General features: G+C 51.2%; 101 protein-coding genes and 2 tRNA genes (2 of these 103 cut by a window edge). 26 read left to right on the forward strand and 77 right to left on the reverse strand.

All coding sequences use genetic code 11. The annotated features are described in order from the left end of the window. From BLU99_RS06835 to BLU99_RS06845, 3 genes are all read right to left on the reverse strand, one after another. Positions 1-489: the start of a C1 family peptidase gene (locus BLU99_RS06835; protein WP_091900481.1), read on the reverse strand. Its footprint begins 915 nt before the window's first position; only the first 489 of its 1,404 coding nucleotides appear in the window; it begins with the start codon at positions 487-489; the stop codon falls past the left edge of the window. A 9-nt stretch (positions 490-498) separates the two neighbouring features. Next, entirely contained in the window at positions 499-1,383 is an 885-nt protein-coding gene (locus BLU99_RS06840) for a M48 family metallopeptidase (protein WP_091900483.1), read from the reverse strand. A gap of 126 nt (positions 1,384-1,509) precedes the next feature. Continuing rightward, the gene (locus BLU99_RS06845) at positions 1,510-1,872 is read right to left on the reverse strand and encodes a hypothetical protein (protein WP_091900485.1); all 363 of its coding nucleotides are present in this window, start codon (positions 1,870-1,872) and stop codon (positions 1,510-1,512) included. A 321-nt stretch (positions 1,873-2,193) separates the two neighbouring features. On the opposite strand from BLU99_RS06845, the gene BLU99_RS06850 reads away from it, so the two are divergent. Next, on the forward strand, positions 2,194-2,844 hold the full coding sequence (locus BLU99_RS06850; RefSeq protein WP_091901104.1) for an FKBP-type peptidyl-prolyl cis-trans isomerase: 651 nt from the start codon (positions 2,194-2,196) through the stop codon (positions 2,842-2,844). Positions 2,845-2,867: 23 nt separating this feature from the next. Next, positions 2,868-3,944: a chorismate synthase gene (gene aroC / locus BLU99_RS06855; protein ID WP_091900487.1), complete on the forward strand. Its 1,077-nt coding sequence runs from the start codon at positions 2,868-2,870 to the stop codon at positions 3,942-3,944. A 171-nt stretch (positions 3,945-4,115) separates the two neighbouring features. Here the strand turns inward: aroC and BLU99_RS06860 are convergent, their stop codons facing one another. From BLU99_RS06860 to holA, 4 genes are all read right to left on the reverse strand, one after another. Beyond that, entirely contained in the window at positions 4,116-5,021 is a 906-nt protein-coding gene (locus BLU99_RS06860) for a dihydroorotate dehydrogenase (RefSeq protein ID WP_091900489.1), read from the reverse strand. Then, positions 5,009-5,785, reverse strand: a complete 777-nt coding sequence (locus BLU99_RS06865; RefSeq protein WP_091900490.1) for a dihydroorotate dehydrogenase electron transfer subunit — start codon at positions 5,783-5,785, stop codon at positions 5,009-5,011. The genes BLU99_RS06860 and BLU99_RS06865 overlap by 13 nt, the downstream gene beginning before the upstream one ends. 67 nt (positions 5,786-5,852) lie before the next feature. Then, on the reverse strand, positions 5,853-6,320 hold the full coding sequence (locus BLU99_RS06870) for a helix-turn-helix domain-containing protein (protein WP_091900492.1): 468 nt from the start codon (positions 6,318-6,320) through the stop codon (positions 5,853-5,855). Positions 6,321-7,085: 765 nt separating this feature from the next. Continuing rightward, complete coding sequence (holA, locus tag BLU99_RS06875; RefSeq protein WP_091900494.1) at positions 7,086-8,114, reverse strand: DNA polymerase III subunit delta; 1,029 nt, start codon at positions 8,112-8,114, stop codon at positions 7,086-7,088. A gap of 124 nt (positions 8,115-8,238) precedes the next feature. On the opposite strand from holA, the gene BLU99_RS06880 reads away from it, so the two are divergent. Further along, the gene (locus BLU99_RS06880) at positions 8,239-8,688 is read left to right on the forward strand and encodes a type I restriction enzyme HsdR N-terminal domain-containing protein (RefSeq protein ID WP_091900496.1); all 450 of its coding nucleotides are present in this window, start codon (positions 8,239-8,241) and stop codon (positions 8,686-8,688) included. 1 nt (position 8,689) lies between these two features. On the opposite strand, the gene BLU99_RS06885 is transcribed toward BLU99_RS06880, so the two are convergent. The 5 genes from BLU99_RS06885 to BLU99_RS06905 form a co-directional block, all read right to left on the reverse strand. Next, positions 8,690-9,538, reverse strand: coding sequence for a zinc ribbon domain-containing protein (locus tag BLU99_RS06885; protein ID WP_091900498.1), 849 nt, complete (start codon positions 9,536-9,538; stop codon positions 8,690-8,692). 36 nt (positions 9,539-9,574) lie between these two features. Next, positions 9,575-10,360: a Nif3-like dinuclear metal center hexameric protein gene (locus tag BLU99_RS06890; protein WP_091900500.1), complete on the reverse strand. Its 786-nt coding sequence runs from the start codon at positions 10,358-10,360 to the stop codon at positions 9,575-9,577. A 70-nt stretch (positions 10,361-10,430) separates the two neighbouring features. Beyond that, positions 10,431-11,279 (reverse strand): DNA/RNA non-specific endonuclease, encoded by an 849-nt coding sequence (locus tag BLU99_RS06895; protein WP_091900502.1) that lies wholly within the window; start codon positions 11,277-11,279, stop codon positions 10,431-10,433. 26 nt (positions 11,280-11,305) lie between these two features. After that, entirely contained in the window at positions 11,306-12,046 is a 741-nt protein-coding gene (locus BLU99_RS06900) for an ABC transporter permease (RefSeq protein ID WP_176771070.1), read from the reverse strand. Positions 12,047-12,054: 8 nt separating this feature from the next. After that, complete coding sequence (locus BLU99_RS06905; RefSeq protein ID WP_091901107.1) at positions 12,055-12,657, reverse strand: ATP-binding cassette domain-containing protein; 603 nt, start codon at positions 12,655-12,657, stop codon at positions 12,055-12,057. A gap of 76 nt (positions 12,658-12,733) precedes the next feature. On the opposite strand from BLU99_RS06905, the gene BLU99_RS06910 reads away from it, so the two are divergent. Genes BLU99_RS06910 through BLU99_RS06920 form a run of 3 tightly spaced genes read left to right on the forward strand, consistent with a single transcriptional unit; the run spans position 12,734 to position 16,914 of the window. Further along, entirely contained in the window at positions 12,734-13,759 is a 1,026-nt protein-coding gene (locus tag BLU99_RS06910; RefSeq protein ID WP_255397487.1) for an agmatine deiminase family protein, read from the forward strand. Continuing rightward, positions 13,756-14,640: a carbon-nitrogen hydrolase gene (locus BLU99_RS06915; protein WP_091900508.1), complete on the forward strand. Its 885-nt coding sequence runs from the start codon at positions 13,756-13,758 to the stop codon at positions 14,638-14,640. Before BLU99_RS06910 ends, BLU99_RS06915 begins: the two co-directional genes overlap by 4 nt. A gap of 48 nt (positions 14,641-14,688) precedes the next feature. Beyond that, on the forward strand, positions 14,689-16,914 hold the full coding sequence (locus BLU99_RS06920) for a glutamine synthetase III family protein (protein WP_091900510.1): 2,226 nt from the start codon (positions 14,689-14,691) through the stop codon (positions 16,912-16,914). A gap of 88 nt (positions 16,915-17,002) precedes the next feature. Here the strand turns inward: BLU99_RS06920 and BLU99_RS06925 are convergent, their stop codons facing one another. The 18 genes from BLU99_RS06925 to BLU99_RS07010 are packed head-to-tail and all read right to left on the reverse strand — an operon-like array spanning position 17,003 to position 34,914. Then, positions 17,003-18,124 (reverse strand): MraY family glycosyltransferase, encoded by a 1,122-nt coding sequence (locus BLU99_RS06925; protein WP_091900513.1) that lies wholly within the window; start codon positions 18,122-18,124, stop codon positions 17,003-17,005. Positions 18,125-18,128: 4 nt separating this feature from the next. Then, the gene (locus BLU99_RS06930) at positions 18,129-19,229 is read right to left on the reverse strand and encodes an MraY family glycosyltransferase (protein WP_091900515.1); all 1,101 of its coding nucleotides are present in this window, start codon (positions 19,227-19,229) and stop codon (positions 18,129-18,131) included. After that, the gene (locus BLU99_RS06935; RefSeq protein WP_091900516.1) at positions 19,230-19,982 is read right to left on the reverse strand and encodes a glycosyltransferase family 2 protein; all 753 of its coding nucleotides are present in this window, start codon (positions 19,980-19,982) and stop codon (positions 19,230-19,232) included. 12 nt (positions 19,983-19,994) lie between these two features. Further along, entirely contained in the window at positions 19,995-21,194 is a 1,200-nt protein-coding gene (locus BLU99_RS06940) for a glycosyltransferase (RefSeq protein ID WP_091900518.1), read from the reverse strand. A gap of 11 nt (positions 21,195-21,205) precedes the next feature. Then, positions 21,206-22,597, reverse strand: coding sequence for an O-antigen polysaccharide polymerase Wzy (gene wzy, locus BLU99_RS06945; protein ID WP_144006108.1), 1,392 nt, complete (start codon positions 22,595-22,597; stop codon positions 21,206-21,208). A gap of 6 nt (positions 22,598-22,603) precedes the next feature. Continuing rightward, positions 22,604-23,569 (reverse strand): glycosyltransferase family 2 protein, encoded by a 966-nt coding sequence (locus BLU99_RS06950; protein WP_091900523.1) that lies wholly within the window; start codon positions 23,567-23,569, stop codon positions 22,604-22,606. Beyond that, positions 23,557-24,570 (reverse strand): glycosyltransferase family 2 protein, encoded by a 1,014-nt coding sequence (locus tag BLU99_RS06955; protein ID WP_091900525.1) that lies wholly within the window; start codon positions 24,568-24,570, stop codon positions 23,557-23,559. Before BLU99_RS06955 ends, BLU99_RS06950 begins: the two co-directional genes overlap by 13 nt. Before the next feature lie 4 nt (positions 24,571-24,574). After that, on the reverse strand, positions 24,575-25,570 hold the full coding sequence (locus tag BLU99_RS06960) for a glycosyltransferase family 2 protein (protein WP_091900528.1): 996 nt from the start codon (positions 25,568-25,570) through the stop codon (positions 24,575-24,577). Between the two features lie 8 nt (positions 25,571-25,578). Further along, the gene (locus tag BLU99_RS06965) at positions 25,579-26,997 is read right to left on the reverse strand and encodes a lipopolysaccharide biosynthesis protein (protein WP_091900530.1); all 1,419 of its coding nucleotides are present in this window, start codon (positions 26,995-26,997) and stop codon (positions 25,579-25,581) included. A 2-nt stretch (positions 26,998-26,999) separates the two neighbouring features. Further along, positions 27,000-28,292, reverse strand: coding sequence for a DUF4910 domain-containing protein (locus BLU99_RS06970; protein ID WP_218128542.1), 1,293 nt, complete (start codon positions 28,290-28,292; stop codon positions 27,000-27,002). Between the two features lie 13 nt (positions 28,293-28,305). After that, positions 28,306-28,956, reverse strand: a complete 651-nt coding sequence (locus BLU99_RS06975) for a hypothetical protein (RefSeq protein WP_255397488.1) — start codon at positions 28,954-28,956, stop codon at positions 28,306-28,308. Then, positions 28,923-29,522 carry a YdcF family protein gene (locus tag BLU99_RS06980; protein ID WP_091900535.1) on the reverse strand — a complete coding sequence of 200 codons (600 nt, stop codon included), beginning with the start codon at positions 29,520-29,522 and terminating at the stop codon, positions 28,923-28,925. The genes BLU99_RS06975 and BLU99_RS06980 overlap by 34 nt, the downstream gene beginning before the upstream one ends. A 3-nt stretch (positions 29,523-29,525) precedes the next feature. Continuing rightward, the gene (locus BLU99_RS06985; RefSeq protein ID WP_091900537.1) at positions 29,526-30,587 is read right to left on the reverse strand and encodes an N-acetylneuraminate synthase family protein; all 1,062 of its coding nucleotides are present in this window, start codon (positions 30,585-30,587) and stop codon (positions 29,526-29,528) included. 21 nt (positions 30,588-30,608) lie between these two features. Then, positions 30,609-31,379, reverse strand: coding sequence for a cytidylyltransferase domain-containing protein (locus BLU99_RS06990; RefSeq protein WP_176771072.1), 771 nt, complete (start codon positions 31,377-31,379; stop codon positions 30,609-30,611). Then, the gene (locus tag BLU99_RS06995) at positions 31,373-32,155 is read right to left on the reverse strand and encodes an SDR family oxidoreductase (protein ID WP_091900542.1); all 783 of its coding nucleotides are present in this window, start codon (positions 32,153-32,155) and stop codon (positions 31,373-31,375) included. Before BLU99_RS06995 ends, BLU99_RS06990 begins: the two co-directional genes overlap by 7 nt. Positions 32,156-32,165: 10 nt before the next feature. Then, entirely contained in the window at positions 32,166-33,185 is a 1,020-nt protein-coding gene (pseB, locus tag BLU99_RS07000) for a UDP-N-acetylglucosamine 4,6-dehydratase (inverting) (protein WP_091900545.1), read from the reverse strand. Positions 33,186-33,204: 19 nt separating this feature from the next. Continuing rightward, on the reverse strand, positions 33,205-34,293 hold the full coding sequence (locus BLU99_RS07005; RefSeq protein WP_091900548.1) for a hypothetical protein: 1,089 nt from the start codon (positions 34,291-34,293) through the stop codon (positions 33,205-33,207). Between the two features lie 24 nt (positions 34,294-34,317). Beyond that, complete coding sequence (locus BLU99_RS07010; RefSeq protein ID WP_144006109.1) at positions 34,318-34,914, reverse strand: UpxY family transcription antiterminator; 597 nt, start codon at positions 34,912-34,914, stop codon at positions 34,318-34,320. Positions 34,915-35,213: 299 nt separating this feature from the next. Between BLU99_RS07010 and BLU99_RS07020 the strand changes: the two genes are divergently transcribed. Then, the gene (locus BLU99_RS07020) at positions 35,214-36,659 is read left to right on the forward strand and encodes a metallophosphoesterase family protein (RefSeq protein WP_091900554.1); all 1,446 of its coding nucleotides are present in this window, start codon (positions 35,214-35,216) and stop codon (positions 36,657-36,659) included. 88 nt (positions 36,660-36,747) lie between these two features. Next, positions 36,748-37,245, forward strand: a complete 498-nt coding sequence (locus BLU99_RS07025; protein WP_091900556.1) for a nitroreductase family protein — start codon at positions 36,748-36,750, stop codon at positions 37,243-37,245. A gap of 29 nt (positions 37,246-37,274) precedes the next feature. Here BLU99_RS07025 and BLU99_RS07030 read toward each other — a convergent pair whose 3' ends face one another. From BLU99_RS07030 to BLU99_RS07040, 3 genes are all read right to left on the reverse strand, one after another. Continuing rightward, entirely contained in the window at positions 37,275-37,928 is a 654-nt protein-coding gene (locus BLU99_RS07030) for an HAD family hydrolase (protein WP_091900558.1), read from the reverse strand. Between the two features lie 24 nt (positions 37,929-37,952). Then, positions 37,953-38,480, reverse strand: a complete 528-nt coding sequence (locus tag BLU99_RS07035) for a flavin reductase family protein (protein ID WP_091900560.1) — start codon at positions 38,478-38,480, stop codon at positions 37,953-37,955. A 156-nt stretch (positions 38,481-38,636) separates the two neighbouring features. After that, the gene (locus BLU99_RS07040; protein ID WP_144006110.1) at positions 38,637-39,038 is read right to left on the reverse strand and encodes a hypothetical protein; all 402 of its coding nucleotides are present in this window, start codon (positions 39,036-39,038) and stop codon (positions 38,637-38,639) included. Between the two features lie 406 nt (positions 39,039-39,444). On the opposite strand from BLU99_RS07040, the gene BLU99_RS07045 reads away from it, so the two are divergent. The 4 genes from BLU99_RS07045 (at position 39,445) to BLU99_RS07060 (ending at position 43,374) form a co-directional block, all read left to right on the forward strand. Next, complete coding sequence (locus BLU99_RS07045) at positions 39,445-40,626, forward strand: hypothetical protein (RefSeq protein ID WP_091900564.1); 1,182 nt, start codon at positions 39,445-39,447, stop codon at positions 40,624-40,626. Positions 40,627-40,674: 48 nt separating this feature from the next. Beyond that, entirely contained in the window at positions 40,675-41,736 is a 1,062-nt protein-coding gene (locus BLU99_RS07050) for an alpha/beta hydrolase (protein ID WP_091900566.1), read from the forward strand. A 6-nt stretch (positions 41,737-41,742) separates the two neighbouring features. Beyond that, entirely contained in the window at positions 41,743-42,978 is a 1,236-nt protein-coding gene (locus BLU99_RS07055; RefSeq protein WP_091900568.1) for a serine hydrolase domain-containing protein, read from the forward strand. A gap of 189 nt (positions 42,979-43,167) precedes the next feature. Next, entirely contained in the window at positions 43,168-43,374 is a 207-nt protein-coding gene (locus BLU99_RS07060) for a hypothetical protein (protein WP_091900570.1), read from the forward strand. Between the two features lie 340 nt (positions 43,375-43,714). On the opposite strand, the gene BLU99_RS12260 is transcribed toward BLU99_RS07060, so the two are convergent. Genes BLU99_RS12260 through BLU99_RS07085 form a run of 6 tightly spaced genes read right to left on the reverse strand, consistent with a single transcriptional unit; the run spans position 43,715 to position 49,611 of the window. After that, positions 43,715-43,864 (reverse strand): hypothetical protein, encoded by a 150-nt coding sequence (locus tag BLU99_RS12260; RefSeq protein WP_176771074.1) that lies wholly within the window; start codon positions 43,862-43,864, stop codon positions 43,715-43,717. Between the two features lie 27 nt (positions 43,865-43,891). Beyond that, positions 43,892-44,932: an ABC transporter permease gene (locus tag BLU99_RS07065; protein ID WP_091901111.1), complete on the reverse strand. Its 1,041-nt coding sequence runs from the start codon at positions 44,930-44,932 to the stop codon at positions 43,892-43,894. A 4-nt stretch (positions 44,933-44,936) separates the two neighbouring features. Further along, complete coding sequence (locus tag BLU99_RS07070) at positions 44,937-45,980, reverse strand: ABC transporter permease (RefSeq protein WP_091900573.1); 1,044 nt, start codon at positions 45,978-45,980, stop codon at positions 44,937-44,939. Between the two features lie 4 nt (positions 45,981-45,984). Then, positions 45,985-47,445, reverse strand: coding sequence for an ATP-binding cassette domain-containing protein (locus BLU99_RS07075; protein ID WP_091900575.1), 1,461 nt, complete (start codon positions 47,443-47,445; stop codon positions 45,985-45,987). Beyond that, positions 47,442-48,332, reverse strand: a complete 891-nt coding sequence (locus BLU99_RS07080; protein ID WP_091900578.1) for an HlyD family secretion protein — start codon at positions 48,330-48,332, stop codon at positions 47,442-47,444. The genes BLU99_RS07075 and BLU99_RS07080 overlap by 4 nt, the downstream gene beginning before the upstream one ends. Positions 48,333-48,336: 4 nt before the next feature. Beyond that, entirely contained in the window at positions 48,337-49,611 is a 1,275-nt protein-coding gene (locus BLU99_RS07085; protein WP_091900581.1) for a TolC family protein, read from the reverse strand. A 237-nt stretch (positions 49,612-49,848) separates the two neighbouring features. Between BLU99_RS07085 and BLU99_RS07090 the strand changes: the two genes are divergently transcribed. From BLU99_RS07090 to BLU99_RS07100, 3 genes are all read left to right on the forward strand, one after another. Continuing rightward, on the forward strand, positions 49,849-50,754 hold the full coding sequence (locus BLU99_RS07090) for a helix-turn-helix domain-containing protein (protein ID WP_091900583.1): 906 nt from the start codon (positions 49,849-49,851) through the stop codon (positions 50,752-50,754). 164 nt (positions 50,755-50,918) lie between these two features. Beyond that, positions 50,919-51,647, forward strand: coding sequence for a peptidylprolyl isomerase (locus BLU99_RS07095; RefSeq protein WP_091900584.1), 729 nt, complete (start codon positions 50,919-50,921; stop codon positions 51,645-51,647). A gap of 20 nt (positions 51,648-51,667) precedes the next feature. Beyond that, positions 51,668-52,399, forward strand: coding sequence for a sulfite exporter TauE/SafE family protein (locus tag BLU99_RS07100; RefSeq protein ID WP_091900586.1), 732 nt, complete (start codon positions 51,668-51,670; stop codon positions 52,397-52,399). Positions 52,400-52,460: 61 nt separating this feature from the next. Here the strand turns inward: BLU99_RS07100 and BLU99_RS07105 are convergent. From BLU99_RS07105 to rlmN, 8 genes are all read right to left on the reverse strand, one after another. Next, positions 52,461-52,534: transfer RNA gene (locus BLU99_RS07105), tRNA-His, on the reverse strand. A gap of 102 nt (positions 52,535-52,636) precedes the next feature. After that, entirely contained in the window at positions 52,637-53,017 is a 381-nt protein-coding gene (gene secG, locus BLU99_RS07110) for a preprotein translocase subunit SecG (protein ID WP_091900589.1), read from the reverse strand. A 12-nt stretch (positions 53,018-53,029) separates the two neighbouring features. Next, a complete protein-coding gene (locus BLU99_RS07115; RefSeq protein ID WP_091900591.1) occupies positions 53,030-53,782 on the reverse strand; it encodes a tetratricopeptide repeat protein in 753 nt (250 codons plus the stop codon). Between the two features lie 6 nt (positions 53,783-53,788). After that, the gene (locus BLU99_RS07120) at positions 53,789-54,259 is read right to left on the reverse strand and encodes an LptE family protein (protein WP_255397511.1); all 471 of its coding nucleotides are present in this window, start codon (positions 54,257-54,259) and stop codon (positions 53,789-53,791) included. A gap of 58 nt (positions 54,260-54,317) precedes the next feature. Continuing rightward, complete coding sequence (locus tag BLU99_RS07125; protein WP_091900595.1) at positions 54,318-55,541, reverse strand: sigma-54-dependent transcriptional regulator; 1,224 nt, start codon at positions 55,539-55,541, stop codon at positions 54,318-54,320. 65 nt (positions 55,542-55,606) lie between these two features. Continuing rightward, complete coding sequence (locus tag BLU99_RS07130; RefSeq protein ID WP_091900597.1) at positions 55,607-56,611, reverse strand: lysylphosphatidylglycerol synthase transmembrane domain-containing protein; 1,005 nt, start codon at positions 56,609-56,611, stop codon at positions 55,607-55,609. Continuing rightward, a complete protein-coding gene (locus BLU99_RS07135; RefSeq protein ID WP_091900599.1) occupies positions 56,608-57,678 on the reverse strand; it encodes a PdxA family dehydrogenase in 1,071 nt (356 codons plus the stop codon). The genes BLU99_RS07130 and BLU99_RS07135 overlap by 4 nt, the downstream gene beginning before the upstream one ends. Positions 57,679-57,693: 15 nt before the next feature. Further along, positions 57,694-58,764 carry a dual-specificity RNA methyltransferase RlmN gene (gene rlmN, locus BLU99_RS07140; RefSeq protein ID WP_091900601.1) on the reverse strand — a complete coding sequence of 357 codons (1,071 nt, stop codon included), beginning with the start codon at positions 58,762-58,764 and terminating at the stop codon, positions 57,694-57,696. Positions 58,765-59,052: 288 nt separating this feature from the next. Here rlmN and BLU99_RS07145 point away from each other — a divergent pair, with 288 nt between their 5' ends. From BLU99_RS07145 to BLU99_RS07160, 4 genes are all read left to right on the forward strand, one after another. Further along, positions 59,053-60,000 carry a PGN_0703 family putative restriction endonuclease gene (locus BLU99_RS07145; protein ID WP_091900603.1) on the forward strand — a complete coding sequence of 316 codons (948 nt, stop codon included), beginning with the start codon at positions 59,053-59,055 and terminating at the stop codon, positions 59,998-60,000. Between the two features lie 110 nt (positions 60,001-60,110). Further along, on the forward strand, positions 60,111-63,803 hold the full coding sequence (locus tag BLU99_RS07150; RefSeq protein ID WP_091900604.1) for a DUF4922 domain-containing protein: 3,693 nt from the start codon (positions 60,111-60,113) through the stop codon (positions 63,801-63,803). A 28-nt stretch (positions 63,804-63,831) separates the two neighbouring features. Beyond that, entirely contained in the window at positions 63,832-65,136 is a 1,305-nt protein-coding gene (locus BLU99_RS07155; protein ID WP_091900606.1) for an MFS transporter, read from the forward strand. A 70-nt stretch (positions 65,137-65,206) separates the two neighbouring features. Beyond that, positions 65,207-65,800 (forward strand): hypothetical protein, encoded by a 594-nt coding sequence (locus tag BLU99_RS07160; RefSeq protein WP_091900608.1) that lies wholly within the window; start codon positions 65,207-65,209, stop codon positions 65,798-65,800. 30 nt (positions 65,801-65,830) lie between these two features. Here BLU99_RS07160 and BLU99_RS07165 read toward each other — a convergent pair whose 3' ends face one another. The 11 genes from BLU99_RS07165 to BLU99_RS07210 all read right to left on the reverse strand — a co-directional run bounded on the left by BLU99_RS07165 (position 65,831) and on the right by BLU99_RS07210 (position 72,824). Continuing rightward, positions 65,831-66,754 (reverse strand): serine O-acetyltransferase, encoded by a 924-nt coding sequence (locus BLU99_RS07165; protein WP_091900610.1) that lies wholly within the window; start codon positions 66,752-66,754, stop codon positions 65,831-65,833. A gap of 66 nt (positions 66,755-66,820) precedes the next feature. Then, complete coding sequence (locus BLU99_RS07170; RefSeq protein WP_091900612.1) at positions 66,821-67,399, reverse strand: hypothetical protein; 579 nt, start codon at positions 67,397-67,399, stop codon at positions 66,821-66,823. Between the two features lie 32 nt (positions 67,400-67,431). After that, positions 67,432-67,920 (reverse strand): Lrp/AsnC family transcriptional regulator, encoded by a 489-nt coding sequence (locus BLU99_RS07175; protein ID WP_091900614.1) that lies wholly within the window; start codon positions 67,918-67,920, stop codon positions 67,432-67,434. A 1-nt stretch (position 67,921) separates the two neighbouring features. Next, the gene (locus BLU99_RS07180) at positions 67,922-68,389 is read right to left on the reverse strand and encodes an ExbD/TolR family protein (protein WP_091900616.1); all 468 of its coding nucleotides are present in this window, start codon (positions 68,387-68,389) and stop codon (positions 67,922-67,924) included. Next, a complete protein-coding gene (locus tag BLU99_RS07185; RefSeq protein WP_176771076.1) occupies positions 68,386-68,928 on the reverse strand; it encodes an ExbD/TolR family protein in 543 nt (180 codons plus the stop codon). Before BLU99_RS07185 ends, BLU99_RS07180 begins: the two co-directional genes overlap by 4 nt. After that, on the reverse strand, positions 68,889-69,248 hold the full coding sequence (locus BLU99_RS12265; protein WP_176771077.1) for a hypothetical protein: 360 nt from the start codon (positions 69,246-69,248) through the stop codon (positions 68,889-68,891). The genes BLU99_RS07185 and BLU99_RS12265 overlap by 40 nt, the downstream gene beginning before the upstream one ends. After that, complete coding sequence (locus tag BLU99_RS07190) at positions 69,245-70,081, reverse strand: MotA/TolQ/ExbB proton channel family protein (protein WP_091900619.1); 837 nt, start codon at positions 70,079-70,081, stop codon at positions 69,245-69,247. The genes BLU99_RS12265 and BLU99_RS07190 overlap by 4 nt, the downstream gene beginning before the upstream one ends. An 83-nt stretch (positions 70,082-70,164) precedes the next feature. Next, positions 70,165-70,252, reverse strand: a tRNA-Ser gene (locus tag BLU99_RS07195). Between the two features lie 50 nt (positions 70,253-70,302). Next, complete coding sequence (locus BLU99_RS07200) at positions 70,303-71,115, reverse strand: TatD family hydrolase (RefSeq protein WP_091900621.1); 813 nt, start codon at positions 71,113-71,115, stop codon at positions 70,303-70,305. Between the two features lie 10 nt (positions 71,116-71,125). Beyond that, positions 71,126-72,100, reverse strand: coding sequence for a polyprenyl synthetase family protein (locus BLU99_RS07205; protein WP_091900623.1), 975 nt, complete (start codon positions 72,098-72,100; stop codon positions 71,126-71,128). Between the two features lie 25 nt (positions 72,101-72,125). After that, complete coding sequence (locus tag BLU99_RS07210; RefSeq protein ID WP_091900625.1) at positions 72,126-72,824, reverse strand: energy transducer TonB; 699 nt, start codon at positions 72,822-72,824, stop codon at positions 72,126-72,128. Positions 72,825-72,927: 103 nt separating this feature from the next. On the opposite strand from BLU99_RS07210, the gene porQ reads away from it, so the two are divergent. The 3 genes from porQ (at position 72,928) to BLU99_RS07225 (ending at position 76,135) form a co-directional block, all read left to right on the forward strand. Beyond that, complete coding sequence (gene porQ, locus BLU99_RS07215) at positions 72,928-73,872, forward strand: type IX secretion system protein PorQ (RefSeq protein ID WP_091900627.1); 945 nt, start codon at positions 72,928-72,930, stop codon at positions 73,870-73,872. A gap of 22 nt (positions 73,873-73,894) precedes the next feature. Next, a complete protein-coding gene (gene cmk / locus BLU99_RS07220) occupies positions 73,895-74,584 on the forward strand; it encodes a (d)CMP kinase (RefSeq protein ID WP_091900629.1) in 690 nt (229 codons plus the stop codon). A 96-nt stretch (positions 74,585-74,680) separates the two neighbouring features. Next, the gene (locus BLU99_RS07225; RefSeq protein WP_255397490.1) at positions 74,681-76,135 is read left to right on the forward strand and encodes an OmpP1/FadL family transporter; all 1,455 of its coding nucleotides are present in this window, start codon (positions 74,681-74,683) and stop codon (positions 76,133-76,135) included. Between the two features lie 94 nt (positions 76,136-76,229). Here BLU99_RS07225 and BLU99_RS07230 read toward each other — a convergent pair whose 3' ends face one another. The 14 genes from BLU99_RS07230 to BLU99_RS07310 form a co-directional block, all read right to left on the reverse strand. Further along, positions 76,230-77,588, reverse strand: a complete 1,359-nt coding sequence (locus BLU99_RS07230) for a radical SAM/SPASM domain-containing protein (RefSeq protein ID WP_091900631.1) — start codon at positions 77,586-77,588, stop codon at positions 76,230-76,232. A 98-nt stretch (positions 77,589-77,686) separates the two neighbouring features. Beyond that, the gene (locus tag BLU99_RS07235; RefSeq protein WP_091900633.1) at positions 77,687-77,875 is read right to left on the reverse strand and encodes a hypothetical protein; all 189 of its coding nucleotides are present in this window, start codon (positions 77,873-77,875) and stop codon (positions 77,687-77,689) included. A gap of 1,428 nt (positions 77,876-79,303) precedes the next feature. Continuing rightward, positions 79,304-79,687 carry a hypothetical protein gene (locus tag BLU99_RS07250; RefSeq protein ID WP_091900639.1) on the reverse strand — a complete coding sequence of 128 codons (384 nt, stop codon included), beginning with the start codon at positions 79,685-79,687 and terminating at the stop codon, positions 79,304-79,306. Positions 79,688-79,724: 37 nt separating this feature from the next. Then, positions 79,725-80,264 (reverse strand): hypothetical protein, encoded by a 540-nt coding sequence (locus BLU99_RS07255; protein ID WP_091900641.1) that lies wholly within the window; start codon positions 80,262-80,264, stop codon positions 79,725-79,727. A 79-nt stretch (positions 80,265-80,343) separates the two neighbouring features. After that, positions 80,344-81,225, reverse strand: a complete 882-nt coding sequence (locus BLU99_RS07260; RefSeq protein WP_091900643.1) for a hypothetical protein — start codon at positions 81,223-81,225, stop codon at positions 80,344-80,346. Positions 81,226-81,334: 109 nt separating this feature from the next. Continuing rightward, the gene (locus tag BLU99_RS07265; RefSeq protein WP_091900645.1) at positions 81,335-81,820 is read right to left on the reverse strand and encodes a hypothetical protein; all 486 of its coding nucleotides are present in this window, start codon (positions 81,818-81,820) and stop codon (positions 81,335-81,337) included. A gap of 123 nt (positions 81,821-81,943) precedes the next feature. Continuing rightward, positions 81,944-83,170, reverse strand: a complete 1,227-nt coding sequence (locus BLU99_RS07270; RefSeq protein WP_144006111.1) for a hypothetical protein — start codon at positions 83,168-83,170, stop codon at positions 81,944-81,946. 23 nt (positions 83,171-83,193) lie between these two features. Next, on the reverse strand, positions 83,194-83,955 hold the full coding sequence (locus tag BLU99_RS07275) for a hypothetical protein (protein ID WP_091900649.1): 762 nt from the start codon (positions 83,953-83,955) through the stop codon (positions 83,194-83,196). A 390-nt stretch (positions 83,956-84,345) separates the two neighbouring features. Then, a complete protein-coding gene (locus BLU99_RS07285; RefSeq protein ID WP_091900653.1) occupies positions 84,346-86,343 on the reverse strand; it encodes a RagB/SusD family nutrient uptake outer membrane protein in 1,998 nt (665 codons plus the stop codon). A gap of 13 nt (positions 86,344-86,356) precedes the next feature. After that, complete coding sequence (locus BLU99_RS07290) at positions 86,357-89,656, reverse strand: SusC/RagA family TonB-linked outer membrane protein (RefSeq protein WP_369807712.1); 3,300 nt, start codon at positions 89,654-89,656, stop codon at positions 86,357-86,359. Positions 89,657-89,735: 79 nt separating this feature from the next. Further along, a complete protein-coding gene (locus BLU99_RS07295; protein WP_091900655.1) occupies positions 89,736-90,608 on the reverse strand; it encodes a 4-hydroxy-3-methylbut-2-enyl diphosphate reductase in 873 nt (290 codons plus the stop codon). Between the two features lie 31 nt (positions 90,609-90,639). Continuing rightward, entirely contained in the window at positions 90,640-91,740 is a 1,101-nt protein-coding gene (gene meaB / locus BLU99_RS07300; protein ID WP_091900657.1) for a methylmalonyl Co-A mutase-associated GTPase MeaB, read from the reverse strand. Beyond that, positions 91,721-92,833, reverse strand: a complete 1,113-nt coding sequence (locus BLU99_RS07305) for a DUF1573 domain-containing protein (protein WP_091900659.1) — start codon at positions 92,831-92,833, stop codon at positions 91,721-91,723. The genes meaB and BLU99_RS07305 overlap by 20 nt, the downstream gene beginning before the upstream one ends. Before the next feature lie 31 nt (positions 92,834-92,864). After that, positions 92,865-98,492: an alpha-2-macroglobulin family protein gene (locus BLU99_RS07310; RefSeq protein ID WP_091900661.1), complete on the reverse strand. Its 5,628-nt coding sequence runs from the start codon at positions 98,490-98,492 to the stop codon at positions 92,865-92,867. A 99-nt stretch (positions 98,493-98,591) separates the two neighbouring features. On the opposite strand from BLU99_RS07310, the gene BLU99_RS07315 reads away from it, so the two are divergent. The 3 genes from BLU99_RS07315 (at position 98,592) to BLU99_RS07325 (ending at position 104,443) form a co-directional block, all read left to right on the forward strand. Beyond that, positions 98,592-100,670 (forward strand): acetate--CoA ligase family protein, encoded by a 2,079-nt coding sequence (locus BLU99_RS07315; RefSeq protein ID WP_091900664.1) that lies wholly within the window; start codon positions 98,592-98,594, stop codon positions 100,668-100,670. A 7-nt stretch (positions 100,671-100,677) separates the two neighbouring features. Further along, a complete protein-coding gene (locus BLU99_RS07320; RefSeq protein WP_091900666.1) occupies positions 100,678-101,859 on the forward strand; it encodes a BaiN/RdsA family NAD(P)/FAD-dependent oxidoreductase in 1,182 nt (393 codons plus the stop codon). Positions 101,860-102,004: 145 nt separating this feature from the next. Then, on the forward strand, positions 102,005-104,443 hold the full coding sequence (locus BLU99_RS07325; protein ID WP_091900668.1) for a glycoside hydrolase family 94 protein: 2,439 nt from the start codon (positions 102,005-102,007) through the stop codon (positions 104,441-104,443). A gap of 918 nt (positions 104,444-105,361) precedes the next feature. On the opposite strand, the gene BLU99_RS07330 is transcribed toward BLU99_RS07325, so the two are convergent. The 5 genes from BLU99_RS07330 to BLU99_RS07350 form a co-directional block, all read right to left on the reverse strand. Beyond that, positions 105,362-106,915, reverse strand: coding sequence for a carboxylesterase/lipase family protein (locus BLU99_RS07330; protein WP_255397491.1), 1,554 nt, complete (start codon positions 106,913-106,915; stop codon positions 105,362-105,364). A 23-nt stretch (positions 106,916-106,938) separates the two neighbouring features. After that, a complete protein-coding gene (locus BLU99_RS07335; RefSeq protein WP_255397492.1) occupies positions 106,939-108,483 on the reverse strand; it encodes a carboxylesterase/lipase family protein in 1,545 nt (514 codons plus the stop codon). Between the two features lie 90 nt (positions 108,484-108,573). After that, on the reverse strand, positions 108,574-111,015 hold the full coding sequence (locus BLU99_RS07340; RefSeq protein WP_255397493.1) for a TonB-dependent receptor: 2,442 nt from the start codon (positions 111,013-111,015) through the stop codon (positions 108,574-108,576). Between the two features lie 107 nt (positions 111,016-111,122). Beyond that, positions 111,123-112,115 carry an Acg family FMN-binding oxidoreductase gene (locus tag BLU99_RS07345; RefSeq protein WP_255397494.1) on the reverse strand — a complete coding sequence of 331 codons (993 nt, stop codon included), beginning with the start codon at positions 112,113-112,115 and terminating at the stop codon, positions 111,123-111,125. A 26-nt stretch (positions 112,116-112,141) separates the two neighbouring features. Next, positions 112,142-112,735 carry a TetR/AcrR family transcriptional regulator gene (locus BLU99_RS07350; RefSeq protein ID WP_091901119.1) on the reverse strand — a complete coding sequence of 198 codons (594 nt, stop codon included), beginning with the start codon at positions 112,733-112,735 and terminating at the stop codon, positions 112,142-112,144. 410 nt (positions 112,736-113,145) lie between these two features. On the opposite strand from BLU99_RS07350, the gene BLU99_RS07360 reads away from it, so the two are divergent. Beyond that, positions 113,146-115,343, forward strand: partial view of an ATP-dependent Clp protease ATP-binding subunit gene (locus tag BLU99_RS07360; protein ID WP_091900680.1) — the 5' portion only. The gene runs 310 nt beyond the window's last position; only the first 2,198 of its 2,508 coding nucleotides appear in the window; the start codon lies at positions 113,146-113,148; its stop codon lies beyond the right edge, outside the window.

Raw genomic sequence — 115,343 nt, forward strand, 5'->3', positions numbered from 1 at the left:
AGTGCCACCATCACTGATGGGATGATGGAAGAAGAACTGCACGCGCTGGTCGTCGATGGGCTTCTTACCCGTATCGACAACTCCCTGCAGCATCAGGTTCGCCTTCTCCAACTGATCCCAGAAGAAAAGATAGGCCTGGGAGAAGCTGATCTCTACGGAGTCGTGCTTCTGGGTGAAATTACTACGGAGCACATTGAGACCGCTGAACATCCAACAACGGCCCGACGACCGCTGGTCGGTGATCGACTGTTTCTTCGTCTCTACATTGAAATAGGTGTCGAAAGCACCTGCATTCTGGTGGTTCTTCGCCAGCGCATCAATACTATTGGCGGCAACGGCATTCACTAAGGCCTTGTTGACCGGCTCCGACACGACTTCTTTCTGAATATCTTTCAGCATCTCCTGAGAGATGCCACCAATCCTCGTCTGCGCTCCGGCTGTTGCCACGGCGCAGACGACACAAAAAACACTGATTACGTTTCGCTTCATATATGTTGTTTACTTCTTACTCGATGACACCTTCAACGTCTTGGCCGTCTTCGTTGTCTTGGCTGTAGGCACCGTGCTGGCAACCTTCGGGTTATAATACCTCAAGGCCTCAGGCATCCATCCCTGGATATTCTTGATGCGGGTAGCATCCGACGGGTGGTCGCTCAGGAACTCAGCCGTCTGGGTGGTCTTGCTGGCGGCCATGCGCTGCCAGAACGTGGTAGCCACCCGCGGGTCATAACCTGCCATAGCGGCAAAGATCAGTCCCATGTGGTCGGCCTCGTTCTCGTGGTTGCGCGAGTATTTCAGGTTCTTGAAGTTAAAGCCCTGAGCCGCGATGGCCTGTATGATGGAACTTGTGTTAGCTCCCATGCCTACCTGTCCCAATAGGGCAGCACCGATCTGCAGACCGTACTGCTGCTTGATCTGAGTACTCATCTGCTCGGCAGAATGACGGGCTACGGCATGAGCAATCTCATGTCCCAGCACGATGGCCAGCGAGGCCTCGTCCTGCGTGACGGGAAGCAGTCCTTCGTAGACACAGATGAGTCCTCCAGGCATGCACCAGGCATTGACCTGCTTGTCCTGCACGAGGTTGAAGGTCCACTTATAGTTGGCTACCTCAGAAGAGAGACCAGCGGTATTCAGGTAGTTAACCACAGCATTGGCAAGGTTCTGACCGACACGCTTCACCATCGCCGTGTTAGCAGCATTGGTCGACAGCTTGGCGGTCTTCATGAACTCCTGATACTGTTGGGTGGCCAGACTTAGTATCTGTCCATCCTCGACCATCAGATTCTGCTGACGCCCGGTAAGGGGTACCGTACGGGTTGTTCCGCAACTGACCATCAGGACAGCAACGACTGACACAAGAATAGCTTTCAGATTTTTCATATCGCAGTTATTTTAGAGTTTATGACTGCAAAATAAATAAAAAAAAACGAGACTGACAAATTATAGGCATAAAAAAGAGGCGCCCCTTTCGGAGCGCCCCTCAATAACTATCAACCATTCACTGTATTACATGTTCAAACCACGGTTGTTGATCGTTGTGTTGAGCAGTCTCAGATAAGTACGGAACTGATCCTCGGTCAGCACATAGCGCATGTGCTTAACATCGTTAACGATGGCACGATCAACGAGTGCCTTACGATTGCTCTCACCATTCAGGGCAGCGTTCTTCAGCTCAGAAGCGAATACGCGATGGATGTTGCTCACGGCCTCTTTCTGGTCGCTATCCAGACGCAGTGCATCAGCGAGCTTGTTCATATTGACATTCAGCTCGTAAGCCTCTACACTGTTCACGCTAGAAGCGCTCTCACCCTCAGCAAATGCAGTTGTCATACTCAGCATTGCTACCATTGTCAAAATCATCTTTTTCATCTTTTTACCCTTTCTTTAATTGTTTAAAATGTTATCCTGTTGCGCAGCCTTCCCGGCTTACGCTGTTTTCCCGCCTTAACGGGTTTAAGTTCAAATATCTTTTTATGTCTTTTGACGCTGCAAAGGTACGATGATTTTGAATACCAAACAAACAATAAATGAAAATTGTGTGCGATAACAGCCGTTTTGTTGATACAGGTCAACAGATTGGCTATCTATCACAATTATTGGGATTTATTCAAATATATTTGGATATTCGACCGATTATTCGTACCTTTGCACGAAAATTTGAAAAATAGACATAAAAAGAAGACATTCAAGATGGACAAACCACAAAACAGATTCATATCAGTCGTATACCAGTTATATACTATCACTGACGGGCAGAAGAACCTTGAGGAGCAGACGGGCGAAGAGCGACCGTTTGAGTTGATTACCGGCTTCGGCATCGCCCTCGACCGTTTCGAGGAGGAGGTGATCAAGCACGAGAAAGGCGCAACCTTCGACTTCACCCTCCAACCGGCAGAGGCTTTCGGCGTTTATGATCCCGAGGGTGTACACAAACTGGGACGTGAGGTCTTCACAATCAATGGGCATTTCGACCATGACAATATCTTCGAGGGCGCTGTCATCACGCTGATGGGCGCTGACGACCAGCGCTTCATGGCGAAGGTACAGAAAATCGAGGAAGACGGTGTAACCATCGACACCAACCACCCGCTGGCCGGGAAGGTGCTGAACTTCACGGGTACTGTCGTCGAGAACCGCGAGGCCACTCAGGAGGAAGTACAGGCGCTCATCAAGCAGATGACTGGCGGCTGCGGATGTGGATGTGGGCATCACCACGGTGACGGATGCGACTGCGGGCATGAGCACGGTGACGGATGCGACTGTGGGCATGAGCACGACGGCGGATGTGACTGCGACGATCATCACCATGGTGACGGATGCGGCTGCGGTCACTGCCATTAAGAAGTGATATAAAAAGGTGAGAAGTGAATACATTCGGCAATATTTTCAGACTGACCACATTTGGTGAGAGTCACGGCGAGGCCATTGGTGGAGTGGTCGACGGGATGCCTGCCGGCATTGACGTCGACGTGAAATTCATTCAGGAGGAACTGAACAGGCGCAGACCTGGTCAGAGCAAGATCACGACCTCAAGACAAGAGCCCGACCAAGTGGAGCTGTTAAGCGGTGTCTTTGAAGGGAAGTCGACAGGCTGTCCTATCGGCTTTATCGTCAGAAACACCAACCAGCACTCGCAGGACTATGAGAATATGCGCTGTCTGTTCCGTCCTTCTCATGCTGATTACACCTATTATAATAAATACGGGGTGCGAGACCACCGGGGCGGCGGTCGTTCCTCCGCTCGTATCACCATCAGTCGGTGTGTGGGTGGTGCCTTAGCCAAGATGGTGCTCCGTGAATACGGCATCAGCGTCCAGGCCTACACCTCTCAGGTGGGCGACATCGCCCTGGATCGCGACTATCACCGCTACGACCTCTCACAGACAGAGAGCAACGCTGTGCGCTGTCCTGATCCAGAGAAGGCTGCCGAGATGGAGGCTCTGATTGCCAAGGTCAAGGCTGAGGGCGACACCATCGGTGGTATCATCACCTGTGTTATCAAGGGCTGTCCTGCCGGACTGGGTGAGCCGGAATTCGGCAAGTTGCATGCAGCTCTTGGATCGGCGATGCTCAGCATCAACGCTGTCAAGGGGTTCGAGTATGGTGAGGGCTTCGACTGCGTGAACACACGCGGTTCTGAGCAGAACGATATTTTCGCACCATCGTCTGAGCAGGGTGTAACCACTCGTACGAACCATAGCGGTGGCATACAAGGAGGCATCTCAAACGGACAGGACATTTATTTCCGTGTGGCCTTTAAGCCCGTGGCTACCATCCTCAAGGAACAGGAGACTGTAGACCTGGAAGGTAACCCCACCCTCTTCACGGCTCGTGGTAGGCATGACCCGTGTGTGCTGCCCAGGGCGGTGCCCGTGGTTGAGGCAATGGCGGCAATGACTATTGCTGACTTCTACCTGTTGGGAAAGGCAGGTAAAAGATAAGAAACGCATTTTTTTTGCAAGAAAATGAGTTTTTCTCTTGGTTGATAAGAGAAAATATCGTATATTTGCATCAACATTCCGAGGGTTTGTGAAAATCCCGGTATGTATTAGTTAAGTCTAGTTTAGTTTTTGTGTTGGTTGAGGGTGGTCTATTGATCACCCTCAAATTTTTCATATCACCCCAATAATCTCCTGCACCGACTGACAACCATGACTGTCGAGCCAGTCGTTGATGCCATCGCGTACCTTAATAGATATAGCAGGATCGAGGAAGTTGGCTGTTCCGATCTCGATAGCGGTAGCACCGGCCATCAGGAACTCGATGGCATCCTTGGCGGAACTGATACCACCTAAGCCGACAACGGGAATGTTGACGGCTTTCGCCACCTGCCATACCATACGCAGGGCTACAGGCTTTACTGCAGGACCACTCAGTCCACCGGTATTGATGCTGAGCATGGTCTTCCGCCTTTCAATATCAATAGCCATTCCCATCAGCGTGTTGATGAGCGACACGGCATCGGCCCCCTCGGCCTCTACAGCACGGGCGATCTCTGTGATATCCGTCACATTGGGAGAAAGCTTCACAATAAGCGTCTTGTGGTAACGGGCACGAACAGCCTTCACCACACTGGCAGCACCGGCACACGTGACACCGAAGGCCATTCCACCGTCCTTGACGTTCGGACAGGAGATATTCAGTTCGATGGCCGGTATCTCGTCAAGTGCATCAATACGGGCTGCGCACTCGGCATAGTCCTCGGGCGAAGAACCACTGACATTAACGATCATATTCGTATCAATATCCTTGATTTGCGGATAGATATGCTCACAGAAATAGTCGACACCTTTGTTCTGAAGACCCACACAGTTCAACATCCCTTGTGCTGTCTCCACCATACGCGGGTAATCATTTCCTTCACGAGGTTTCAGTGTGGTGCCCTTGACAATGATTCCACCGATCCCATCAAGGGGCATAAAATCCGCGAACTCCAGTCCATAGCCAAAAGTTCCTGATGCTGTCATCACTGGATTCTTCAGTTCCAGTGCTCCAATCCTTACATTTAAAGCTGCCATAATAACTTCTTGATATTAAAAACAGGACCATCCTTGCATACACAGAGGTTACCCTCCGTTGTCTTCTCCACGCAACAGAGACAGGCGCCGAGGCCACAGGCCATCAGATTCTCCAAAGACACCTCACAGTCGATGTCTTCTTGGTGTGCATAACGGGCCACAGCCTTCATCATCGGCGTAGGACCGCAGGAGGCAATATGGGAAAAGCGCTCCTGACTCAGTATCGAGTGACCGGTCACAAAGCCTTTCTCTCCGGCACTGCCATCTTCTGTCGTCACGTAAACCTGACCATATTTCCTAAACTCATCGAGCATCAGAAGATCTTTAGCAGAACGGGCTCCTAACAGGAAAGTGGGCTCACCTCCCATCCGTCGGATCTCCGCACCAAGATAAAGCAAGGGTGCTACACCAACACCACCACCGACAAGCAGGAACTTCTCGTCTGTCTGCCGAGGCATCGTAAACCCATGGCCAAGAGGTAACACACAGTTCACCACGTCGCCAGTATGGAGCGAAGCCATCCAACGGGTACCTTCACCAACTGTCGCCACCAGGAGCCAAAGTTGATTATTCACCTTATCTATATAATGGATAGAGATCGGTCGACGCAGGAATGTCGATGGGGAGCCATCGACACGTACCTCTACAAACTGTCCTGGCAGCATCTCCGGAAGCGGTTGAACATCGGTGAGCTTTATCAGCACATAGCGCTCATGGATCTGCTCTACGGAGACAACAGTCAAGTCTAAAACATACTTCTTCATACTCTTTGCAAAAATTTGTTTGCAAAGATAGTGCAAAATGAACGAAAAGCCAAATTTTTAAAGAGCCTTATTTCTTAACAGGTACAAAAGTGTCCCACGTCTGATCATCATAGAAGACACGGATCTCTTGTACGCGTCGTTGCGGTTTGTCAACAATTTTAACCTCCTCGCGAATTATTTCTGGGCGTGTACTCTTTACACCATTATAATATTGTGCCCCTGTTGGAGCTGTCTGTGGGGTAGGAGATGCTGGATGATCAAAATCGAGCATCGACTGCTGAGTCACCTGAGGGGTACGAGGTGCCTGGTCTTCAACTGTCGGATCAGTCAGATACATGTCACCAGAACCAAACATCAACCAGTCGATGCTGATGTTAGGTATCTTCTTTTTGATCGACTCAACCACGTTGAGGGTAGGACGGGTACGATCATTAAAAATACTGCTAAGGGTTGCAGGTGCCAATCCGATGTAATCGGCAAAGACTTGTTGAGTCATATGCTGAGACTCCATAATTTGTCTGATACGATCCTTCATATACTAATCAAAGTGCTTTTAAGGGCTATTTTGCCTATTTTTCTTTCAGTTTACAAAGATAAAGCATTTTTTTCAAACATACAACAAAATTAAAAACAATTTAAGTTTCTTTACTTTTGGTTTTGATATTTGCATTTCATAATTATATATGTATAAAGGACTAATCTCTGGTTTAGAATTACAAACCTAAATATAAGGAAATAAACTATTACAAAGCCCTTATTTAGCTATATTAGTCAAATAACTGACTGCCAAATCGGTATTTACAAATATAAAGCACAAAAATAACGGATATGCATGTTATCATGTGGAAATAAGGCAATTAATGGGCTGTTTTTTGCAGAATAATTGCATATATGACTGATAATCCGTGTGTTATATGCTGATTTCTCCCATTGCATATTTATAAATATTCATTTATGTTTTTAGAATTCTACATTTGTAAATCACAATTCTGTCATTATCCGAAAGAGTGTTTTATCTTTTAATATATAAATATTAGATGGAATGGTTTACATTTGCAAACACAAATATAGAGAAACACGCCATTTAAAAAATGTGAAAGCCGAATCCGACAGACGAAAGTCACTCAAATTTTCGCATTTCTGGCGTTTTTCCGGCAAGCGGTGGAAAGACATAAAAATACGCGAGTTTTGAAGGGTCTAAAAACGCTCATACCCCTTGATTTTATCGGCATTTGAGCATAAAAAAAGCGCTTCTCAAAAGCGCATTTTTCTATAATTCTAGCAAAGAAAAGTGGCTATTTTAGTGCAAAATATAAAAAATCAGCTCTTTCATCAGCTCTCCTGGAGGGGTATTTGGGTTATCCAATCCCTTACTTTTGGCGTCAATCTCTCTCATCTTGGAAATAATCTGCATCACCTTCATTCCTGCATAGTTTCTCATGCCAGTCATGTAGTCTTTGGCAGCCCATGGAGATCTCAATTCCAACCATTCTGCAACCGCTTCTTGACTCTTATTATTCGGTGCGTAGTATGCAATCATCAAGTTTTGGAAATAATTAAAGAGCATTGGGAGAAAAGAGTAGATGCTACCAGCCTTTGGATTTTCGTCAAAATATTTTATCATCAGGTTTGCCTTATAAACATTCTTGCTCACAATGGCATCTCTCAGTTCGAAGCCATTGAAGTCCTTACTGATGCCTATCTGATCCTCAACAATTTGAGGCGTCACTCTCCTATCCTGTTCGGGCAAAGAAATCATGAGTTTCTCCAACTCACCAGTCAACCGACTCAAATCCGCTCCAATATTATCCGCAATCATCTGTACCGACTTCGGATCGATACTCACCTGATGATTCTGTAGATAACTCTCTATATACACGGGAAGATCTCTGTCTCGTAACTTTTTGCTCTCAAAGAGTACACCTGCAGTCTGAATCGACTTCACATATTCCTTTTTTCGTCCATCGATAGTACCATTCTTATGGCACATGACAAGAATCGTAGACTTCAAAGGTGCCTTGAAGTATTTCTCCAGCGCTTCTGTATTCTTCACATTCTGTGCCTCTTTTACAATTAGGACCTGGAATTCCGACATCATCGGGTAGCGCCGGGCTGCATCAGCAATCTGCGAAGCCGTCGTATCTGAGCCGAACAGAATAGTTTGATTGAAATCGCGCTCTTCCGGCAGCAGTACGTGATCGGCAATGTAATCAGCAATCTGATCGATATAATACGGCTCATCACCCATCAGATAATAGACAGGCATGAATTTCCGCGCTTTCAAATCACGCATGATGGTTTCGAAACTCACATTTTTTGCTTCCGGCATAACGTTATTCAAATAATTATTTGTACTTTTGCGATTGCAAAGTTAGTGCAAATCGAGTAAAAAAGCAAAATAATCGAGATTATTTTATCCTCGTATTACCATCAAATCATCATAAACTATCAGAATGTACGAATTGAATCTTCCTCCATATCCTATCAAACTGCAAGAGAAAGACGGAAAACGAATGATTCTGGACTTCCTACGCAGGAAGTACGTGGCTTTAACGCCAGAGGAATGGGTACGCCAGCATTTCGTACATTTTCTAGTCGATCACAAAGGATATCCTCAAGGTCTGTTGGCCAACGAGGTAGAGCTTAAGATTGGTGACAAACGACTTCGCTGCGACACCTTATTATATAATAAAGAAGCTCGTCCACGAATGATTATTGAATACAAAGCCCCAACAGTAGCACTTCAGCAGAAAACCTTCGATCAGATATCTATCTATAATCATCTATTGAAAGCGGATTATCTGATTATCAGCAATGGTCTGCAGCACTATTGCTGTAAAATGAATATCCCCCAGCGAAGCTATTGCTTCCTGGAGGATATTCCTGATTATGAAAATCTATGACTTAATCCATGTCATTGGCATCGGTCGACTTCTTAGAAGAAGCTGACTTGCGGATAGAGCGCTTACGCGTCTTCTTCTCCTCGCCTGTTGTCTTGTCGATCTTCACACCTGCCAGTTCGGGGTCAATCATAATACGACCACAATACTCGCATACGATGATCTTCTTATGCATCTTGATATCAAGTTGACGCTGAGGTGGAATCTTATTAAAGCAACCACCGCAAGCATCACGCTGTACATAGACAACGCCCAGACCATTACGAGCATTCTTACGGATACGTTTGAAAGAAGTCAGCAAGCGATTCTCGATCTTTGACTCCAGATCCTTCACCTTCTCTTTCAACTTTTCTTCCTCGGCACGTGTCTCAGCCATAATCTCGTCAAGTTCACTCTTCTTTACCTCGAGATCAGCCTGGCGATCCTTGATAACCTCTTCGTTCTCGGCCAACTCCTGCTGCTTCTCCTGAATACGATTATTGGCCTCACGAATCTTCTTATTACAGAGTTCAATCTCCAACGTCTGGAACTCGATCTCCTTACTCAGAGTATCATATTCGCGGTTATTCTTTACATCGTTCAGCTGGTTCTTATAACGCTCCACGCTAGCCTTAGCATCCTCAATCTCACCGTTCTTCTGAGTGACGGCATGCTTGAACTCATCGATCTCATTCTTAATCTTCTCAATACGAGTGGTCAGACCCTCAATCTCATCTTCCAGGTCTTGTACTTCCAGAGGCAACTCACCCCTCAACGCACGCTTCTCGTCAATGGCTGAGAGCGCGGACTGAAGCTGATACAAGGTTTTCAGCTTCTCTTCTACTGACAAATCTGTCGGATCTTTCTTTGCCATAATCTTTTACGTTTTTATATACAATCAACTTTTCTTCTATAAATACAATATCGGATTCGTTACCGTCTCCGCTATCTCTGTCTTCACATCAGGACATTCCCTTTGGATTATCTCCTGGAAAATCTCTGCCGTAAACTGTTCGCTCTGGTAGTGGCCGATGACGCAGATCTGTATTTGCTGCTCATAGCCAAAATATTGATGATAGTGCATCTCACCTGTGATAAAAGCATCAGCACCAGTCTTAACGGCCTCGTCAAGTAGGAAATCGCCAGCTCCTCCACAGATTGCCACCCGCTGTATAGGACGCCGCAGCAGTTCGTTGCACATTGCACACTCCACGTCAAAGGTCTTTTTTACCTTCAACACGAAATCATCGGCGGCCATGGGCTCAACAAGTATGCCGACGGCACCACTTCCTCCCTCCAAGCCATCAACGCTCTTCGGGGCGAAAAAATGCACATCCTGGAGTCCCAATTTCTGGGCGATACGGAAATTCACGCCACCATGAGCATTATCGATATTCGTATGCATGGAGATAACACAGAGCTTATTCTGAATGACCTTCATCACCGTACGCTGAACATCTGTCATGTCACTAATGGTCTTCAGGCCGCGGAACAACAACGGATGATGGGACACAATCAAGTTGCATCCTTTACACACTGCTTCGTCGACAATCTTTTCGTTGACGTCCAGACACAATAATGCCCCTGAAACCTCCGTCTCTGTCAATCCTACCTGCAAGCCAGCATTATCCCAACTTTCTTGCAAGGGCAGAGGCGCGAATTGTTCAAGGGCGCTCAAGACCTCCTTAATCTTCACGGCTGCAAAATTACAAAGAAAAGACGAGACATCATCCCGGCCTTTCCATTAATTAAGGGTTTTTAACTCTTTACCAGTCAGATAGTCGGGCTTCGGCTTCCACTTTCCGCTCTGTTTCATCCTCTAATGAAGGGAAGAAATCAATACCCGTCAACCGTTCTACCTCATCAACCGTCCTCACAGCCTCCTCCATCACTTGCTTCCTACCCTCATTCCTATAGACGAACCCTATAGCTTTGGGAGTTCCTCTTCTGCAAAGGATGACTTTAAAAAAAGCATCTGGAACCCACACTTTATTCTTTCCTATGGTCTTCTGAGTCTCTGGTTTTCCATAAAGGGGACCACAGACAATATCTACAGCGCCATATTTTCTAGCCCAGTCGCGACAAAGAATCTCCAAATCATTCCACTCGTACTTGTTGAGTCCATGATTCTGCGGACAGATGTTCGTGAAAAGGAAAGATTGAGTCATGGCCTCCTGACTCCACTTATTATCACCAGCCGGACACATGTGTCCCCTATCGTAGCGTGAATTGTAATAGTCTTGATCCGTAGCTCTTGGCAAACGGACATCCTCATCCTCTGAGAACACCTCCTGCGCACGCTGATGGTTTCCTCTTGTATGATCTTTCGTCAGATGCCATGCTACCCAGTTCGGGTTCTTCGTCTGACGATTGTATGAGGCCGTATAACCCACCCTCCTCAGAATCTGTTCCGGACGATCCTTTAGGGAAGCCGGCATCTCATACATTACGACAACTTTCGCTTTCTCATTATATGAGACCGGGGCTTTCTTCAGAGCCGGCGACATGAATGATGACCGAACAGGAGAACCTCCTTTTCTTTTCTGTTCCTGACATGAGACCATCACCAATGCCAATCCCAACACCCAGATTATATGTTTCCAATTATTTATCATACCTCAATTCAAACGATGTTCTATTTTTATATTTTTGCCCGTTCAAGAATACGGTCAACAAGAAAAATTGTGACCGCGAGAGAAAGGATAGAAGCAGCCACACAACCGGTCGTCATGAGAAGCATCAGTATGAAGGCATTAACAGCCGACATGCCTCCCATAAAAATGCCGACCAACAGCAACGGCATGGAGGTGAGACCAAGTACAGATAAATTCGCGATGGTTGGTGAGACGACTGCCAGCAGACTACGACGCAGGAAAGGCTGTAGGGATTTCAGACGGGAGAAACCATTGCCTCTTAGGAACTCATACTGTTGTCCATCGGTCTTTAAGGCAGAAAGGTAGGTATTCAACCCACGTATCATCATCGCGGTAACATGTCCCATCAATAAGGCCATAACAGGAACGAACCAATGGGCATCGAAAGTCCGAACGGGGAGTACTATCGCCAACAACCACACTCCTACCAAGAACACCCCTGTCAATAGTCCGCCACTAACAGCAAGCATCGGTCGGCCGACATCAAGTTCGCAACGTTTCAGCACCAGCCATCCCGATACAACAGACATCACCACCAACCAAGTTATCAAGAGCCAAGGACTGTTGACTTTGATCAATCCCCATACTATCAGACAGAGAACGAGCAGTTGTACTATCATACGACCGACAGCTATGCCAAACGATTTTAACATCTGTTTCTCCAAGAAATATAACGCACCTACAGGGATTGCCAGTAAAAGCAATCCGAGAAATACATGTATAATCATATCTGTATTCATCTCTCCATCATATCTAAGTTTATCACTTGATCTGCACAACCGACTATCTGCGATTGACTGCTGACCACCAAAACGGTTTTCCCTACCCTAACCAGACTCCTCAATAAGTCTAACACATGCCTTGTATGTTCGGGTAGAAGATGATCGGCAAACTCATCAACTATAAATATCTGTTTATCCTCGGCCTTCTGTATCGTCAGTTCCGTCAGGCGAACGATATCTTCTGACGACAGAGGTTCTGGTTGTGACTCTGGAGTCACGGAAGGCAGCAGATTGTTCCATACCCCATACTCGTCTTCCTCACAAGAAGGAGCCTCTGGTACAATCAATTGTCGAGTCAACATCTTACACTCCTGAGGCAGATAGGTCATCATCCTGCGGTAAACGTGTGCAGAGCGGACCGTCAGCAATTCTCCATCGACACTGACGAATCCTTCTTTGGTTGGCATGAACCCCATCAGAGTACGTAGCAGTGTCGTCTTACCAACACCTGACCTTCCTGTGATACAGGTCAATTGCCCATCCTTGGCCATAAACGACAAGTTCTTTAGCAGTATCTTCTCCTCAGCAGCGATAGATACATCTTTTACCTCTAACATAGGTACTGTTCAATTTTTGCAGCAAAATTATAAATTATTCTCAATTTATTTGTACCTTTGCAGCAAATTTTTCAATTTGGGCACAAAAAACGATACTCAAGGATGGCGCTTGCCGGCCGAATGGGAGCCCCAATGGGGAGTGCAGTTGACGTGGCCGCATGCCGGCACCGATTGGGCTCCTATGCTCAACGAGATTATCGCCACCTACGAAGAGATTGCTCGAGAGATTGCCCTTCGTGAGGAATTGCTCATTGTTGGTCCAACGGATCCTGCTCTCCCATTCCTCCATTACCACTTCTCCTCTCTACCATCAAACGACACCTGGGCACGTGATCATGGTTTTATCACCATTACAAATAGTCATGGTGAACGACGACTGATGGACTTTCGATTTAACGGATGGGGTGATAAATTCCCTGCCGAATTAGACAACGCCTTGAATCGTCAGCTCCATGATGCTGGTGTTATTAAGGGAACATACGTCAACTGCCTCAACTTCGTACTAGAAGGAGGTTCCATTGAAAGCGATGGGAAGGGAACGATTTTTACGACCACTGGCTGTCTGTTGGCTCCCCACAGGAATCAACCGCTGACGAAACAAGAGATCGAGAAGTATCTAAAGGATAAACTCTGTGCCAAACGGATTCTTTGGATTGACCACGGTAATCTGAGTGGTGACGATACCGACGGACATATTGACACACTCGTACGCATCTGTCCTGACGACACGCTCCTTTATGTTGGCTGCGACGATACTGCTGACGAGCAATATGAAGAACTGCGACTGATGGAGCAGCAGCTCATGACTTTCCAAACATTAGAAGGCAAGCCATACCGGCTTATCAAGCTCCCCATGCCACGTCCCATATACGAAGAAGGTGAACGTCTACCAGCCACCTATGCCAACTTCCTGATCATCAACGAGGCTGTGCTCTGTCCTACGTACGGTCAGCCAGATTTAGATACAGAAGCATTGCGCCTCATCAGAGAAGCCTTCCCTAATCACAAGATAGTAGGCATTGATTGTCGGAGCATTATCAAACAACATGGAAGTCTGCATTGCTGTACGATGCAGTTTCCGGAAATCGGAGAAAGAAGATGAAAGAACTCAAGATCGGATTCCTGCAGCAGCATAATACTGCAGACACAAAAGACAACCTTCTCCGCCTTGCGGAAGGTATCGGTGACCTCGCAAAAAGAGGTGCCCAGTTGATCGTTTTGCAAGAATTACACAACTCTCTTTATTTCTGTCAGACTGAGGATGTCAACAACTTCGATCTTGCAGAGCCGATACCAGGACCATCGACGCAGTTCTTCGGCGACCTCGCACGTCAATTCGGTGTGGTCATCGTCACATCACTCTTTGAACGCCGTGCGGCAGGCCTATACCATAACACTGCTGTCGTCATAGAGAATGATGGCAGCATCGCTGGTATATATAGGAAAATGCATATTCCCGATGATCCCGCATATTATGAGAAGTTCTATTTCACACCTGGCGATCTCGGATTTCATCCGATACAGACATCTGTCGGGTGTCTTGGCGTCATGGTCTGCTGGGATCAGTGGTATCCTGAGGGAGCCCGACTGATGGCCCTTCAGGGAGCAGACTTGCTCATCTATCCAACCGCTATCGGTTATGAGCCCAGTGATGCACCCGATGAACAGGAACGACAACGTCGAGCTTGGCAGACTGTACAGCGCGGTCATGCCGTTGCGAACGGACTTCCTGTCGTTGCTATCAACCGTGTCGGTTGGGAAGAATGCGGAAGTTCCGGCATCCAGTTCTGGGGAACCTCTTTCGTTGCCGGCCCTCAGGGAGAGATTCTCTACGAGGCCTCAACAGATGAAGAAGAGAGTGTTATCGTTGCCATCGACCTCCAACACTCCGAACAAGTACGACGCTGGTGGCCCTTCCTGCGAGACCGTCGTATTGATGCCTACGACGACCTTCCCCGGAGATTCATTGATCAGACTAAGTAAATATCATATATTCTCAAAAAGCAAAACTTCAAACAACCATAAAAAAAGATGTCAAATCAACTGAGATTCCAAGTAGTAGAAGAGGCCTTTAAGAAAAAGGCTGTCGAGGTTCCGACCCCATCCGAACGTCCCTCGGCATATTTTGGCAAGTATGTATTCAGTCGCGACAAGATGTTCAAGTATCTGCCTAATAGGATATACAATAAACTCATTGACGTGATTGACAACGGAGCACGACTTGACCGTAGCATTGCCGATGCTGTTGCAGAAGGTATGAAGAAATGGGCCATGGAAATGGGTGCTACACATTATACCCACTGGTTCCAGCCTCTCACCGAGGGCACTGCCGAGAAACATGATGCCTTTGTCGAACATGACGGCAAGGGTGGTATGGTAGAGAACTTCAGCGGTAAACTGCTTGTCCAACAAGAGCCCGACGCATCCTCGTTCCCGAATGGCGGCATCCGTAATACCTTCGAAGCGCGCGGCTATAGTGCATGGGATCCCACTTCGCCTGTCTTCATCATTGACGACACATTATGTATACCTACAATATTCATTGCATACACTGGAGAAGCGCTCGATTATAAAGCGCCCCTACTTCGTTCTCTCCACGCTGTTGACAAAGCAGCCACGGACGTATGTCGTTATTTCTACGACGATGTCAAAAAGGTGCAGGTAAACCTCGGATGGGAACAAGAATATTTCCTGGTTGATGAAGGTCTCTATTCTGCCCGTCCCGATCTGATGCTCACCGGACGTACATTAATGGGGCATGAGAGCGCGAAAAACCAACAGATGGACGACCACTATTTTGGTACGATTCCAGACCGAGTACAGGCATTCATGAAGGATTTGGAGATTCAGGCACTCGAACTTGCCATTCCTTGTAAGACACGTCATAACGAGGTGGCTCCCAACCAGTTTGAGCTCGCTCCCATCTTCGAGGAATGTAATCTGGCTGTCGACCATAATATGCTGTTGATGTCGCTCATGAAGCGCGTGGCACACAATCATGGTTTCCGTGTACTGCTCCACGAGAAGCCTTTCGATGGTATTAACGGTTCTGGAAAGCATAACAACTGGAGTCTCTCCACTGATACTGGCGTACTGCTCCATGCACCGGGAAAGAGTCAGGAAGATCGCGCTGCCGATAAAGATGCTGTAGCCAAAGAGAACCTCCGCTTCGTCACCTTCATCGTGGAGACACTGATGGCTGTCTATCGTCATAATGGGTTACTGAAGGCCTCCATCATGAGTGCAACCAACGCTCACCGTCTTGGAGGGAACGAAGCACCTCCCGCAATCATCAGTTCGTTCCTTGGTAAACAACTCAACGAGCTACTCGATCATATTGAGCTCTCCGACCGAGACGATCTCTTCAACCTCAAGGGCAAACAGGGCATGGAGATTGACATCCCACAGATCCCCGATCTGATTATCGACAATACCGACCGAAACCGGACATCTCCCTTTGCCTTCACGGGCAACCGTTTTGAGTTCCGCGCACCCGGTTCTTCATCCAACTGTGCCTCTGCCATGATTGCCCTCAACTCTGCAATGGCAGAAGCACTTCAGAGTTTCAAGAAACGCGTTGATGAACGTATCGCTCAGGGTGACAGCAAACTGTCTGCAATTCTTGACATCCTCCGTGAGGATATCAAGATCTGTAAACCTGTCCGCTTCGATGGAAATGGCTATAGTGAAGCATGGGTTGAGGAAGCCGAACGTCGTGGTCTCGATGTCGAGAATTCATGCCCTATCATCTATGAGCACTACCTTGATGAATCAAGCGTTCATATGTTCGAGTCTACGAAGGTGATGAACCGCAAGGAGTTGGAAGCACGCAACGAGGTAAAATGGGAAACCTACGTCAAGACTGTACAGATTGAAGCACGCGTCATGGGCGACTTGTCTATGAACCATATCATTCCTGTCTCCACCCATTATCAGAGTCAGCTGATCAAAAATGTTCAGGGCATGAAAGATGTCTTCCCTGCCGATGAGGCTTACCGTCTCTCTGCCCGTAACCTGAAGCTGATTCAGGAGATTGCGGAGCGAACTGAACGTATAGAACAGTTTGTTGAGGAACTGACAGATGCACGTCGTGTTGCAAATCGTATCCAGAGCATTCATGAGCGCGCCATTGCCTACCATGATACCGTCTGCCCAAAGATGGATGCCATCCGTAACGAGATCGACCATCTGGAACTGATTGTCGAGGACGGTCTCTGGAGTTTGCCCAAGTACCGCGAACTGCTATTCATCCGTTAGGACGAGACCCCTAAAAATGATTAGCCCCCAAAAGGAGAAACCTTTTGGGGGCTAATTTATGGTAGACGACAATTCTTTCAAAATCGTCTTACTCGTATCTTTTCCTATGGTTCTTCCGAATATAGTAGTTAACAGTACTATCAAACACAAGCCACAACAGAACGTCAATTAGGAAAACGAATGTTGTTCCAAGATGATAGAAGACACCCATCATCGTGGCAAGAACCAGAAGTAAAGACACGAACACCAATACCGTCATCACACATCGCGAGCTGATACCAGTACGGAGAAGTTTATGATGAATATGATTCTTGTCAGGAAGAAAAGGATTACAATGATTTCGAACACGAACAATAACCACGCGCACAATATCAAACATCGGAAGAAACATCGTGGACAGACCAATAATCAGCATCTCACGAGGGAATGTTATTCCAGCCCCACTGGCCATATAGATGAGCAGGAAACTCACCAGATAGCCTAGAGTCAGACTGCCTGTGTCGCCCATGAAGATCTTCTTCTCCTTCTCAACATGACCAAAGACATTGAAATACCAGAACGGTAACAAGATGCCAAGCATACCAAAAGTTATCAGCATGAAGAGATGCTGCCCCTTTACCATGGCCGCCAGTCCTAGTGTGAGCAAAGAGACGAAACAGATACCAGCCGCCAAACCATCGACGCCATCTATCAGATTAATGGCATTGGTAACATAGACGACAACAAAGATTGTTAAGAGAATGCCAACCCACGTAGGTATCTCATTGATCCAGAACAGCCCAGAGAGATCATGTATCCAAAGTCCGGAAATCGGAAAGAGTACAGCACTGATAATCTGCGTCAGGAATTTCGCCTTATAGGAGACGCCTATGAGATCGTCGACCACTCCAACAAGGAAGAGTACCATCATTCCCACAAAGAGCAGTATAAACCGTGTAAACAGGTCATCCAAAGTCTCAGAGTTGTACGGCATACGCATCATCACCCATACACCTAAAGACATACATACTACTATCAAGAGAATAGGCAGGAATGTAATACCACCTAACCGGGGGACTGGTGTATGATGCATCTTCCGTTGATCAGGCATATCATAGAGCTGTTTACGATGGCTAAGAATCAGCACTCTCGGAATAAACAACCATCCTAACACTACGGACAGAAGAAATGGAATCGCAACGGAATATATTGTCAACTGTAATTCATCCATGATCCTAAAAGTTTCTTTTCTTATTCTTATAGTAACTTATCACCACCTGTAATATCAGCCACAGCGAGACATCGGTCACAAGGAGTACAGATAGGTTCCAGTCGAACCACACACATACCACATTGAGTATCACAAAGGAAAAGGTGATGATCATGATAAACACGAGCACCTGTACGGGACCCATACCACCCTGCATAAGACGATGATGGATATGATTGTTATCACGACGGAACATATTGCGGTGGTTCACCATACGGGTAACTGCCACACGGAACACGTCAAACATTGGAATGAGGAGCGTTCCAAAGCACACCATGATAACACCCTCTGGAAGACATCTTCCTCCCAGGCGGCTCAAGCCAATCACAACAACACTAAGGATATAGCCGATTGTTAGACTCCCCGTATCACCAAGATAGATATTACGTAATCCCATACGACTACCTATCACATTACGGAAGAAGAAAGGTCCCAGCATTCCTGTCATGGCACTACAGAATATTAACAGCACCAACTCGTCGGCCAAGAACGCGACAACACCAAGTACGGTAAAGGCAATCATTGCCAGACCAGAAGCGAGTCCATCCACATCATCGAGCATCGGAATAGCATTAGAAATATATAATACCGTCAACATGGTCAGTGGCATACCGATCCACCATGGCAACTCGTAAATGCCCAATACCCCATGAAGGTTGTCAAGCCACAGACCTGAGAGGGGTATCAGCAAGGCCGCCAGACACTCTATGATCAATTTCGAAGTAATGGACACTCCCAAGAGATCATCCATCACACCAAGGAGATACATGGTTGTTAAGCCTGCTGCCGCAAACATATACTGCACAAAATCCGAGTCGTTCTCAGTCATCCATAACAGCGACCCATCAAAACGTGCACATAATGCAGCCGTTGCGCCAGCACTAATCACTAAGACAGGAAAGAGAGAGACACCACCCAGACGAGGCACACGCAGTCTCCCCTTATCCCTCGTCTCAGAGGGAATCACCAGATCCTTCTTCACGCTCACCATCAGGATTCGCGGGATCATATACTGCGCCAATAAAAGCGCCAACAACAGGGGTAATATAACGGATACGTAGATCATCTATAAGTATTCAAATAGTTTGTATATATAACGCAGACTAAGGAGAAAGCGGTTCGTAACGACCCCATGCTTCTTCATAATCTGCAGATGTTCTTTCATAATAAGCGACCAACTGCCATAACCCGTAGTAGAGGCACCACCAAGACGCATCGTCACAAAGTCTTTCTTGACATATCGGGTACGTATACGATGTATGAATAACAGTCGGAGCATTATCTCAAAATCTGCGGCAATACGATATGCCGTATCAAAGATTCCATACTGGGTATAAACAGCCCTGCGGCAGTAGAACGACGGATGGGCAGGCATCATGCCAAAACGCATCATCCATCGGCGAAACACACCAGAAGAGTAATATCGAACACACCGTGACAAATCCTCGCAACTGACATAGTGAACATCGGCATAGACAGCATCAACATATTCACCACCGAAACCATCGACTACCGACTGAAGGACATCGTCCGAAGTATAAAAATCATCAGAATTGAGAATACCTACGACATCACCTGTGGCCAAGGCAAATCCCTTGTTCATAGCATCGTAAATACCATGGTCAGGCTCACTCACATATCGCATCCTACCTTCGAAGCGTGGCTCATATTCACGAATAATATCAAGTGTTCCATCTTTCGATACACCATCAACAATAATATACTCATAGTCGTGATACGTCTGACGGAGCACACTCTCCATGGTATCACGTAATGTTCGCTCACTATTATAAGTCGCAGTAATAATAGATATCTTCATATATGTTATTTCTTACAGTAAAGAGTTATACAAGGCCAGGTACTCCTGATATCTGTCTCTCTTACAGAAATTCTCCGTCACTCTCTGACGACATCTCTCCGAGCGGGTTTCCGGATAAGGTGCACAGCATATCGCCTCAATATTCTCTGCCAAGGAGTTTACATCGCCACAGGGAACCACCACGCCAGTTTCTTCGTCCACGGCTTCTGGACTACCACCTGTACGATACGTCACAACCGGTGTTCCACATGACAGCGCCTCCAGATTTGTTGTTGGGAAGTTATCCTCATATGTAGGATTAACGAACACGTCAGCCCGAGAATAGTAATGTACCAGTTGCTGCAGATTATCTGTCCGTTCTATGCCAATTATACCTTCCGGCAACGAATATATTTGCTTTTTGCTAAGACCAATCAACACAATCACATAGTCACTGCTGAGCAATGATCTCAACGCAAGGAAATCTTTCATTCCCTTTCGTGGTTCCCACATATTGCTAACACCTAGCACAACCTTCTTTCCCTGACAGAAAGAAGAAAACGAGCTATCAGCATGGAACACATCTGTGTCTATTCCGTTGTGGATACACCTTCTAGGAACATCCTTCAGGAAAGATTCGTCCAAGAGTCCATCCAACCATTCTGAGACTGGCACCAGCGTCAAATTACTGAGTGACGTAAAAGATCGTCTTTTCTGTTCATAATTTGTTTCACTCCTATCCATCAGGAGAGAAGTTGGATAGTTTTTCTGGCACGGACAATGATGACATCCATTCTTCCATCTGTCACAATCTGCATATGTAAAGAACGCACAGTGCCCTGTAATCGGCCAACAGTCGTGTAGCGTCCACACCACAGGAGTATTCATTTCTGACAGATACTGGAACAAGATCGGATAATTCAGATAATATCCATGAATATTATGCAGATGAATAATATCCGGCCTAATCCACTCTATCTCACGAATCAGTTTCCAAGTCGCGCTCGTTGAACCTAGGCCATGACGGTCGAACAGCATCGACTGTAGCCCGTGGAGATAATGGCCAAACGGACTTCCGACCTTCAACAGATGCGACTTACTCGGATTGGCATATCGCCCATATGCTATATAGCTATCCCACCCCTGAGCCATGGCCATCTCACCGATTTCTTCAGCAATACGACCATGAGAGCCCCAGTTGGCAGTTACATTAATCTGAAATAATACAGGCATATAATTCTGTTTTAAACAGAGCGTCTTTCCATCTCACCTCCTGTTTCCTCATCTATACTGATATGCAAGCGAAGGATCCAGTCGAAAATCACAAAGAACACCAGGAAAGTAATCCAACTAAAGATGTCTGCACGTACCAGATAAATACCATTGGCGAATAAGGCCATCAAGATAAAGAACTGATAGCGCGAACGTGGAACCTCGACCTTAGCGACAATGCCACCAAGGATGAACAACAGGACAATCACTCCTACTAAAGAGAGGTTCATATAGAGGTCGCCAATCATATTAGTACCCAGTCCGTAATCAGCCTGGGCAAAGTCTGTCAGGATATAACCTGTATGGATAGAATCCATATCCAACCCCGTCAGCATCCTCGTAAAGAAGGAGCCGCCAAAGGGGATAAACACGAACAGATACGGGATATAAGACCGACCATAGAGGAACCCATACACCTGCGTGTAGTCGACACCATCATAGAGTGTCTTCGCATTCACGAGAAGATCGGTCAGCAAAAGCCAACCTGCCTCAGGGGATTCCTCCAAGACCTCCATTCCATAACTGATAAACTCCGCGAAACTGGCTTCCACCAGATTATAGGAAGTAACACGCGTAATCATCAGGAAGCCCATCGCAACAACACCCATGACAATAACAGGCAACAGGTACTTCATTCTGACACGTATATAATAGCTATTGATGATTAATAACACCATCAACAACAGGAAAAGCACCTCACTACGGCTACCAATGAACAACTGACTCAGGGTGAAAGCTACCGTAGACACGATATTCAATTTGTTCCTTCCAAATAACGTCCTGACACCTCGTTCGTTCTCGCCGAGTTGTTGTGCCTGATAATACCAAGAGAGTCCTATCAACGATAGGATCATTACCATCAGTCGCGGATATAGATGGGTGACACCACTCTGAATCTGATTACTGAGGAAAACATAGATGAACACTGCCAGACTGACTCCAAACGACACATAAGCCGACCGGTTAACCGTCATCTCGGGAACTCTTATTTTCGCAGCATTTCTGTCCGAATCCTTCCGTTCAAAAAACACGCTTCCCAACATATACATCGCTATAGCCATCTGAGCAACAGAAATAGCATAAGGAATAATATCCTTGTTTGTTGAGAACTGGAAGGCAGGCAAGAAGTCATCCTCCGGATATATAAACACCGCATGAGCGTAGTTTACGATAAAGAAAGTAGGAATGAAAAATAAGTCGAAACAGACCAATCCGTTCCGACGAATCTTGTGCCAAAGATACAATGTGCCGAAAATCAGGAATGTGGTCATCTCCCAAACACAAAAAAGCTTTGAGAACGACGATGGCACCATGATTATCGATGCCAATGAGATGATAACAAATATGAGGGCTACTAACTGCATGATTGATCACATATTCTTCCGTGCCCTTCTGATAGCACTCGAAGCAAGCCTATCTGCATGACATGCCACAGCCGTCAACAATAGTTTATGCTTCAGTTCTATGCCAGAACGCCAGATACTCACCTCTGGATAGAGAGAACGGATATACTTATAATCAGACTGATCGGCCAAAGCGAGCAACGTCACTTTGTTATACAACTTCGCCAAGTTGATGGCGTCGGCATAAAAGTCGGCATTGTCCACTTTTCGGAAGAAAGTCTCAAGAATAGAGAGTGCCTCTACCGTACAATCAATACCATGACGATTGATAACTGCCGTATATGACTCTTGATTATATTTCACATAATGATATAGAGGAGCATCGACCTTCGCCACACGATTGGCATAATAAGCTATCCGTGGTAATACGGCATAATCCTCGGCCATGTTTAACCCCTCCGGAGTGAACAACTGATGGTCTATCACCAAAGAACGACGAATCAGTTTTCCCGCAATACCCTGAAAGCTCTTTCTTATCAGAAGAGAACGGGCATACTCATCCTTGTCAGACGGTACTCTGTCGTGATGACAATAAGTGTGGTCAGTACTGACGAAGTTGAGATCACCAACCACAATATCCGCTCCTGTGTCCTCTGCCTTCTGTACTAACTGGCTCACAGCATCTGCAGAGAGATAATCATCGCTATCAACATGGATCACGTATTCTCCTGTGGCTTGTTCTACCGCCGTCTTCCTGGCAGCCGCCAAACCACGGTTATGGTCATGACGCACCGTCCGGACAGCAGAACGACGATCGGGATAGTCCTGAAGGGTCTGTTCCAGCACCTCCATACTCCGATCCTTCGTACAATCGTCAACAAAGAGATATTCTATCTCCGGATAGGTCTGCTCCATCAGAGAGCGGACACACTTCCCGATATATTTCTCCACCCCATAGACGGGGACACAGACCGTCACTTTTATCGCCGCCATCCTATCAATTTCTTTAGCGTTCCATGCTGCTCATAAACCGATCCCGTCAACAAGAGCAAGGTGAACAGTCTGTGCCTTACCAAGAAGGTTATCAGTTTTGACGAGAATCCTTGCGGACGGAAATAGCGCCCGAAATTCAGGAAATACGCCTTAGGAATTCCACGCAACAAATGTAGTCTCTCCTGGTAGTTGTATGAGGATGTTCCGGCATACAGGCACTTGACACAACGAAGGAATGTATCAGAGGTTCTATTACGCCACACCAGTTCCGTCTGTTCCTCGGGCGACACATCTAGACGCCACACAAAGGCAGTCATCTCAGAGAGACAATTCTGGAAACACTCATATTCCGACTCAAAGGAATAGTAACTGGTACTAAGAGAACCGTCACGCATATTCACCAAATAGTTCTCCGACTTGAGAAGCACCACGCGATGGATCTTATTCAGGTAGCGGAAGAAGTGAATCATATCCTCCCCATAGTGAACACCTACCGGAAAACGGATATCATTCTTCATCAAGACTGTCCGATTGAATAATTTTGCGACAGGTCCTGAGAGCTGAAGAACAGAATGATCCAACAGATATCTCACCATCTCCTTGCCATCCAGATAGACATCTTCCATCAGAAGACCAGTAAGACGGGATTTACAGATGTTACCTATCACGAGACACTCATCCGTATCCGCAGCCTTAATCATATCCGACAGGTAATCGGGAAGCACTTCGTCATCGCTATCCACGAAACAAACCCATTCACCTTGTGCCTGATCAACGCCATAGTTACGGGCAGCACTAACCCCCGCGTTCTTTTGATGAAACACCCGGACCCGAGAGTCTTTCTGCTGATAGGAATCACACAGTGCACCACTGCCGTCAGTACTGCCGTCATCAACTAACAGCAGTTCAAAATCGGCATAGTTCTGACTAAGAATGCTGTCTATACATCTTTTCAGGTATTTCTCCGTATTATATACGGGTACAATAATACTGATCTTCATGGTTTTATAACTTGCTATTATAATACTTCAGCATCAGATGGAGATAAGGTACCGCAAGCGACTGTGGCAACAGGGCATGGAGATCACGCACCTGCTTCTTCAGGTCACAGCCGTCAATACGACAACTCTCTGACCATGACGAACCCATCATCTTACGCTGCTCTCGGTAATAATCCCGGAAAAGGGACGGCGCCTCTCGGGCCACCCGGTTTAGACAACTGATACGGAAGTTTTGGATAATATGGTGTACATCGGCATTCCCCCGCAGTCCATGACTGACAGCGAAATCGTACATCTCTTTCAATATGATATTCAGAGATTCTGCCCGACGAGGAGAGAACGCTCTGACTGTGATACTACCCTCACGGAGTTTATAGATATAGGTTTCTGCCCCGACAGCAGCCAACGACTGTGCCATACAGGCGATCTCAAAACTCCATAACTCATCCTCATGAAGGATTCCCTCACGGAAGCGCAGACGACAGTCGTTAAGGAAAGAGCGCCTGTAGAGCTTGTTAACAGACATCACGTACCAGTCCTGCTGGCGATACGCCTTTAACACCTCTTGTCCTTGGAGAACCGTACCGTCCGACAAACGCAATGGAATCTTCTGCATACCACTGCCCTCCAGACGATAATCGCCCACCGTCAGGTCGTAGCTTACTGTCGCTATGGGAGCAGCCAAAGCCTCTATGCAGTCTGGTGTAATCTCGTCATCACTGTCGAGAAAATAAACATAATCGCCAGTAGCGTTGTCAAGCCCCGTATTCCGGGCAGCAGACAAACCGCGATTATGCTCATGACGGACAATCCTGAAGTCAACCGGCCCTTGGTAGTCCTGAAGCGTACGTTCTACGACAGTCATACTGTCGTCGGTACCACAGTCATCGACCAAGATACACTCCAACGGCTCTTGCCATGTCTGACACATGACACTGTGGATACAGTCTGCGACAAACGGCGCAACATTGTATATGGGGATAATAATCGTTACTTTCATTTCATATATTACATCAGATCGCACAGTCGTTCACGGCGATAGAATGAGAACAGTATGACGGTGACCAGAACTGTCAGGATAACCTTTACCCATATTCCCATATGCATCACCTCGTTGGCCACCAGCAAGTCAAACAGAATGACCAACAAGATTGGAACGATACGCCAGCGGTTCCCCAACCATTGATGAACACTACGCCTGTAATATCCCACTAAGAACGGTATCATCAACTGACTCCAATATGAGATAATCGTAGAGTAGATGGCTGCACGGAAGCCAAAGACAGGAATAAGCAAGTAGCACAACAAGAAGTTCAGAACACCAGGTACGAATACCAGCCATAACAACTGCATCGTATTCTTCTCTATAAATGCCGGAGTACTCATAAAGGTATAGAATGAGAACACGACATTGGCAAAACACAGGAGACAGGCGATGTCACACGATTGAGCCAGACGAGCATTTCTGATCAGCAGGGAGTAGATCTCCGGCATCCAGATACAGATAACGAACGAAGCTGTCAGTGCTACGGCCTGACAGAGGAAATATAGCTTTCTATACGCTGGGAAGTCACCGCTTCTGAAGGCTCTCTGGATCTGAGGCATCAGAGCCGTCACCAGCGCAGTAGTGGCCACCACAGCATAGTCTCCCATCGCACTACCATGACTGAACAGACCGATCTCGTCGTAAGAAACGCCACACTGACTCATCACAATCCTTGCAGAACTCGTCAGTAGAACGAATCCCAGAGTATGCGGCACCAGCGGCAAGGCAATTTTCAGCATGCCACAGATACGTCTCCAATGCCGATCCCATATCGGTTTGATATTGAAGTCGATCCATACATACTTCACAAATACCGCAAAGACGAATATGCCTGAAACGGCACCCGAGGAAACCAGTCCCCAATAGCCTAGCCGGAAAAAGTATATGAGCACGAAGGATACCAGCATGCCCAACACCGATCCCATCAGATTGGTGAACACCAATGGTTTCGGACGTTCCACCAACGGGAAGATATGCTGCGCTAACAGACTATTCGCCAAGAGGAATATCGGTATCGACCCTGCCACACAGAGTCCCAACTCTTCCAACGGCGCTCCCACCGGTAGGGTGAGCATCAGGATGATCATGTTCAGCAACCCGAAGAGGAACGATGACATGAGCACCAGCGTCAGCACTCTTCCCCATACCAGATGATAATGACGGGGATTCTCAAAGAAGCTGTTAGTCAGATGTACGTTCAGTCCCAGGGGGGCTATCGACACAAACAGACTGGTATAGGATGTAAGTACGCCATAGATACCATAGTCGTAGGTGGTCAGAAATGGTGTTGTCAACGGCAGCATGACAATACTCAACAGCATTGTCAGCTTGGGTACAACCCCATAATAGATCGTGTTAGTGACTATCTTCCTTGTTGACATTCCTACTTGTCTGTTAACAACTGGTGCTTAAGCAGTTCCTCCTTGATGGGGATCAGGTGGTCGACAGGGATCTGGAGTATATCACTCATCCCTATCAGATCATTCCGTCCATCAGCATAGGCGATAAAATGCTGCATGGAACGGACCGCATCATATGACCCTTTCTGACTGATGGTCGGATAAAGGCCTCGTTTCCCCAGTTGCGGCTCACATGGACAAGTCATCCGATAATGAGCGTTATGCTCTAAGGCATTGATGACTTTAACCATCACCTCATAGGCACCCTGCAGTCCTTCCGCACTAATGAGCGACAGGTCGTCGGCAGAGGTGTGATACTCTGGGTATTCCGAATACTTACTACGACAGAACGCACACACGGGCAGGTCAACACCTGCCGAGCCGTATTGCCGTTCGTCGGAACCACGCTGGATGAACGAATAATGCTGATAGGCCGGCGCGTGGAACTGCAGGATATTCCGCAGAACCCTGTCAGCCAGCGTATCTTCATATTTTGTCGACACCATCGAATAGGTACGATCGTCTCCCACACAACTCAGTACGAATCCTGCTTTCACATGCTGTTGCATAACAGACAGGTTACGACTCAGGTAAGTGATAGAACCGATGGTCTCTGGGATGAAGACAAAACGATAGGTATACTTACGACGTGGCAGACTCTCCACATAACGTATCAACTCTGTCTGCACACAAGGTCCGGACAACTCGTTATTGGCCATCGAAGGGTGACAGAGATAGGTAGAGAAGAATATCTCGTCGTCAGTCTCTCCTGGCAGGATCAGTTCACCATAGGTGAGACTTCCATCCTCAAGCGTACTGTCTATACACACCTCGTATTTCTCATCTGTCAGCATCTGCTTCTGATTCTCAGACATACAGAATCCCCAACGCTCTTTATAATAGGAGGTAACGTAAGGAATCCAGTCTGGCTGCTCAGGCTGGGTATAGACATGCGCCAGCAGCTCCTCCCGACTCACCGTCTGGTGGACAGGCACAGAATAACCCAGGACATGAAGGTTACAATCCTTGAAATCAATGATGGTCTCACCCTTCATATTCCGGATCCAACCACCACGGATATTCCATTCACGTGGCACAGTCCAGTCGAAGACCTGCGTGCCCGACGGTACCTCAGAAACAGATATTCCGGGTACAGTCGCACGGATGATCTCCAGCGACTGCCGGAAGCCGTCGCCTGTGATACTACGGCAGATGGGAAACAGGCGCACAGCCATGTCATACATCCTCTGTCCGACATTCATCACTTTATTCTCCATCCTTCATTCTTTATCAGATCATGGTCACTGCCGCATAGCAGGCACGAAGCGCCAGATGGCGGTGAACACTGAACCCATTCTTGTTGACCCCGTCCACATCATGGTATTTACCCACATAGATACGGTCGCCATTATGATCGACATCACTGCACCACACGAAATCATGATACCACAGATGCTCGCCATAACGGAAATAATAGGCAAAGAACGTAAAGGCACATAGGATCGCTGTCGGGAACACATAGTGCTGTGTCATCAACTCCTCAGGCATCACAGCTCTTGAAGACTCCACGACACACTTTCGCACCAGGTACCAACGCGACTCCAACGTCTGATCGATAAATGCCTCGTTCATATACCAATCCTGATTATAGAAACAGGGTTCGCTCACGTCGGGATCAACACCAAACACCTCACGGAGGCTGCGGATGGTGATCTCTTTGTCTCCGATACGCGGAAGTCCCATCACAAGAATATAATCATTGGCGTACTTTTCCAACTCCGCCAGCGGATAATTCATTTCGGGAACAGGAATCTCTCCCTCCCATCCTAACCGCTCAACGAAAGGCCGTAACTCATCAGGACCGATGAAAGAATCACCAAAAAGGTGTTTCAGTTGCGATATCATATTCATGCCTTTTCTGTCAGTTGTTGTTCTTTCCATCTCTGATAGTCAATCACTTCCTGTGCATGAGCGAGATGCCCCATGGCAGTATATTTCTCTATACGCAGGATCTCTGCTTCAAGACGATCCAGACGAGTACCCCAGCCGGCATCAACGAACCAGTCCAGGTGACGTACGGGTGCATTATAGAGTATCAGCCCGCTCTTTGTATCAAGCACCTCACGAAGGAAAGTCAGATAAGCCCGATACTGGTGCTCAGGTGAGGCTACAAGAACAAGTCGTTTCCAACCCCTCTCCATAGCCATGCGCACCACCTCTACAGCCTGTTCCCGCGTGTTCAGTGAACGATCCTCATGGATGATGTCACATGCAGGCACACCCTCTTTCAACATCAGTGGAAGCACCTCCGAAAACGGATAACTGCCATAGGCGCGATCAACGATATTGCCACTGAACACAATCTTCGGTGCTACACCTTTCTTATATAGCGACACTGCTTCCTGATATCGGAAGAAGCCGTCGCCCTCCAACAAGATGATAGCATCAGAGGGAGTCAGACAGTCATTGTCGACAATGGCCAGTATCTTTTCTCTATCGGTGATCATCGTTTACAGATCCTCCCAGAATATCGGATCATTAGCAGGGATATCCTTGTTGACGGTCTTACCGATAATCGTACTCTTGAACTTCGGCGGAATGCCCAAAGCAGGACGCAGCACATCAATGTCTGCTTCCGTAATCACCTGACCCTTCTTGAGTGCGTTCTTCGCGTAGAGGCAACGACGCTGCACAAACACCGTCTCACCTTCCTCTGCGACCACTTCCTTACGGGTGCTACCCATCGCACGTTCCACCTCACGAATGGAGTCAACCATGAACTTGAACTCCTGAGGCTCCATCGAGTGAGGATGATCAGGACCCTTATCATTCTTGTTGAGCGTAAAGTGCTTCTCGATGACACGACCACCTAAGACGACAGACGCCAGTGCCACCACATGACCAGGCGAATGGTCAGAGTAACCCGTCAGACAGTCGAAAGCCGACTGATATGTCTTCAGTACGTTCACATTGGCACTGTCAATCTTCGAGGGATAGTTCGTGATGCACTGCATCAGCACGAGGTCCTTGTTACCCGTCTTCTCTATGGTACGTACGGCCTCGTCAATCTCCGACATCGTAGCATCACCAGTTGCGAGCATCACAGGAATACCTTTCTTGGCAGTATACTCGAGCATCTCCAACCAAGTGATCTCACCAGAGCCGATTTTGATGAACGGCAGCTTCATGTCGGCACAAAGGTCTACAGCCTCCTTGAAATACGGAGACGTAGAGAAGTCGATACCCACCTGCTTACAGTAGTCCGCAATCTCCTGATGCCATTCCATCGGGAACTCCACATCCTTGAATACCTCACTCACCGTACGGCCCCACGAGCCATGCACGCCATGAAGCGTCATCTTGGAGAAACCACCCTCCGAGACAATGCTCTCTGCCTTAAAGGTCTGGAACTTCGCACAGTCGGCACCAGCTTCCTTGGCCGCATCGATCAGACGTTTTGCCTTGTCCATGCTACCATCGAAGTTACCACCAATCTCTGCGATGAAATAGGTTGGATAGTCCGGACCTATCATCCGGTCGCCTATCTTGATATTCTTGTTAAAGTTCAGCATATTATTGAGTTTTTAGTTTGTTTATCTTTTGCTGATCAGATCTTTCTCTTTCTGTTCAACATCTGCATTCAGACGACTCACCTCGGGATGAGCATCCAAATACTGATATATCCGTTCGTTAGGAATGGGATACCCGTCGTAGAGGGCCTCATAGATACGTCCAGCCACCTCATAGTCGCGATCGGTATCAACCGTCAGTCGGTAGTCACCATGCAGAGTCAGACGATAGGGTATCCTACGTACCTTGAAAAGCTCAGGGTGGAGATACAGATAGGGCGTGACATGCTCGCGCTCACGATCGGACGAAGCCTGCTGATAGGCTTCCTCCAAGCCCTTGGCATAGAACACCTCAACACCTGTACCCAACGGACAACCTGTTGTCGAAACATAATCACAGTCAGACAAAGCCTCTATCTGACGGTCGGCCTGCTGCCAGTCCACAAAGGGATTATCACTGGTAGCCCGCACCACGATTTCCGGCTGATAGACCTTGATACAGTCATGGAAACGCTCCAGCACGTTGTCCTCACTACCTCGGAAACAAGGTATCCCCTTCTCATTCAGGAATCTCTCAAGGGCATCATTACACGTCCCGACAGGGATGGCAAAGACCACTTTGTCGATATGCTTGCTCAGACTCAGACGGGCATACACATGCTCTGCAATCGTCTTTCCGGCATGATCATCCGACACGGTCCCTGCAGCCACATCCTTACCCAACGGCATCACTACCTTGTCTGGCAGACGCGACGACGTCAGACGAGCCTGTACGATACACAACACCTTTACCATATGGTCCATCCTCCGTCAACTTGTATATTCTGTCCTACCACATACCGTGAGGCATCCGAAGCCAAGAAAAGAACGGCTCCCTTCAGATCCTCTGGATCACCCAGACGATGAGACGGGTTCTTCTCACGCAGTCTGTCGGCAAACACCTTGTTCTCCTGCACCTTCGGCGACGGGAACGGACCTGGTGAAATACTGTTCACACGAATCTTCCGATCGATCAGATATGTTCCGAAATAACGGGTCATCTGTATCACGGCAGCCTTACCCGCACTATAGTTCACTGGAATCAGTGAGGCCTCACAGGGAGGCTCATAGACAGCGAGGTAAGGTGAAACGATACCATACATAGATGCGATATTCACAATGGAACCGCCTTCACGCATAAACGGGAGCACCTCCCGGATACACTTATAGGTGCTACCAGCGATGCCCTCGATACACTGCACCCAGTCTTCATCAGAGAGATCTTCCGATTTCTTCCCGATACCGGCATACTGTGCGGCATTGTTGATCAGCACATCAATGCCACCTTTCTCCTCGGCCACCTTGGAAAAAGCCTCCTGGATGCTCGCCGAGTCCATAATATTGATCTTGACAAAGCGCAGTGAACTATCCTGACCGAAGACGGAAATGAATTTCTCATGACTGGAACCTGCCACATAGACCGTTGCACCTGCATCGGCCAACGAGGCCACCATGGCTCTGCCCAGATGTCCACAACCGCCTGTCACGACGGCAGTCTTGCCTTTCAGCGAGAAAAGATCAAGCGTATTCATGCGCTACAGATTATTTAACCTCAAAGCCTGGGATGATCTTCTTGAATTTCTCACGCAGACTCTCAACGGTCTCCCACGACTCATTGTTGTCCGAAGCATAATAGAAGTCCTGCGGCACAAACTTACCACCGTGACGCTCCAGATACTCCTCCGTCGTGTGGTTATAGGCCACAGAGGGGAGAATCGCATAATACTTGCCGATATCGATGGTGTTCAGCGCATCGGTCTTGGTGATCATCTCCTCATGCAGTTTCTCTCCCGGACGGATACCCACCTCTACCTGTTTCAGATTGGGAGCGATGGCTGTAGCCACATCCGTGATACGGTATGAAGGAATCTTCGGAATAAACAACTCACCACCGACATGGTTCTTGAGAGCCCACATCACGAGATCGACACCCTCCTGAAGGGAGATATTAAAACGCGTCATTCTCATGTCTGTGATCGGCAGTTCCTTGGCACCCTCATCACGCAGTTTGATAAAGAAAGGAATCACCGAACCGCGACTGCCCATCACATTTCCATAACGTACGACGGAGAAACGGATGTCGCGTGAACCTTTTATATTGTTGGCCGCGATGAACAACTTATCCGATGTCAGTTTCGTCGCACCATAGAGATTACAAGGTGCACAGGCCTTATCCGTAGAAAGTGCCACGATGTCCTTCACACCACACTCAATAGCAGCGTTGATCACGTTCACCGCACCATTGACATTGGTCTTGATACACTCACGAGGGTTATACTCCGCAGTATCCACCTGTTTGATGGCGGCGGCATGAATAATCACATCCACGCCATCACAAGCCATCTTCAGGCGCTCTCCGTCACGGACATCACCAATCAAGAAGCGAAGCATCGGGTAATCCTTGGGAGGATACTTCTGCCGCATATTATACTGTTTCAATTCTCCACGCGAATAGATGACGATTTTCTTCACATTCGGGTAATCGCGGAGGATGGTCTCCACGAACTTATTACCGAAGGAACCTGTTCCACCAGTAATCAATACTGTTTTCCCATTTAGCATATACCTAATCTTGTCTTTTTTAATTCAAACCTTTGAACAACGATTTCATCTCTCCCTCCTTATACATCACCCAAAGCGTGATGGCCATAAAGGCGATGAAGACGAAAGCGATGGCCGTACGGCCTCTGTGAGGACCTTCCTTACCCAACGGCACTGTAGCACACTCCAGCGTAGCGAAGGCCGGGGTGTCCTGCTGGACCCTTGCCATGGCCGAGAGCAACTGAGCACTCAGCGCATTGTAGTTGTTATAGCGCAACTGCATCTCGTTTTCCAATCTCGTCTGCTTCTGACGTACGCTCTCCAGCACCACCTCCTGGTTGGAGTCCATAAACTCCGCATAAAGACTGCAAGCCCTATCATAGTTCTTCTTCGACTCCTGATGAAGGTGCTTGATATACTCCAGGTCATGGCGTGCCTTCGTCGTACGATAGTCCGTCATAGCAACCTGCAGACGCTTGCGCACGGAGTCAGCTACCGTCGCACAGACCACCGGATCCTGATCGGTCACCTCAATGGTGATCACCAGCGATTTCTTATCGACGTTACAATAGATGTTCCGTCTGATGGCACTATTGATACCGTCCTGCTCTGGTGTCAGGCGGAACGGCGACACATCCTGCTTGCCCGATTTTCCCTTACCCGATCCGAAGATGAGTCCGAAGAAAGCCTTCTTGGCACCTGTCCACCATGCCGACTTCTGGTAGTCACGCAGATACTCATAGTATGTCATCGCCTGCTTATCACTGTCGCGCTGCACCTTGATGTCGAAGAGTGAGGTCGTAAAGTCCGTCGACTTCATGAGATCCGGATAGAGAAGCGGTGTGATCGCATCCGATCCGGCACTGACACCATTGCCGATACTAAGACCGAAAGAACTGGCCAATGATGCCAGTGATCCGGAATTGTTTGAGCTGGCAGACTCAGGAGCCAGTTTCACCCTACACTTGTAGTACTCGGGATAACCCATCATGATGAGATACACCACAACAAGCGTTGTGGGCAGCACCTTGTAGTACAACGTGCGATGTTTCTTGATGGCCCGCCAGATTCCGCGGAAATTAACCGCTGGTCCGGTCGAGGAACCATTCTTTTTCAATTGTTCTTCCATAAATCTATGATTGCTTTTTTTGTTTCAGGATTGGTTCTCCGCCTCATCGAGCAGCAGCAGGAAAGCAGAAGGGAGGAAAGCGATGGCCACGGCAGCGATATGTTCGATCTGCACCACCACGCACTTGTTTTTCTTCACACGCTTGATGGTACCTTCCACGCCCGCGAAATCACCCTCGACCACTTTTACCCGCTGTCCCGGTTTACCTGCGAAGTCAAGATTCTCCATATAGAACACCCTATCGTCTGTCACCGAGGCCACACGCATGAAGTTCTCCATCTGCCTGTCCGGCACCGTCAGAATATCATGGCGCAACACGTTGTTCCGATCGTCGAGCACAGGGTGCATCATATAACGAAGAGGCGTCAGCTCGCGCTTCGTCATCTTCAGTTCTGTGATCATCCTGTTGGTGGAGTGCACGAAGACCAGGTTACGGATGGCCGGTTTCAGCACACGATGACGCGGATGCTTCCCTTCGATGTGCTCATAGTGCATGGGAATGAAGCTCTCGATGCCCAATGCATCCAGCGCCTCTTTCACCAGCACTTCCCGCGAATACGTGACACGCATCGGAAACCAATGCATCTCGTCTCTTCCCAGTTCTTTCGTTACTTCAGCCACAGATAATATAGGGGGTCACCGCCATCCTTATAGCAGTGACAAAGTCTTTTATCGTTTCATCTTTCTCAGTATCCATATTGCACTGACATTCAGCGACATCACAGAACCGATACACACATCCCACAACCCTCACGAGCCATCCTTTTAGGATGAGGAGACATTTCTCAAGGCGCAAAGGTACGAAGAAATCTCGACAATATACAGAAAAAAATTCATAAAAAACAAAAAAAAATTCCCTTATCATATCGGATTCAAAAAAAAAGGGTAATTTTGCCGTCGCAAGCAATTCGACCCCATATATGACCCGCCATCCACATACACGCTTGGGCACGTTCCTGTTACTCTGTGTGCTCTGCCTGCCGGCTCACGCTGCCAAACGAATCTGCGTTCTCGCCGACACCCACGTCATGGCCCCATCGCTGGTCGACAGAAGCGACAACCAGGCATGGCAAGCCGATTTGGCCGGGAACAAGAAAATGCAAGAGCTCAGTGTCCCCATTTTTGACGTTCTGGTCGAGCGAATCAAGAGTGACAAACCAGACGCGCTGCTCATCGTCGGCGACCTCACGAAAGACGGCGAGGTAGAGAGTCATGATTATGTGATAAAAAAGCTGACAGAGATAGAGTCTGCCGGCATCCCCGTCTACGTCATTCCAGGCAACCATGACAGAGGCTGGACGGGTGGTGCCCGTAAATACACCAACAACACCTATACGGACACGAAATACCTGTCGGAGACAAAATTCAGAACCTACTATCAGGACTTCGGCTACGGCGACACGTCCGAATGTCATGCTTCTACCCTCACCTATGCCACGCGCCTCTTCGACGGTCTCACGCTCATCGGTATCGACAGCGAACAGGATGCACGTATCGAACAGGACGCCATCGAATGGAGCTGTCGGAAAGCTCAGGAGGCACACGACAGAGGCGATCAGGTTGTCGTCATGATGCACCACTCTCTGATCCCCCATTTCTACGGACAAGAGACCTTCCACGAGCAGTCGGTGGTCGACGACTGCGACGACATCCGCGACCGTCTGATGGGCGTCGGTGTCATGGTCGTGCTCACAGGCCACTATCACGTGTCCGACATCGCCAGATATACGAATGCCGACGGACAGACGATCTATGACATCTCGACAGGGTCGCCCATCTCCCATCCATGCGACTACAGGACACTGGTCTTCGACGACACCTTCACGAAGCTAAATATCCTGACAAACACCATATCGTCACTCGACGGCTACGACGACTTTGCCGTCTACTCGGAACAGCGACTGAGGAAGGCCATCCAGAAATGGGCCGTCAACTGGCTCAGTCAACGGTCAGAAAACAAGTTGCTGGTCGAACTCATGTCACAGGCCGTCACCAATGTCTTTGTCATCCATGCCAATGGTAACGAACCCGCCAACCCTGCCTCCTCGGAAGCAGTCAGAATCTACGACGATATCGAGTACTTAGCGCCGCTCTTCAGTCTAAGCGTCACCGACATCATGAAAGAGGTCAGTCTCTCGATGAAAAGCATACTTGGCGACTATCAGGATCCTGCCGACATCACCAATGTGGTCGACGACCGCGAACTCACCATCACGCTCCCCCCCGTCCCTACTGCCATCAGCAGTATCCAGAGACAGCCAGAGCCGTCCGACGAAGCGTGGTACACCCTTCAGGGTCTCCGTCTGCCCCACCGTCCCACTCGTCCGGGGACATACATCCACCAAGGCAGATTCGTCATCCTATAATTAAGAAGGATTTTCACGCACGATACCAGTATGGCAGAGACTTATATGACATCGACTCTCACAATTCAAATTAAACAATAACGATTCTATGGACTTTCTGGAACTTGTCAAGAAAAGGTACAGCTGTAGGAACTATCAGCCTACAAGTATTGAAAAAGAGAAACTCGACTACATCATCGCATGTGTCCGTTTCGCCCCGTCGGCAGTGAACAAGCAGCCGTGGGCATTTCGCATCATCAGCAACAAGGAGGAGAAGGAAAAGCTCCGCCAGTGCTACGACCGTGAGTGGTTTGCCACCGCCCCCACCTATATCATGGCCTCGATCCTGCACGATGAGGAATGGGTAAGAGCCGACGGCAAGCATCATGGCAACATCGACATCGCCATTGCCGTTGAGCACCTGTGTCTGGCGGCAGCCGAGCAGGGATTAGGCACCTGTTGGGTGTGCAACTTCGATGTGGAGAGATGCACACAACTGTTCAATATCCCTTCCAACGAAGAGGTGGCCGTGCTCATTCCTATCGGCTATGCCGCCGACGAGGCGAAAGAGAAAAAGCGCAAGGATCTCAAAGACATCCTGCGCTAAGACCTGTGCGGAGCCTTCTCCACGCAATCCTATGCGGAGACGGCCTCCCACACGTCCTCCATCCTGTCAATGACGTAGTCGGCCCCTGCCGCCTCCAGTTCCTGTCGCGAACCATTGCCCCATGTCACGCCACAGGTCCTAGCACCCGCATGGGCACCCATCATGATATCCACAGGCATGTCGCCCACCACCAGTGTCTCGTCGGCCCCGAAATGCGTAGCCGCCAGCGTGTTCAGCACAGGCTCGGGGTGAGGCTTGGCATTCTTCACATCGTCGGCACCGATCAGATACGACACACACGCTGCGATCTGCATCTCTTTTGTCAGCTCCACCAACGAGGCATGCGAGCGCGAGGATGCGATGGTCAGCGTAAATCCTTTCTTCCGCAGAGCCGTCATCGTTTCCCTGACCTGCGGGAAAGCCTCCGGCTTAAACCTCTTCAGGTTCTCGGCAAAGATCCGTCGATAGGTCTCGACATACCGGTCGCGCATCTCTTGGCGCTCATCAGGATAGAGTGCCTCGAAGCAGCCTGCCAGGGGCAGACCTATCGTGGCGACATAGGCCTCCTCGGTACGTTCTGGCAGTCCCAGTTCCTGAATGGTAGCCCGCATGGTCGTCACGATATGACGCCTGGTATTCCCCAGCGTCCCGTCAAAGTCGAAGATAATCAGTCTGATGGCCATCACCTATTCGTACACAGCCATTCGTTACACCTTCAGATACTCATCATCCCTGACCAGCACCTTCTCGATCTTACCCACATACATCGTGTGGTAGTCGCGCTGGGCATAGTTCTTATCGATGGTCTCCTGATAGAGGAATCCACTCTCCTGCAGTTCCGACTGGTAGAGCTTCTTGCATATCAGCACCAGCTTGGCCTGTTCGAAATAGACCGAGTGGTCTGCATACACAGGAGTCAGTCCAGCCTTCTCGATCTTATCCTCATCGCGGCCCGACACACTGCCGAGATAGGCCATCTGCTTCTTGAACGACTTGTCCATCACACAGAGCGTGAAGTAACCTTCACGGTCGACAAACGTCTTCGTATATCGCGACGGACGCAGGAAAATGATCGCCGTAGGGTCGTTGCTTCCCCACAGGCATCCCAGATGGCCCCACGAGGCCGTCATCGTGTTACACCCCGTCTGCTCATTGCCGGCCGTCACCAGCATCCACTCCCCGCCGATCAGGTTGAACGGGTTAAACGTCATGTCTTTGTAGTTGATTTCTTTCATGATAATATGGTTTATGATGTTGATTCCTCATGCCATTTCCTTCTGCAAAGATAAAGCCAAAACCCAGGTCCATACCGAGAAAGAACCGTTTTTTATGTTTATTTCACAAAACCAGAAGGTCAGACGGTCGTGCTCCCTGGCATTGGCCGTGGTATATCAGTCCCACCCCTCGTCATCTGTATTCTCCATATAGCGGCTCATGCCGTTATCCTCCATGTCATCCTCTGATGCAGGGTCAAAGCCGCGCATGTTGTCGTCATCGTCTTCTTCATCATCATCCAAATACGATGACGAAAAATAATAAGATGATACCGTCTGACTTGATGACGTTGATGGACGACTTGTCCGGACAGACTTCGGCTTTTCCATCTTCGTGGTTATCACGCTATCGGGCACATACGTATCGTCATCGATCGTCTCTTCCGTCTTCGATGATACATAATAATGATACGTTTTCCGCGCCAATCGCTCCTTTTCATTATAGTATCTCGAGCCTATGATGAATAGCAAAGCGAAGACCAGGAAAAAGCTCCCCACTATCAAAGGTGTCTTTCTCATCTTGACCCCCTTCTCACAATATTCTATTCCTGAGATGGATGCATGAATACATAAACCACCAATGATGATCGCCAAGAATGGTACGATCGCCCATCCCATTAACGCCACAAAGAAATAGACAATAAGCAATCCAAGTATAACCCTGCCTATACGAGTACCACAAAAGAGTACAATTAAGATATCTATCATACCAAACTCCCTTCTTTTAGCTTGTTTTACGCTGCAAAGATAAGAGATGGGTGTACCAAAAGTCGGCACACCTCTTAAAAAGTTTATACGTCATATCTCATCCACTTTTTACGAATAAAAGAACATTTATCGGGCAATGTATTCGTTTTTTTGTTTTTTTTCTTACCTTTGTACCCGCAATTCAGATAAAAGACTAAATAACTAAAAACCAACAAGAATGAAGAAGATTGTTTTATTCATCATCGGCCTTATGACCCTGATGGCTTGTCAGCAGAAACAGGAACAGAAGAAGGCCGGCTTTATCGTGCAGGTATCGCTGGGCGGATGGCACCGCCCCGACTATACGGCAGAACAGATTATCGGCCGCATCGACACCGTGAGCCAGCTGATCCCCGTGCAGAAGGTCATCATCGGCTGGAGCCAGGACAAAGACATCTACCGTCAGGTCGCTGAGTACCTGCATAACAAGAACATCCGCATGCTCCTATGGCTGCCTGTGTTCGCCGAGACCGAGGAGGTGTGCGACAACACCCCAGCGGTCGACCTGTGGGGACAGGTGCCCTCTAACTACGACCTGGCGGCAGGCGAGGACTTCCGCTTCAACTGTCCGACGGATCCCAAGAACATAGTCAATATCGTGCACCTCTACGACAGTCTGTTCAGCGACTGCGGCTTCGACGGCGTGTTCCTCGACCGCATCCGCACCCAGTCGTTCGTGAGTGGTGTCAACGGTGTGCTCGGCTGCGGTTGTCCGCTCTGCGTGGAGCACTTCGCCGCCGAAGGTGTCGACATCGAGGCCGTGAAGGCGGAATACCAGGCCAAAGGCGATGCCTTCTTCTCCGTCAGTGAGTACTCCCCGTCACAGCCTCTCCACTTCGAGAACCCTGTCGCCGCAGCCTTCTTCAAGGCCAAGGGACACATCGTCAGCACCTCCGTGGCAGCCGTCGCCGACAGTCTCCGCAGTCGCGGTCTGGAGGTGGGCATGGACCTCTATGCACCCTTCATGGCGCCCTTCGTTGGGCAAGACTATACAATCCTGACCCAGCATGCCGACTTCATCAAGCCCATGCTGTACCGCCAGACCTTTGCCCCCGCCGGCATGGGCTTCGAGTACGACCTGCTCCGTAAGAGCGTTCCTGGTGCCACGGGCTATCCCGCTATCCAGATGGACGTGGACTTCCTGCACTCGCAGTTGGACGCCATGGAGCCTTACGCCTGCGGCAAATACCCGGGCATAGAGATCAACTACAAGGAAGTGGTGGCTCCCACCTCACCCGAGTATGTCTCAGAGTCACTGGAGGCCGTTCTGAGCCACCAGTTCGACGGTGCCGTCCTCTCTTGGAACATCATGCGTGCACCACTGAGCCATCTGGAGCCACTGAAGCCACTGAAACAGTAAAAGATAACACATGTTTTTTAACGATAATCCTTAAACAGAAAAGAAAAGATGAGAAAACTATTCATGACAGCGATGATGGTCGCAGCGAGTGTGAGTCTGACGAATGCCCAGACCACCCAGAGACAAGTGGTAGAAGAAGGCGGAACAGGTCCGTTCAAGTCCGAAGTGGTGGGCGATGCCTCCTGCCCCGGTTTCACGGTGTATCGTCCGCAGAACCTGAAAGAGGTGGTGGCCCAGAACGGTGCCCTGCCGGTGATCGTCTATGCCAACGGTGCCTGCTTCAACAACAATGTCGAGATGCGCCTGCTGCTGAGCGAGGTCGCCTCCTACGGCTATGTAGCAGCCGCCATCGGTCCCTACGACGAAGCGGACGTGATGGCACAGTGGCGCGGCGTACTGAAGTCAGCCTATCCCGAGACCAAGGGCGAGGTGATCATGGCCAACGGTGAGAAGATCCTGCCCCTCACCCCCGAGGAGATCAAGGCCCGTCAGGAGCAGCAGGCTAAGCAGCGCGAGCAAGCCCTGAAGGCCATGAAGAAAGGCAAGAAAGGCAAGCAGCAGCCCACCGCCCCCGTCTTCAGCACCTACCCGAAGATGCTGCTCGAGGTGCTCGACTGGCTGACAGCGCAGAACGCTGCCAAGGGCTCCGAGTACTACCACTGCCTCGACCTGCAACAGGTGGCAGCCATGGGTCAGTCGTGCGGTGGCGCACAGGTGCTGGGCGTGGCCTACGATCCCCGTATCAAGACCTGCGTGATGCTTAACTCAGGCATCGGCGACATGGAGATGATGGGCTCGACGAAGGAGATGCTCAACAACCTTCACCAGCCGATGTTCTATATGATTGGCGGTCCTGGCGACATCGCCTATGCCAATGCCCAGAAGGACTACGAGCGGATAGCCGACAACATCCCCGTGGTGATGCTGAACTCGAAAGACGGCCACAGCGGCACCTATTACGAGAAATACGGCGGCAACTACGCCAAGGCCGTCGTGAAATGGCTCGACTGGCAGCTGAAGGGTCAGGTGGGACAATCGGCCCTCTTCCTCGACGACGAATACCTGAAGCTGAGATTCCCCGAGTGGCAGGGCGTCCGCAAGAACTTCTAAGATGATATGATCATGGATAGCTGGATGAGACGAGGATACAAGATCCTGGGTGGACTCCTCTGCCTCGCTATGACTTCATGCTCGGTGATACGAGGTTATAGGACTGACGGCAAGGGAGGACCGACTATTTTCAGTTTCGAGCACCATGCCCATGACACGATTGACAATAGGGGACAGGCATTCCTGTTCCCCATTGCCAACGATAAGGCCGGGTGGATAGACACCTTGCATTTCTATACACAACAGCCGCGTTACAAGAACATCACACTTCCTGAGGCGCTGAACACCAAAAGCAAGACACAGGGTGTCATGATCATCCAGAACGACAGTATCATCTACGAGAAATACTGGGGAAATTTCTCCCCCGACCGCCTGGCAACCGTCTTCTCTGTATCCAAATCGATCACATCGCTGTTGTGCGGCATCGCTGTCGACGATGGCTATATCCACAGCATCGACGATGCCGTTACCCGCTATCTGCCCGAGCTGAAGAAGAAAGACCCGATGTGGCAGCAACTCACGATCCGCCATCTGCTGAACATGCAGAGCGGACTGGATTTCGACGACACCTATTCGCTGACCCTGAAAGACCTGAAACGACTTCACGCCATGGCGAAGTTGAATTACGGACATCACACCATGAGACAGATCCGGGGCCTCCGGTTCCGCTGCAAGCCCGGCACAGAGTATCGCTACGAGAGTATGACGTCGCAGATCCTAGGCGTGGTCATCGAGCGTGCCTCGGGCCAACGCTTCGCCGACTATCTCAGTGAGAAGGTATGGAAGCCCCTGCAGATGGAGTCGCCGGCATTGATTAACATCGACAGCCGTCAACACGATGTGCCCCATTCTTTCGGGGGTATCACGACGACCATGAAGGATCTTGCCAAGATCGGGCGCCTCTATCTGCATCGCGGACAGTGGAACGGCAAGCGCATCGTCAGCGAGGAATGGATACGCCAGACGGCAGACTATAACACCGCTAACGACGGCTATCATTTCAACTGGTATAACCTCAGCAGCGTTGGTTCTGCCAAGGCCCCCTATCCCGGCTATTACGCTCTGGGCATAGGCGCACAGGTGCTCTATGTCAACCCCTACAAGAATCTGATCATGGTACGAATAGGCACGACTAATAACGGCCCCCTGTTCGTGCCCGAGCTGTTCGAACAGCTGAGCAACTGCGGCCGATTCTATGAGGTAGATAATCATCGAAAAGACAACCCATCCCGTCAGCTTTGATGGGATGGGTTTTTGTGGTTTGTCTGATTCTTTGTACCTTTGCAACCGGATAGCAATGGGGTGTCGATACTCTCGAAGCTGATTAATTGACGTATAGAGGGGTGCCAGTAGGCACAGCAGCTGTGCCTACTGGCACCCCAATGTCCACCCTTTTTTCGTACCTTTGCCCCGGACCAATACTGATAGCCAATGGAACTATCATACTTCAAGCATTTCCGGGACACATGCCCCTCCATGACAGACATGGAGGCGGTGGTACGGATGATCAGGGACGACCACTGGCGATTTCATTCCCGTGGTTATCTCGTTGTCCAGCGCCAGGCCGACGAGATCAAGGCTCGTCTGCGTATGTTAGCTAACGAAAATACCACCGACGATGAACCCGACCCCTTCTGAAGTGTGACGGATGACGGATGACAGATGGTTTCTGCAAAACCCTCACGCGTGTACGCAGGAACTCTCAGCGCCGCAAAAGTTCCTGCGTACACGCGAGAAAACTCTAAAAACATCTGTCATATCCGTCATATCTGTCATAAAGCAGTAAAAAAACTACCAATGGGCACAAAAAAGCGTTGCGGGTGCTGAGCCTGTCGAAGCACAAAAGCCCCGTCCCTTCGACAAGCCCTTCGACAAGCTCAGGGACCGCTCAGGGACCGCTCAGGGACCGTGGGGAGGGGAAGAAAGAAGAGAGGAGTTCCCCTCTCTTCTTATCAAACAAGAACTAAAAAACTTTCATTCATACGATGTCAACCTGTCTGGAGACCTTGACTTTCTCTTCAACAACCTTCAGAAGCTCGGCGGAACAATATCCTTTCCGCCGAGCTTGGCAGAGATATCCTCCTGCTTCACGCCGTCGGGCAGGATCAGGCTCTGCTCGACATCTCATGTTCTTTCCTTAAATATGACCACGCCGTTAACTATTCTTCTTATAGCTCTGCACAGCCCAACAGCCCATGAGCGTACCGATGACCGCAAGGGCGAAGACCTGGTGGGCTGTCTCGGGCAGGCCGCCACCACGGATGAAGACGGTGCGGATGGCATCGATGAAGTAGTGCATGGGGTTGATATAGGTGGTAAGATAGGCCCACTGGGGCATAGAGCGTGTGGGGGTGAAAAGTCCCGAGAGCAGCATGATGTTTACCACGAAGAACCACATGACGAACATGGCTTGCTGCATGGTGTCGGAGTAGTTGGACACGATGAGTCCGAACGACGAGAAGAACAGCGCCAGCAGCAGGGCAAGCACGTAGATGAGCCACAGAGGACCGACGGGCGTGATGCCATAGACGAGCCACGCCAACAGCAAGCACACGGTGATGACGAACAGGGCGATGAGCCAGTAAGGAATGAGTTTGGCGAGGATGAACGACCACTTGGAGACGGGTGTGACGTTCATCTGTTCGATGGTGCCTGCCTCCTTCTCGCCAACGATGTTGAGTGTAGGCAGGAAGCCCGTCATCAGCATCATCACAATGGCAAAAAGCGCGGGAATCATGAAGAGCTTGTAGTTCTGACCTTTGTTGTACAGATTGAGAACAGAGAACAGGGAATGGGGCATCTGCTGATGCGAGGCGACGATCTGACTCAGATAGGCTGACCCTATGGCCCCCTTGGTGCCGTTGACGGCATTGGCTGCGATAAGATACTTGCCATCACGAATCTCCAGAATGACATCAGCCCTTCCCTTCTCGACGTCCTTCATCGCTTCGGCATACGTAGCCTTCTGTCCACCAAACATAAAGTAGTTGGAGGCAGCGATCTGCTGTACCAACCGCTGCGACTCTACCGTGTGGTCTATGTCAACCACATCCACCACGATATTCTTCACTTCCATCTGCATCACCCACGGCATGACGCACATGATGACGATGGGGAACATGATGATGAGTTTGGGAAGAAACGCATGGCGGCGTATCTGCAGGAACTCTTTCTGTATGAGATATTTCAGTGTCATCATTCTACTCTAATCGTACGTTAAACTTCTTCAGTGCGACAGCCAGCAACACCACCGTCATAGCTGCCAGCACAGCCACCTCACGAGTTACTTCGCCGATGCCCACGCCCATAATCATCAGCTTACGCATAGCCGCGATATAGTAGCGTGGTGGAACCACCGCAGCCAGCCACTGCAGCACTTGCGGCATCGACTCTACAGGAAAGAGCATGCCCGACAGCATCACCACTGGCATGAGCAGTACCATGGCCGAGAGCAGCAGGGCCACGAGCTGTGTCTGTGCCACGCTGGAGATGAGCAGTCCCAGCGAGAGCGCCAGCAGGATATATAAGGTGCTCACGGCCAGAATCCAGAATAGCGAACCGGCCAAGGGCACTCCCAGCACGAAACGGGCCATCAAGAGGATGGTGATGAGGATGCCGAAGGCTAACATCAGATAGGGCACCGCCTTGGCGATGATCACCATCAGAGGCTTGACGGGTGACACCAGCAACACCTCCATCGTACCTTTCTCTTTCTCGCGAACGATGGATATCGAGGTCATCATGGCACAGATGAGCATCAGCAGCATACCCATAATGGCAGGCACGAAGTTATAGGCGGAACGCATCTGGGGATTGTATAACAGTTGAGAGTGGATCGTGGATCGTGAAGCGTTGGCGATTGTCTGTTGGGCATAGGTGGTCCATTGCTGCGCCATATTGGGGTCGCTGCCATCAACCATCATCTGTATGCCACGACCCGGCGCAAACACCAGGGCCATATCGGCCTTCTGACTGCGGATGAGCTGTTCGGCCTCCTGGGGGGTGTTCACCGTCTGTGTGATCATGAAGTATTCCGATTGCGCCAGTCGTTCTACGGTCTGCTGCGTACGGGGCGACAGCTCAGAGGTGACCACCACCGTGCGCACATTCTTCACATCGGTGGTGATGGCAAAGCCGAAGAGCAGCATCATCACCACTGGCATGCCGAAGAGTATCAGCATCGTACGCTTATCGCGCAGAATATGCTTGGTTTCCTTGATTACAAATGCTATAAACTGTTTCATACCCTTAATCGCTTGAACGGGTGGCCTGGCGGGCCAGATAGGTAAACACATGATCCATATCGGGCTGGTGGAAACGCTGTTTCAGTTCATCGGGTGTACCGAGGGCACTGATCTTGCCATCCACCATGATGGAGATACGGTCGCAATACTCAGCCTCGTCCATATAGTGTGTGGTTACAAAAACGGTGATGCCGCGACGGGCCGCGTCGTAGATGAGCTGCCAGAACTGGCGACGGGTGGCGGGATCGACACCGCCCGTGGGTTCATCGAGGAACACCACGCCTGGGTCGTGGAATATCGAGACGGAGAAGGCCAGCTTCTGCTTCCAACCCAGGGGCAACGAGCCCACTAAGTCGTCGCGATGGTCCTCAAACTTCAACTGGCGCAGTAGCTCGTCCATCTTGCGCCTCACCTCGTCGGACTTCATGCCGTAGATGCCAGCAAAGAGACGGATATTCTCAGCCACGGTGAGGTCTTCGTAGAGCGAGAACCGCTGCGACATATAACCTATGTGCTTCTTGATTTGTTCATATTCCGTGCGGATGTCGAAGCCAACGACCTTACCCGTTCCACTGGTAGGCTGACTCAGGCCTGTCAGCATGTGCATGGCCGTCGTCTTGCCAGCACCGTTGGCACCCAGGAATCCGAATATCTCGCCCTTCTTAACGCTGAACGAGATGTCGTCGACGGCATGGAACGAGCCAAAGGCTTTGACCAGATGCTCTACTTCGATGATGTTATCGTCTTTTACTTCCATGCCATTTTCGTGCTCAATGCCTGGCGGGTTGAAGATACCGGCAAACCGGGTGAGGATCGCATCGGGAGTGCCAATGCCGCGCACCTTCCCCTGATCCAGGAAAGCGACGCGCTCGCAACAGCGCACCTCATCGAGATAAGGTGTTGAAGCCACAATGGTGATGCCGCGTTCCTTCAACATCAGCAGCATCTCCCACAACTCCTTGCGGCTCACGGGATCAACACCCGTGGTGGGTTCGTCGAGGAAGAGGACACTGGGCTGGTGTACCAACGCGCACGAGAGCGCCAGTTTCTGCTTCATGCCCCCCGAGAGGGCACCTGCCTTACGGTCTTTGAAGCGCTCTATCTGCGAATAGATAGCCTTGATGGAGTCGTAACCCTCATCAACGGTGGTGCCGAAAAGGGTGGCAAAGAAGTTCAGGTTCTCCTCGATGGTGAGATCCTGATAGAGCGAGAACTTACCGGGCATATAGCCCACCCTACTACGCACCTCATACATCTGCTTGACCACATCGTAGCCCTCAACCGCCGCCGTGCCTGCATCAGGCAGCAACAGCGAACAGAGGATGCGGAACATCGATGTCTTACCGGCACCATCGGGACCAATCAGTCCGAAGACCTCGCCCTTGCCGACAGAGAACGACACATCGCTGAGTGCCTGCACCTGGCCGTACGATTTACTGATATTCTTTACCTCTATTGCGTTCATAGCTTCAGTCCGCCGTACATGCCAATCTTCACGAATCCATCATTTTTGATAGCCACCTTGATGGCATACACCAGGTCGGCACGCTCATCATCGGTGAGGATGGTCTTGGGTGTAAACTCAGAGCGAGAAGATATCCAACTGATAGTGCCAGCATACTCCTTACGCTGTCCATCGCCGTAGTCGGCAAAGACCTTTACCTGCTGTCCTGTCTTCATGTGCTGCAACTGAACGGAAGTAACGTAGGCACGTAGGTACATCGACTCGGTATCGGCCATCTTAAACAGCGGTTTACCCACACTCACGAACTCCCCTCGCTCCACATATTTCTCGAGTACGGTTCCCTTGGCAGGTGTCATGATGTGGCACTTGCGTAGCATATCCTGCAACTGTGCTTTCTGAACCTCGGCAGCAGCCGTCTGCTTGTCGAGGGTCTGTGTGCTGGTGCTCAGCGATGATATCTGCGCAGCCAACTGCTTCTGCAGCACCTTCACCTGACTCGTGGCATCGTCGAGCATCTTCGAGGGGGCCGCCCCGTCGGCTACCAGTTCGCGGTAGCGCTGCTCGTCTTGCTGAGCCTTAGTCAACTGCTGGCGTGTGGCCGCTATCTGCCGTTCCATATCAGGTTTCTGACTCTGATACACGGCCTTCGTAGCATCCATCTGCTGAATCTTCAGCCAGGTCTGCATGGTGTCAATAAGTCCCACTTGGCGAGCTGCCTCAATCAGGTCGCCCTCGTTCACATCGAACGACAGCAATGCCCCGCTCTGTTCGGCAAACACGGTTGTCTCGGTAGCCTCGAACGTACCCGTTGCATCGTAGTCCTTCTCATGTCCTCTGCAGGCTGCCATCATCAGCGCCACACCTGCCAATACATATATCTTTTTCATATGCTTAATGATTTGTCGTGTATTTGTTGTCGTATATCTCTTTCAGCATCTCAATCTCGTGTACCGACTGCCTGACACAGGCCGCATGCTCCTGATTGATCTCGCGCACCAGGTCGTTCACGTCGATGATGCCGTGCGCCAGTTTCGATTCTGCCGCTTTTCTCACAGCCTGTCGCAGCGAGATAATCTCTCCGTCGTGAGCCATCAGTGTCTGGTAGCGCTCTATGTTCTCTTGCTGCTGAATCTGCTCCAGATGGTTATTGAAAAGGAACACCTCACGGCTGTTCTCCGTCATATCGCGCTGCAACAGCAGTTTCGCTTTGTCGTTCTTGCGGGTATAGAGGGCACCGATATTCCATGTGACCCGTGCGCCGATGATGCCGTTCAGGCTCCATCTGTGGCGCATCATGTCCTCAAACATATTCAAGCCCGGATAACCATAGAAGCCCTGTGCAAACACACCTATCTTCGGCATCAGCGCGGCGTCGAGTGCCTTCTCCTGAGCATTCAGCACACCGATCCGTGCATCCAGCGCCTTCAGTTCTGGTCTGCGGTTTTCTGTTGTCAGCCTTTTGTCATCAGCCTTCACTTGTGGTTTCTGTATGCTGTTGATCTCGATACCGCAAAAGGTGCTCAGCATGCGCTGTAGCATCTGCTTCTGCGACGCCAGTTCGGTGGCCTTCTGCACTGCGTTGAGTCGCTCTGCCTTCACATTCTGCAGGTCGCTCTCGGCAGCCGTCCCTCGTTTGGTCATCGATTCCAGCTTACGCTCGTTGCCTGCCAGCAAGGTCTGCAGGTCGTTGTTCAGCTTGATCTGCTCGTCAATCAGCAACAGCCCAAAATACATCTCGTTCACACGCCTGCGGACATTATAGATATTGACTTCGTTCTGCGCTGCCTCCACCTTGCCCTGCTCGCGGGCTATACGCTGCTGACTGCCTATGACGCCACCGTCATAGATGGTCTGCTGCACATCGATGCCCACTCGGTACTGATCCTTCGTCAGACCCTTCATATCGATGCCCATACCACTCATCATCGTCTTCATCTCATCGGGCCACGCCGTCACATCACTCTGATACGTGGCTTGTGCTGATGCTGACACTTGCGGTAGCCATCCCTTCTGGATATTGGCCACCGTCAACTGTGTGGTCTTCTCGATAAGTCCATACTGACGAATCAGCGGATAATTCTTTTCAGCTGCCTGCTGACACTCTTCCAACGTCTGGCCCAGTACCAGCATTGGCAGCATCGTCAAACCTAAAACCAATTTCTTCATATCTTTTTGTCGTTGAATTCTGGGAGCAAAAGTACGATATTTTTTCCATCGTGGCGTTATCCGTAGGGATGGAAAGATGTTCTTTTTGTTCGATTTACACTGAAACGGAGCACTTTTTCGCAGGAAATGATTATCTTTGAAGACTACGTTCGAAGATACTCACGCTCGGAAAAACTTAAATAAAATTTGATTTTTCGCTCGCTTATTCGTATCTTTGCCAACAAAAAAGGACAGATTATGAACAGACAACCGCAACTGATGGACATCACACGGATGCGCGACATCCTCACACCACACCTCTCGCAAATTTGCGAGCATGTATTCATGAATAGCGAACTGGGAATGGTTCGCGGCGACCACACGGTGTTCAGTCTGCTGATGCGCCAAAAGCCACCTTTCACGATCAATGATCACCGCTTAGGCATCATCATGAGCGGCGAGGCCGAGATCAACTTCAACCTGCAAGACCGCCATCTCACGAGCGGCACCCTCGTCTATATCGGTCCGGGCACCATCATCCACCCCAAACATCTTTCGTCAGACCTCCGCGTCTTCGGAATAGGTCTCTTTTCTAATTTCCCCATGCCCTTTGCGGAGGGACAGATGCCGTCAGCCTTCAACGGTCAGGTGCACAACTTCCTGTTGCCTGCCAGCGAAGAGGATATCGCTACTGCCCAACATATTCTGGACACCATCTGGCAAATGGTTCATGCCTCCAACGACTATCACCGTCCTACCGTCACAGCACTTGTGGCAGCTCAGATGCACCACTACAACCACCTGTTCCATCAGCAAGCCGACCAACTGGCCAGCAGTCGTTCGCGCGAGCAGACCATCTTCGACCGTTTCCTCCAACTGGTTACCCAGCACTGTGCCGAGCATCACCAGATTGGCTACTATGCCGAGCGTATGTGCCTCACCGAGCGCTACCTGAGCACCGTCATCCGCAAAACCAGCGGCACTACCGCCAAAGACTGGATAGACCGTGCTCTCATCACCCGCATCAAAATAGAACTGCGCCACACTGACAAGTCGGCGGCGCAGATAGCCGAGGAGATGCACTTTGCCAATCCCTCGTTCTTCTCCAAATACTTCCGTCGCCTCACTGGCGTGACCCCCGGCGAGTATAAGTCTATCAGTTGAAATTGAGTTTAGAAAGTGTGACTCCTGTGGGCTCTACGTTATAAAAAAGCTGCTCGCATGAGTGCTGTTTATCGCACAGAGAGTAAAAGATTGTTGGAAATACGGCCATATCGTACAGATTCCGAGAATTATTCAGTACCTTTGCACTCAAAATTCAAAACGATATGAAAGTAAAGATACAGACAATGCTGGGCGATATCGTGGTTCGCCTGTATGACGAGACTCCCATCCACCGTGACAACTTCGTGAAACTGGTGAGAGATGGCTACTATGATGGTACACTGTTCCACCGCGTGATTAAGGATTTCATGATCCAGGGGGGTGATCCTGATTCCAAAGGCGCGCCTGCCGGCAAGATGCTGGGTGTCGGCGGTCCAAGCTATACGCTGGAAGCCGAAATCAAGGACGGTCTTTTCCATAAACGTGGTGCCTTGGCAGCCGCTCGTCAGGGCGACGAGGTGAATCCCGAGCGTCGTAGCAGCGGCTCACAGTTCTATATCGTCTGGGGACAGGTGTACAACGAAGGTCAGCTCCGTCAGTTCTCCAAGCAGCTGAAGATGCAGAAGATCCAGTCGGCCTTCAATCAACTGGCCGCTCAACACCGCGACGAAATCATGCAGATGCGCCGCGAACGAAACCGTGCCGGTCTTCAGGAGTTGCAGGATAAACTCGCAGCCGAAGCGGAAGCGCAGGTCACTGGTGAGGGCCTGACAGAGGAGCAGCACACGATTTATTCGACCATTGGGGGAACCCCACATCTCGATGGTCAATACACCGTGTTCGGAGAAGTGGAGGAAGGTCTTCATGTCGTGGAAATGATCCAGGGTTCTGCTACCGGACGTGGTGACAGACCCGTTGATGACATTGAGATGAAGATGTCGATCATTGATTGAATCATCTTGGGTACTTATTGATGATGAGTAGCATCGTCATTGCCATATTCCTACTGAGTATCGGAGCCAGTTTCGTGCAGCGCACAACTGGTTTCGGCTTCGGTATCTTCATCATGACGATGCTGCCGTTCTTCCTGCCAACATACGGCGAGGCCACAACACTCTCAGGACTTCTTGCCATCACAACATCGGCAGTCATCGTCTGGCGGTTGCGTGAGTATGTCACCTGGCTGCGGCTCTGGCCGATACTGCTGACTTTCATGGTTGTCTCGACGATAGCTATCTTTGCCTTGACGCGCATCGATGACCACATCCTGAGACTAATCCTCGGCATGGCGCTCATTATCATCAGCATCTATTTCGCTGTATTCAGCCAACGAATCAAACTACCGACAACTAAGCATGTACAAGTCGGAGCAGGAACGCTGAGTGGACTGATGGGGGGCTTCTTTGGGATGCAAGGTCCTCCCGCCGTACTGTATTTCATCCAGTCGGAGCCGACAAAGGAGCACTATATGGCGATGGCACAGACCTATTTCCTCATAGGAAATGTGATGATGACCTTCGTGCGAGCCTACAACGGTTTCCTAACTACGACAGTCCTGACGGATTATCTATTCGGCCTTGGTGGCGTCATCATTGGCACCTGTTTGGGTGCCTTTGTGTTCAAGCACATCCCCAACCGTTCCTTCCGCTACATCGTCTATGCCTATATCGCTATAAGCGGCGTGATCATACTGCTATCGTCATGACACAACTGATGATCTCCAAATAAAAAAGGCTTGCAACTGAGTGTTACAAGCCTTTTTGTTGGGTGCCCGGTGGGACTCGAACCCACGACATTCAGAACCACAATCTGACGCTCTAACCAACTGAACTACGGGCACCATCTTCTCTATTTCAGAGATGCTCCTTTTCAAAAGCGAGTGCAAAGGTACGGGAATTATTCGAGATAACCAAACAATTCCCGTACTTTTTTCACTTTTTCTTTATTTTGCAGGCTGAGCAGGAGCTGCAGGTGCCTCTGCGGCAGGAGCTTCTGCTGGAGTCGTAGCGCTCTTCTGCTGACTAGCACCGAAGCCCGGCAGATTGTTTGGGTTGGTGGCAGGAACCTCATAGTTCTCCATCACCGACGACTCGTTGGAGGCCTGGGGTGCCACATAGGCACAGAAGACGCTGAGTACCACCATGGCAGCTGCGAGGCCCCATGTGGTCTTCTCAATGAAGTCGGTGGTCTTGCGAACACCACCAATCTGGTTGTAGCCAGAGAACTGAGAAGCCAGACCGCCTCCCTTTGACTCCTGAATGAGCACAATGCCAACCATCAGCAGGGCTGCGATCACGATAAGAATTACTAGTAATGTGTACATCTTTTTTACTCTTTATTTATTATTATTATTTATAATCAATTTCTCTAGGAAACGAATTTGGTCTGCAAAGTAAGCATTTTTTTTCGGAAATTGCAAACTTAATCGCTGAATAATTTCTAAAGCCCTCGAATATCTGCCTTGTTTGATGTAAATTCGGGCCAATGTCTCGGTAAAATACTCTTCTTCAACACCATCGGACGTGTTTTCCTCTTCTACCGAGGGGCGTGGCGACGATGTGGGCTCATCGCTGAGCACGAAGCGACCTTTGTCACTTTTTATGAATGTATCGATAAGGTTCTGACCTCGCATCTGGGGCACCTCTTCGGGCTTGTCGTCATCCTCGGTCTCGAGGAGATAAGCCACATAGTCGACAGCCGCATCGGCGGGCGTCGGCTTGCGCTTCTTCTCTTTGTGCTCTTCCTGCGGAATAGAGTCGAGGAAGTTGTCAATGAGCGAGAGGGTGCGGCTCTCAGGTTGGGCAGCCGACGGACGATGGCTCGTGTCGGCAGGTTTATGAGCAGCAGGGCGCAGACGGTAGTGGGCGGCCTCGATCATATCGAAGAGCACCCGACGGTCGGTGATATAGACGGCGGCGCGCCGCAGCTCCTCGTCGAACGACGGGTCGTGGAGCAGATACAGGTTCTGGAGCATGAGCAGACGGGCGGTCTGCCAACAAGGATAGAGGGCCAACAGGGAGCGCAACTCGTACAAAGTGTCGCGGTCCAGACGCTCGGGGTGTTGTATCAACTCTACGATTCTTTCCATCTCTCCTTACCAGTTGGCCACTGTTGCATTGAATATTTGACTGCAGATATCCTTGACCATCTGCGTGACGAGTTCCTCCTGCACGGAGTTCAGCGACTGCGTAGAGGGGAAACTAGCGCGGGCGGTGAACTGCTGCTCGAAGTCTTCATTGTGGTTCGTATTGTTAGTGAACCTGACATTGACGGTCATCGAGAGCTCCGTCATGGCCGAGTAGCCGTCACTGGATACCGCCTTGTTGGGCTGTTCGTAGCGGGTGATCTCGCCCTCGATCTTCAGGTCGCCATTACGCTTCACCTGCTGCAGACGGGTACGCTTGCCAAAGAGGTCCTTCAGTTCATTGTTGAAGATAGGTCCCATCGGTCCCCACACGTAGCTGGAGCGAATCGGGAAGTCGGCTATCTGTATCGTCTTGGTCTTCGAGTAGTCGATGCTGGCGCCATTGAACTTATAGCTGACGGAGCAGGCCGTAAGGAGCATGGCCAGGCATACGACGCCTACCTTCGCCCAACGACTGACGATGCTTGTATGGGATATCTTATTTGTCCAGATCATATTGTTTCAGTCTGCGATAAAGGGTACGGTCGCTGATGCCCAACTCCTGGGCGGCGCGCTTGCGGTTGCCGTGGTTACGCTCCAGGGCTTTCTCAAGCATCTGCTTGCCCAGATCGTTCAGGTTCAGGCTCTCAAGCTCTTTCTCGGGCTCTACATATTCCTCGGCAAAGGCATCTTCCATCGGCGTGGCCATGGGTTGGATGGGCTGAAGGGGTGCCAGTTGGGTGGAGCCTGAGGCCGTGGTGATAGCTGCCCCACTCTGCGCCTCGTCGAGACGTTTCTTCAACTGTCCCATCTCATGACGCATCTCGTTGACGTTACCACGCAACTCGAACAGGATCTTATAGAGGATCTCACGTTCATTCTCGAAGCTATGGTCGCCCTCACGGTGGATGGTGGCCAACTGTGTGGTCTCCTGATCCTGCGGGATAAAGCGTCTGAGGATGGCGGCCGTGATGGTACGCTCTGGCGAGAGGATGGATATCTGCTCGGTGATATTCTTCAGCTGGCGCACGTTGCCCGGCCATTTGTATCGCAGCAGGATCTGCTTCGCCTCGTCGTCGAGCACCACACGTTCCATCTTGTACTTCTCGGCCATCTGCATGGCAAACAGACGGAAGAGCAGGATGATATCCTCGCCACGCTCACGGAGGGGCGGCATCTGGATGGGGATGGAGTTAAGACGATAGTAGAGGTCTTCGCGGAAACGGCCTTCGCTGATGGCCTGACGAATGTTCACATTGGTGGCGGCCACGATGCGGACATCGGTCTTGCGCACCTCGGTGGCTCCCACGGGGATATACTCGCCAGTCTCCAGCACACGGAGCAGACGGGCCTGTGTGGCCAAAGGCAGCTCACCCACCTCGTCGAGGAAGAGTGTGCCCTTATTGGCTACGCCGAAATAGCCTGGGGAGTCGTTGATGGCACCTGTGAACGAGCCCTTCACATGGCCGAACAACTCGGAATCAATCGTGCCTTCGGGGATGGAGCCACAGTTGATGGCGAAATACTTCTCGCGCCGACGCGGAGAGTTGTCATGGATCACTCGCGGAACGATCTCCTTACCCACACCACTCTCACCGGCTATGAGCACGCTGAGATCGGTCGGTGCCACCTGTAAGGCGACATCCAGCACATGATTCAAGGCCTCGCAGTTGCCCACGATATTGTACCGCTGTTTGATTCCTTGTAATTCTGAAGTCTTCATCTAGCTGACAAAATTACATATTTTTTCCGAGACTACTGCAATAATGGCAGATTTTTAACGCAAAATCACTTTTCTTTCTTATCAAACTTGATAAGCAGCAATCCGATGGCCGTCCATATCAGTTCTCTCACACGTACGATGAGTGCCACGAATATACCCGAACGGGCGGTCATACCCAGGCCACCGGTCGACATCAGGAAACCGCCCTCACGTCCACCCAGTTGCAGGGGCATGAAGAAGAAGATATTGGCAAACAAGGTGGTAAAGGCATAGACCAGGATACAGTCAATAAAATTGACATATGGCAGGATGACCAGCAAAATAAAGAAAATCTCCAAGGCCGAAGCAATGCGCACGGACAACTCGAGCAAGACCGCAGCAACGAACGTACGCGGATTCTGGTTGTGCAGGGCGGCTATCTGCCCATCCACCGTGGCCAGCTTCTCTTGGTTACGCTCGAAGAAGGGCTGCGCCCAGCGTCGTATCATCGGGAAATGGCGCAGGATATTCATACCCGTCATGGCAATACCTTTCTTATATCCTCTGGTAAAAAACCAGACAGCAAGGATGCAGAATCCCACAACCAGCGTCAGGACGACGGTCATAAACGGAGTCATCGGCTGGGTGGTCACATAAAGCAGCGAGGCCAGTAGCCACAGCCAGAAATGACTGTAGATATGAGTCATCACGTAGAGGATGACTGACGAGGAGGCGCGCTGTGTACCTATCTTCGGCGAAAGCGACATGATACGATAAGGCTCACCACCCATCAGTCCGCCTGGCGTGGCGTAGTTGAGTGCAAAGCCAGAGACCGTGATCTTGTATAGCCACCAGAAGCCTATATGATGCCTTCGGCACACGTGCTGCTCGTTGCCTATACTGTCGATGATGAGATACCAGGAATAGGTATTGGCGATATAGAGAATACCCCAGAGGAGGATGACAGCCAGGAACCAGTAGCCTGCATGATTCACCCCTTCCCACACCTGACGGAAGTCGAGCTGCGTCACCATGACGATCAGCACGACCAGACCAAAGGCGAAGAAAGCATTCTGATATCTCTTTTTCATTCCTTAGGAGCGTCGTCGGCAGATGCCGGCGCTTTCTTAGGCAGTTCCTTGCTCTTCACGGCGAAACGGGCCTTGTCGCCATCCTCGCGCTTCTCGTGATAGAGCTTCGGCAGCGGATTGGCAAGGGGCTCATCGTAGTCGACTCTATGACGGAACATGTCGACGGCCATATAGATAGCATGACGCATGGAACTGGCATCGGCGACACCCTTACCAGCGATATCGAAAGCGGGACCGTGATCGGGTGTGGTACAGATGGCGGTGATGCCAGCCTTGAGCTTCACGCCATACTCGTGGGCCAGTGTCTTGAACGGAACGATGCCCTGATCGTCATACATGGCCAGCACACCGTCGAAGCTATGATACAGTCCTTCACCGAAGAACTCATCGGCCAGGAAGGGTCCGAAGGCCTGGATACCTTCATTCTCCATACCCTCGACGGCGGGAGCGATAACGGTCTGCTCCTCGTTGCCGGGCTGTGGATTCAGGGCCAGTACGGCGATACGGGGATTAGAGATGCGGAAGTCGCGCTTCAGACTTGTATGGAAGAGGCGGCCCTTGTCCATAATCTTCTCTGTGGTAATGGCCTGGGCAACCTCCTTGATGGGCAGACGACTGGTAACAAGACCGATACGTACGGCATCGCCCACCATCATCGTCAGCGGTTTGTCTTCCTTCTGGGGCGAAGTGGCCGACTTGACGGGTCCCAGCACAAGCACGTCGTAGAGCCCTTTCTGCAGGTCTTCCTTGGCGCGGGCCATCGCCTTACGGGCGGCATCGGCCGACTCTTCCGTAGACTGTCCCAGATCAACCTTCACCTCCTCGTCGAAGGTAGCCAGCATGTTCAGTCTGTTCTCATGAGCCTCATCGGCACTATTGATGATCGAGAACGGCACCTCCAGATTAAGCGCCTTACGATGGTAGGCTGCCACCTTGGGTGAGCCATAGACGATCGGGGTGCATAACTCCAGCATCATGGGGTCTTCAAAGGCCTTGAGAATTACCTCATAGCCAATGCCGTTTGTATCTCCATGCGTGATTGCCACGCGAATCTTTCTATCTTCCATTTATCTTGTATGTTTTTATATTTCGTGATTTTTCTTCGCCGTAGAGAGCAGACCGCAGGCCGCGAAGATATCCTGTCCCCTACTCGCGCGGATGGTTGTGAACACCCCGTGGTTGGTCAGGTAGTCGCGCAGGGCCTCCATACGCTTCTCATCGGCACCAGGCAAGTCGACACCCGGAATCTCATGGAAGCGGATGAGGTTGACACGGCACTCCAGCCCCTCCAAGAGCTTCACGATCTCCCGTGCGTGCATCGTCGTATCGTTCAGTCCGCCAAAGCAGATATACTCGAACGAACAACGGCGCTGATGGGTGAAGTCATACTGCTTCAGCAATGCCACGACCTCGGTGATAGACATCTGACGCTCGGCAGGCATCAGCTGACGGCGCTGCTCTACCAACGGAGAATGCATTGAGATGGCCACGTGACAGTCGCTCTCGTCGAGAAAGCGCTTCAGCTTACCCTTCACACCCACACTGCTCACGGTGATGCGCTTCGGACTCCACGCATAACCGTCGGCCGAGGTCAGAATCTGGGTGGCCTTCAGCACGGCGTCGAGGTTATCCATCGGCTCACCCTGTCCCATGAACACGACGTTCGTCAGTGTCTCACGCTCAGGAAGGGCATAGATCTGGTTCAGGATATCACCTGTCGACAGACTGCCCTCGAAGCCCTGCTTGCCTGTCTGACAGAACAAACAGTTCATCTTACAGCCCACCTGACAACTCACGCAGAGGGTGGCACGATCGCCATCGGGGATATATACCGACTCGACATACAGGGTTGGCGTTTCCGCATCATCCCCCTGTTCTGAGCATCTCACAGGAAACAGATACTTTACAGTACCGTCGACAGAACGCTGACTATCGATCGGCGACATCGCTCCAACGACAAACTGCTCTTTCAGCCGTTCACGGTTCACCTTTGAGATGTTCGTCATCTCGTCAATGCTCCGCACATGCTGCTGATAGAGCCATTTGACAATCTGACCCGCTGTGAACTGGGGCATGCCCAACGCCTTCACAGCCGTCTTCAGCTCGTCGGATGTCATCCCGAGCAGAACCTTCTTTTTCCCGTTATTCTCCATTTTGCGGACAAAGTTACGAAAAAACGAGCGCAGAACAAAATAAGTTCACTTATTTTTTATATATTTGCAGACGAAACGCCTCATATTGGGCGAAGAGAAACAAAATATTGTGGAATATGAACAGCATGACGAAGACCGCGCCATGTATGGCGATCATCTTGGACTGTCTTCTATTAAGGATAGTTGGAATTTGGCAATCAGCGATTACCAAATTAGAAGATTGGTCAACATCCACTGATTGGCTATTCAACAAGTTGAATAATATTAATCTGTAATTTCGCATAATCTATGAGACATCTACCAACGAACAACTATCATTGTAAAGAAACCTGTAAAAGTGACAAGCCTTTCAAAAAAGCAGCTCGTTTAAAACAATCACTGTTCAGAGAAGAATATTTAAAAGTTGGCTTTGATCCGTCTAATCGTTTTGGCAAGTACGGAGCATTCCTTTTGCCTGAAGATGCTGATGCGGGTCTGAACTTCTATGAAGGATTCAGATCTGACATTTTGCATCTGATAAGAAAAAGATATCCCAAACTAACAACAGCACAACATGCAGGTCTTTATGCAAATATGCTCAGGAGTGAACATATTCCTTGGAATGTCTTTGTTCCCATGAAAGCAGATCTTCAAGCCGCGACTAAGGTTTTCAACGACATCATAGGAGAACCTCTTATTGACGTCATTACAGACATCCGTATAGAATGGGCTCCCGAGAAAACAAAATGTCTTAATGACAACACTTCGTTTGACGCATATATAGAGTTTCTGCACGACGGGCAACTTGGAGGCATAGGTATAGAAGTAAAATATACAGAAGAGGGCTACCATTTTGGCGAGAAAGAAAAGCGCGAGGTTATGGACGAAAAATCCCAATACGCAATAATTACACGCAGTTGTGGTCTATACAAAGAAGAAATTGCCAGCAAACCAATTCGTGAGACAAGCCTTTGCTTAAATGAATTCAGACAGATATGGAGAAATCATATCTTAGGCGAATCAATGGTTATGAACAAGATGGTGGAAAGATTTTACAGCGTTACTCTCTATCCATGCGGAAACCCACACTTTACTAAGGCTTTACCAAAGTACAGGGAATTCTTAACTGATTATGGACTCTCAACATTTAAGTTTATCACTTTCGAGTCGTTGTTTGATTTATTGAAGGTTCATTACCCAAAAGAATCACAATTTCAGAACTGGATTAAGTATCTTCAAACTCGTTACCCTTTTTAAGTACATCGATCACTTCAAAGTTATTCACACTCGAAAAGTCTCAAATATTTTTGGTTTTCTCGGGAAATATTACGAAATTTGCGCTGTATTACAAATGATCCAAGATAACCATGAGAGAGAAAATCGATTGTTTTCTGCCTTACGAAGACCTTCAATCGACAGCCGAGATTACGGCGCAGCTAAGAGGAAGTAAGACAGTACAACATATATTCCTACTTGTAACACAGGCCCTTGACACGGAGGTGATGGCATCCTTCCCGGGCTGTCAGCAGATTACAGTAGACAATCTCACCAGCAGCAACACGCTGATGAGCATCGCAGAGAATGCGAAGGCTGATTATGCCCTGCTTCAGACGAAATCCACCCGACTGACCATCGGCGACAGAGCCATGGAGCGTATGCTTCGTGTGGCTTCCGACGCTGATGCCGCGATGGTCTATGCCGACCATTACGACAGCATCGGCGGGGAACGGAAAGACCACCCTGTCATCGACTATCAACTGGGTAGTATCCGCGATGATTTTGATTTCGGTGCCATCCGACTTGTCAAGACATCGCTGCTTCACACCTTCGCCATGCAGGCAGGAGAGCACGACTATCGACATGCGGGGCTCTATGCCCTGCGACTCTTCCTCAGTCGCAGCGGAACGATCTTCCACATCAACGAGAAACTCTATACCGAGGAGGAGACAGACACGAGAGCCTCGGGCGTGAAACAGTTTGATTATGTGAACCCACGCAACCGTGAGGTGCAGATAGAGATGGAGCATGCCGCCACAGCCCATCTGGCAGAGATAGGCGCAAAGATCGACCCGTCGTTCTACCGTCGTCCAGACTTCAACGAACAGGAATTCGACGTAGAGGCATCCGTCATCATCCCCGTATACAACAGGGAGAAGACCATCTGCGACGCCGTGACGAGTGCCCTCAGTCAGAAAGCGAACTTCAAGTTCAATGTCATCGTCGTCGATAACCATTCCACGGACCGTACCACGGAACTGCTACGAGGCTTCCACGACGAACGACTGATCCATATCATACCCAAGCGCACTGACCTCGGCATCGGAGGCTGCTGGAATACTGCCATCAACGATGACCGCTGCGGACGGTTTGCCATACAGCTCGACTCTGATGATCTCTACTCGTCACCTAAGACGCTCCAGCAAGTGGTGGACACCTTCCACCGCCAACATGCGGCGATGGTCATTGGCTCATACCGTATGTGCGACTTCGAGTTGAACACTTTGCCCCCAGGGCTCATCGACCATCAGGAATGGACTGACGAGAACGGACCGAACAATGCGCTGCGCATCAACGGACTGGGTGCTCCCAGAGCCTTCTTCACACCACTGTTACGACAAATCGGATTCCCTAACACGTCGTACGGTGAGGACTATGCGCTGGGACTCATCTTCTCCCGTCATTACCGTATCGGACGAATCTTCTCGGAGCTGTACCTCTGTCGGCGCTGGGGAGGCAACAGCGATGCGGCGCTCTCTATCGAACGGATCAACGCGAACAACCTATACAAAGATCGACTGCGTACGTTAGAGATTATGGCCCGTCAGCAGATGCTACAGGGCAAACAGGAACTGATGGACGACTCTCCACTGCAACGGTTCTTCAGTCGGCAGTTGGAGAAATGGACCGATGCCCGTAACCGTTACCTCGACCTGCGTAACGTCAGGACGCGTGAGTTGGCGGTGGGTGCCTCTTCCATCCAGGTGCAGTGGAATCCTGCCCGTATGGTCTCCACGGGAGCCAAGATTGACAAACAGGCCCTTGCCGAGCGACCCTGTTTCCTCTGTGAGCAGAACCGTCCGAAGGAGCAGGTGAAGAAATCCGTCAACGCACAATACGACCTACTCGTCAACCCCTTCCCCATCCTACCAGTTCACTTCACGATTCCCTCTGTGAAGCATGAGCCGCAACTGATCCGTGAGAGGTATGGCGAGATACACAAGCTGCTCGACGAGTATCCTGAGCTGATGGTCTTCTACAACGGTCCCAAGTGCGGAGCCTCAGCTCCCGACCATGCCCACTTCCAGGCTGGCTCCAGTGGTCTCCTGCCGCTGCAGACGGCTTGGCGACGACTTGGCAGGAACCTGACCACCATCATCAGTCTCAACGAGAATGAAGACATCTCCCTCATCGAGGAATATCCTTGTCCGGCCTTGCTCATCAGGAGTCATTCGCTCTATGGTGACGAGCAGCTCTTCCGCCGTCTTTACGAGGCACTGCCACAACGTGAGGACGAGACAGAACCGATGATGAATATCGTCAGCTGGCGGCACGACGACGAATTTCTCTCTGTGGTCTTTCCGCGTCGCAAGCACCGTCCTGACTGCTATTATGAGGAGGGGGCCAACCAGTTGGTCATCAGTCCGGGAGCCCTTGACATGGCAGGCATGATCATCACACCCAGACAGGAGGACTTTGAACGACTGACGCCAGAGAAGGCCATCGCCATTCTCCATGAGGTGTCGCTCACTCAGGAAGAGCTGCAGGATGTCATCAGTCGTCTGAAGTCGGGCACCATCAAGCTCAACCCCCACTTCCTGTCCATCAACTCCAAAGAGCCTAACGTCACCGTCGGCATCGTCAGTGGCGAGAAGATCTCTTTTGTACTGAACGACCCCTTCATTGCCAAGGGCGAGGTCATCACAGGCAGTCAGACGGTGGAGTTCCTGGAGGGTGGTATCCTCTGGCGAGGCACCCAGTATCGCGAGCTCACGTTCACGCCGCAGTCGGAGAATGCCTCTTTCTCGCTCAACGATGTGACCATTGGCGTCAACTTCCATTGGGAACGGAAAGAGACACAGGTGTTCGAGGGGACGCTCCGCATCGTGGTCGAGGCCGACAAGATCGTTGCCATCAACGAACTGCCTGTTGAGAAGTACCTCACCAGTGTCATCTCCAGTGAGATGTCGGCCACCGCATCCCCGGAGTTCCTCAAGGCCCATGCCGTCATCTCCCGTTCATGGCTGTTGGCCCAGATGGAGAAGCGTCGTCAACATGAGAACGGTAACGACAGCTTCTTCTCGTTTACCAAGAAAGACGACGAACTGATCAGATGGTACGACCGCGAGGACCACACCATCTTCGATGTCTGTGCCGATGACCACTGTCAGCGCTACCAAGGTATCACCAAGGCCTGCAATGAGCATGTTGGACAAGCCATTCAGGAGACACGTGGACAGATCCTGACCTATGGTGAAGATATCTGTGACGCGCGCTTCTCAAAATGCTGTGGCGGACAGACGGAAGAGTTCCAGTATTGCTGGGAGGACACCCCCAAGCCCTATCTTGTCTCTTTCCAGGATCCCTACTGTAATACCAACGACAAGAAGATCCTCTCACAGGTGCTCAACGACTTCGACCAGGAGACCCCACACTTCTACCGCTGGACGGTGGAGTATACGGAAGAGCAGCTCTCTGAGCTTGTATGCAGGAAACTGAAAGAAGACTTCGGCACCATCACGGATCTGATTCCTCTGGAACGAGGCAAGAGCGGACGTATCTGGAAGCTCAAGATCGTCGGCACCAAGAAGACCTTTACCATCGGAAAGGAACTGGAGATCCGCAGGACTCTCAGCGACACTCATCTGCTCAGTTCTGCCTTTGAGGTGGAGAAGATCGCCACCTCTGAGGGCAACAAGTTCATTCTCCATGGCAAGGGATGGGGACATGGTGTCGGACTCTGTCAGATCGGTGCTGCCGTCATGGGTGAGCAGGGTAAGACCTACGATGAGATCCTGCTCTTCTACTACCGTGGTGCCCAGATACAGAAGATCTACGAGTAATCATTAGTATCAACGACCATTTATATATATGAGAAGAAACCCTTGGGCATGGGTGCCCACACTTTACTTCGCGGAAGGACTGCCTTACGTGGCCGTGATGACGATCTCACTCATCATGTACAAACGTCTGGGTTTGTCGAATGCCGACATCACGCTCTACACCTCGTGGCTCTACCTGCCATGGGTCATCAAACCGCTGTGGAGCCCTTTCATCGACATCATCAAGACCAAACGGTGGTGGATCATCAGCATGCAACTGCTCATCGGTGCTGCCCTTGGCGGTGTGGCCTTTACGATCCCAGGACCTTACTGGCTGCAAGGCTCACTGGCCTTCTTCTGGCTGATGGCCTTTTCCAGTGCCACCCATGATATTGCGGCCGACGGGTTCTATATGCTCGGTCTTAACCAGCACAGGCAGGCCTACTTTGTGGGCATCCGCAGCACATTCTACCGCATAGCGACCATCTTCGGACAAGGACTGCTTGTGATGCTGGCAGGCAACCTTGAGGTCATCACACGAAACGTGAGATATTCCTGGAGTCTGATGTTCTACGGTATGGCTGGTCTCTTCATCGCCTTCTGGATGTGGCATCACTATATCCTGCCACACCCCTCTGAGGACTCTCAGCGATATATCCAAGACCCGTCGCTCTCTCCCTCTACTTACATCCTACTGGAGTTCTGGCGCACGGTAAAGACCTTTTTCAAGAAGCCCCAAGTATTGGCAGGACTCTTTTTCATGCTCTTCTATCGCATGCCTGAAGGACTGTTGGCAAAGGTCAGTGCCCTCTTCCTCATCGACACACAAGCACAGGGCGGTCTGGGACTCTCTCCAGCTGAATACGGCTTAGTGCAAGGGACGGTCGGCGTCATCGGACTGACCCTGGGCGGTATCCTCGGTGGTATTGTTGCCAGCCGCGACGGACTGAAGCGCTGGCTCTGGCCCATGGTGATGGCCATCACCCTCCCCGACCTGGTATATGTCTATCTGGCTTATGCCTTACCCAACAGTCTCCTGATCATCAATATCTGCGTGTTTATCGAGCAGTTCGGCTACGGCTTCGGTTTCTCGGCCTATATGCTGTACCTTATTTATTATAGTCAAGGAGAGCACAAGACCGCCCACTATGCACTCTGTACGGCCTTCATGGCCCTGTCGATGATGATACCAGGACTCTATGCAGGCGCCCTGCAGGAGAGCGTCGGTTATCAGACATTCTTCCTCATCGTCATCGCCTCTTGCTCCCTAACCTATATCGCATCATCCTTTCTGGAAATCGATCCGGAATTCGGTAAAAAGAAAGAGATTAGGGAAAACCCTACCGACGAATAGGAAAAATCTCTTGACAGCATCGGAATATCTACCTATCTTTGCACTGTCAAACATTTAAAACATGACTATTATGAAGAAGATATTTTACCTACTGATGATGATTCCGGCATTCGTACTGACCAGCTGCGATACCGATGAGATGGTGGCCGACAGACTGACTGGTGCAAACTGGGAAGGTTGGCTTGGCACATACTACCAGAATATCTGGGGCGATGAGTTCCAAGATGGTGAGTTCCATACCGTATGGCGCTTCGACGCAGCTTATTATGATGCCACCTACGGCACAGGCTATGAGGTCGACTATTCCCTCACCGATCGCCGCGACTATGCCTACAGTGCTTTCAACTGGGAGGTGCGTAACGGAAATATCTATATCGATTACAGAAATCGCGACTGGAACAACGTACGCATCGACTGGGAGGACTACGATATCAGCCACAATCACTTCCGTGGTGTGATGTACGACTGGGAAGACCGTGCCTATCGCTTCGACCTGAGGAACAACACCGGATGGAACTGGGATGATTTCGACATCCATTTCAGCTTCCGTACCCGCGGGGCTGAGTCTGACTCTATCCCCGTCTATATCAGTGACGATGGTCGCAGCTACGCCTCTGGTAAGTTCGCCAAGGCTATCTTGAATAAGAAAAAGGCTTCCAAATAAGGAAGCCTTTTTTCTTGGTATCATGTCTTGTCAGATGCCTGCTCCATCCTGGAACCCGGCATCTATCGCCTTGCTCTGCAGGATCCTCGAGTATGGCGGTACACTATGCGTCAACCAGATGTTACCACCGATGACTGAGTCGTGTCCGATGGTGATACGTCCGAGGATAGAGGCGTTGGAGTAGATGGTCACATGATCCTCGATGATCGGGTGGCGCGGCACATTCAGCATATTTCCCTGCTCGTCGTACTTAAAGCTCTTAGCACCCAGTGTCACACCCTGATACAGGGTCACATGGTTGCCGATGATAGCCGTCTCACCGATGACGACACCCGTACCGTGGTCTATCGAGAAATAATCACCGATCTGTGCACCCGGATGGATGTCTATACCCGTCTTCGAATGCGCCTGTTCCGTGATGATACGTGGAATCACCGGCACCTTCAGTTCATGCAGCTTATGGGCAATACGGTAATGGGTCATCGTGTTCACCACCGGATAGCAGAAGATCACCTCACCATAGTTCGGTGCCGCGGGGTCATTATCGAACATCGCCTCCACGTCGGTATATAACTGCCGTTTGATCTCCGGCAACGTATCGATGAAGGTCAACGCCAATCGCTCTGCCTCAGTATAGACCTGTTCCTTTGTCCGAATAGCCTCACAGTCCTCACAGAACTGCAAGCCATGAGCGATCTGCTTCGTCAGCAGTATCAGCAACTCCTCCATGTGGACACCGATGTAATACGAGCGCTGTGTCTCATCGGGCTGACGTCTGTTAAAATAATCCGGGAAGATAATGCTCTTCACCAGTGTGACGATCTGCTTCACCTGCTCTACAGAAGGCAACGGAGCCTCGGTGGCAGGCATCATGCCCACCTCCTTTTCCGTATGCTTCGACATCAGTGCTACATTCTTCTGCAACACCCCATTCACGGTCTTCTTGTCTATCATTTCCTTAGTTCTTGTACGTTTCAGGGACAAAGGTACGACTAAGTCAGTAAAAAACCAAAAAATCTTTTAGTTTTTTTCTTCGTCTCCAAAAGCCCCAGACCGCTCATGGATATAGGTCTGGAAGTATGCTTTCTCTCCTTTCCCGTCAACAGGCGACAGGAAATCATCGACATACCAGTCACCCCGCTCGAAGAACAGACTGAGAACGATCTCATAGTCATTACCGAAGTTCTCGGCATTGAGATAGGCCACCGCAGTGGAATCCGTGATATTCTCAATCTTCTCAATCTGATAAGAGAAATCGCCATCATCCTGTGAGTTCGTCCAGTGGTCGTAGTCCAACAGAAGATCGTCCTCTGCCAGAGCCAAGGCCTGCGATTTCAGGTTCTGATAGCGTGTGGAACAGAACATGCTGTCGTAGTTGACCGTATGATCGATCACCAATCCGAATTGATTACGCGTCGCATTCTTATAACGGCTATACATCGAATCGACACGCTGACTGATATACGCTGCCGTATGCTTTTCGGAGATCGCATCGGTCAGTGTATCAGTCCTGAGAGAATCCGCATCATTGACGGTCCTACCCGTCTTATTGCCGCAGGCTGCCAATACCAGAACTGCGACGAATAAAAGCTTCTTCATCTTACGCCCCTCTGCTTGTTGTCCCCCTCACATCAGATGATCTCGTCGTCCTCCTTTCCGGAGAGCATGTCGACGATAGGCAGCTGACGGTTAATAGCCGAATGGAAAGAGATCAGGGTCTGACTGCTGGCCAGTCCCAGCGGCTGCAGTTTGTCATGGATGATGGTCAGCAAGTGGTGATTATTCACTGCATACAGTTTGATAAACATATCAAAGTTTCCTGTGGTATAATGACACTCCACCACTTCAGGAATCTCCTTGAGTTTCTCCACCACCTCGTCGAAGGTGCCGGGATCCTTGAGGTTCAGGCCGATATAAGCACATGTCTCATAACCGATCTTCTCAGGGTCGATGACGAACTGCGAGCCTTTCAGCACACCCATCGCCGACAGCTTCTGGATACGCTGATGAATGGCTGCACCACTCACATTACAGGTACGAGCTACTTCCAGGAACGGAATACGGGCATCCTCGGCTATCAGTCGGAGGATCTGCCTGTCAAGTTTATCAATCTTACTCATATCAATTATTGGTTTTATCGGTTGCACTATAATGAATCTTCAAAGCATACGACTGCTGCAGGGCTTGTTTCACGTCCTGTATCAGTCCCATCGGCGTATGACGGTCGGCACGCAGACTGACGGTCAGCTTGTCGGCATTCTCCGGCGACATGGAAGCACGGATGGCCTCGATACGAGCCGGTATCTCCTCGGCTGTCACGATATCGCCATTGAGTTGTATACGGTACTCACCATCAGTCCCCTGGATAGGGCGCCCTATATAGACGTTGACCACCGACGCCTTATGAGCCAGCTTCTGCATCTCCTTGCCCTGCGGCACCTCCACCTTCACCTTCACCTCATCGCTGCGCATATGAGTGACAATCATGAAGAAGAACAGCACGGTGAAAATCAGGTCGGGCATCGACGCCACATTCAACGACGGCACATGGTGATGCTTCGTGCGGAACATGCTCTGTATGGGTCTCATACGCGACCTCCTTTCTGTCCATCAGACGACGCATCCGTCGTAGGTGCCTCACTGATACGCTGGGGGTAGTAGGCATTGACCGCCGCTTTCTCGTCAGCCGTACAGAGACCATAGCTACGCCCATACCGTTCACGGGCATACTGCTCACGCAGGGCATGGTAAGCACCGACGATAGCGTTCTGCATCTCGAAATAGGCCTCATAGGTGGCCTGTCGGTCAACCTGCAGCGACACGACATGTCCTGTACGGTTCACCTGCGCCAGCGTACGCACCTCATCCGTCAGTTGTCGGACAGAGACCGTCTTCCCGTCACATGTCAGCTGTCCATCGGCATCCAACGCCACACGCATCACAAGATCCTTGTTGATGTCGACAGGCTGCTCATGATCAAGTGGTGGCGGCGGCATCTGTCGCAGCAGTCCCTTGTCCGTATCCATCGAAGATGTCACAAGGAAGAAGATCAACAGCATGAACGAGATGTCGGCCGTTGAGGTGGTGTTCAGCTCCGGAATCTGCTGACGATAGCGCTTACGAAACATCCGATGATCAGTAGGATTGAGGTATAGATAAACATATCTGTCGTCTTCAGCCAGAACGTATCCGTGAAACGGACACCGTTGGTAATGACCGGCGACGAGGAGCCTAAGAGGAAGGTGATGACCAGGCATACGACGAGGGCGATGGCCACGCACCACCCGATCCTGCCTGCCGGCACACCGTTGACGATGTCGTCGCCCTGCTGTCGGGTGCGGAGCGTGTGCCAGACAGAATATGCCGTCACACCGAGTGCGACAGCCACCATCAGGTACATCAGACCCAGCATCAGGTCGGCAAGGAAGGGCGAGACCAGACTATTCATAACGATCGTTTCGTTTGATAGACAGAGATGATATCGAGAAGCGTGATGGCCGACTCTTCCATCTGGGCCGTCAGACGCTCAATCTTCGAAAGGATATAACTATAGAAGAGCTGCAGGATCAAGGCTACCACGATACCGAAGATCGTGGTGATCAGTGCCACCTTCATGCCCGCTGCCACGATGGTTGGTCCGATATCGCCGGCCTGCTGGATCTGGTCGAAGGCCATCACCATACCAATCACCGTTCCGAGGAATCCCAGCGAGGGCGCCATGGCGATGAAGAGCTTGATCCACGAACAACCTTTCTCCAGGTTCGTGGCCTGCAGACCGCCGTAGTTCGTGATGCTGCGCTCAATAGCCTCTATCGGCTGATCGATATGCAGCAGTCCCTGATAACACACACTGGCCACAGGTCCACGGGTGTTCCGACAGAGTGTCTTAGCCCCCTCCACATCGTCGTTCTTCAGGTGTTGCTCAATATCCTCCATCAGCTTTCTGGCCTTGATCTCCGAGAGCGTCAGATAGATGATACGCTCGATACAGAAAGCAAGACCCAGCACCAGGGCCAGAGCCACCAGCGACATGAACCCCACATTTCCATCAATAAACTTGGTCTTGAGCTGTTTATGGAAGCCCCCATTCTCGACATCGCCCTCAGGGTCTTCGAGCACGAGATTCTCTGCCAGTGCCGAGTCGGCCACAGCCACTGAATCGACTGTTGCGACAGCATTCGCCACGAGCATCGTGTCTTGAGAAGTTTTATCTTGAGCAACGGCAGTTTGCGTAAAGAAGAGCAAACCTATGAGGGAGAACAGAATAATCACTCTTTTCATAATCCTGTCAGTTTGTAGTTATGCGGCTAAAAGCGGAGAGAACAGGATGGCCTTATGGCGCTTTGAACCTGTTCTTGATCCTGCGGAGAGAACAGGATTCGAACCTGCGAGCCGCTTTTGACGGCTACACGCTTTCCAGGCGTGCCTCTTCAACCACTCGAGCACCTCTCCTTAGTATTTAGCGGATGCAAAGGTAGTATTTTTACCGCAGAATCCGCAGATTAGGCGGATATATTTAATATTTTTTCGCAGTTTGCATTAGTCTGCCGCTCCACCTCCTCTGCTGTAACTCCGTAGGCCTCGGCCAGACGCTGCATGACATAGGCTACGAAAGCAGGCTCGTTACGCTGTCCTCGCATCGGAACGGGAGCCATATAAGGGGCATCGGTCTCCAACACGATCCGGTCGAGAGGTACCACTTCAGGAAGCACCTCAGGCAGGTGTGATTTCTTGAACGTCAGCACCCCACCGATACCCAGCACAAAACGGTCGAACTGCAACAGTTCGCGCGCCTCCAGGGCATTACCCGTAAAACAGTGGAACACGCCACCTGGGAGATGGTCCTTGTATTTCTTCAGGATGGCCACCATCTCGTTCTGCGCCTTCCGACAATGGATCATCAAAGGAAGTCCCAGCTCTACCGACCAGCGCACCTGTTCCTCGAAGGCGTCCAACTGCTCCTGTTCGAACTCACGACTCCAATAGAAGTCGAGTCCCACCTCACCGATGGGCATCCCTCCCGTCTTCCCCGAAGGTGACGAGGATCCCCCAGCGTCGAGAAGAGACGTTAGGAAGGGTTTAATCTGAGCCAGCACCTCACGCCAGTCGGCCTTCACCTCCTCAGGATGCAGTCCCAGCATCGGATAACAGTAACCCGGATAACGACGACACACCTCGAGGACGGTCTCACACGACTTCACATCGATGCCTGGCACACCGACGGCCTCCACCCCAGCCTCCCGGGCACGGGCTACAACGAGGTCGAGGTCGGCAGCGAACTCCTCGCCATCCAAGTGGCAGTGTGTATCAATCATGCTTAGAATCCTAACTCTGACGCTTCATCATCGCTGCGGCATACGCCTTCAACTCCGCCTTACGGTCCTCGGCGACAGACACCTGAGCCAGATAGCGCTGTGCCTCGGCATAGCAAGCCTCCATCTTCTGCTCACAGAGCTGACGGATACCGATCTGGTCGTAGAGAGCCGTCACTGCCTTCACCTTCTCGTCGCGATCGAACGTCTCGGCATTGATCCATCCCATCAGTTCCTGACGCTGGGCCTCATCGGCACGGTTGACGGCATTGATGAGCATATAGGTCTTCTTGTTCGACGTGATATCGCCACCGATGTTCTTACCAAAGACCTTCGGGTCGCCATACACGTCGAGCAGATCGTCCTGCAGCTGGAAGGCCAGACCAATCTGTTCGCCGAACTTATACAGGTTGTGCTGATCCTCCACAGAGGCGCCGGCGAGGATGGCACCGATCTTCACGGCACAAGCCAGAAGCACGCTCGTCTTCAGACGGATCATCTCGATATACTCGTCCTCGGTCACATCATTACGCGTCTCGAACTCCACATCAAGCTGCTGTCCCTCACCGATCTCATAGGTCGTCTGGAGGAAGGTGGCGAACACCTCCTTCACCTTATCCACCTCACAAGCCTCGATGCGTTCGAAAGCCTGCAGGAGCATGGTATCACCCGAGAGGATGGCCTGGTTCGGGTTCCATTTCTTATGCACCGTCTCATGGCCACGACGCATGTCGGCATGATCCATCAGATCGTCGTGCAACAGGGTGAAGTTGTGATAGGTCTCCAGACCGATGGCCTGGGTCATGATGCGCTCCGGGTCCTCGCGGAACAGGTTGTAGGCCAGCATCATCAGCACGGGGCGCACACGTTTGCCTCCCAACGAGAGCACATACCTGATAGGCTCATACAACGACATCGGCTGTCGGTCGTAGGTCAGCGCCTCCAGCGCTTCATTCACCTTTTTCAATAGTTCGTCAGATGTATACATATCTCAAATCTTTACTAAATCCTTACTAGAAATTGAACACCACCGGTATGCAGACCTTCGTCCTGCAGGGCTTGGCGTTCATCACGCCCGCCTGCCACTTCGGCATCATCTGTAGCACACGCAGCACCTCCTTGTCGCACGCCGCATCCAGATGCTCTACCACCTCCAGGTCTGACACGCTACCGTCGGTATTCACGATAAACTGTGCCACCACCTTTCCCTTCACCTTCCGCTGCTGCGCGGTAGCAGGGTAGCGTAGGTTTTTCGTCAGCCACTTCATGAACTCAGCGGCCCCACCGGGAAACTGCGGCAGATCCTCAACCACGCGGAAGTCCACCGGCTCATTGTACATATCCACCACCTCGGGCTTCTCCTCCGTCTTCTGAGCCTCCTGCTTCTCCTGGAGATCCTGTTCCTCAGGCACTGGCGGCTCTACCGGCAGCTCTGTGTCATCGTCCACCAGTCGGAGCTGTTCCGTCTGCTGTTCTTCATGTTTCTGCTGCTGCGGGAGCATCATCGGCACCTCGTCCTTGTCGCGCTTCAGCGGCGAGAGTTCCATCTCCGCCTCCAGCTCGTCGTCATCGGCAAAGAAGTTCCACCCACTGCCGCCGCTATTCCATTCGAGAGCGACGAACAGCAGGGCGAGCACCACGATCAGTCCTAACAGGAATCCCTGCACGCGACGCCCTTCCAGATCCGCTTCGCGACTTTTCTTAACCTCCATAATAAAAACGAGAATCTTCCGTTATTTTACTAAAAAGTGCATGCAAAGATACAAAGAAATTGTAATTTATGCGTAACTTTGCAGCGATTTTATCAAAAATTAGATGAGAAGAACTGTTTCCGCCGTCGTTTTTCTGTCTCTTGCGCTACTGACCCGAGCACAGGAGAGCCGGACAGCCTACAACTTCCTGCGACTGCCCGTCAGCGCACATGTGGCGGCCCTCGGTGGCGAGAACATCTCCATCACAGACAACGATGCCACGCTCATCTTCCACAACCCGGCACTGATCAACGGTGTGAGCGACCGCACCATCAACCTCAACTACATGACCTACATGGAGGGAACGAAGACGGCCAGTGCCGCCTTCATCAGGGCTGCCGGCGACAGAGGGACGTGGGGCGTGACAGGACAATACATGGACTACGGGTCGATGAAGGAGACCACGAGCGACAACCAGGAGCTCGGCACGTTCTCCGCCCGCGATATCGCCATCGGCGGAACCTTCGCCTATGCCCTCACCAACACGCTCTCCGGAGCCGTCACAGCCAAGGTTATCTCGTCGAAGATCGCCAGCTACAGTTCGCTGGCTGTAGGCGTCGATATCGGTGCCAACTACTACGACGAGGCGCATGACCTGAGCATCTCGGCTGTAGCCCGCAACCTCGGCGGACAGGTGAAAGCCTACGACGATGCGTTCGAGCGTATCCCCTTCGATCTGCAGGTGGGTGTCAGCAAACGACTTGCGAATGCCCCGCTCCGCTTCTCCGCCACGCTCAGTCGACTGACCGACTGGGAAGAGAGCTTCGGTCGTCACCTCGCCATGGGTGTCGATATCCTGCTCAGTGAGACCATCTACATCGCCGCCGGCTATAACTTCCGTCGTGCCCACCAGATGACTATCAGCGACGCCGAGGGCGACAGTGCCCACGGTGCGGGTCTCTCACTCGGCGCTGGTCTGCAACTCGAGCGCTTCAAGTTGAATATCGGCTATGGCAAGTACCATGTCTCGGCCGGAAGTCTGCTCATCAATGTGGCCTACACACTGTAATCATTAACAAAAGAACAACCATATGAAGAAAATCACTATTGCCATCGACGGCCATTCCTCGTGCGGAAAGAGCACCATGGCCAAGGATCTCGCCCGTGAGGTGGGCTATGTCTATGTCGACACTGGCGCCATGTACCGCAGCGTCACCCTCTATGCCCTCCGAAAGGGACTGTTCAACGAGGATGGCAGCGTCAAGACCGACGAGCTGGAGGCCGAGATGCCCCATATCCATATCAGCTTCAAGTTCAACCCGGAGACCGGACGCCCCGACACCTACCTGAACGACGAATACGTGGAACAGGAGATCCGCTCCCTCGAGGTGAGCAGTCATGTGAGTCCTATCGCCGCTGTCGGCTTCGTGCGCGCCGCCATGGTCGCCCAGCAACAGCAGATGGGCAAGGACAAGGGAGTGGTCATGGACGGCCGTGACATCGGCACCACCGTGTTCCCCGATGCCGAGCTGAAGATCTTCGTCACCGCCTCTGCCGAGGTGCGCGCCCAGCGTCGTTTCGACGAACTGAAGGCCAAGGGCATGCCTGCCGACTTCGACGATATCCTGAAGAATGTCCAGGAGCGCGACTATATCGACTCGCACCGCGAGGTGAGTCCGCTGCGTAAGGCTGACGACGCTATCGAGCTCGATAACAGTCACATGACCATCGCCGAGCAGAAACAGTGGCTGCTCGACCGCTTTAAGGAACGGACAGCTTAAGGAACTGTCCGTTTATGCGTTTTTTTTCGTCATTTTTTCGGTTTTCTCCTGATTTATTGCTACCTTTGCCGCCAATTTTATCACAAACCCGAAAAAATGACGAAAAAAGTTCTTATTATTACCATCTTCACGATGGCTGTCACCTCTGCCGTCAAGGCAGGTGGTCTGATGACCAACACAAACTATCACATAGCATTCGACCGTATGTTCGCTCGCGGTGCCTCTACGGAGATCGATGCGGCATACAGTAACCCTGCAGGCCTCGCCTGGGGGCACGAAGGTCTCCAGCTCTCGCTCAACTTCCAGAAGCCCTGGCAGAACCGCGACATCGAGACCACCATCCCCCACTTCCTGGCTAATCCGCAACTGGGCTACCAGGGCTACGACATCCACCAGAAGTTCAACGGTAAGGCTTCTGCTCCTATCGTGCCCGCCCTCTTCGCCTCGTACAAGAAAGACAAGTGGGTGTTCTCATCCATGATCGGTATCGTGGGTAGTGGCGGCTTCGTGAAATACGAAGAAGGCATTCCCATGTTCAATGCCATGACGATGGGAAAGATCTTTGAGAAGTCGGTCGCAACCTTCATGGCCAACCCCCAGAGTCCCATCATCACACCCGAGATGTACAATCTCGACTCTGAGGTGAAAGGCAAGCAGTATATCTATGGCGGACAGATCAATATCACCCGTAAGATCAACGACCGTTTCGCCGCCTCCATCGGTCTGCGCGCCAACTACTACGACGGCTACAACAAAGGCTACGTCACAGCCACGACCCATCAGCAGTTAGGTGGTCAGCAGCTCATGGATCTGCAGCTCGACGTCACCCAGCGTGCCTGGGGCTTCTCTCCCATCGTCAGCTTCGACTACCACCAGGGCCCGCTCACCATCGCAGCCCGCTATGAGTTCCGTTCGAAGATCAACACCAAGAACGACACGAAGGCACTGAGCGTCACCATGCTGGGACAGAAGACCGATATCAAGGCACTCTCCGAGCAGATGGGCAACGCAGCTACGCTGAGTGCTCTGGCCTCAGCCATGGGCGATCAGATGGCCGACAAGATCAAGAATTACATGCCCGACGAGCATGTACGCTACGACATGCCTTCACTCTTCGTGGCTGCTGTCGGCTATGAGTTCACCCCACAGTTGCGCGCTGCACTGGAATACCATTTCTTCGACGACAAGCACGCCCAGATGGCCGACAACCGTCAGAAGGAGCTCAAGCACGGCACACACGAGGTGCTCGCTGGTGTGGAGTACGACATCAACAAGAAGTTCACCGTCAGCTGTGGCGGTCAGCGTACCGACTATGGTCTCTCTGACGGCTACCAGCAGAACACCTCCTTCGCCTGCGACAGCTATAGTGTCGGTTTCGGAGGAGCATGGAACATCTCCGACAAGCTTCGCCTGAACGTCAGCTACTTCTGCACACTCTACAGTGATTACACCCACAAGCAGCCGAACTATCTGGGAACGCCTTACGAAGGTCAGGATGTCTACAGCCGCACCAACAACGTTGTCGGCATCGGCCTCGACTACAAGTTCTAAGCCCATTCCCTGACACATCACAGACCGCCCTCCGAAAGACTGTAGAATACTTTCGGAGGGCGGTCTGTTTGGTTATGATTTCTTTTCCGAGTCCTTAGCTTTGACTCTTCATCTTCTTCTCTCTCTGTCTCGTCTTCAGATAGACATATACAGACAACAGGAAGTTCCACCGCATCTTCTGCATCTCACACTCATCGGGCGGGAGTGCATCGTGCTGCCGTCCGACCAGCAGCTTCTCGGAATAGCATCCTCCAGAACACAGATACTTGGCCCAGCAGTCGCGGCAGCTCTCGATCTTATGGACCGAGTCAGGACGGTATGCCTTCATCTTCTCCACGTCGATGCCGTTACGGATATCACCGATGGCATACTTCTTGTCGTAAGCCAGATGCTCGCAACTGAAGATCTCGCCAGAATCAACGATCGAGAACATGTACTTTGCCGAAGAGCAGGCTCTCAGGTGTGTCCTGTGGTTATCGAGCGTGTCTATCTGTTCCCTGATCGACATACAGTGAACGGGCAGTCCGTTGTCTATGCGACGGATATAGTATTCGATCAGCTCCTCATACTGTTTCTTGAACGATTCCAGACGCTCGTCGTAAACGCACGCCCTGTTCACGTTCCTCGACTTATAGGCAGGTACGGCAGAGAAAGGCATGCCCAGGTTCTCGAAGTAGTCGTAGACTTTCCACATGCACTCGCAGTCGCTTGGGATGGTCGCCCTCATCTGGAACTTCACACCGGCCGCCTTCACCTTCAGGATATTCTTCAGCACAAGGTCGTTGCTACGCTTCCCGTTCGGGAATACCCGATGGGTCGTAAACTCCTCAGGACCGTCATAGCTGTAGAGGATATCGATATGGTGGTTCTTGAAGTACTCGATATTCTCATCGGTGAACAGCGTGCCGTTGGTAGTGATACCATACCCCACGTTCCTGTCAGCGTATTTCTCGGATATATAGTTAAGCACGGCGTCTATGGTATCCATCCGGAGCATGGGCTCACCGCCGAAGAAATTGAGTCGGCACTGCATGTCCTTATCCGCATGCGCCATGATATAATCAATGATCTCATGGCAGTTCTCCGGCGTGATGTCACCGAACCCGAAGTCGCCTTTGTTCTGAGCGAAGCAATAGGTACACCTCAGGTTACACTTGCCCGAGATCGGCAAGATCACATCCTGCATCGAATAAGAATCATCATCACCTTTCGATTCAAAGCTCTGACTGAAAACGGGGAATACCTCCAGCACCTCCTCTTCAAGACTCTGGAACTCCTCATCGTCGAAGAAACGGCCTTGTCCTGTCAGTTGGACAAAGAACTGATCGACAACCGTATCCTCCTTCAGGTTCACCACCGTCATGGTGGGAATATGCAGGAGGTAGCATTGGTGATCTCTCTTCAGATAATAAAAATCACATTTAGATAACACCTTCAACATCATCGTAAGCATTTAAGAGATTCGCCATTCTTTACAGGAACGGCGAATCCCATGATCATAAGATTTCTAACTCCAGTGAAATGTTACTTCACGGTGCAAGAGCCTAACTATTAAGGCTCCAAGAGCACTTCTCTGTCATAAGGAAGAGTAGGAATATCTACCTTGTAGTTAGCGTAACAGAAGATGAACTCCTCTTTACCGCAGATACTGATGGGTTTATCAAACCAACCTCCACCCTTTGTCTCGTTCATCTCACTCTCATTCAGGATTGCGAAATCCTCTTTTCTAATCTTTTTCATGTTGTTAGTTTTATTATGTTTTAGGTCTCTTTCATGCGCAAGACCGTTAGCGCTCGTAGGTTAGATATTTGACTCCACAAAAGTACAGATAATAATCGAGAAAACATCATCCTTTGAGAGTTTTTTTTCATCAAAGTGCTATTTTTTTCGTCTCCCGACTGACAGGTGCGCGAGGCCCCCTCTTATACTTTAGCCCCCCTTATGGGGGGCCAGTATAGAGGGGGACACCTCAAGCTTCTCCTGTCAGTCGCCCCCAACACATCCCCAGAGCCCCCAAGCGGTCCTGAACCACTCTCCCTACGGTCCCTGTGCCTGTCGAAGGGTAAACCGCGGAATGTCACCGAAGAAGTTGCGCGCAGCCGATAAAAAATCACGCCAGACCTTTGATGGTCTGAGCGTACCTTAATGTAAGAGCGACAGGAGGAGCGGTTAAGCCTTCCCATATAGGGGAAGGTTTGGTTAGGGTGGATGTCTCTTTTGGTTCTTTTCTCTGCGCCAGAGAAAAAGAACATCCCAGCAGGGTACAACCCTGCATCATAGACGGCCTTTCTTGCGTCTCGCAGGTAAAAAGCGAGATCGCCGCCTTGCGATATATTTTTACAACAGCCCCCTCATAACTCGCATGTAGATCATAAACATCAAAATGAGCCCCATACACGCAAGTTTTGAGCAAATATCGTATTTACCTGATAACATGCAAGTTAAAGCAATGTACAAAAGAGGCAGGATCTTTCCCTCAAAGAGATAATCTCCAAGAGCCATGGAGATAGGCTCTACAAGCGAAAGAGATAATCCCTATACCCTATAAGAGATGATCTCCTTCACTCGTAAGTGCCATTCCCTACAGTCATGGAGCCTATCTCTTTGACCGTTAGAAGCCACCCCTACCCAGAGTAGCCCCCTTCCCCACTCCGAACAGACCAAAAGCACACCATAACAGCCCCAGAAAGGCATAAAAGTCCCCCTTATTTTTTCTAGTTCACAACTTCTGACGAGCACTTTTTTCGGCACATTTTTATGACAATTACTTCCCAATTAGTCGTTCCTTCACCTTTCAATTTAATGCCTGTTTGCCCACGGGTAAAGAATCTACAAGACCAATATAGCCGGCCCCATGATTGCGAACATAAAAATCAGAGCATGAAAGATTAATTACCTCTCCATATTTGGAAGAGAATGATATAAGTATATCATAGCCTCCATTGGGGAGTTTCCGATGGACAAGATTCTTTATCGGAAACATGATCGAATTTCCACTTATTTTCATTTGCTCTATATTGCAATCCCTAAATTCAACCTCATACACAAAAGAGTCGTCCTTCTCATGAGGACAATATAAGATAACTTTCAGATGCCAATAATCCTCTGAAAATTGTATTGAGCAGAGATAGCATTCGCTCCATTTAATATCGTAATCCTTCATAGCTCCTATAATATCATTTTGTCGTTACCTCCAGTTGTTATGGGTTCTGATGGTACAAAGAAAGCGAAAGATTTGCATGTGATGCGTATTACTCCAAGTAACTCTGTGTCAAAATTAAATTGCACTGTATATAAACCATCCTTACGTTCATACGAAAAACCTCTAATTTCTAACTTGCCTATCTGTTCCTTTTCATAAGCAAGATTACGCTTTAAATCATATATAACATCTGAAACGTCTTTAAATACAATTTTAATATTATCACCTTCCAGCCAGTCTACAACAAACACAATATTATGATCAGAATCATTCGACATACGAATGATAGTACTCTCATAAATGTTAACCTTATCTGTTTCTTCGTTATTGAACCTTCTTAGCTTATCCATTTCTATATTTTTATTTCGTCATATGTTGGGGCTATGTTTACCATATCGGAATTATCAATTTGTAATAAGCCTTATCATCTCTGAATTTTACGAATTTACGACCTCCGTCAATAATACTGCGTACCGTGAGGTAATTGTATGCGTCGCCCCTAATCATAACAAGCCAATAGTATTTGGGAGTACCACTATTACACACTATTTGGTATGACTTGAAATCTGATGACGGGCTGTATTCTATTACAACATTATTTATCTTGCTTTCATATATATCATCAGGAAGTACACTGTCTGGCATGTTCTTAAACCACCAACCAGCAAAATGACCTACATCATCATACAGGTATGTCTCTGGTAAATTCCAGATGTTACCTTTTAAACTTATTCTTGAGGAGCTTCTTGTTGCAAAGAAATGCCCATTTTTCTTGGATCTAACTATAACGAGGCTATCTATATGCAATGTATCAATGAAATAAGCATTCTGCGAACCGTCGGCATTGAAAAACATCGTCCCTTGATTATCCTGCCCCATACAATTAATAGCGCAGATTGTCATTAATATTGTAATAAGAGTCTTCATTTCGTATTATCCTCCATCTTAAACTTAAATTCAACATTAAGGTTATCTGTTTTATTATGAAAAACCGAATAATTTATAATTATATCAATGATTTCCGTTTTCTATTTAGATCCTCGTTCTCTTTGAAGTTCTTCGCCACCATGAATAAAAGATAATTTTTCCCATCATTATAGAACAACTGTAACCAATTGTTCGTTAACTTAAACCTCTTGCATTGCAGTAGGGCATCACAGAAATCATTGCCATTGTCATCATCACGCCCACCGACTCTTTTTTCGATGCTTAAGAATTCTATATTTGATCCAGAGAGGGCATATTCCCCTCTTAAATCATCGTAGCATGAATTACCTGATACGGTTCCGCTCTCCCATAACTTTATAACGCACTTCCAATCCTTCTTTAGATATTCCGATTTTTTAACTATTCCTGTAGAAACATCGCCATAACCATATAGTTTCCACACGATGCCAGTAATATTTGTTATCTTCTTATCATGGTCGCGTCTTTTCAATAAAGATGACAACTTCACCTGATCAGGAGCATTAAGCATTTTTCTTGCATACTTCGTCGATATCCGATGCCATTTGACATTCTCAGCCTCGCGGTCATTGGAAATGAATGTATTCTTTGAATAAGATACAATAGAAAGAGTATCATACGTCTTCACATACCCCCTTCTGTTTACATAAGTAAATAACGTATCATTATTAATTCTAAATTTAAGCCCCCATAATGCAGGGGGCCAATCTTCATATGCCCAATTATCATCAATGTATTTCATTGTTGAATCCTTCTTTGAGAACTCGATAATACTACCAAAAAGATTTTTATGCGTCCAATTAAACGACCAGTATCCCACATCATTATGTGTAAGAACGTCAAAACACGATTGCCGACAAGATACCAACAGCATAACCACTGCTGCAAGCACGATTACTTTTTTTGATGGCTTTTTCCCCATACCTCAACTTCTATTACATTCGAATACGATACATCATTGTTTTGTAAACCCAAATAAATATCTATCTCGCTTTCAGGAGTATTAATCGTCTTCAGCATGCGCTCTACACTCAGATATTTTTCCGGATAAAGTATTCATAGAATCCTCTGTCATCATACAAATGGAATGCTATGATTTCATCCCCTCCCGTGTCTATCACCACAAAGGGGACTATATCAATAGCATTATCCGCAGAAAAGTCTATTCCATAATGACGGGTAAGCAACTCTTTCAAGAACTTCGCGTCCAAAGTATCACCGGAGATATTGATATTAAGATATCCAGGAGTCGCTCCCTGCTTATATGCCCGAACTATCTCATAGTCTTTGACGCCATGACGCTTCAACATCCGTGTCATTATCTTCTCGTCTTCCCAATATTGGATAATCATACGACCTTTGGAAAACGGGACGTCCATTAATCGCTTCATCGTAAAAGCGACTTTTTGTGGTCTTGACAGATAATCCATGATGCAGCCGTGATATGCTATACCCCGTCTCCATTTTCTTTTGAAGACCTTTTTCAAAAAGACATCATCTTGAATCGTTATTTCCATATCTCAGCATTTATTGACTAATATCATTGTTGATAGAACATGTATCGCTAATCATCTTTCAAACTATATGGTTGATTATCGAGGGCAAATATAGCACAAAAACATGAGATTAAAGAATAAAAGTTATATCACAGTCGAGAAAATATACAAATTCCATTCTTGTTTGTTTTCTTTTCTTATCCATCGGCCCTCTGTCTGTTCTAAGTATTTTACATACTTATCGATGACTAAATCGTTAGCTTTGTAAGATGGACGTAATGGCTCGAATATTCTTATCTCTTGCACCTGCAACATGTTATTGAATAAAATAAAGAAAATAACTCTTCCACCATAATCTTCATTAGAAATATCCAAAGACGAAAAGAGTTCTTTTATGAGTCCTTCTCTTCCTTTATCAAAACATACCATATTCGGTACGATGCGAATCTCTTCGCCTGCTTTATTTACATATACTACCAAGCTATCAGATAGATATTTGGCAATAATACCACCGTCCTCTATTATGGATCCTTCCCCTATGGAATCCATTTCCTCCTCATTGTAAAATATGGTTCGCCTTTCTGTCCATACTTTGTCTACAAGAATGGAATCATTGGCTTTAGCACCCGTCTTGTTCTTTGAGACATTCGATTTAATTGAAATCTTGATAGGCACCCAGTCTGCATAATGCTTTGGGGGGACGTCCCATCTTATTTCATGATAAAGAATCTCTTCTAATAACGATGTGATCTGAACAGGGATAACCTTATCCTTCCCATTTCTGTTTTTTGTAAATTGTACGTTTGTCGTTCTACCGTCTTCTCCTACATTGCAAAAAACAGTAAATTCCAAGTCTTCTTTGATCTCAATACCATCGTATAATCGACCAGATTGACTCGTCAAATACTGGTAGACCTTTTTAAGACTTGGAGTATAGTCCCACTTTTCTATTACTTCTTTTCTTAACTGCGTTTGATGACTATTAACTATACTATCTATGACAGCAATTAATGAGGGCGAAGTATAATAATATTCGGATTCGATTTTTGTTGTTATCTTACCTATACAGCATGACCACAAGACCTCACCCGAATGATAGAATATAATTTTGCATCTCATGTCCTCACCGCCTTTCAGGGATTTATCAAGACGGTTCAGTTCACTAACTATTTTTGATATTGCGCAAGAATTCTGTTCATCACATACCTGATAGTCTATACTTGTCTCAAAATTAGAGCATTCTATCCCGATATCCGTAACAGCATCCCATGGCGCCACCTTAATAACCATACTATCTATTATCTGTTGAGGCTTCACGGAGAAAACAGATAAAGAAGATAATAACATTAGATAAATAATCAAGACTCTCATAGCTACATTTCTCTCAAGAAAAATCATGGAATTATTCCCTGATCTCCTTCTATCTTGTAATATATTGTAATCCAATCAGACTCCATCCTTGTTTCGTCTGGTTTCCACCTTACTTTCCTCATAAAGAATCTATAGATCAATTGCTCTATGTCTTTTGTTTGACTATCTGATAGATTCGTATTGTATATACGGACTCTTTCGATCTTTGTCGTCTTTCCTTTTTTGTTTGATTTACAATATACGACAATGCGAGTATCACCATTCTTTCTGATAGATTCCGGAACATGCTTCGCATAATATGCTTCAAGTTCTGAAAACAAAGCCTCTCTTCCATGAATGTATTCATCCCCATATTTGTTGGGCAGAAATCTGTTTTGACGATTCACGATAACACCATTATGCATGATGTCATTAATCGTATTCATGAATTCTTGCGTACATAGATAGGATTGTCCTCCTGTCATAACATATTCGGAATTCAGACAGGCTTTCTTCACAACCATCCCTTTATGAAGGAATAGCAATTTGCATCCGACACAAAAAACCGTATCAGAGGTCTTTGGCAATTCTCTCATGCTCCCTAATAATCTGTCAATCTCAGATCTGTCAGAAACACAGTATTCTGTATAGGGCATTTCGTCTTCAAAGTTGTTGCAGGTTATGATATGTGGTTGCTTATAATCTTCCCATGAAAAGTAACGAATGTACAAAGAGTCTACTTCCTGTTTTGCTGGGCACTCAGTAAATAGCAAACAGAATAGCATTATTATTTTTAACTTCTTCATATAATCTCGTACTTTTATATTCCTGTTATTCAAACATTACCAACGGCAAATATAGGCAATTTGTTTGAGACTGCCAAATGTATGAGGTAATTTGTGGGGTGTCCCTTCGATGCTTCGACAGGCTCAGCAACCGCAAGGGAGCGCGGTTCTTCCTTCTTGGACAAGCCAAGCGAGCGATTCTCCCTTCGACAGGCTCAGGGACCGCGTGGGAGGGGGCTCAGGGACCGCGGAGGGGGCTCAGGGACCGCGTAGGGGTATTGCGGGTGCTGAGCATGTCGAAGCACAGGGACCGCGGGGGAAGGGGAGCAGGGAGCGCGGAAGGGGCGGGATTTGTCAGATGGGCATAAAAAAAGAGACCTGGGGTGTTGAACCTCGGGTCTCTGATGATTATTACTGTTCTGCGGGTTTGTCTGTTTCCATCGGCCAGTAAGGATTCTGGTAGAGCGGACTCTCAGACATGGTCTTGTGGTCGGAGGCCGTCAACAGGAACTGTCGCAGGGGCAGTGGATCCAGATAGTAGGCCATACGCCAGGTGAGACCATCGGCATAGCTGTTGTTCGTCATATTCACGATATGAGGACAGTGATACTCACTGATTGACTTCTGTGACACGTTAGAGCTGCTAGAGCCATCAGCCACGAGATCAGTGTACCACTGCTCCATCGGTGTTCCCCAGAGGTGGATACCCTCTGCATAGACAGGCTTCGTGATGAGCTGCTCATAAGAACGCCAGCGCTTCAGGTCCATATCACGGAGGCCCTCAGCGAGGAACTCACAACTACGCTCACGACGGATGTTATAGAGTGTGGCGTCTGTCAGCACCTTTCCTGCAGTGAAGGCTGCCCAGTCGAGGGTCTCCTTCGACATGTCAGTGGCGGCAATGGTGACCTGTGGGTCGACGGCGGCGCCAGTGAAGCCGGCAGTCTCGCGCACCTTCTTCCAGTACTCCAGAATCTTACCCGAGTTGATATTGCCAGTAAGCATATACTCAGCCTCGATATAGTTGAGCAGGGCCTCAGTGGCACGGAAGACAACACAAACGTTATAACTACCACCATTGGCTGTCAGCGAACGGTCATGAGTCATACCCTTACGGATGGCATAGCCCGTGATATAGCCGTCTTCGGCATTGGCATTGGTGATGCGCGGCGTGGGCTCAGTCTCTGTCCAGTGGGTACCAGCATTATCGCTCACGTTCTTGAAGCAGTTCACCTGTCCAGGAACTTTCAACATGACAGCGAGACGAGGATCACGGTTCTCCACCACCTTGGCAATCTCAGAGTCGTCGTAGGTGAAGCTGGAGTTGTAGATGGGCTTACCATCGGCCATCAGGTAGCGCTCCACGAGCGAACGGGTAACGCCTGTGCCGATATTTCCTTTCTCTACAGCTACCTCGATATCGTTGTTCAGACCAAGCGACTTACTGTACTCACGCCACAACAGGATCTCGCTCTTGCCAGCGCAGCTTGTGGTACCCCAGAGCTCCAGATAAGGATTGCTCTGACCCTCAGCCTGTGGCACGACACCATTGTTCTTCGTCAGCTTGTCCTTGTACTTGTCGGCCACCTGCTCGGCAGCGTCGGCAGCTGTCTTGAAGAAATACTGGGCCTCGTTCTCCAGCGAGCCAGCAGGGAAGCTATAGCCAGGGTTCTTGGCTGCTCCCGGCCAACCTGTGCCATTGGGCACGAACGGTGTACCAGCGAAGTTGGTGAGCCATGAGCCCATATAGAGTGCCACACGCGACTTGAACAGACGGGCGGCATCGACAGAGATACGCGTATGACGACCCTCGAAGTCTTCCTTCATATAGGTGATGGCCGTGTCGAGGTTGTTGACGATGAAACGAGCCACCTCGTTACAGGGCTCACGACGGCAGGCGGCCACGAGCACGGCCTCATCGTCGGGCAGAGCCTCTGTGAGGATGGGCAGGTCGCCATATGTCTTCAGCAGGTCGAAATAAGCGTATGCACGGAAGAAATAGATCTCACCGATATACTGACGGATGTTGGTCTCGTTGCCGCTGATGGCACCTTCGGCCATCTTCGTCTTCAACTGACCCAACTGGAAGTTGATGTTGCGGATGTTATCCCAAGACCAGCCCCCAGACTGACTGGTACGCCAGAGGTCCTTGGAGAACTTGGCGCTCGGTGTACGTGCTGCCTGCACGTCAGTATTGTTGTCGGTGGTGTAGGTACCATAGTCCCATCCGCCATGACCAGGCAGGATGTCCTGATAGAAACGGTTGGCTACGGCCTGTACCTGATCCTCGCTGGTGTAGAAGTTCTCTGGTGTCAGCGATGAAGGCGGCTCCTGCTCCAGATAGTCGTTACATGAAGTTACGCCTATGGTAAGAGCCAGCGCTATGAATGATATTTTATATAGTTTCATAATTGCGATTGATTTAGAATGTAACGTTAAGACCGAATGCGAATGTTCTCTGGAGGGGATAGCCGTTGTTCTGAGTCACGTCGTTTGACATCAGCTCAGGATCGAACTGGTGAGGCATCTTGGTGCAGGTGAAGAGGTTCTCAGCCGATGCGTAGACACGCAGAATGCTGATACCCCACTGCTGGGTGAGGTGCGTAGGAATGGTATAACCAATCTGCAGGTTCTTCATACGGATATACGAACCATCCATCAGGTAACGGGTCTGAGCCTGCTCGTTCTTGTCGCTGAACTGCACACGAGGCAGCCAGGCATCCTTGTTCTCCTTCTGATAACCGTTCTGTACAGACCAGGTGTTGGCATCGCGGTAGTAGTCGTGCACATCGGTGATACCAACGCTCCACCACTCCCAAGAGTTGGTGGTTCCGAAGAGATACTCCAGACCGCCGCCCCATGAGCCGCCGATCCACCAGTCGCGCTTCAGTACGCCCTGGAAGAAGGCACTGATATCGAAGCCCTTCCAAGCCGCGTTGAGGTTCAGACCTACGAGATAGCGCGGGGTTGAGTTACCGATGACCTTTAGGTCGCCGTGATCGTCAAGTGTCTCTGCACCACGAGTGATCTCATGGTCATTGTTCAGGTCGCGGTACATGATATCACCAGCCGCCCAGTTGCTACCCAGAGAGTTCTGTTTCGTCGTGGCCAGATGGTTGTTCATCTCCTCATCGCTCTTAGCGATGCCAATCGTCTCGAAGCCCCAGATCTCACCCATATAACGGCCCTCGATATAGCTGTTAAGAGCTTTCGTGGGGTTGTTGGGATAACGGGTGATCTTCGTACGGGCATCCGAGATGTTGAAGGTTGCACCATAAGAGAGACCGTTCTTCAGCACGTCGCGCCATGAGATCTGCAACTCCCAACCCGTTGTACGGAGGTCGGTATTGTTCGTCACAGGCACACCAGTACCGAGGATGGCTGGCAGCTCAGGAGCTTTTCCCACCATGTCGAGGGTGTTACGTACATAGACATCGAAGGTACCTGTCAGACGGTTGTTGAAGGCACCGAAGTCGAGACCGAGGTTATAGCTCTCCACCTTCTCCCAGGTGAGCAGGGCCGACACGAGTCCAGGAGCACTGGTGATATTGGGCTTAGCACCGTTCTGCAGCCAAGAACCAGCCACAGAGTTATAGGCGATGGTCTGATAGGTCTGATACCAGTTGTTGATGTTCTGGTTACCAAGCGAACCATAAGAGGCACGAAGCTTCAAGGTGTTCACCGTGGGAGCGAGGCTCTCCCAGAACTTCTCACGGGCGATGTTCCAACCCATCGACACAGACGGGAACAGCTTCCACATCTTATCCGTACGGAAACGTGAGGTTCCGTCGTAACGGAGGTTAGCCTCAAAGAGGTACTTCTCGTCGTAGTTGTAGTTCACACGTCCGAAGAAGCCGGCAGTCTGCCACTGGTTACGACCACCGTTCACACTTGGAACGATATTCTCACCAGAGTAGCTCAGGCCATTGGTCAGGTCAACCTCAGGCTTCGAGGGATCGAGGATACCATCGCGCTGCAGACCGAAGTCCAGACGCTTCAGCTGCTCTGTCTGGAAACCGCCCATCACGTGGAAGTTATGCTTCTCGGCCATCGTCCAACTATAGTCGGTATAGGCCTGGAAGTTGAGGTAGTTATCCTTACGCAGATCCTCATGTACGTTAGAGCTTTGGTTGTAGATGATAGCCTCGCCAGCCACGTTGTGGTTGTAGGTGCGCTGACTGTCCCAGTGGCGCACAGCATTATCTATCTTATAGTTGAAGTCGATATGCGTAACCCAGTTCTTGATGGGCTCGAGCACGAATCCCAGCTGATGGTTGATGATGTCGCGCTCTTTCGTATCGTTACCGCCCGTGGCCAGTCCCAGTGCAGGAGAAGGCGACGAGTAGAGGTAGCCGTTACGATCGTAGAGCGGCAGGATAGGCCATCCCTGACGAGCCATGTCGTTGTAGAGGTTGCGCGTCAGAGCCGCAGGACGATGATAGTTGGTACGTGTGAAGCGCATGCCGTAGTTCATGCGGATCCACTTGGCCAGTTCGATATTCATCTTGGCCGTACCATTGTAACGCTTGAGACCATCGCTGCCCATATTCATGAAACCACCCTGATCGAGATAGCCAATAGATGCATAGTAGTTGATCTTCTCACCACCGCCAGTCACACTGGCATTGTGCTCCTGCGAGAAGGCTGTGCCCTTATAGACCACGTCGTACCAATCGACATCATCGATACCATAGCCATAGCCGTCGTCCCATGTCACACCGTTCTGTGAGCCGATAGCATACAACAGCTGACCGTCGGCCGTCTTACGGACACCAGGTCCTGCTGGTGTGGCGTTGTGATAGGCCTGGATGGCTGCCATACGCTCAGCGTCGAAGAACACCGACTGACCTTGGTTGGTCTTGGCATCATTCAGCCAAGAGGCATAATCGACGGAGTTCATCATGTGCTTGCCACGAATCAGATCGCTGAAGCGGAAGCTATTGTTGTAGTTCACCTTGATCTTGCCAGCCTTGGTACCGTTCTTGGTGGTGATGAGAATCACACCGAACGGGGCACGGCTACCATAGATGCTCGATGAGGCAGCATCCTTCAGCACGGAGATATTCTCGATATCCTGAGGGTTGATAGTGCTCAGGTCGCCCTCCATACCGTCGATCAGGATCAGCGGCGAACCACTGGAGCCCTCACCGATGGTGGCAGTACCACGCACGTTGATGTCGGGATTGGCATCGAGGGTACCACTGGTTGCAGAGATCTGCAGACCAGGAACGACACCCTGCAGGGCCTGGGCGGCAGTCGCCACAGGACGCTGAGCCAGCTCTTCGCCGTTGACAACGGCGACAGCACCTGTCAGGTTCACCTTCTTCTGTGTTCCGAAGCCCACAACCACGACTTCATCCAGAGCCTTCGAATCCTCGAGCAGAATCACCTTCACGTTCGATCCAGACACCTTCACGGCCTGGGTCTTGTAGCCGATGTAGCTCACTTCGAGCTCATCGCCACGCTGGGCGTTGATGGTGAAGCCACCATCAATGTCACTGATGGCACCTACCGACTGGCCCTTTACTTTAATAGTAGCACCAATGATGGGCTCTCCAGAGGGATCCACCACGATACCGTTCACCTGCGCTGTCTGCTGAACGGCCTGAACACCACCCCGTGCCAAGGCACTCTGGGTAGGCATGCCGACGAGCAGCAACGCTGCCAAAGCGGATGTTAGGCACACACGCTTTGCTGACATTTCATAAACGTCTTTCATCATAAGTTTTGTTGTTTTTGTTAATTAATTAGTGAAGATAGTAATCTATCTTTTTTGATTTGTTTTATCTGCAAAGTAGTTATTATTGCATCGCCATGATGGCGTCGCGGCACTGCTCCATCAGCCACCGAGGCGTGGAGGTCGCACCACATATGCCGACGGTCTGGATACCGTCGAGCCAGTCTTTCTGGATCTCGTTAGGATTCTCGATCAGACGACTGTTGGGGTTTACGCGCAGGCACTCGTTGAAGAGCACCTTACCGTTAGAGCTCTTGCGCCCGCAGACGAAGAGGATGAGATCGTGCTTGGTGGCAAACTGCGAGATGTTCGGCATACGGTTGGCCACGTTACGGCAGATGGTGTCGAAACTCTTGAAGACGGCTCCAGGGGCGATATGCGACTGGATATAGTCGATGATGCGGTGGAACTCGTCGAGCGACTTCGTGGTCTGCGAATAGAGGAAGATATCATGACTGAAGTCGAGCTTCTTCACCTCGTCGAAGTTCTCGATGACGATGGCCGTCGACTGCGTCTGTCCTACGAGACCGAGCACCTCGGCATGACCTTTCTTGCCGAAGATGACGATAGAGCCTTCCCCTCTTGGGAGGTCGCGAAGGGTGTTATACTGCGTCTTAATCCGTTTCTGGAGCTGGAGCACCACAGGACAGGTGGCATCGATAATCTCGATGTTGTTCTTGCGGGCCAGCTCATAGGTCTCTGGGGGCTCACCATGGGCCCGCAGCAGCACCTTCACGTCGTGGAGCTGGCGCAGGTCGTCGTGGTTGATGGTGATCAGACCCATCTGCCGAAGGCGCTCACACTCCATGCCGTTGTGAACGATATCGCCAAGACAGTAGAGGGTCTTTCCCTGTGCCAGTTCTTCCTCGGCTTTCTTGATGGCGGTGGTCACTCCGAAGCAGAAACCACTGCCTTCATCTATTTCTATCTGAATCATACTACTTATCATTTAAACACAGAGGCGCTACTCATTCCTTTAGTCCGTTGAAATACTGATCCAGCAAGTCCTGCGCGGCCACGAAAGAGGTCTTCTGTCCTGCGAGGACACTCTGCTCGGCAAGAGCCAGTCGGGCTTTGATGGCAGGGTTGTTGTAGAAGTTCAGGCGCAGATGCTCGTTGATGCTCTCGTACATCCAGTATTTCGACTGTTCGTTACGACGATGATCGAAGTAGCCATTAGCCTTCACAAAGTCCACATACTCATAGATCATGTCCCATATCTCCTTCACGCCCGTACCATAGAAACCACTGTAGCAGAGCACCCTGGGTGTCCACCCGCTCTCGGGCATAGGGAAGAAATGAAGGGCATTACGGAAGTTCGTGGCAGCCATCTGACAACGGTCCACATTATCGCCGTCGCACTTGTTGATGACAATGCCGTCGCTGATCTCCATGATACCACGCTTGATGCCTTGCAGCTCGTCGCCTGTCCCTGCCACCTGGATGAGCAGGAAGAAATCGACCATCGAGTGACAGGCCGTCTCGCTCTGTCCCACACCCACGGTCTCGACGAAAATCTTATCGAAGCCCGCAGCCTCACAGAGGATAATGGTCTCGCGGGTCTTACGGGCCACACCACCCAACGAACCAGCCGACGGACTAGGACGGATGAACGATGAGGGGTGCTGGGCCAGTTTCTCCATGCGGGTCTTATCGCCAAGGATAGAACCCTTGGTACGCTCACTGGAGGGGTCGATGGCCAGGACGGCCAGCTTGCCGCCCTTCTCCTTCAGCACATGGATGCCAAACTCATCGATCGAGGTTGACTTTCCTGCACCTGGCACACCACTGATGCCCACCCGTATGCTGTTGCCGCTATAGGGCAGACACTTGTTGATGACCTCCTGAGCCCGTGCCTGATGGTCGGGGTTCACGCTCTCGATGAGGGTCACCGCCTGTGAGAGGATCGTGACATCGCCCTTCAGGATGCCCTCTACCATCTCGGCCGCCGAGAGCTCCCGGCGACGGAAGCGGTTGCGCTTCAGGTAGGGGTTGATGACAGGCTGCTGACTGACGCCACTGTTCACCTGCAGTCCTGCATATTCTGAGCTATTCTCTGGATGTTCCATCTTTATGAATATGAATATTCACGACGACCTTCGAGTGGTCGGGATCGTTGGTAATCATCAGGATACGGGGACGGGTACGCACCTTACTGAGCTCATCGGCATAGCCCGTGATCTTCAGGGTGGTCGTCTGTCCTGGTGCCAACTCCCGCTTGCCCAGTGTCACCTTCAGTCCTGCGGTGAACATCTGCAACGAGGAGATGGTGAGGATCGACTGTCCTGTATTCAGGAGCAGGACATCGGCCGTCTTACGTGCCTTTCCCTCGAAAGAGGTGAAGTCGACATCGGTGGCCGACATCTGTAGCTGAGGTGCCTGTGCCTTACTGGTGGCATCGTAGCTCTTCAGGTCTGGCAACAGGATGGCCGACACAGGAATCTCCTTGTCGCTGCCCACCTTCTCACCGAGACGCTTAGCCAGATAGACCGTCGTCTGAGTCAGTCCGTAGTCGCGCAGCTTGTCGGAGTGCAGGGTCACGGCGATGGTACCGCCTCGTCCAGGCAACAGCGTCTCTGGGGTGGCGATGGCCGAGAGATACGGGGGCAGGTGCATGATATTCGGCGTCATCGGCTTGGTACCGTTATTATACACATGGATCTCCTGCATGGGCGAGTCGCCCTTGTTCACGTCGTCGTACTCCAGCTCGTTCTTGTCGAGCAACAGCTCCCCCATCGACAGGGGATAGTTGCCGGCATAGTCCTGCACCTCTGTGAGCACCACACCCTTCATCGTCAGGTACACGGGCTTCTTGGTGGCATTGCTCTTCACGGCAGCCATCTTATGGAAATGCCCCAGTTGACGAGCATCATAAGTCATCTTGATCTCAAACTTATCACCAGCCCCCACTTCCTTGGGATACTCCACACGGGTACAACCACAGTCGGCCTTCACACTCTCGATCACGAGCTTGCGCAATCCCTTATTCCGCAGTTCGAAGGTGGCGGTGACAGGCTGTTCGTAACCTGTTCGTCCGCACTCTACCGTCGTGTTAGTCACTACCAGTCGTTGGGCATATAAAGGGGTACAGGCAAAAAGGTATAAGGGTAATACGATTCCCCATTTAGTCTTTACCTTCACCTTGCAAAATACATTTCTCATATAATATATAATATCCTTATTCTCTTTTTTACTATTCTACTTTGATTGTTGCCGACGACGTGATGCCACGGAACTCTGGGGCATAGGCGCACTCGACGACACAAGTGCCCGTCTCGTAGGTTCCTGCACGATCAACATAATACTCCGTCTCGATGACGTGCGTGCCCTTCGACAGCAGGTCATAATAATAGTTGGTGGTATTGTCGCGCGGCGTCACATAGCCACCATTATGGTAGCCACTCAACTGATGGACGGGCTCCAGACAAGCCGCCCGTTTGTCGATCACCTGTACGAAGTCGTAGTCACGGTCGGCCGTGATGGTGAGGCGTATCTTCACACGATCGCCCACAGCAAACACACGGCTAGTGGGCTTGTTGTCTTGGCATGATACTGGGAGGATCTCACGTTTGATGGTGAGACCGCTGGCAGCGTCGACGATGTTCTTCGTTGCCTGAGTGAACTGCACATAGACCGTCCCCCACGACGTTCCCTCCGAGGTCTTGACGATCGAGAGCTGCCTGCTCTCCGCAGGCACACGGGTCTTCACATAGCCGATGGCGGCCGTAGCCTTGGGCAGCTCCAGCACCTTCCCATCCACCTTGACGGTGGCTTTCTCGGCATCGAGCCTCAGGGGTTTGGAATCCTGTCCCTGTTCTCCCAGGAAAGCATAGACAGCATCCACACTGTTGAGAGGGGTGTCCCATGCCTGGGTGCGCTTCGACTGGAGCAGCCAGCGCTGCATCTCCTCGATGGTCTGACGATCATCGGGCGTGAGCCGCTGCAGGGCCTCGATGGCCATCGTCTGAGTAGGAATGCGATAGTCGAACCATGAATAGCCGGCCCGTGGTGTGTCGTAGTATCGACCCATCTCCTCACGATAGACAGTATATTCCTTCAACGACTGCGCATATTCTGTCGCACGACGAGGATCGCTCTTCGACAGGATCACGGCCGTCATCGCCTTCTCGTAGATCGGCTGACTTGTGATATCTTTCTTCAGGAGCTTCAGCAGATAACTGTTGGCACTCTGCACATCGGCAGGCAACTGGCGCCCGTCGAGCGTACAGAGGTAGAGCCACTGGAGGGCCTTGAGACTGGGGAAGGACACCTCGTTGCCTTTCTTTTCCCACTTCTTGAGCTCTGCCACCTCCTTGACAATCTCACGCCCCATGAACACGAAAGCGGTGTTCAGCATCTCCTTTGTCTCCGTCTGTGTGCCCGTCATGGCATTCAGACGTACCAGCATTTCACTGACAGAGACGGTCATATAGAACGAGCCCGGCATGTCTGGCCACCACGACCAACTGCCATCCGAGCGCTGTAACTGTCTCATCTTGTTGAGGGCCTTATCCAGACGGTTCTGCATCACGTTCTCATCGAAGAAATCGACCAGACGTTGCTTCTGTTCCGTCTCACGATCGGCATCCATCACCCAAGGGGTTTCGTTGAGCACGATGGTCTTCAGCTCCTGGTTCTTCTCGAGCTGAGACACGAGCGAGCCACGTTGACTGAGCTTATCGAAGTCCTGTGCCCTATCGACAGACGCAGGCGCTGTGAGTTCCTGGCGCCAGAGGTCGAAGGCCGTCTTGGCCTGCGGATTCTGTGCAAGGATATATTGTCCCAGACTGTTGGCATAGTAGGAAGCAGCCTGAGAGATCGCATTCTCCTCGACAGGCTTGCCGAGCACAGGCAGAGCCTGGATCATCAGCCATGTCGGATTATTGGTATATTCGAAGGTCACCTTACCCTGCGCAGCATCAGCCGGCATCAGGGCGGCGATATCAATGGTCTTCGTACCCGTCTGATGCTGGGTGACAGGCATCGTCACCGTGACGCGCTCTGTAGCAGGCAGTATGGGCAGGTAGTGCTGCTCGCCATCGCTGAAGTCCTCTCCACTCACGGTGGTCTCACAGATCAGGAGAGCACTGCCGGCCCCTGACCTTTGATCACAGAGCTTTGAGCTCTGGACATGGAAGGTGACAGGCACGGTGGCACCAGCCTCAACATCCACCTCCTGTGCCAGTCCGATGATCACGGCCTCTGTCTCAGGATGACGGAGACGGAGACGAGCCACTCCCTTCAGCCTCTTCTCGCTCGTGTTGATCACACGTGCTGTGATGGTGACCTCGTCGCCCTCACGGACAAAGCGTGGCACGTTCGGCTGTATCATCACATCCTTCTTCGCGACAGTCGATGCCTCGATACGGCCGTAGCGCAGATCACGGGTGTGGGCCAGTCCGAGGAAGTGCCAGGTGGTCAGACTCTCGGGCAGGGTGAACTTCAGGGCTATACGCCCCTCCCCATCCGTCACAAGCTGCGGATAGAAGAAAGCCGTCTCGTTGAGGTTCTCACGCATCTGAACGGCCTCTGCCATCTCGCCACCGTCTGTGGCATCAGCCGCCAAGACCTCATGCGCCCCCTCATCATTTCCCATAACGTCGAAAGTCTCCTTTGCCCTGTACATGACACCTTTCGTGATGTTACCGCGTGCAGCTCTGACCCCATAGCCTACGACTGCCACCTCATTGAGAACAGGCACGTCCTCGTCAAACGAATCCATGGCCAGATCATAGTCTTCCATATAGTTGGTCGCCCTTGTCTTGAGTCTGATGCCACGATATCCAAGCATCTGAGCACTGCCAAGATGGAGCCGACTGTCAAACCGACTCAGCAACAGGTTGTCCCAGTCATAGTAGTCCACCTTCTGAGAGGTGCTCGCCGCCATCGGGAGATGGTGATCGGCCGCCCAGGAGGTATTCGGCAGGGAGAGCCAAGGGGTGGGATCGAAATTCCACGGAAGCTTTGCCAACTGATCCAGGCTCTGGTCATAGAGCGTAGCCATGAGCTGTGCATCGACAGGACGGCCTTCGGCATCCTTCACCATGAGCATCCACTCCTCCTGCTGACCAGGCGTGAGACGATCGCGGAAGGTGGTCCACTGCAGCTGAAGCTTCTTCTCGAGCAAGGGCCGTTTGATCTTTGTCTGATGGGTATAGCAATGTCCCTCCTTCACCCAGGCGAAGGTGTACAACAAGCCGTCGCCATATTCCTCTTTATAGGTGGCCTTGATATTCAGCAACTGATGGCTCTTATCGACGAAGCCCTGCTCGATGATCTTTTCTCCAGCAAAGACACCATACACGATATGCACATCCTGGGCGGAAGAGCCCACCTGGATGGTGACGGGCGAGCCGTCGTCAGGGAACTGTGTGGCCGACTGCCAGAACCAGTCGTCTGTCTCAACAACTGGCACCTCGTCGTCGAGGGAGAACACCACGAACTCACGATGGATGGTATCGCCCTCGCAGATGGCGTCGAGCGTATGCTTCCCAGAGCGTCTGTCAAGAGTCGTGAGGGTAAGGGGAGAAAGGGTCTTCACAGTCTGCCAAGCACCGTCATCCATCCGATAGCGCACCTCGGCATCGATATCCTTGCCTGCGGCATTCAACAGATGGAAGGTGACGGCAGGCATCTCCTCATTCAGGATCTTCTCAGGCAGATCGACGGTCAGCGCCTTCTCACGGTTACCTAAAGGCAGCAACAGCTCCCCATGATGGGTCTCACCGCCCTGATCCGTCACATCAGCCACCACCACGAAGTGATAGAACATCGGATAGGAGGTCTCAGGAACCTCCAGAGGCACCTTCACCTCGAAGGTGCCGTCGCTCTCGGCCTCTGTCTCACCAGAGTCGATCTGCTCGTCGCCACGGTCATAACCCAGCGTCGCGGTTTCGTAATAACGACAGTATGAAGTCCACCAGAAGGCCGTGCGCCGCATGACACGGAACGCCACCTTAGCGCCCTGTACCGGCACACCGGCATAGCTCAGGGCCGTAGCCTTCACGGTGATGGTGTCACCAGCCCGATAGGCTTCCTGATAGTCGTCGAAGTCGACATGGAAGGTAGGCCGCTTGTATTCCTCCACCTGGATCATCTGACGGTTGTTTCCCACCTGTATGTGGAAACGCCCCGTCAGCGCCGACGACGGCAGGAAGAAGTCGACAGCCGCCAGACCGTAGTTGTCTGTCACGACCTCCTTCTTCTCCAGTTCCTGATCATTGGCATCGCGCAGGATCATCGTCAGCGACTTTCCCGGACAGACACTCTGTTCGCAGTCCTTGGTCGTGCGATAGACCAAGGCAGACACATGGACCGTCTGACCAGGACGATAGATGGCCCGATCCGTGAAGATAGAGATCTGGTCGACCTCCGACGCACGGTCGTAGAAGTTGTAACAACTGTATCTTGAGAACTCAGGACAGGCCCTGTCCGTATCAGTATAGGCAAACACATCACGATAACGACACGGGGTCTTGCTCTTGAGGATATACTCACCGTTGACATCCGTCTCCGCATCGAAGACCTCCTCATCGGTGGTACCAGTCTCTTCCTTGAAACGCAGATAGGCGTCCTTCAGAGGCTGACCTGTCGTGGCATTGACCACCACATAGCGCGCCCCCTCATCTTCCGGCAGGGCCTCAACCATCGTATAGACATCCGTCACATGATACAGCCGGCGGATGGGTTGTGTGGCAGGCTTCGTCTTGAACTCCACCATATATACCCCCGCAGGCAGTCCTTCGAGCGTCAGGGAGTCCTCAAAGAGCTGATAGGGCTGTTTTTCCGTATACTCACGTGTCTGCTTGCAGGCTACACCCGACAACAGAGGTACGATCTCCTGATAGTCCTCTTCATAACGGGGGTCTTTCTTAAAATCGCCATCAGCCTTCGTACGGTAGACCGTCATCGTGAGCGACGAGACATTCCGTATCTTCTTCAACGACACCTTCTGTGCGCGTTGTGGCAGCCACACCTCATGCTCGATATCGACATGATAGCTTGGACGCGTCAGTCGCACCATCGCGTTGCGCAGGATGTTCATCCGCTTCCAATCACCCCAACGGCTCAGTGCCTTCTGGAGATAGTCGGCCTTTGCTGCGACATCTGCATCAGAGTCGCCCAAGGTCTTCGACAGATGGTTATACTTAACGATGGCCAGTTCACCAGCCTCCTGCAGATCGCCATAGCGCTCGATGAGGGAGTCGATCTGCTCCAACGGTGCCTCTCTGTATGCCTCGGCAGCCGTGACACACGCCGCACGACGATTGCCTGCCTTCGTATAGAAATCGTGTAGTATCTGATACTCTCCGAGCTCATAGCCCACCACACTGAGCATATCGTGCAGGAAGATCTTGGAATCGAAGCCGACGCTCACGAACGGCGTATAAGTATCATCCTTCACCCTGCTCAGCTTCTGGCAGAGCTCGTCCGTGAGCACCGGCTTCTCGACCTTCATCTCCAGACTCGGGTTCGAATCGGCGAGACGATAGAGTACCGTCTGCCACACCGTCTTGAGCACCTCGTCCTTCGCAGTCTCACAGCGCTGCTGCATCCGCTCCACGGCAGGCTTCAGCGAGTCGGGGGCGATCTCTGCCATCACCTGGGCTCCCAACAGCTCAGCCTTCATCAGCTGACCGTAGGCTTTCTCCTTCTCGGCCTTCGACATAATCTGCTGCAGAACAGCATACTCCGTCCGCGGCAGGTTCTTGTTCTCCGCCGTCGTCGCTTTCTTCCAGAGTTCCTTGTATGTCTGACCAAGTAATCCCATCGGCATTGTTGTCAGCACAATGATCAAAGCAAAGACACTTTTCCTCATCATGGTGTTACTGAATTATTCCTTTAATACATTTATGCAAAGGTAAAGGTTTTTTTTGAAATTCATTTGGAATTTATGAAATATTATATTACTTTTGCACCTATGATAAACGAACAACTACTCAACCCTCAGAGCATCGTCATCATCGGCGGCTCGAACAATGTGCACAAACCTGGTGGCGCCATTGTGAGGAATATCATCAGCGGCGGGTTCCGTGGCGACCTCCATGTGGTGAATCCCAAGGAAGACGAGGTGCAGGGCCTTAAGGTGTTCCACGACGTGAAGGATATTCCTCAGACCGAGCTGGCCATCCTCGTGGTAGCCGCCCGTTTCTGTCCCGACTACGTGGACTATCTCTGTGCCGAGAAGGGTGTTCGCGCCTTCGTGATCATCTCTGCCGGCTTCGGCGAGGAGACGAAGGCAGGAGCGGCGCTCGAACAGCGCATCCTCGACACCTGTGAGCGATATGGGGCCGCCCTGATAGGTCCTAACTGTATCGGACTGCTGAACCGTCATCACCACAGTGTCTTCACCCTTCCCATCCCCGACCTGAACCCGCAGGGTGTCGACTTCATCAGCGGCTCTGGTGCCACGGCCGTGTTCATCCTCGAGAGTGCCGTCATCAAGGGGTTGCAGTTCAACTCCGTCTGGAGCATCGGCAATGGCAAGCAGATCGGCATCGAGGATGTGCTGCAGTATATGGACGAGCATTTCAATCCCGATACCGACTCGAAGGTCAAGCTGCTTTATATCGAGAATATCGCCAACCCCGACAAACTGCTGTTCCATGCGAGCAGTCTGATCCGGAAGGGTTGCCGCATCGCCGCCATCAAGGCCGGCTCGTCAGAGAGCGGCAGCAGGGCGGCCTCCTCGCACACAGGTGCCATCGCCTCGAGCGACGCGGCCGTCGAGGCCCTGTTCCGTAAGGCCGGCATCGTGCGCTGCTTCTCCCGTGAGGAGCTCACGACGGTGGGCTGTATCTTCACCCTACCCGAGTTGAAGGGCAGGAACTTCGCCATCGTCACCCATGCAGGCGGTCCTGGGGTGATGCTGACGGATGCTCTGGCCAAGGGCGGACTGAACGTGCCGAGACTGGAGGGTCCGATAGCCGAGGAACTGAAGGCGCAGTTGTTCCCTGGCTCGTCTGTGGCCAACCCCATCGACTTTCTGGCCACGGGAACGGCCCAACAGCTGGGTCTCATCATCGACTACTGCGAACAGAGATTCCACGAGGTCGATGCCATCGCCGTGATCTACGGCACTCCTGGTCTGAACCAGCTTTACGAGGCATACGACGTGCTCGACAAGAAGATACAGACCTGCAAGAAACCTATCTTCCCCATCCTGCCTAGTCTGCACACCGCTGGTCCCGAGGTCGAGGCGTTCCTGAAGCGCGGCCATGTGAACTTCAGCGACGAGGTGACGCTGGCCACGGCCCTCTCGCAGATCATGCAGACCCCTCAGCCAGCACCATCCGAGCTCGAGCTCTATGGGGTCGACGTACCCAAGATCCGTGATATCATCACCAGTCTGCCGCCCTCCGTCTCTGGGACAAACGGCGACTATGTCAGTCCTGAGATCGTGCGCCAACTGCTCTCCTGTGCAGGCATCCCCCTCGTTCCCGAGATGGTGAGCACCTCCAAGGAAGAGCTCGCCGCCTTTGCCGAGAAGGTGGGCTACCCCGTCGTGGCGAAGGTCGTAGGTCCCGTCCATAAGAGCGATGTGGGTGGTGTGACCCTGAACATCCGTACGGCCGAGCACCTGTCACTGGAGTTCGATCGTATGATGCGCATCCCCGATGCCACAGGGGTGATGGTACAGAAGATGCTGAAGGGCACAGAGCTGTTTATCGGCGCGAAGTACGAGGAGCGCTTCGGTCATGTCGTCCTCTGCGGTCTGGGTGGTATCTTCGTCGAGGTACTGAAGGACGTGTCGAGCGGTCTGGCTCCCCTGAGCTATGCCGAGGCCTATTCGATGATCCACTCGCTGAAGGGTTATAAGATCATCAAGGGCACGCGCGGTCAGAAGGGTATCAACGAACAGAGATATGCGGAGATCATCGTGCGGCTCTCCACCCTACTCCGTTTCGCCACGGAGATCAAGGAGATGGACATCAACCCGCTCTTGGCCGACGAGCATGGTGTCGTGGCTGTCGACGCCAGAATACGTATAGAGAGGTAGTAATAGAATGAAAACAGCGATTATAGGTGGCGGTGCCGCCGGATTTTTCCTGGCCATCAACCTGAAAGAGATGGCCCCCTCGTGCGAGGTGACCATCTTCGAGAAGTCGAAGAAGGTGCTCGCCAAGGTCGAGGTGTCCGGAGGAGGGCGCTGCAACTGCACCAACTCCTTCGCGGCGGTGCGCGACCTCTCACAGGTGTACCCGCGAGGCCATCGGCTCATGAAACGCCTCTTCAAGCAGTTCGACTACCGCGACGCCTACGCGTGGTTCGAGCGCCACGGGGTGCGCCTCGTCACCCAAGACGACCAGTGCGTGTTCCCTGCCTCGCAGGACTCGCACACGATCATCAACCTGTTTTTAGCAGAGGCGCGCCGCCATGGTATCACGATACAGACAGGACGGAAGATCGACTCGCTCGACGAGCTCTCCGACTACGACCATGTGGTCGTCACCACTGGTGGGTCGCCACGCGAGGAAGGCCTGCAATGGCTCACGCAGAAAGGCATCGCCGTGACGCCTCCCGTACCCTCCCTCTTCACCTTCAGCATCGCCGACGAGGCCCTCAAGGCCCTCATGGGCACCGTGGTCGAGGGGGCTACGGCCTTCATCCCTGGTACGACCTTCCGTGCCACAGGCCCCCTGCTCATCACCCACTGGGGCATGAGCGGTCCCGCCATCCTCAAGCTGTCGAGCTATGCCGCGCGCGACCTCCACGACCACCACTACCAGATGCCGCTGGCCGTCAACTGGCTCAGTCGGAACGAGGCCGAGGTGCAGAGCGAGCTGCAGCAGATCATCATCAGGCACCCCCAGAAGCAGCTCACCACCATCCGTCCCTTCGACCTGCCCACCCGTCTGTGGACCTACCTATTGGAGAAGACCCTCGGCGAACGGGCACAGAACCGTTGGCAGAACCTGAACAAGAAAGAACTGAACCGTCTGGTGAACTGTCTCTGCAACGACGGCTATCAGATTGCTGGTCGCGCCGCCTTCAAAGACGAGTTCGTCACCTGTGGCGGTGTGTCGCTCTCAGCCGTCACCCCCCACACCCTGGAGAGCAAGGACCGTCCGCACCTCTATTTCGCTGGCGAGGTGCTCGACATCGACGGCATCACTGGCGGCTTCAACTTCCAGGCCGCATGGACCACCGCCTACACCGTGGCCAAGGCCATTAGTGAGTCGGAATGAGTATGCATCTCATTGCAAAAACTTTGCTTTTATTGACATCCGTGCCGACCCTGCGGAAAATAATTTCAGAAAAAACAATAAGTACCAATTCTTTTTTGTATTTTTGCACCACAAATTTTACATGCTAACTTTTTAATTTATCGACATGGAACAGAAAAGATACGGTCATTTCGATGACCAGCACCGTGAGTATGTCATCACAGACCCACAGACACCCTGGCCCTGGATCAACTACCTGGGCAATGAGGATTTCTTCTCGCTGATATCCAACACCGCAGGTGGTTACAGCTTCTATAAAGACGCTAAGTTCCGCCGTATCACGCGCTATCGTTACAACAATGTCCCCATGGACAATGGCGGCCGTTATTTTTATATCAAGGACGGCGACACCGTGTGGAACCCCGGCTGGAAACCCTGCAAGACCCCGCTCGACTTCTACGAGTGCCGTCACGGCATGAGCTACACCCGCATCACTGGTCGTAAGAACGGTGTCGAGGCCAGCGTGCTCTTCTTCGTGCCCCTGAAGAAATGGGCCGAGGTACAGAAGCTCACGCTCACCAACCAGAGCGACGAGGTGAAGCAGCTGAAGCTCTTCTCGTTCGAGGAGTGGTGCCTGTGGAACGCCGCTACCGACATGGAGAACTTCCAGCGCAACTTCTCCACTGGCGAGGTGGAGATCGAGGGTAGCACCATCTACCACAAGACCGAATACAGAGAGCGCCGCAACCACTATGCGTTCTATCATGTCAACAGTCCCATCCAGGGTTTCGATACCGACCGTGAGACCTTCATCGGCCTCTACAACGAGTTTGCCGACCCGCAGGTGGTGATGGAGGGTAAGCCCCGTAACTCGCATGCCCACGGCTGGAGCCCCATCGCCTCACACTATATCGAGATCACCCTCAAGCCAGGCGAGACGAAAGACCTCGTGTTCCTCCTCGGCTATGTCGAGAACGAGCAGGACCAGAAATTCGCTGCCCCACAGGTGATCAACAAGGAGAAGGCCCACGCCCTCATCGCCGAGCTCGACACCACCGAGAAGGTCGACAAGGCCTTTGCCGAACTCTGCGACTACTGGGACAAGCTGCTTAACATCTATCAGGTGAAGACAGCCAACGACAAACTCGACCGCATGGTGAACATCTGGAACCAGTACCAGTGCATGGTCACCTTCAACTTCTCCCGCTCGGCCTCGTTCTTCGAGAGCGGCATCGGCCGTGGCATGGGCTTCCGCGACTCCAACCAAGACCTCGTGGGCTTTGTCCACCAGATCCCCTCACGCGCCCGTCAGCGCATCATCGACATCGCCTCGACCCAGTTCCCCGATGGCGGCTGCTACCACCAGTACCAGCCCCTCACCAAGCGTGGTAACAACGATATCGGCGGCGGCTTCAACGACGACCCCTGCTGGCTCATCTTCGGCACCATCGCCTATATCAAGGAGTCAGGCGACTTCTCCATCCTCGACGAGATGGTACCCTTCGACAACCAGCCAGGCTCAGAGGTCACCCTCTTCGAGCACCTCAAGATATCCATGGACCACGTCATCAAGAACCTCGGTCCCCACATGCTGCCGTTGATTGGTCGTGCCGACTGGAACGACTGCCTCAACCTGAACTGCTTCTCATGGGATCCCAACGAGTCGTTCCAGACCACGGAGAATGTCTCCGAAGGCACCAAGGCCGAGTCGCTGATGATCGCCGGCCTCTTCGTCGTCACAGGCAAGGACTATGTGGCTCTCTGTCAGAAGCTTGGCAAGACCGCCGAGGCAGAGCGCATGCAGCAGGCCGTCGACGCCATGATCGAGGCCGTGAAGAAACACGGCTGGGATGGCGAGTGGTACCTCCGTGCCTACGACTTCTACGGCCGTAAGATCGGCTCCAACGAGTGCGAGGAAGGTAAGATCTTCATCGAGTCGCAGGGCTGGTGCACGATGGCCGAGATCGGCGCCGACGACGGGATGGTCGCCAAGTCGCTCGACTCCTGTAAGAAGTACCTCGAGTGCGAGCACGGCATGGTGCTCAACAACCCCGCCTTCACCAAGTATATCTACGAATACGGAGAGATCAGCTCATACCCCGAGGGCTACAAGGAGAACGCAGGTATCTTCTGCCACAACAACCCCTGGGTCATCATCGGCGAGTGTATCGCAGGCCGAGGCAACGACGCCTGGAGCCACTATGCCAAGATCCTCCCCTCGTATGTCGAGGAGAAATACCAGACCCTGCATAAGGTAGAGCCCTATGTCAACTGCCAGATGGTTGCCGGCAAGGACGCCTTCCGCCCTGGCGAGGGTAAGAACTCATGGCTCACGGGAACAGCCGCCTGGATGTGGTACACCGTCTCCGAGTTCATCCTCGGCATCAAGCCCGACTACGACGGCATCCGTATCGACCCCTGTCTGCCAGAGACCGCCAGCGACTACACCGTCAGCCGTAAGTTCCGTGAGGCCGACTACGACATCACCATCCACCCCAACGGTTCACAGAAGGGTGTGAAGCAGATCGTGCTCGACGGTCAGACCATCGACGGCACCGTCATCCCCTACTCCAAGGGCCACCACGTCGTAGAGGTCACGATGTAGTTTTATTAGGAACTTTATTAGGAACACAATAGTTTAGGGGCAGTTTTTAGCTGCCCCTAAATCCGTTCTTACACTTACATCCCCCTCACGCAACTTGACGTGCCGAGTGCGGTCAGTGCGGCACCTCGCCACCCTCCGCCGCAGGACGTTCCTTCCTACGGAAGTAAACAAAATTTATCAGGTGCTCGGCCGACCCTGAACGCCCCGCTTTCAGGGCATTTCAGCGCCCTCGGGGTTTCCTCCAGGGAAAGTCGGATTCTCCTCCGACGAAACTCCCGTTTTGCTCCGAGCAAAACGTGCCGTTGCAGGGAGCCTTCCGTAGCCTTGCCTTCAGAAGTGCCAATTTTGTAAAATTATTCTGTCAATAATCGCTTTGTTGAAGCAGTCTTGCCCCTGAAAAACGTTGAATCAAAAATTGGACAATTGGACAATTGGACAAAAAGTTTTTTCTTTGTCGAAGTCAAGACAAAGAAAAAAATATTAATATATATATATTATATTAATTATATTATATATTATAATATATAATATAATTAAATTATTGCTATTAGTACCGTCGATTCCAATCGAATTTAAGTTTTGTCCAATTGTCCAATTATCCAATCACCGCGCCAGTTGTCCAAACACCGCGTCCATCGTACTCCCCTTCGGAACGTGCTTTTTCAAAAAAATTACAAATCATCGTCACCTACATGGATGTCCCCCAAAAACTCGCCTGCATGATGACTTGATTGGACAATTGGACAAAAAGTTTTTGTTTATTAACGTTATTGGGGTGCGGTATTCCCTTCGACAGGCTCAGGGACCGCGCATGGGGGGATCAGGGACCGCGAGGGGACGTATAAAAAAATGGGGCGCTCGCTGGCGCCCCTGGACTTAGTAAAGAATAACGACATTGCGAGTCGCTGAAAAGATTTATTATGGTGTTTCTGTTTTCATCGTCTTCTGGGAATACATCCAATCGAAGAACTGCTCGATGAGACTGATGATCTTCTGGTTGGGAACGGGTATGAGGGTGGCCTCGCCGTTGCCAAACTGCATGACACTCTTCGCACTGGGATCGAGCGTGAAGGCGGGCCACTGGGGCAGTCCGTCGCCGTTGGGGTTGAGGTTAGTGGCGAAGTTCACCCAGTACTGCTGCATGAGGTCGGAAACTTTCTTCTCTTGCGGATGGCTCTCGGCCTCTTTGTCGAAGGCGCCGCCCAGATAGAGGATATCGTCGGCATGGGCGGGACCACGCAACTTGCCTCTTCCGATGAGGGTGCGGTCTGACTGCTGGGTGAGGTAGGCATAGAAGACGGGACTATGGCCTGTCTTGGTCTGCAGCCTTGCCCACAGATCCGAGGGCGCCCCGAAGCTGAAATCACGCATCAGGTCGCGCAAGCTGAAGAGGGCCTGCTCGTCGTTCTCGGCGGGACAATAGGCCAGCACGCTATCGAGATACTGCGGAGGCACGATACTGAGCTCTTTCATATAGTCGTCGACCGTGGTTTTCTCTACGAAAGCGGCACCTTCGTCGCTGTTGTACATGACGATGACGGGCACGTCGGCATACTCGCCACGCTGGTAGAGACCGTAGGGCTCGGCCGTGAGCACATAGTCGTCGAGGATGGGGGCACAGCCCTGGAAATCGACGCCTGTGCCTGTGAGCGACTGGGTATCCATCTGGCGCATCTCGGCGATGGACTTCTTGCCCAACTGGTTCTGGAACATCGTACCCATCTGCTCGGCTTGTTGCTGCGTCATACTTCCCATGGTCATGAAGTAGGCTCCGCTCTGAGCGATACAGGCGCGGAAGAGGCCCTTGGCGAGGGGTGAGGAGCAGAGGACATGACAGCTCGCACTGCCTGCCGACTCACCGAAGATGGTGACCTTCGAGGGATCGCCACCGAAGTTCTTGATGTTTCGCTGGATCCACTGCAGGGCAAAGATCTGGTCGAGGATACCATAGTTGCCGGAATGACCATCGGGCGACTCCTTCGAGAGTTCGGGATGGGCCAGGAAGCCGAGGGCGCCGGCACGATACTCGATGGACACGGCGACGACGCCACGACGGGCCAGGCTCTGCCACAGATCGGCTCCATAGTGCTCGGTGCGGAAACCGCCACCATGGATATAGACCATCACGGGCAGGGCCTCATCGACTGTCTTGGCGGGGGTGACGACACTGAGGTAGAGGCAGTCCTCGCTCATCATGTCGTACGACACATCGCCTCGCTCGGGCTGTGGAGGCCACTTGGCCACCTCCTCGGCCTTCAGCACGCCCTGCCAGGGCTTGGCGGGTTGTGGGGCCTTCCAGCGCAGGTCGCCTACGGGAGGTGCCGCAAAGGGGATCGCCTTGTAAACGGCGAGGTCGCCTTCGAGCACACCCTCCAGATCGCCTGTCTCAACATGGGTCTTCAGTAGCGGCTGGGCTTGCAGGGTCATCGCGCCCAACAGTCCGCATACTGCAATGAATAGTTTTATCTTCATAATTCTAATGGCCAACGCTCGGATTACGGTTTGATGGTTCGCTGACTGCGTATCCAATCGAAGAAACGCTCAAAGAAAGCGATATTCTCCTGGTTGGGAACGGGGACGAGGGTGGCACCATTATTGAACTGCATGACGCTCTTCGCTGTGGGGTCGAGCGTGAAGGCTGGCCACTGGGGCAGACCGTCACCATTGGGGTTGAGGTTGGTGGCGAAGTTCACCCAGTACTGCTGCATGATGTCGGACACTTTCTTCTCGGCGGGGTACTTCTCTGCTTCCTTGTCGAAAGCACCTCTCAGGTAGAGGAAATCATCGGCATGGGCGGCACCACGGCGATTGCCCTTGGCATAGACGGTACGGTCGGACTTCTGGGCAAGGTAGGCGTAATAGACGGGACTCTTTCCTGTCTCTGTCTGCAGCTTAGCCCACAGATCCGTGGGAGCACCGAAATTAAGGTCACGTATCAGGTCGCGGAAGGCGAAGAGCGCCTGCTCATTGTTCTCGGCAGGATAGTAGATGGAGAAAATGCTGTCCACATACTGCTCGGGAACACCGGTAAGCTGCGCCTTATACTCATCGACGGTGATACTATCGGTGGCAACGGCTCCCTCGTCGCTGTTGTACATGACGATCACAGGCACATCGGCATACTCGCCACGCTTGTAGAGGTCGTAGAGCTCGGCTGTGAGCACATAACCGTCGAAGATAGGTGTACAGGCCTGGAAGTTGACGCCCGTGCCTGTGAGCGACTTGGTGTCCATCTCTCGCATCTCGGCGATCGATTTCTTGCCCAACTGATTCTGGAACATCGCACCCATCATCTCGGCCTGCTGACGGGGAACAGCCCCTGTGGGTGAGAAGAAGGTACCGCTCTGGGCGATACAGGCACGGAAAAGGCCCTTGGCAAGGGGTGAGGCACAGAGGATGTTACAGCACATGCCACCTGCCGACTCACCGAAGATGGTGACCTTCGAGGGGTCGCCGCCGAAGTTCTTGATGTTACGCTGGATCCACTGCAGGGCAAAGATCTGGTCGAGAATGCCGTAGTTGCCAGAAAGACCATTGGGCGACTCCTTCGAGAGCTCGGGATGAGCCAGGAAGCCGAGGGCGCCGGATCGAAACTCGATGGCTACGGTGACAACACCACGACGGGCCAGACTCTGCCAGAGTTCTGCACCATAGTGCTCGGTCTGGAAACCGCCACCATGGATAAACACCATTACGGGCAGGGCCTCATCGACTGTCTTGGCGGGGGTGACGACACTGAGGTAGAGGCAGTCCTCGCTCATCATGTCGTACGACACATCGCCTCGCTCGGGCTGCGGGGGCCACTTGGCCACCTCCTCGGCCTTCAGCACGCCCTGCCAGGGCTTGGCGGGTTGTGGAGCCTTCCAGCGCAGCTCGCCTACGGGGGGTGCCGCAAAGGGAATAGCCTTGTAAACTGCGAGGTCGCCTTCGAGCACGCCCTCTAAATCGCCTGTCTCAACATGGGTCTTCAGCAGCGGCTGGGCTTGCAGGGTCATCGCGCCCAACAGTCCGCATACTGCAATGAATAGCTTTATCTTCATATCTATAAACAATAAAAAAAGTCTCGTTTATCTATTAGACAGACGAGACTCATGTAAACTAACCCCGAAGTGGTGATTTTTAAGATTATTTCACAGATGGATGTTGATGTCGATGCCGACCTGGATGGGGTTAGCCTTTTGAGCGAAGTGGTGAAGACCGCCAGCTGCGCTCGAAGAGATAGCAAATGTATTATAATGTGTGTTTGTGATGTTACGACCCCAGAGGCTGACGACCACAGGACCGAAGTCGTAGTCGGCATGGGCGCCCATGAGGGCATAGAACTTCTGACTGTAGGTGTTGGCCTCGTCCCACCAGATCTTACCCTGACCGTTCATGTTGGCACCCAGGGTGAGTGGTCCGATATGCCAGTCGAGCATGGCACTGGCGGTGTGCTGGGGTACGAAGGGCACGTAGTTGTCAGAGTAATCATAAATATATGATCGATCCATCGTATGAATGCCTTTAGGCGTCATGTCGTCGATATATTCATCGAACTTGGCGTTGGTGAAGGCATAGGTAAGGCCCCAGTCAAGGGTATTGGCGAAGGCACGTCCACGCAGGGTGGCCTCGATGCCGCAGGAGTGGCTCTTACCCGCGTTGACCATGACACGACCGTAGTTTGAGCCTGGCACCATGACGGACAACTGCTGGTTGCAGATCTGCATGTAATACAGGGCGAGATCGAAATGGGTGCTGCCACCAAAGAGGTTCAGGTGGGTACCGATCTCGTAGTTCCACGACGTCTCGGGCTTGTAAGAGATGGTATTCTCGATGGCGTCATAGTCGGCTGCCGTATGTGCCACATCGTAGTCGCCACGCATGGCATCCTGCTGGTGGGCATTGAGCTCGGTCTGGAGCACATCGCTGAACATCTGGATGTTGTAGCCGCCAGCGCGATAGCCTTTCGACACCAGGGCATAGATATTGCCGATATGGTCGTCGAGACTATAGGTGAGGGCGAACTTAGGCAGCAGCTGGGTGTAGGTCTTCCGACGACTGTCCACCACGTGTGAGGTGAGGTGATAGGTGGCCTGACGCTCGGCGGTGCCGCCTGTCATGTTCATATAGGCAAGGGCATCGTACTCGATCTTCACCTTGTCGACATTGAAACGGAGACCAAGGGTGAGCTTGAGGCGGTCGCCCAGGAGGAGATTCGACTCGTGGAAGGCGGCAAAGTTCCTGGAGGAAGTCTTGAACGTCTCGGGGACGGCCATCTCGGCACTCATCGAGACACCCTCGATAGCCTTCTGGACAGCAGCCTGGGCTGCCGCCTCGGCTCGCTGGACAGCCACGGCCTCGGGCATGCCCTGTGCCATCATCTGCTCGAGCATCTGCTGATACATACGGGGGTACATAGAGCCCTGCATGGCACCACGCATGGCGTTGGTGATGGCATTGCTGATAGGCTGCGTGATGGCATCGCCGAAATAGACGGGGGCGTTGGTTTTGAGACACTGATAGGATACGAAGAGACCTGTGGTGTGCTGCCAACGACTGCGATTGTGTGAGCGGATGACGTACTCTTGTGTGAGGGCGTTCATCCTCTGACGCTGCTCAAGGCGCAGGAAGTCGGGCGTCATATAGTCCTGGTCCATCAGCATGAGATCCTGCAGGAACTGGTAGCTGGAGGTCGAGGTGAAGAGTAGGTCGCCCATATCGCGACTGAAGCTCATGCCCGTGGTCAGCATATTACGCTTGTAGCCGTTCATGATGGTGGTGGCTGGGTCTGCCACCTTGTTGTCGACGAGGTTGAGCTCACCATAGCCGAAGCCGTTCTGGTTGACGTACTGGTAATCGGCCGTCCAGTCGATCTTTGTTCTCTGGTTGGGAGCGAAGATCAGACGAAGCTTGCCACCAGCCTCGTCGGTGAGGTCGTTCTTCTGGTCGAAGTTCTGGTTGTTGATAAAGCCCTTCAGCCCACTGTAGAAGCCTGCCACGGAGAAGGCGAGCTTGTCGCTGGGACGGTGGTAATGAGCCACCTCGACATTGCCATACAGGCCCGTGCCGAGGCCGAGTCTGATATCCGTACCCTGATAACTCATGGGGTTCTTGGAGTAGATACGCACCAGACCGCCCTCGGTGTTCTGTCCACAGAGCGAGCCCTGAGGACCACGCAGGATGTCCACACGGTCGAGCATATAGAAGTGGTTGCTGAACGCGGCCTTCGACATGAGGGGGATGTTGTCGTAATACACGCCCACGGCAGGGTTGTTGATACGCGAGCCGATACCACGGATATACATCGACGAGGTGAGGCGCGAGCCATACGCCGGCATCACGAACGATGGCACATACTGTGAGAGTTGTGACAGATCGTTGACGTGGAGCTGCTGGAGCTGTTCGGCACCAAACACGTTTGAACTGAGGGGCTGCAGGCGCAGGCGCACCTGTTCCTTGGGTTGGGATACAATGACGACCTCGTCGAGGTCGATCACGCGGGAAGAGTCTGTGAGTTCTTCGACAACCTCGGCCTGAGCACTCAGGACCGTCACTGTGAGAAGACCACAGAGAAATAGTTTTCTATTCATCATATTACTACTAATCATTGGTTGTGTTTTTTCTAACGCGTTGCAAAAGTACTATAATTCGGCGGATTATCCAATCCTCATTTATATGGATTTCATGATGATGCCGGGATTTACGGCAGAAGCACGCTCTCGACAGGGCGACGCTGCGAGTAGGGTGTCCGCTTGCCATAACCCACACGGATGAGTACCGTGGGATACTGAGAGCCGAGGCCGAGGGCGGTGGTCATGGTGAGAGCCAGGTCCTTCACCTCGTTGGGCTGGTTCATGTAGCCGATGGCGATGTTCATGGCTGTCATCCTGAGCAGATAGCGCTCGAGCGTCCGGCCCAAGGCCACCCACTGGGGGATGGTGTTGTCGGCCGTCGTAAACAGGACCAGATGCGACGCGGAGGCCACCTTCTTCCTGTCGCCCTTGTTCTGCTGTTTGGCATTGAGGAACATACCCATGACGGGTTGCGAGATGAAACGGGGCAGGTTGGGCGCACCGAACACCGCATAGCTCAGTCCGTCTTGCGTGTCGTCGGAGTGTCTCTTGTTGTAGCGCATCCAGTATTTCAGCTCAGTCAGGAACTGCTTGTCGTCCATCTGCCGACTGTTGCCGGCGAAGATCAGGTCGGCTATCATGTTGAACTCATGACTACCGTTCCTGAAGAAACGAACATCCACAGAGGGCTCTTTCTTGAGTGCCTGCAAGGTACTGACGCTGTCGGAAGGGATGATGGTGCCATCATACACCGTCCTGTTCGTCTGTCGCAGCACGATCTGCGGGAACAACGGTGATGGTGTGATGGTGGTATCACGCTGCAGGTTGATATGAATCACACCGTCGTCGGCAACACTCACCTCTGAGCGATAGCCCTTGACACTGGCGGCGACGCAGAGGTTCTCCGTGGCACAGCCCAGACTGACGAAGAGCTCACGGTTGTCGGGGTCGACCACTGGCAGTGCCTTACCATAGTCGGGATAGATGTCGATACTATGATCGTTGATCTTGAACTTCCACGGTTGGGTGTTATGCCCTGAGGGGGCCTTAATGGCGTGTTCTATCATAAAGAGATAGTCTTCGTTCTGCGCTTTCGCTGGATTCATTACACTTGTCATCATGACTGCTAAAAATAATAATTGTTTTTTCATTGTTGTTTATTGTTTACCCATAAATCTATAATCTGATCAATACCTGCCGACAACTGTTGCCAGCCGTCGTCGCTGCAGAGGTCGATGCCGTTGTACACTTTGTTCTGCTCCTCGATCAGCGTCAGGTAGCTGATGGCCGCTGAGAGCAGGGTGGCCATGGCCGCCACCTCGGCAACAGGCGACTTGGTGAGGCGGCTGACTACACGAACCAGTTCGCAGCCGTTGGTCTCCCTACGGTCCCTGAGTAGGTTCACCACCTCGTTGTCGGCCGTCAGCTCCCAGCGGTGCAGTCGTTTCAGTACCATATCGCTGCGCAGCGTCGCTATCTGCTCATGGAACATCTGCTTCAGGCACGCCCCCACCCCTGAGATGTCGTGAAGGGGCAGTTCGGTGTTCACCCAATAGTCGTGCTGCAGGATATACTTGGCGATCAACTGGTCCATACCACCGAAATAGCGGTATATCAGCATCTTCGACACGCCTGCCTTCTGCGCCACGGCATTGATGCCCAACGACTCGAAACCGTCTGCCATGATCATGCTGCCTACGGCATCAAGGATCTTCTGTTCTGTTATTTCTCTGTCTTTCATCATGCAAAATTGTTGTATGTTACCACTTGGTAACTGCAAAGGTATGTTACTTCTTGGTAACACGCAAGAAAACGGCAAGAAAACGGCAATTATTTACTGTTCGTTAACGGTTTTGATACCGAAAGGGCGCTATCGGGAACATGGGGTCTGGGAAGCTGAGTGGCAAGGAGATATAGCCGACAATTCGGCAGAAGATTGCGACAATTTGTCGGCAATTGTTTCTCGGCACAAGTCTTGAAGGTTACCTATCGACAAGCGGTCCCCTCACGGTCCCTGAGCCTGTCGAAGGGAGAACCGCGTCCCCTACCCCCAGGGCGGTCCCTGAGCCTGTCGAAAGGGACAAAGCCTATCGAAGGGACCATAACGTAATGACAAACAATATAAGATAAAACAATAAAAAGGAGGTAAATATGACACTCGACAAATTTACAATCAAAGCACAAGAGGCTGTTCAGCAGGCAGTAAACACTGCCCAGATGAACGGTCAGCAGGTCATCGAACCTGTACATATCCTCAAGGGTATATTGGAGAAGGCGAAGGACGTGACGAACTTCATCTTCCAGAAACTCGGTGTGAACGCCCAACAGATCGAGATGCTCACAGAGCAGGAGATCAAACACCTGCCGAAGGTGCAGGGCGGACAACCGTATCTCTCTAATGATAGTAATAAGGTACTCGTGCGCGCACAGGAGACGGCCCAGAAAGGCGGTGACGAGTTCGTGAGCGTAGAACCGATCCTGTTGGCACTGCTCAGTGTGAACTCCACAGCCTCACGCATCATGAAGGATGCAGGATGCACGGAGAAGGAGATGACGAAAGCCATCCAGGAACTGCGCCAGGGACAGAAGGTGCAGTCGCCATCGGCGGATGATAACTACCAGAGTCTGGAGAAGTACGCCAAGAACCTGGTGGACCTGGCCCGTCAGGGCAAGCTGGACCCCGTCATCGGACGAGACGACGAGATCCGTCGTGTGCTGCAGATCCTGTCAAGACGTACGAAGAACAACCCGATTCTGATCGGTGAGCCTGGTACAGGTAAAACGGCCATCGTGGAAGGACTGGCTGGCCGTATCGTGCGTGGCGACGTGCCAGAGAACCTGAAGGACAAGCAGCTCTACTCGCTCGACATGGGCGCACTGGTGGCTGGTGCGAAGTACAAGGGTGAGTTCGAGGAGCGTCTGAAGAGCGTGATCAACGAGGTGACCAAGGCCGAAGGGCGCATCATCCTCTTCATCGACGAGATACACACGCTGGTTGGTGCCGGCGGTGGTGAGGGGGCGATGGATGCCGCTAACATCCTGAAGCCTGCTCTGGCCCGTGGCGAACTGCGTGCCATCGGTGCCACCACCCTGAACGAATATCAGAAGTACTTCGAGAAGGACAAGGCGCTTGAGCGCCGATTCCAGACGGTGATGGTGGACGAGCCCGATGAGCTGTCGGCCATCTCTATCCTGCGCGGTCTGAAGGAGCGCTATGAGAACCATCACAAGGTACGTATTCAGGATGATGCCTGTATCGCGGCCGTACAACTCTCGGAGCGTTATATCTCGGAGCGATTCCTGCCTGACAAGGCCATCGACCTGATGGACGAGGCTGCCGCCAAACTGCGCATGGAGCGCGACAGCGTGCCTGAGGAGCTCGACGAGATCACCCGTCGCCTGGCTCAGCTCGAGATTGAGCGCGAGGCCATCAAGCGCGAGGGCGACACACAGAAGATTGCCCAGCTCGATAAGGATATCGCTGAGCTGCGCGAGCAGGAGACGCAGTTCCGTGCCAAGTGGGAGGGTGAGCGCCAGCTCATCAACAAGATCCAGCAGGACAAGCAGGAGATGGAGAACCTGAAGCTCGAGGCGGAGCGTGCAGAGCGCGAGGGCGACTATGGAAAGGTGGCGGAGATACGCTACTCCAAGCTCAAGGCTCTCGAGGATGATATCAAGGCCATCCAGACGCAGTTGGCCTCAGCACAGAACGGTGACTCACTGGTGCGTGAGGAGGTGACGGCCGACGATATCGCCGAGGTTGTGAGCCGTTGGACAGGTATCCCCGTGACCCGTATGATGCAAAGTGAGCGTGAGAAACTGCTCCATCTCGAAGAGGAGCTGCATCAGCGTGTGATTGGTCAGGACGAGGCCATCACCGCTGTCTCGGATGCCGTGCGCCGTAGTCGTGCGGGATTGCAGGATCCCAAGCGTCCTATCGCCAGCTTTATCTTCCTCGGCACCACTGGTGTGGGTAAGACAGAACTCGCCAAGACACTGGCCGACTATCTGTTCAATGACGAGACGATGATGACCCGTATCGACATGAGCGAGTATCAGGAGAAGTACAGCGTGAGCCGACTGATTGGCGCACCTCCGGGATACGTAGGCTACGATGAGGGCGGTCAGCTGACAGAGGCCGTGCGCCGTAAGCCTTACTCCGTGGTGCTGTTCGACGAGATCGAGAAGGCTCATCCGGATGTGTTCAACATCCTGCTGCAGGTGCTCGACGACGGACGACTGACGGACAACAAGGGGCGCACCGCCAACTTCAAGAACACCATCATCATCATGACGTCGAACGCCACGCGAGAGCAGCTCAGAGCCACCATGCGCCCTGAGTTCCTGAA

The sequence above is a fragment of the Prevotella sp. lc2012 genome (genome assembly GCF_900107065.1).
GTDB lineage: Bacteria > Bacteroidota > Bacteroidia > Bacteroidales > Bacteroidaceae > Prevotella.

Excerpts from the sequence above, each read along its gene's own strand:
- BLU99_RS06840 (WP_091900483.1), bottom strand. The coding sequence starts at position 1,383 with ATGAAAAATCTGAAAGCTATTCTTGTGTCAGTCGTTGCTGTCCTGATG.
- BLU99_RS06845 (WP_091900485.1), bottom strand. The coding sequence starts at position 1,872 with ATGAAAAAGATGATTTTGACAATGGTAGCAATGCTGAGTATGACAACT.
- BLU99_RS06850 (WP_091901104.1), top strand. The coding sequence starts at position 2,194 with ATGGACAAACCACAAAACAGATTCATATCAGTCGTATACCAGTTATAT.
- BLU99_RS06860 (WP_091900489.1), bottom strand. The coding sequence starts at position 5,021 with ATGGCAGCTTTAAATGTAAGGATTGGAGCACTGGAACTGAAGAATCCA.
- BLU99_RS06865 (WP_091900490.1), bottom strand. The coding sequence starts at position 5,785 with ATGAAGAAGTATGTTTTAGACTTGACTGTTGTCTCCGTAGAGCAGATC.
- BLU99_RS06870 (WP_091900492.1), bottom strand. The coding sequence starts at position 6,320 with ATGAAGGATCGTATCAGACAAATTATGGAGTCTCAGCATATGACTCAA.
- holA (WP_091900494.1), bottom strand. The coding sequence starts at position 8,114 with ATGCCGGAAGCAAAAAATGTGAGTTTCGAAACCATCATGCGTGATTTG.
- BLU99_RS06880 (WP_091900496.1), top strand. The coding sequence starts at position 8,239 with ATGTACGAATTGAATCTTCCTCCATATCCTATCAAACTGCAAGAGAAA.
- BLU99_RS06885 (WP_091900498.1), bottom strand. The coding sequence starts at position 9,538 with ATGGCAAAGAAAGATCCGACAGATTTGTCAGTAGAAGAGAAGCTGAAA.
- BLU99_RS06895 (WP_091900502.1), bottom strand. The coding sequence starts at position 11,279 with ATGATAAATAATTGGAAACATATAATCTGGGTGTTGGGATTGGCATTG.
- BLU99_RS06900 (WP_176771070.1), bottom strand. The coding sequence starts at position 12,046 with ATGATTATACATGTATTTCTCGGATTGCTTTTACTGGCAATCCCTGTA.
- BLU99_RS06905 (WP_091901107.1), bottom strand. The coding sequence starts at position 12,657 with ATGTTAGAGGTAAAAGATGTATCTATCGCTGCTGAGGAGAAGATACTG.
- BLU99_RS06915 (WP_091900508.1), top strand. The coding sequence starts at position 13,756 with ATGAAAGAACTCAAGATCGGATTCCTGCAGCAGCATAATACTGCAGAC.
- BLU99_RS06920 (WP_091900510.1), top strand. The coding sequence starts at position 14,689 with ATGTCAAATCAACTGAGATTCCAAGTAGTAGAAGAGGCCTTTAAGAAA.
- BLU99_RS06925 (WP_091900513.1), bottom strand. The coding sequence starts at position 18,124 with ATGGATGAATTACAGTTGACAATATATTCCGTTGCGATTCCATTTCTT.
- BLU99_RS06930 (WP_091900515.1), bottom strand. The coding sequence starts at position 19,229 with ATGATCTACGTATCCGTTATATTACCCCTGTTGTTGGCGCTTTTATTG.
- BLU99_RS06935 (WP_091900516.1), bottom strand. The coding sequence starts at position 19,982 with ATGAAGATATCTATTATTACTGCGACTTATAATAGTGAGCGAACATTA.
- BLU99_RS06940 (WP_091900518.1), bottom strand. The coding sequence starts at position 21,194 with ATGCCTGTATTATTTCAGATTAATGTAACTGCCAACTGGGGCTCTCAT.
- wzy (WP_144006108.1), bottom strand. The coding sequence starts at position 22,597 with ATGCAGTTAGTAGCCCTCATATTTGTTATCATCTCATTGGCATCGATA.
- BLU99_RS06950 (WP_091900523.1), bottom strand. The coding sequence starts at position 23,569 with ATGGCGGCGATAAAAGTGACGGTCTGTGTCCCCGTCTATGGGGTGGAG.
- BLU99_RS06955 (WP_091900525.1), bottom strand. The coding sequence starts at position 24,570 with ATGAAGATCAGTATTATTGTACCCGTATATAATACGGAGAAATACCTG.
- BLU99_RS06960 (WP_091900528.1), bottom strand. The coding sequence starts at position 25,570 with ATGAAAGTAACGATTATTATCCCCATATACAATGTTGCGCCGTTTGTC.
- BLU99_RS06965 (WP_091900530.1), bottom strand. The coding sequence starts at position 26,997 with ATGTCAACAAGGAAGATAGTCACTAACACGATCTATTATGGGGTTGTA.
- BLU99_RS06970 (WP_218128542.1), bottom strand. The coding sequence starts at position 28,292 with ATGGAGAATAAAGTGATGAATGTCGGACAGAGGATGTATGACATGGCT.
- BLU99_RS06975 (WP_255397488.1), bottom strand. The coding sequence starts at position 28,956 with ATGGAAAGAACAACAACTGACAGAAAAGGCATGAATATGATATCGCAA.
- BLU99_RS06980 (WP_091900535.1), bottom strand. The coding sequence starts at position 29,522 with ATGATCACCGATAGAGAAAAGATACTGGCCATTGTCGACAATGACTGT.
- BLU99_RS06985 (WP_091900537.1), bottom strand. The coding sequence starts at position 30,587 with ATGCTGAACTTTAACAAGAATATCAAGATAGGCGACCGGATGATAGGT.
- BLU99_RS06990 (WP_176771072.1), bottom strand. The coding sequence starts at position 31,379 with ATGGTAAAGGTGTTGTGTATCGTACAGGCTCGTCTGACGTCGTCGCGT.
- BLU99_RS06995 (WP_091900542.1), bottom strand. The coding sequence starts at position 32,155 with ATGAATACGCTTGATCTTTTCTCGCTGAAAGGCAAGACTGCCGTCGTG.
- pseB (WP_091900545.1), bottom strand. The coding sequence starts at position 33,185 with ATGCTAAATGGGAAAACAGTATTGATTACTGGTGGAACAGGTTCCTTC.
- BLU99_RS07005 (WP_091900548.1), bottom strand. The coding sequence starts at position 34,293 with ATGGAAGAACAATTGAAAAAGAATGGTTCCTCGACCGGACCAGCGGTT.
- BLU99_RS07020 (WP_091900554.1), top strand. The coding sequence starts at position 35,214 with ATGACCCGCCATCCACATACACGCTTGGGCACGTTCCTGTTACTCTGT.
- BLU99_RS07025 (WP_091900556.1), top strand. The coding sequence starts at position 36,748 with ATGGACTTTCTGGAACTTGTCAAGAAAAGGTACAGCTGTAGGAACTAT.
- BLU99_RS07030 (WP_091900558.1), bottom strand. The coding sequence starts at position 37,928 with ATGGCCATCAGACTGATTATCTTCGACTTTGACGGGACGCTGGGGAAT.
- BLU99_RS07035 (WP_091900560.1), bottom strand. The coding sequence starts at position 38,480 with ATGAAAGAAATCAACTACAAAGACATGACGTTTAACCCGTTCAACCTG.
- BLU99_RS07040 (WP_144006110.1), bottom strand. The coding sequence starts at position 39,038 with ATGAGAAAGACACCTTTGATAGTGGGGAGCTTTTTCCTGGTCTTCGCT.
- BLU99_RS07045 (WP_091900564.1), top strand. The coding sequence starts at position 39,445 with ATGAAGAAGATTGTTTTATTCATCATCGGCCTTATGACCCTGATGGCT.
- BLU99_RS07050 (WP_091900566.1), top strand. The coding sequence starts at position 40,675 with ATGAGAAAACTATTCATGACAGCGATGATGGTCGCAGCGAGTGTGAGT.
- BLU99_RS07055 (WP_091900568.1), top strand. The coding sequence starts at position 41,743 with ATGATCATGGATAGCTGGATGAGACGAGGATACAAGATCCTGGGTGGA.
- BLU99_RS07060 (WP_091900570.1), top strand. The coding sequence starts at position 43,168 with ATGGAACTATCATACTTCAAGCATTTCCGGGACACATGCCCCTCCATG.
- BLU99_RS12260 (WP_176771074.1), bottom strand. The coding sequence starts at position 43,864 with ATGAGATGTCGAGCAGAGCCTGATCCTGCCCGACGGCGTGAAGCAGGA.
- BLU99_RS07065 (WP_091901111.1), bottom strand. The coding sequence starts at position 44,932 with ATGACACTGAAATATCTCATACAGAAAGAGTTCCTGCAGATACGCCGC.
- BLU99_RS07070 (WP_091900573.1), bottom strand. The coding sequence starts at position 45,980 with ATGAAACAGTTTATAGCATTTGTAATCAAGGAAACCAAGCATATTCTG.
- BLU99_RS07075 (WP_091900575.1), bottom strand. The coding sequence starts at position 47,445 with ATGAACGCAATAGAGGTAAAGAATATCAGTAAATCGTACGGCCAGGTG.
- BLU99_RS07080 (WP_091900578.1), bottom strand. The coding sequence starts at position 48,332 with ATGAAAAAGATATATGTATTGGCAGGTGTGGCGCTGATGATGGCAGCC.
- BLU99_RS07085 (WP_091900581.1), bottom strand. The coding sequence starts at position 49,611 with ATGAAGAAATTGGTTTTAGGTTTGACGATGCTGCCAATGCTGGTACTG.
- BLU99_RS07090 (WP_091900583.1), top strand. The coding sequence starts at position 49,849 with ATGAACAGACAACCGCAACTGATGGACATCACACGGATGCGCGACATC.
- BLU99_RS07095 (WP_091900584.1), top strand. The coding sequence starts at position 50,919 with ATGAAAGTAAAGATACAGACAATGCTGGGCGATATCGTGGTTCGCCTG.
- BLU99_RS07100 (WP_091900586.1), top strand. The coding sequence starts at position 51,668 with ATGATGAGTAGCATCGTCATTGCCATATTCCTACTGAGTATCGGAGCC.
- secG (WP_091900589.1), bottom strand. The coding sequence starts at position 53,017 with ATGTACACATTACTAGTAATTCTTATCGTGATCGCAGCCCTGCTGATG.
- BLU99_RS07115 (WP_091900591.1), bottom strand. The coding sequence starts at position 53,782 with ATGGAAAGAATCGTAGAGTTGATACAACACCCCGAGCGTCTGGACCGC.
- BLU99_RS07120 (WP_255397511.1), bottom strand. The coding sequence starts at position 54,259 with ATGCTCCTTACGGCCTGCTCCGTCAGCTATAAGTTCAATGGCGCCAGC.
- BLU99_RS07125 (WP_091900595.1), bottom strand. The coding sequence starts at position 55,541 with ATGAAGACTTCAGAATTACAAGGAATCAAACAGCGGTACAATATCGTG.
- BLU99_RS07130 (WP_091900597.1), bottom strand. The coding sequence starts at position 56,611 with ATGAAAAAGAGATATCAGAATGCTTTCTTCGCCTTTGGTCTGGTCGTG.
- BLU99_RS07135 (WP_091900599.1), bottom strand. The coding sequence starts at position 57,678 with ATGGAAGATAGAAAGATTCGCGTGGCAATCACGCATGGAGATACAAAC.
- rlmN (WP_091900601.1), bottom strand. The coding sequence starts at position 58,764 with ATGGAGAATAACGGGAAAAAGAAGGTTCTGCTCGGGATGACATCCGAC.
- BLU99_RS07145 (WP_091900603.1), top strand. The coding sequence starts at position 59,053 with ATGAGACATCTACCAACGAACAACTATCATTGTAAAGAAACCTGTAAA.
- BLU99_RS07150 (WP_091900604.1), top strand. The coding sequence starts at position 60,111 with ATGAGAGAGAAAATCGATTGTTTTCTGCCTTACGAAGACCTTCAATCG.
- BLU99_RS07155 (WP_091900606.1), top strand. The coding sequence starts at position 63,832 with ATGAGAAGAAACCCTTGGGCATGGGTGCCCACACTTTACTTCGCGGAA.
- BLU99_RS07160 (WP_091900608.1), top strand. The coding sequence starts at position 65,207 with ATGAAGAAGATATTTTACCTACTGATGATGATTCCGGCATTCGTACTG.
- BLU99_RS07165 (WP_091900610.1), bottom strand. The coding sequence starts at position 66,754 with ATGATAGACAAGAAGACCGTGAATGGGGTGTTGCAGAAGAATGTAGCA.
- BLU99_RS07170 (WP_091900612.1), bottom strand. The coding sequence starts at position 67,399 with ATGAAGAAGCTTTTATTCGTCGCAGTTCTGGTATTGGCAGCCTGCGGC.
- BLU99_RS07175 (WP_091900614.1), bottom strand. The coding sequence starts at position 67,920 with ATGAGTAAGATTGATAAACTTGACAGGCAGATCCTCCGACTGATAGCC.
- BLU99_RS07180 (WP_091900616.1), bottom strand. The coding sequence starts at position 68,389 with ATGAGACCCATACAGAGCATGTTCCGCACGAAGCATCACCATGTGCCG.
- BLU99_RS07185 (WP_176771076.1), bottom strand. The coding sequence starts at position 68,928 with ATGTTTCGTAAGCGCTATCGTCAGCAGATTCCGGAGCTGAACACCACC.
- BLU99_RS12265 (WP_176771077.1), bottom strand. The coding sequence starts at position 69,248 with ATGAATAGTCTGGTCTCGCCCTTCCTTGCCGACCTGATGCTGGGTCTG.
- BLU99_RS07190 (WP_091900619.1), bottom strand. The coding sequence starts at position 70,081 with ATGAAAAGAGTGATTATTCTGTTCTCCCTCATAGGTTTGCTCTTCTTT.
- BLU99_RS07200 (WP_091900621.1), bottom strand. The coding sequence starts at position 71,115 with ATGATTGATACACACTGCCACTTGGATGGCGAGGAGTTCGCTGCCGAC.
- BLU99_RS07205 (WP_091900623.1), bottom strand. The coding sequence starts at position 72,100 with ATGTATACATCTGACGAACTATTGAAAAAGGTGAATGAAGCGCTGGAG.
- BLU99_RS07210 (WP_091900625.1), bottom strand. The coding sequence starts at position 72,824 with ATGGAGGTTAAGAAAAGTCGCGAAGCGGATCTGGAAGGGCGTCGCGTG.
- porQ (WP_091900627.1), top strand. The coding sequence starts at position 72,928 with ATGAGAAGAACTGTTTCCGCCGTCGTTTTTCTGTCTCTTGCGCTACTG.
- cmk (WP_091900629.1), top strand. The coding sequence starts at position 73,895 with ATGAAGAAAATCACTATTGCCATCGACGGCCATTCCTCGTGCGGAAAG.
- BLU99_RS07225 (WP_255397490.1), top strand. The coding sequence starts at position 74,681 with ATGACGAAAAAAGTTCTTATTATTACCATCTTCACGATGGCTGTCACC.
- BLU99_RS07230 (WP_091900631.1), bottom strand. The coding sequence starts at position 77,588 with ATGCTTACGATGATGTTGAAGGTGTTATCTAAATGTGATTTTTATTAT.
- BLU99_RS07235 (WP_091900633.1), bottom strand. The coding sequence starts at position 77,875 with ATGAAAAAGATTAGAAAAGAGGATTTCGCAATCCTGAATGAGAGTGAG.
- BLU99_RS07250 (WP_091900639.1), bottom strand. The coding sequence starts at position 79,687 with ATGGATAAGCTAAGAAGGTTCAATAACGAAGAAACAGATAAGGTTAAC.
- BLU99_RS07255 (WP_091900641.1), bottom strand. The coding sequence starts at position 80,264 with ATGAAGACTCTTATTACAATATTAATGACAATCTGCGCTATTAATTGT.
- BLU99_RS07260 (WP_091900643.1), bottom strand. The coding sequence starts at position 81,225 with ATGGGGAAAAAGCCATCAAAAAAAGTAATCGTGCTTGCAGCAGTGGTT.
- BLU99_RS07265 (WP_091900645.1), bottom strand. The coding sequence starts at position 81,820 with ATGGAAATAACGATTCAAGATGATGTCTTTTTGAAAAAGGTCTTCAAA.
- BLU99_RS07270 (WP_144006111.1), bottom strand. The coding sequence starts at position 83,170 with ATGAGAGTCTTGATTATTTATCTAATGTTATTATCTTCTTTATCTGTT.
- BLU99_RS07275 (WP_091900649.1), bottom strand. The coding sequence starts at position 83,955 with ATGAAGAAGTTAAAAATAATAATGCTATTCTGTTTGCTATTTACTGAG.
- BLU99_RS07285 (WP_091900653.1), bottom strand. The coding sequence starts at position 86,343 with ATGAAACTATATAAAATATCATTCATAGCGCTGGCTCTTACCATAGGC.
- BLU99_RS07290 (WP_369807712.1), bottom strand. The coding sequence starts at position 89,656 with ATGATGAAAGACGTTTATGAAATGTCAGCAAAGCGTGTGTGCCTAACA.
- BLU99_RS07295 (WP_091900655.1), bottom strand. The coding sequence starts at position 90,608 with ATGATTCAGATAGAAATAGATGAAGGCAGTGGTTTCTGCTTCGGAGTG.
- meaB (WP_091900657.1), bottom strand. The coding sequence starts at position 91,740 with ATGGAACATCCAGAGAATAGCTCAGAATATGCAGGACTGCAGGTGAAC.
- BLU99_RS07305 (WP_091900659.1), bottom strand. The coding sequence starts at position 92,833 with ATGAGAAATGTATTTTGCAAGGTGAAGGTAAAGACTAAATGGGGAATC.
- BLU99_RS07310 (WP_091900661.1), bottom strand. The coding sequence starts at position 98,492 with ATGATGAGGAAAAGTGTCTTTGCTTTGATCATTGTGCTGACAACAATG.
- BLU99_RS07315 (WP_091900664.1), top strand. The coding sequence starts at position 98,592 with ATGATAAACGAACAACTACTCAACCCTCAGAGCATCGTCATCATCGGC.
- BLU99_RS07320 (WP_091900666.1), top strand. The coding sequence starts at position 100,678 with ATGAAAACAGCGATTATAGGTGGCGGTGCCGCCGGATTTTTCCTGGCC.
- BLU99_RS07325 (WP_091900668.1), top strand. The coding sequence starts at position 102,005 with ATGGAACAGAAAAGATACGGTCATTTCGATGACCAGCACCGTGAGTAT.
- BLU99_RS07330 (WP_255397491.1), bottom strand. The coding sequence starts at position 106,915 with ATGAAGATAAAACTATTCATTGCAGTATGCGGACTGTTGGGCGCGATG.
- BLU99_RS07335 (WP_255397492.1), bottom strand. The coding sequence starts at position 108,483 with ATGAAGATAAAGCTATTCATTGCAGTATGCGGACTGTTGGGCGCGATG.
- BLU99_RS07340 (WP_255397493.1), bottom strand. The coding sequence starts at position 111,015 with ATGATGAATAGAAAACTATTTCTCTGTGGTCTTCTCACAGTGACGGTC.
- BLU99_RS07345 (WP_255397494.1), bottom strand. The coding sequence starts at position 112,115 with ATGATGACAAGTGTAATGAATCCAGCGAAAGCGCAGAACGAAGACTAT.
- BLU99_RS07350 (WP_091901119.1), bottom strand. The coding sequence starts at position 112,735 with ATGAAAGACAGAGAAATAACAGAACAGAAGATCCTTGATGCCGTAGGC.